Source organism: Paenibacillus sp. FSL R5-0378, from assembly GCF_038009285.1.
GTDB classification, from domain to species: domain Bacteria; phylum Bacillota; class Bacilli; order Paenibacillales; family Paenibacillaceae; genus Paenibacillus_AQ; species Paenibacillus_AQ favisporus.
This window is the reverse complement of the sequence record NZ_JBBPAY010000002.1, coordinates 342501-457843: the sequence shown is the minus strand read 5'-3', so window position 1 is coordinate 457843 and position 115343 is coordinate 342501. Positions and strand designations below refer to the sequence as shown.

The following is a 115343-nucleotide window of genomic DNA, read 5'->3' as shown; positions in this document are numbered from 1 at the left end:
TAAACAGAAAAATATACCGGATCCAACGGATCCATGTCGATGCCAGAAAATGCTGAAAATAGTCCTCTGCTGCTTGCATCAGCATAAACAAGGTCACGGGTGCAAGCAGCACAATCGGGGTTCCATCTACTAATATGGCGATCCTCCCTTCCAATAAGGCTGCCGTCGTCACATCTGGGCGTTCAGTATACTGCATTTGGGGAAATGGAGAATAAGGGCTATCCTTCAAAAACTCTTCCAAATAACTGCTTCCCAAGACGCCATCGATATGGATCTTCCTAAGTCTCCCTTTCACTTCATCCAGAAGTTCCTGCTTACATATTCCCTCCATATAGGCTACGACCACTTTAGTTTTGGTCTGCACCCCGAATTCCATGGATTCAAACTTCAGAGATGCCGTTTTTAACCGTCTTCGAAGCAAAGTCAGGTTAACATCCAAATCTTCAATGTATGCCTCCCGCGGTCCCCGAATGCCGGATTCATTTGGCGCATCCTCAATGGCTCTCTTTTCAGAAGAAGCACAAGGGATATCCATCATCCGGGACTCACCGTCTACAAGCAGCAAGACATGGCCATTTAAAATAGCCTCCAGCCCTTCCTTAAGGTCATTGACAACGTTCAGGCCGGTAACGGAAAGTTTCTTGTATTCAAAAATATGCCTGTGGAATGCTGTGGCGTCCAACGGATCTATGGATAACAGGTCACGAAGAAGTTCATCCTGAACTGTATTTTTGTCAATCATGCCACGAAAAAAAACCACAGCGCAATTTTGCTCAGGGGTGACATGAAACGACTGAATAACAAGATCAGAACAATGGGCCAACTCCTGCTGAAACCACTTCAGGTTATCGTCGATGGATTCAGAGATTTGGCATTGGCCTTCGGACTGCGGTTCCGCAGAGCGTTTCAATATACTGGGGTTATTCTTTCTTTTCTGATTCAACCGTAATCGCATAGGCATGGCTTCTCCTGACTTCAATCTAATGTTGAAATCTTGAATCAAACGACCGATGATTATTCAAAGGTTTACACATTGGAGAACTTTTTATGCAATTGAGGGGGGGAATGAGGTACTACCTTTCTCTAAAATGAAATATCACTCTCATCCGTATGATAAAGGTGACATCAGGTGATAATTTTGAAAAAGGCTTCGAAAATCTCTATATAAACGCTAAGAAAGGAACAGCTATGAACCGATTTGAATCAGAAGTGATTAGCCTATTCCACGAAATTCAACAGGGTAAAAGGGGCCGTTTTCCCAATCATTACTTTGCAGGCGATCAAGGAAAGCAGCTCCTCATTACGCTGACTAGATATATCATTGAAAAGCACCTGAACATTCCCATGGAAGAAATCCCTCAGAAGATTACTGCAGATTTGTTGTGGAAAAACCGGTTAAAGCCACCGGCTGCTCTTCACGGGTTGAATTTTATGGAGCTGATTGAGCTGGTCTATCCCAATCAATTTTTCCCTTGGGAATTCAAACAAGTTTCCTACGGGTACTGGATGGGAGAAGAAGGCCGGGAACGAGCCACAAAAACGGTGAAGTATGTCGTTGAAGAAATCGAAAAAATACCAATTGCCGACCTACCCCAGCGAATCAATACCGATTTTTTCAAAAGAAACAGGTTAATCAGCATTATGGATATGTTCGGCAGTTCCCCATACCAAGTTGTCGAGGCGATATACCCCGGCTTATTTCAGCCATGGCAGTTTGCCAACGTACCTTTGAATTGTTGGAAAAATGCAACGTTCATTAAACAAAGCATGGATCAGCTCCTATTTCACGATCTGAAATTTCAAAACTATCAAGAGGCTCTTACCAAGATTAAAAAAGAACACTTTTTCGAGTATCGGCGTTCCGGTCTATTCATTAGGGCCTTCCGTTCAAGTTTACAAAGCGTGAGAAAGTGGATTTCTCAGCAAATGGCTTGTGCATCTGGGGTAAATTAGGGGGAATATGGAATGATTCATTTCGTTCGGTTACTACCGTGGATTTCCGATAGCTGTTAAATGGTGGCGCTGGTCTTTTCTAAAGAGCTACTCCTCTTCGCTATATTGATTGAGGTGGACGCGACTCCTCCCTATGTGCTTTCCTTGTTTAAATGATCCGAATTGTCAACTGACATCATAGCGAAAAACCTTACCTGGTGTATGTTCGGCAAGGTTTTTCGCTTCTCCAGTAGTCAGGCTTCTTATTTCTTTTTCGATACTTCGCCGGAGCAATTAGTACAGCCTATCGACATGGGCAAATCGTTTAGGTAAAACCCCGTCTTCAAAAGCGTGCCCGCATTAGAAATAGGAACAATCTTCTTACAAGCCATACAATACACTTGCGGTTCTGCACTTACACTTGATGTCATGATACAAAGGTCCCCTTCACATTCAATTTCGAATAATCCCCTTCAAACATCAAATAAAACTTACTGAATTTATCAGAAATTACACTTCTTTTATTTAATCAAAATATAACATGCCGTTAAACCGGTTACATTTACCAAAGTGAGGCCGTGCAGTTATATCTTCGACGGAAGCAGAAACACATACCCCCTCTAAAAAAAGCATCCTAACTTATGTACTTTTGGCTCTTACCTTTATTGCATTATTTGTATCATCGATTTTCTTTAGTAAGTATATTACTCAAAAAAATGATATAGATAAGGCAGCTGATTTCTCCTACCGCAGTTTTATAGTTGAAAGCTTAATCTATAAAACTAATTTAGAACAGTATATACAAGCTAAAGATAAAACGAAAAACATGGATTTAATGATTTCGATTGAGAATATCAAAAGCACATTCCAAAGTTATGATCTTATTATTAATGCAAATCATAAACTGGAGGATTCACAATATCAAAAAAGAGCCTCCCTCTTTAATGATTATTGGAGATTAATATCGAGGGAATATGGTCAACTCTCACTTGAAGAGCTGAAGACTACTGATAGTAAAGTGAGAGAAATGATAAAAATGTTCCAAAAATAAAAAAAACACTTGATCCCAACTTGATGCTTTTCGCCCTCGATCGTATCTTAGTCATTGAGTCATAAAAAATCCAACTCATTCTTCTGAGTTGGATTTTTTTCGAGCTTCGAATTAAAAAACTGACGTAGCTTTGGGTGACCACGATCATTTCTGCCTATTTGACTTGTGAAGCGTTTGGATGCTTTTCCATAACTTTGGCTAGTCGTTTTGAAGTATCCACTTGTTTTCCTCTTGTCTAGTTTTCTTCTTTTGGCTCCTCTTCATGCCTACCTGCTACCTCATCTGCTGCTTGCAACCGACCAATCATCTGGTGGACACCGTTCCCGGTGCCACGCTGCTCACGCAATTCCATGTGACGGCGCTCTCAATCTCAGCAACATTCGGCTCAGATCCCTCATACCTCGAAAACAAGACGCACAGATCAGTTGCCCTTAAAGTAGCTTAATGCATCGATGGACCCGCAAAATAAACACCCTGACTTTAACTTGCGAAACATTAAATACTTAGCTTCTTCATCGATGAAAAACTCAACTGCGTCTCCTTCGCCAACCCCTCACGCCGTAAATCGAAGGGGATGACAATCCGCCCTAGCTCATCCACTTGCCGGACCATTCCGATGTTTTTCATATGACTCCCCTATAATAAATTCCTGCCGATAATCCTCAGTAACTCCTGACTTTTGTTTCTCGAATCACCTCTAACGCCGAATGCATTGCAGCATGCTTAACCTTTTTTTCTTGAATTTCGCTGATATCTGTAAAAAAATCGAGATGTCTGGCTACATCCAATAATGCGCTGCAAGCTGCCTTAAAGGCCAACTGCTCATCTCGAATAAGGTGAAAAGTGATTTGATAGCAATATTCCTCGTACCGTCTTAATATGGATGCTTGAGCCTGTAAATTGATCTCCGGCATACAATAGATACAGTTAAGCGCCATTAGAAATTCGATCTCCTGTTCTCTTTATACCTGTTGCCCGAAGTTTATGTACAAGTCCCTTGCACGTAAGACAATAAACTTGCTCCTGTTTCATGGTCATCAATGATCTTCCCCTAAATGTCACTCTTTGAAAATTATAGCGCATTCTAGTGGAATCCCCTATTGGAAAACAAAGGGTTTAATGAGTCTGGCACAAATACTTATTAATGATTTACCAAACAATTTACCTTTCTTTATAACTCTAGACCTTTTTATTGCGTTTTATTATTTGCCTTTATATATTATTCTTTACTACATCATTGCAAAGACGAATCGATGGAGGGATGATTTCACCAAGCACACAATGCATGCAGAGCCTAAAAATCCTGGAGGGAATAATAATGAAAAAACCGCTTGTGATTACTTGCTTAGCCATAACCCTTGCCTTGAGCTTCGGATTTTATCAATCCTCCACTCTAAAAGCAGATAAACAACATGTAAAACTGGGTCCCTCACAAGTGTTATCAAGGAATACCGTTGAAAATTCTCAGAATTTTGGGCAACCACTTCCTGGAACCATTCATATATCCGATGTTCCAAAGGGAGGTATTTTTTGCCCCCAAATTAGTCATTGAAACCACTACCGTTTCACGAATTACGGTACTTGTTTCGCCCATTTCACCCCTTCCATCCGTATGCCGATAATTGTTTGTCGATTAACGGTGACATCGGAGATCTAGTTAAAGGGAATCAACCCGTAGAGTTTACTTTTGGTTCTTGAACAACATCCTGATCCAGAAATTCGCTCCAAACGTCCCCCCATCTAATTACGAGTGGACTGTTTGATGAAAGTATTTTGGTGTTGAGAAAGAGAAAGTTTATCCTGTTTCTAGAGATAAAAGATGTGAAAGAGAAAGCAACTTTGAAAAATAATAAGTGAAGGAGAGTGACATTATGAATGATACATGGAGTCCCGAATCGCCAGGTGTACTGCGCCTTCCATCAGGTCGACTCGTTCGCGGTCGAGCACTATAGACGTCCACTTCCCCAAGGGCTTCAACCCACTTTTGCACTCTACCTACTTGGGCGACAACCAGCGCCCGTTACTTGGGAAAGCCGCTGGATTCCTTGGCCGGACTTCTGCTGCCCAAAAACAAGGTTGCAGCCGTTGATGCGCTTCGCGAAGCATGGACTCGGGCTGAAGTTGAACGGGTTGAAGTCGCCTGTGGGGGAGGGATCGGACGAACTGGTACTGCACTTGCATGTCTCGCTGTGATTGATGGAGTACCAAATCATAAAGCTGTCGACTATATTCGGCAGCACTATACTCCACGTGCTGTTGAGACTACCTGGCAACGCCACTTCGTCTCTCGTTTCAAATAGGGTCTAATAGGTAGAGGACATCGCCATGAAGTCTGATTTCTGGATCATGACTAACGTCAATGACCTGGATAATCTCGTGATTGTGGGCCAAGGGTCAGGGTTGTTCACGGATGGGCCATGATATAAGTCATCATCAGCCCACCACTCAAGAAGGTGTTTGTGATTGCTTGGTATCATTATATTTGTTCTCCCTAGAAAATAATTCAACCGCGCCTTTGTGGGATACTTTCAGTTGTTTATTCAACAGAAGAATTTAAGTTTCATGCTTTCCTTATTTTTATTGTCTTAAACTGCCCCTTAGCCCAAAACCCAACGAACATATGTTTAAAATTCCTACTTTTATGATTAGCTTGAGATTGCACCCAGAGGGGCCCCAATCTCAACTTAATTATTCGCTCTTCCACTTTTTTATTACTTGCTTGGCAAGAATGGGTTCTCGCATTCGTCTCCATGATAATCATTATTCTTTGAATCACCCAAAACGGCCTCCATACGAGAAGCAATCCCCCTAGTTGCTCACAGGATTCTTGTTGACTTTTTCTCATCCTGTAGTTTATTTTTTGAATGCTCCAGCTCCATTATTAGCGCTTAGGATCTACGAGCTGCCTTTCCGGATTTTGATCCTTAGAAGAGACCCGGCCATACCCCTCTTCATATACCCTCTCTACTATTCTTCAGTTCAGTTGCGATTCTTACGTGGATTGAAGTCCCACCAATATCCTGGCCTTCATTGCTTTCATCGTTTGCTCCTGCTTGGATGTAGCCCTCTGCCTCACGCCTATATCCGATCAGCGTATAACTAAACCTCTGTTGGATAGAATACCCACGAGGTGTGATTTATGGACATATTTGCAAAAATTAAGCATTTTTTTGTAGCCGGGGAACAAGAGAAAACAACAGTCAAAGAGCCGGAAAAAAATGAGCATCCTTCGCTAGAGCACACGATCCGGCAGTTCGAAAATTCGATGGATTTTATCCACCGGACCTACCCGCAATGCAAAGTGGATGTCATCTATTTGGCTTTTCTAGTCGGCAATGACCAGCTGTTACAGGAAATCATCCAGCCCTTTACCGATGCGGACGAAGAAGAAGTCAAAACCGTCCTTAGCCGTTCCCAATATGTCGTCGTGGTAGACAGCAAGGAGTGCATCAACGGCATTCTAAACGGCAAGGCAGCTGTTTTCGTTCGAGGCAGCACTTATTTGGTTGATATCGCCAAACCGGCCGGACGTACCATCGAGCAGTCCGAGACCGAATCGGTCATCTCCGGTCCCCATGACGGCTTCGTGGAGAATATTGGACAGAACCTCGGTGTTTTGCGCCAAAGATTAAAGAGCTCCCACTTAAAGTTCGTCAAGCTGGAGGTCGGAGAAGTCGCCAAAAACATCGTCGTCATCGCTTATATTGAAGGGCTCGCCAATCAGGAAATTGTCGACGAGCTGATCAGGCGGATCCAAATGATTGAATATAACGCCGTTACCGATTCCAATATGCTGATTCAGTTCATTGATGAGAATCCCAACTCCATCTTCCCGCAATTTATGACAACTGAGCGTCCGGATGCGATTGTGTCCAAGCTGGTCGGCGGCAGGATCGCCGGATTTGTGGACGGCAGCCCGTCGGGCTTTACCTGCCCGACTAACTTCTTCGATTTCTTCTCATCGCCGGACGATTACTACCAGCGATGGCTTATCGGCACGGCGCTTCGTATTTTGCGTTTCATCGGCTTCCTGATTACGATTTCCTTCACCGCTTTCTACGTATCCGTCACGACCTACCATTATGAAGTGATTCCGCACACGATGCTGCTTAATCTGACGGAATCCCGGGCCAAGGTCCCGTTCCCTCCGCTGCTCGAAGCGCTGCTGATGGAAACGACGATCGAGCTGCTGAGGGAAGCCGGAGCCCGGCTGCCGACCAAGGTCGGACAAACGATCGGCATCGTCGGCGGTATCGTCATCGGACAGGCTGCGGTTCAGGCTGGGTTTACGAGCAACATCCTGATTATTGCCGTCGCGATATCAGCGATCGCTTCCTTCGTGATCCCGAGTTATATCATGAGTGCATCGATCCGTCTCATCCGGTTCGGGCTGATCATCATGGCCGGTATTCTGGGGAATCTAGGTCTGATTATGGCCATCGGCATGGTGGTGATCCATTTGGCGGGAGTCACGAACATGGGGACCTCTTATCTCACGCCCCTGGCCCCCATCAACTTTAAAGACATGCTGGACACTTATATCCGGGGACCGTTCTGGGCTTTGCGCAGTCGGCCGACGATAACGAGAACCCCCAACAAGAAAATCAACAAAATGCGGAAATAGCGGCGGTGATGGACTGTGAACGAAAAATTAAACTTTTCATATTGCCGCCGCATAGCATGCCATCGCGGCTTTTGCGGAATATTGAGTTGCTAAAGCCCAATAGCTGATAAAAATGCCTGAAAGTCTCACTTTTGATGATGCGGCAACAATTAAAGCAGGAGCCGAAGCCGCATGGAAAGCGCTGTGCACTGAAGGTGAACTTCCAGCTAGGCAAACCGTTCTCCTTCATGCGGCCGCAGGCGGCGTTGGACAATTTGCCGTTCAGTTGGCCAAGTCGAAGGGAGCTACCGTGATCGCCACGGCTTCAACCTCTAACCTAGACTTCGTCAAGTCATTGGGTACCGATCACAGCGAAACAACTGTAATGCGGTCCGGGTGATTTTCTACAGCTCCGGATCACGGTAAACTGCTACAACACGGTTTCCAGACCACCGCTGCTGCAGTTACCCCGGGTCAATTACCATCAGTGACGGCACAGCCCTCAATAAAATGCCGAAGCCTACTCGCACCCGCCTATTATGTAAGTATAAATTAAACCGGAAAGCATGCGGCTTTCCGGTTGATCTAATCCTAAGTTGCTCCAGTTACTCCGGTGGCTCCAGTTACTCCGGTGGCTCCAGTTACTCCGGTGGCTCCAGTTGCTCCTGTTCCTCCTGTAGTTCCCGTTGATCCGGTTGCTCCCCTCTCACCTGTAGGGCCTGTCGCACCGGTTGGACCGGTTACGCCTGTTGGACCCGTGGCTCCGATTGTTCCCGTAGCTCCGGTTGCGCCTGTGGCTCCCCTCTCACCTGTAGGGCCTGTCGCACTCGTTGGGCCGCTTACGCCTGTCGGTCATCATCCCCAGCTAGGGGTGACACCGCTCGCCCTACGTAATATGGCGACTCCGTGTTGGCAAAGTTAATTAGTGACTTGTCCGCAATGCTTGGTCAAGGTCAAAGATGACAGTATTGATCTCCCGCAATATTGGCTCCCCCTTAGTGTGAAAATCCGTCATATAATATACCACATATTGGAATCCCCCTGCCCGTTAGTTATAGGTTTGACTGGTTTCTCTTCAATACTAAGTATGCGTCTACCTTCGATTTCAGGCACACCATACGCTCTGGGTCATGACCTACCTTGATAAAAATTTTCGCTCCCCGATGTTAATTTCGAACCGCTGAACATGAGCATATATGTCATCGTTAAATACGTTATCAACAAGGATCACAACCACCCTGTCTATCCCTACATATGATTCGGCAAGCCCTAGTGCCTGCGCTATTCCCCCAGGCCTAGATCGTGACCTGCTTTCGGGCTCAGAGCTCCACCCTCGGAGCGCCTCTATCCGCTCCAATGCTTCCTTCTGCCCCATCTGTATTCGGCTGATCGCTGGACTGATCATGCGGCACCGTGACGGTAACCGTACGGGCTGTTTGATTGCCCGCTTGATCGGTCGCCGTATACGTAATGGTATATGTGCGTGACTTTTCGGCACGCAGGCGGAATGACGTGGCTGCCGAGCCGATTTCGGCTTCGATATCGTGCGGATCCCGGTCCGGTTCACTGCTCGTAATGGACGTTAACACGACGGATTCGACGCCTGAACCTTCATCTTCGGCCACCGGTATGGCCTGCACCTGAACCATTTTATGATTCGGCGGCCAAATGGCCGTTTGATTGAGTCGAACGTCGAGCGAAGGCGCCGTCTTGTCAATCTTGACGGTAACCGTATGCGGCTGCTCGGCATTTCCGGCATTGTCGACGCTCCAGTAGACCAGCGTGTGCACGCCCTCGTCGGTCAGCGTCACCGAAGTCCCGGCCTGCTCTTCCCCTCCGTTTACCGTATACACGGTCTTCGCTACGCCGGATTCCGCGTCCCCAGCCATAAACGATACGTCCGCATCCGTGTTTACCCATCCCTGCGGCGCGTCAGCCACCGTCACCGGAGGTATCGAGTCCTGCGTCTTCACGGTGCCATGCAGCCTCAGTTCCGCCATGTTACCGAACCAATTGCTTCCGTTAAAAATCCGAATGTAGCGGTAAGGCTGCGCCGAATTTACGGTCAGCCGCTGCCAATCTGCAGTAGATACCGCAGCGGGAGAGAGGGTCTCCCATGCCGCAAGATCGTTGGAGCCTTGAACTACAGCGCCTTTGATCCGCGTATAATACTGATCCTGCAGCGCGATGATCTCGACGCTCGAAAGCGCGGCTTGGTGTCCTTCTTTGAAATCAAAAACGATGTACCCTCCATACCCGCTGCCGTTTACCCGAAAATCGGTGATGCTGCCCAAATCGCCGTCAAACAGGTTGGAAGCTGTCTTTAACAAATCTGCCGGGTTTCTGCCGCTCGAATCGCTCAAGTTCGTATTCCCGATAACATCGATCACATCCGATTCGTCGACAAGGGTGAGCGACGTGTTGTCGGTTGTTGATACAGCGGGAAACCCGTCCGCGCCGCCCTCGCTTTTATACTGGATGGTGAACTTAACATCTCCTGGCACGGCTCCTTCGCTCATGAGCGCTGCCGCAGTCCAGTTAAAGCCGTCTTCGGAGCGCGCCTCCGCATGCTGGCCTTGGATCGTCACGTTAACGTCATGGATTGGCTCCTTGGATTTAAAGCTGAGCGTCACCGTATCCCTCGGAACGATCCTGCCCCGCAAGCTCAGCTCCGAGCCGATCGACACCGTATCGATGAGATTGCTCGACTGCACGCCGCCGTACAGCCTGAGTTCAGCCATATTGCCGTACCAATTCCCGCCATTGTAAATCCGGATGTATCGATAAGGCTCATGGCCACTGACATGAAGCGTCTGCCAATCGGCCGTCGATACCGCCGGCTGGGAAATGGTCGTCCACGATACACGGTCGTTAGAACCCTGTACGACGGTTCCGTTAATCCGGTTATAATATTGGTCCTGCCTGGCGATCAGCTCGACCTTGGACAGCGTCACCTCGCCCCCGTCTTTAAAATCAAAAGCGATATACCCGCCATATCCGCTGCCGTTTACCCGAAAATCGGTGATCGTGCCCAGGTTGCCGTCAAACAGGCTGCGGGCCGCAGCGAGCAGATCATCCTGATTTCTTCCGCTCGAATCGCTTAATGCGGCAATTTCCAGCACATTACTGATCAGCCCTGACTCCTCGGCGAGAAACAGGCTAGACCCGTCGGTCGTAAATATCGTCTCTGCCCCTTCGGTACCGTCATTTGCTTGGTACTTGATGCTGAATTTGACATCGCCCGTCGGGGTACTTGCATCCGTCACCAACGAAGCGTTCCAATGCAATGGATCCGTTGTTCTGACGTCCGCGTCTTCGCCCTGAATCTGCACATGGACGTTATGAATCGGTTCATTTGCCTGGAAAGACAGCTTGATCGTATCTCCCGCGACGATCCGGTTCCGCAGCGCTTGATCGGAGTGGAGCGAAACCGATTCCAGCTTATTCATCGTCTCATGGCGCTCGCCGAAAATCCGGAATTCTGCAAGCTCCAGCATCGTGCCGGGCGGCTCGATCATCTGTATTTTCAGGAAACGGTAAGTCTCGTTTTCGAGTCCTTCCTGCACCTCAAGACGCTGCATGTCTTCCACGGCCTTGGTGGTTCCTGGGGTTAGACGGGTCCAGTTCTCTTGATCATTGGAACCATACACGGCTACGCCGCCGATCCGTTCCGGGAAGCTGGCTCTGACCTGAAGGTCGAAGGCATGCGCCGACACGGTATAATTCGGCCCGAAGTCCAGGTAATGGGTCAGATTTTGAGCCAAATAATAGCCGACAAAGCTGTCGGGGGAGTTATCGAGCAGGTTGGGAACCTGATTGCCGAAAGTCGTGGAAACGAGCATATCCCGGTAATTCATGCTGCCGTCCGACAGCAGGGGCGTCAGCAACTGCAAGCCGGAAACCGCCTCGCTGAGCTCCGCCAATTTTTGATAAAACTCCTCATCCGACGCACCGGAAACGGCGTCCATTACGCCCGCATACACCTGCCGGAAATGCTCCAGTGTCGAAGTGATATAGCTCGTATGTTCATCGTATGGAGCGATCACGGCCTCGACGGCCGATGTTCGGTCGTGTGCCACCACGACCTGGACTTCCTTCGCCGTGACCGATGTGCCGTCTGAAGCCGATACGACAAACGAGTACGTCCCGGCCTGTGCCGGCTTCCAGGAGAAAGCCCCCGTATGCTCGTCGATGATTGCCCCTTCCGGCATTCCGTCAGCCTGGTAGGTGAGGGTATCGGCGCTCCCTGTGTCCGTGGCGGAAAAATCAGAAACGATGGCCGCTTCGGACCCGGCATACCCGAATAAACTCACAGCTTCGCTGCCTGCGTCAAACGCCGGAGGAGTCAGCTGATCGCCCGCTTTGATGTTGATATGATCCACGTCCACGATCGTACCGGGGCCTTTGACGGTAAAATAAATCAGATCGCCAAGAAACTGAAAATCGTTCAGCGTGTACGTCACGTATCTCCACTGCCCCTTCGTATCGGGAAACGTGAGGCTGTCGTCGATCCCAAGGTTCATCTCTAGCTTGGCCGGGCCGTTCGTCCGGATGCGGAAGCCAATCTTTTTCTCGCCGACAGCGGAACCGACAAGCGCGATTTTACTGCCATTCTCCGTGCCTTGGATTTGAACGAAAGAAACGTCCCCTTCCTGCTTTGCCGAAGACTGGCCGTCAAACGAGGTGAAACGGTCTTCGATCTCCCTTACGTCCGGATTCGTGATCGCTTTCGGGAGCAGCTGGCTCCCTTCGGACTCCGCTTCTTTCGGGATAAACAGCCAATAGTCTCCCCCGCCGTCCGGAGACTCCCAATAAAAAGGCAGCCTTTTGTTAAACATCTCGGTAAAATACGGAGCTTCCTGCTCCATATTCACTCCCGCTTCATACTTGTAATAATAGTAGAGGTCATAGACGTTTCCGCCGATCCTCCCTCTGTAGCCGCCAGCCAGCTGTTTATAGACAATGGTCGGATTTCCGGCGGGATCCGTGTGTGCGGCAACCGGGGTCCACGGTGTGTCATAGCCGATCATGTACCGGGCAAAATAGTCCGCTGCCTTTAATATGCGCCGGTCAAGAAATTCATAAGGATTGACCGCATTGGCCGCGGCAGACACGGTTCCCTCCACAGGGTCGACTTTGGTTCCTTGCGCGAGCAGCAGTCGCGAGATGATCTCCGCGTTGGTGATGTCTCCGGCACCATGCGCCTGATCCCGGCCCATTTCGACGTGCTGCACCCTTGGCGGATCGACCTTTTCCCCGGTCAAAATGTTCGTATCCACCAACCGGAACAACGCTTTAATTGCCCCGTTCTGGCCTTGGTCCACCGCCGTTTTATTGACTGTAAACCATTCTACGCCTTCGTTGTACCGGTCCCGGTTGCCGGTAAAAATATACCCCGACATTGCTCCCAGGAGTGAATAGAGATGCTGGTTCATAAACCGGTCGTTGTTGTGCTGGAACGTGTTGATCACCGGGTTGATGAGATTCGCGGAAAATTGGGCGGTATCCTGATCCGTCCACTTCAGTTCCTCCGTCGGCGTATCCGTATATCTAAGAATCTCTGCCGCCGTCACCATCCGGTACAGCGGGATGCCGGTATGAATGTGCGCATCGTTAAAATAGGCGTATTTCGAAGGGTCCATCTGCGACCAAATCCGGATGATATGCATGGCATTGGACCGATATGCCTCGTCCCCGGTGATGACGTACATCAGTGCCTGGGTGTAAGCCTTCAAACCGTCCGCGATGAACCTCGAATTAAAGCCCTGGCTGTTAAACGCATCGCTGGCCGGCTTATTCGGATCGGCGCCGCTCTGGTTGCTCGAAGTGACGCTTTTCGAGGACGTAGGCGATAGCAGCATTTGACTAAAATACGTGTTCCAAGGTTCCTTCTGCTCTCGGACCTGTGTTCTGACGTTTTCAAGAATCTCCTTCGTCAGCCCGACACCGGGGTGTTTGAATCCGCTTTCATCAATCGTTTCATGAATCGACGGTATGTGATCCGTTAAGACTGACGGCACAGTCGCTTTCGCTGCCGCGTCTTCAGTCGAAAATGGAAGCAAAGCTGCCGCCAGACTAATCGACGCGATCACCGTCATCATGCGCTTTAATGCATGACCTAGCATCCGCTTTTTCCGAGCTTTCATCATGCACACCTCCAGCTTGATATGATTTGCCGTGCTTTACTCGAATTCAATATGCCGGGCATGGCTGCCAATCACGATATTTCCTGATTCTGGGTCCAACATATGGCGGCCGTTGATCCGTACGTTCCGAAACAGCACACTGTTCACGGTGCGGTCCGGGTCAAAGCCTTCGATGACACTAGGATGCCCGCAGTCGCCATCGAATGCCACATCTTCGAACCGAATGTTCTCCACCCGGGAGCCGGGACTCGGATTATATTTCGGATTCTGAAATACACGAATATCGATCGGCCGCCCGAGCTCGAACGGCTCCACCCGGATGGAAGCGAATAGTACGTCCCGAACCGTGTTATGATCCCCGGCATTAATCGCCAGGCAGCCCCAATACCCTTCCTGCGGTTCATGATGCTCTAAAATGTCAATGTTCTCGTAAACGATCCGTTCGATGGTATCCCCCTCATGCCCGTGATCTCCGTGCACGCCGATCATGATTGGATGGGCAACGTCAGCCCATAGAACGGCATTTCGGACCGTGACATCCCGGCTGTCACCGTAAAAATCCCCCCTGCTTCCATAAATGGCGATGCAGTCGTCGGATGTCCGCAAAAAGACGTCCTCAATGTGGACATCTGAACAGGACATCATGTCGATGCCGTCCGACCATCCGCGGGTGCTGAACGTTTTGACGTTACGGATGGAGATCTGCTCGGATTGCCCGATCAAGATGGTATAGTGTGGCGGATCGACCGAAATGATCCCTTCAACGGTGATGTTATGTGAAAATGCAATCTCGACGCCGCGATAATACGTCTCCTTCGCAAAATCGGACATGTACAACATTCCGCGGCCGCGAACCGTCACGTAGTGCACGCGCTCGCAGACCATCGCCCCTTTGACGACGGCGCCGCCGGCGAAATAGACCGTCACGCCTGATGGGATACGAAGCTGAGGCTCGTCGAGCACATGCATACCGGCCTCGAAATAAATCACCGACTTCCCGGCCGTCATCCGCCGCAGGAGGTCATCCGGGTTATGCTTGCCGGGAAAGACGGCCAAGACGTGCGGATCGGCAGGATCGGGCACGTTCTCTTCGAGCGGGTTCGCAAATAGATGCAGATTATGAAACCGGTCGCCATTCACTTCCAGCGACAGCTTGCGCGGCCGGTCGATCGTAAAAGTAACCCGGTTCCCGCTCCGTATGCACTGGATCCCGGCAGATAAAGGCCGTACGACCGCTTCCGCCACCTCGCCTTCGTTCTTGGTCACCTCCACTTCTACAGGTCCGCAGCAGTCAAAATAGACCATGGAGGCATTGCGCACGTCATTGCTATCCCCTTCACGTTATAGATGAACAACGGCTGCCATTCGCCTTGGCTCTGCCGGATCCGCACCGTAAAGTCGGAGTTGCCGACCGCTTCAGAGGGCGCCGGGTAGGTAATTAACCGATCGGTTGTCGTCAAATCGATCCTTCCTTTGCTGTATAAGAACTCCGGCCAAAGGAAGCTCGCCCGTGGCGCACCGCCTCTGGCCGGGTCGTTTATAAGTCCATCCACATTACTTCGTCTTTCTCTCCGCATAAATCTTGTTGACTTCGTCCGTCACTTCCTGGCCGCCGGACTTCAGCCACTGCGCTTTAAAATCGTCGAACGCTTTGTCCGTGTCCGCTTCGCCGGTGACGGCTTTGATCAAATAAGAATCCTCCAGCGTCTGCAGATTCGTCCAGTATTTCGTTTTGCTGTCCAGTACGGCAGGCCCAACGATATCCTGAAGGGGCTCATAGCCGACGTCCAGCTTGGCTTTTAAATCCAGCAGCTCCTTGCTCGTCGTATATTTCGTCATCGACGTATCCACCGAGTTCAACGGATTATAGAAGCTTCCGGCACCGACTTTGCCGGCTTCGGCCTCGGGCAGCTCCTTGGCGACGACAAGATCGCCTTCCATATCATAGTTCACGCCCTTTTGCCCGAACGTGGTCAGCAGCCATCCTTCCGGATCGGAAGCGACGTATTCGAGAATTTCCATGAGCTTTTTCCGTTTGGCATCATCCTTCTCCAGCTGGACGCCCAACAGGACGGGCGCTTGGCGAGCGCCATACGAGAACCCGTAGGCTTTGCCGGCCGGACCGTTGACCGGCTTGCCCGCTACGATGTTTTGTCCGTTATCGAGGGCCGGCTTCGTAATAAATCCGGATTCCTTGTAAAAGTTGCCCCACTTCATGTTGTCGACCATACCGATCTTTTGGCCGGCGAACTTGGTGTTCAGCTCGTTGTTGTCCGTCCTGATGAATTCGGGATCGATGAGCCCCCCTTTATACCACTTATTGAGCAGCTTAAGCGCCGCTCTTGTTTCTTCCGTAATGCCACCCCACACGACCTTGCCGTCCGCCCCCAGTTTGAACTGGTACGGAGACACGCCGTAAGCGGAAAAGACGGAGGTAAACATCTGCGCCGGAAGCTTGCCTCGGCCGGATAGGCCGTACGTATCCTTCTTGCCGTTGCCGTCAGGGTCGTTGTTGACGAATTTGGTCAGCACGTCTTCCAGTTCCTCAAGCGTCTTGGGAGGTTCGTTATAGCCGATTTTTTTCAGCCAGCCTTCGTTATAGCCGGGAATGAAACCCTCGTTCCCTGCGGGCCATACCTTCGGAATCCCCCAGTTCTTGCCCTTGTAGAAGCCGACGTCCCATGCGCCGGCATCGACCGCCTCCAAGGCTTTGGCGTAATTCGGCATCGTTTGCTTGATTTCGTCCGGTGACACGCTGGCGATGATGCCTTGGTCCGCCCACATCGCCATGTCCGTTTCGTTTGCGTCGATCGGAAAAATATCGGGAATCTGGCCGGACGCCAGCAAAATGTTGAACTTGTCCTTCCACGACTGGCGTTCGAATTTAACGTTTTTGATCGTGATGTTGAACTTCTCCTCCAGCTGCTTCTGCACGTAGCTGCCGTCGATACTTGGGGCATTGAAATTATTCGCCCATACGATCTCGATTTTGGCCTCTTTGCCTTCCTGGGCCCCTTGCGTCCCTTTCGCCTGCGGCGTACCCGCTGCTTCCTTGCCGCTGCAGCCCGTCGCAGCAAGCGATACGGCCAGAGCGATGCCCATCACGCCAAGCCAATTTCTTCTTTTTCGTTTCATCTCGAGTGCCCTCCCTTTTGTGTTCTTCCCGTATTATTTTTTTTGATTGGTTCAATTGGACCTAGGCCTTCAGCGAGCCGACCATGGTGCCTTTCACGAAATATTTCTGGAGAAAAGGATAGACGATCAGGATCGGCAGCGCAGTAAACATAATCGTTGCGGCCTTGATCGTTTCCGCCGTCTTGAACATTTCGTCGACGGTGAGAATGGCGCCGCCTTCGGAAGTGATGACGAGCCTTCGCAAAAACAGCTGCAGCACGATCAGCGACTGATCCTGCAGGTACAGCATCGCATCGAACCATGCGTTCCAGTGCCCCACCGCCGACCAGAGCGCCAGCGTCGCAAGCACCGGCTTTGACAGCGGGATGACGAGCGTAAACAGAATCCGCAAGTCGTTAGCCCCGTCGATTTTCGCCGAGTCCTCCAGTTCCGCCGGAATGTTCATGAAAAAGTTGCGGAGAATGAGCATCGAATACGTGCTGATGAGACCCGGGATGATCAACGCCCAACGGGAATCGATGAGGCCCAGCGATTTGACCAACAGGTAGGACGGAATCAGGCCGCCGCTGAAAAACATCGTGACGATGATGACCACCGTGTAAAACTGGCGGTGCGGCAGATGCTTTTTCGCGAGCGGATAAGCGCCCATCGACATAAACAGCAGCGACAGAAACGTCCCGACGACGGTGCGGAACACCGTGTTGCCAAGGGCAAGCCAGATCGTGCTGTCGCTGAGTACTCTTTTCCAGGCGAACAGCGATATTTCTTTCGGGAACCAGTGCATGCCCGGCCGTACCGCTTCCCCGGCGGAACTGAAGGAGATCGCCAGGACGTGGATAATGGGGTAAATCATGCAAATGCTCAGGAGGGCGATAAAGAAGATCAGGATAACCTGGAACACCTTTTCGCCGAAGCTGATGGTCATGCTTGTTCATTCCTTTCGTTCATGGTCAGCCATTACAAGACGCCCTCCTGGCCCATCTTCTTAACGATGAAATTGGTGGACAGCACCAAGACGAGTGCCACGACGTTCTTGAACAGTCCGACGGCCGTCGTCAGGCTGTACTGCCCGTTCTGGAGGCCGACGCGGTACACGTAGGTATCCAGAATATCCGAGACGCCGTAAACGGCGGGCGAATACAGGTTCAGAATCTGGTCGAAGCCCGCGTCCAGAATGCCGCCGACCCTTAAGATCAGCAGGATGGAAATGACCGGGAGGATGGAGGGGATCGTAATATAGAGCGTCTGCTTCCAGCGGTTCGCGCCGTCGATGACGGCCGCCTCGTACAGCTGCTGATCTACGCCAGCCAGAGCCGCCAGGTAAATGATCATTCCCCATCCGACTTCCTTCCAGATCGCCGAAACGACGAGCGTAAACCGGAAATAGCTCTCATCCCCGAGGAAATAAATCGGCTGAAACCCGAGCATCTTGATCAAGTCGTTCACGACGCCGGTATTCGGGGACAACAGCATGATCAAAATGCCGCCGAGGACGATCCAGGACAGGAAATGGGGCAGATACGAAATCGTCTGGGCGATTTTTTTAAACAGCGAAAACCGGATTTCGTTAAACAGCAAAGCCAGAATAATCGGTGCCGGAAAGCCGAATACGATATGGTAGAAGCTGATGACAAGCGTATTCTTCATGATGTTCCAAAAGTCCGGGGACATGGCGAACATATAATGGAAATGCTTAAACCCGACCCATGGACTCGCCCAAATGCCTTTCATAATGTAAAAATCTTTAAACGCGAGCTGAATGCCGTACATTGGAGCGTAATGGAAAATCCCGTACCACAACAGCACGGGAGCCAGCAGCAGGAAGAGATACTTGTTGTTTTTGTACCGCTTCCAGTTGTACGCGAGTCTCGACTCCCTTGGTTTGCCGACCGTCTTCGCTGCGCTTAATTTCGAGGCGTTCGCCGGATGCATGCTTCTAAATCTCCTTTCAACCTGTGATGTGCCTCATCGGCTACGCCTACTGTAAAAGGATGAAAGCGCTTTTTCCATTTCAACTTCATTCGATTTTGTTGGATTTCTTTCAAATGCGGGTTGCAATTTTGTTAAATGCAGCATTTCAATTTCTTTAAAAAAGGAAAAAACAGCCTACAAAGGCTGCTTTGAAGCGGGTTTGCCCCCTTCGCCCGCCGCGGCTTTCCGCTGCCTGTACTGAACCGGTGTCACCCCGTAACGGGCTTTGAATTTGGTGTGGAAATACTGAATGCTGCGGTATCCGACAAGCGAGGCGATTTCCGAAACGGACATATTATCTTGGGTCAGCAGCATGTCAGCTGCTTTTTTGAGCCGGGTGCGGGTCACGTATTCCGTAAATGATTCATTCATGACTTTTCCGAACAAAGTGGAAATATAAGCGGGAGCCAGCGACGCCACTTCGGACAGAACGTTCAATGAAAGATCTTCGTCCAAGTGCTCGTCGATATAGGCTTTCAGTTTCAAGATGACTTCCTCATGCGCATGGTTACCCGATTCCCGGACATGAATCCCGATCCGTTCGGACAAATCGCGGATCGAGCCGATCGTATCAGCAAGTGTGTCCTTTTTCAACTCATCAAACAGGTCGAACGGCGGGACCAGCTGCTGCAGCTCCAAGTCGATGACCGATTCGTACAGTGCCGAGACCATCTGGAGCAAGGCCAGCTCCACCGCTTCAAGCTGCAGGTTCCTCTGCTCAAGAACGGCATAGACCTCGTCGATAAACCGGTTCGCCCGCGTAACATCTCCGGCCTTAAGCGCGTTCTTGAAGATTTCCAGAGGGAACGACGGTGGCTTCGGATCCAGCGTGGCGATTTGTGCATGCGAAACGAGCGCCTCTGGCCCGTAGATGAAGCGGTAACGGTAGGCTTGATGCGCCAAGCGGTAAGACAGCGGAATTTCCTCGATTGTCTGAACCGGGGGACCGATGCCCGCTCCGAATCGCAGCCCGTCCCCGGTCTCCCTCTGCAGCCTGGCCAATGGCTCCAGAGCCGCTGCTTCGTCCACCGCCCCGCCTTCATTCATAAAAAAGACGATGGCTGACTCCTGCGGGTTGAGGATGACAAGTTCGTACGGCATGTGATGACCGCCAAGCTCGTCAATTATCTTGAGCTGTTCGCTGCGCCCATCGACCAGCTGAATATGCGCCACCTGATAGCGGCAATGTCTGGGCAGGGCATCCAAGCGTTCCACGCCGAGACTGGCGCCAAGCAACAAATGTTTCATTTCGTTTTGCTGGGCCTGGGATTCCAGGTTCAGGATTTTCTGGCCCATAAAGCTTAGCGTGCTGTCGATCATCTGGTATTCGTTCGTATTCATGTGATTCAGTCCCGGTAAATTACGGACATGCTGGACCAGCCTCTTCATCGGCAAGTAAAAACGCTTGGAAATCAGATACGAAATGCCGAGCCCAAGCATCAGGACAAAACCACACCCTGTAAAAATTTTCGCTTTGAGCTGCTTGGAAGCGAGCACGAACGAGTCCATCGGCCGGATCATCGCATAAGTCAAACCGCTGCCCGGCCTGCCCCCCTCTAGATGAGACAAGACGAGGGTACCGGTTTTGTTGCCGCTCATCTCGGTGCCGGTGGTGCCCTGGCCGATGGATCGCTGCAGCAGCACCATTTCTTCCTTGGTTGCTCCGGCCGTTTGCATGATGAGCTGTCCGCTCGAATTGAAAATATACAGACGTTCGCTGCCGGAGTTCAGAATGCTGGCAACGGCGCGCTCCAAATATTCCATATCGACGTCGATGTACAAAAAACCCTTCGGGGAATTCCCGAGCGTCCCGTACGGCAAATTTACAACATAGGTCAGCGCTTGGGTTCCTTTCGGCAGCTCCCGGACGATCCACCGGTTCAGATCGGATCTCTGAAGCCCCTTCATGAAGGCGGCGTCCCCGGAATGTTCCGTTTTCGCATAAAAATTGGCACTGTCGACGATATAATCTCCTTGTCGAAAATAAACCGTGACGTTGGAAACGCCTTCAAGAACCTGCTTGAACATGTCCAGGTCCTGCCGAAAAGCAGCGATGCGGCTTAAGTTCCCTTCCCAACCGTTATCGAGCAGTACGTTCAAATCCGAACTATCCCGGATGAACACGGTGGATACGGCTTTGTTCTGAAGCTGGTCCTCATATTTGCGGAGCAGCGTTCGTTCCACATAGTCCTTGGCCGTCTCCAGCCGGCTTCGGCTGTCCCTGGCAATTTCGTCGACCATCATCCGGTTCGCCTGCGTATACAAATATCCCCCGGCAAGGCCAAGGAGTACGACCGCAAGCGCGGTATAGGATACAATCAGGCGACTGAAAAAGGTATCTCTGTAGAAAGGCAGCTTTTTCATTGCGGACTCCCCCTTTTGATTATCGAGCATATCCACGCCAATCTTATTCTGGATATGTCACCGTATTTCCTCCCTCATATACGTCCATTCCGACAGGACTCCGCTATGATGACATGTACAGAAAAGGGCATCCCATCAACCGAAATTCGGTATGGGATGCTCAATTCGGGCATCACAAGGGGGGCATGCATAACGCCCGGCTGATCGTCTCTTTGGAAGTAAAATATAGTTGAACCGGGTCCCCGGGAACGACCCGCTGCTTCAGGGCATTCTCCGATGCAATCGACACCGAGTCCAGATCGCTATGGATTTCGTGGCGCTGTCCCTCGATTCGGAATTCGCTCACCTCAAGTATGGTGCTCTGAGGTGCGATCATCTGCATTTACAAAAAGCGGAATGGCTCTTGACGGTAGGCCTCGTCTAACTCCAGCCTCTGCATATCCTCCGTGAGCCCGGTCATTGCGGACGTTAAGCGGGTCCAGGTTTAGCCGTCGTTGGAGCCGAACACCGAGATGCCCGCGATCCGTTCCGGAAAGCTTCGCCGTCCTTGGATCTGGAAGGCGTCTGCTGACACTTTGAAGCTGCTGTCGAAATCGATCGTGTGGTACAGATCGGCAGCCAGTCCATAGGCCGCAAAAGTATTATCGTCCCCATCCGTGAGACTGCTCAGGTAATCACCGAAGGAGGAAGCCACCACGATTCCCGCTGTATAATCCAGGTTTCCGTTGGGAAGATGCGGGGTTAACGGCTTCAGTTCCATCGCCGCCTGCAGAACGTCGGACAGCTTGCGGTCAAAGAATCTCATCGCTTGTACTGTCGATGGAAGCCAAGGCATCAGCATAGGTCTGCATAAAGTGCTCCAGAGTTGAAGACACGTAGCCCGTGTTGGAGTCATAAAGTGATGCCGTGGCATCCACGGCGGATTTCCGGTCTTCCACCACCTCGAAGCGGACGTTCCGTGTCGCGACGGTAGTTCCGTCGGTGGCTGTGACTGTGAAGGCGTAAGTGCCAGCCTGTTAAGGCTTATAACGGAACGCGCCGGTATCCGGATCCAGCTCGGCGCCTGCTGGCAGCCCCTCCGCCTCATAGGTCACGCGATCACTAAGGCCCGGGTCGGTGGCCAAAAAACCATAAGACGTTGCGGCACCCACATAAGCGAGCCGCTCCAGATCGCCGCTCCCCGCCTTAAATACCGGCGGCGTCAGCTGCTCCCCTGCCTTGACGTTCAGGCTGTCGATGCCTACCTTTCTTCCGGGACCGGTCACCTTCCAGAACACGTTGCTGTGGTTAGGGGTCGACCTGATAGTTAACTAAGTTAAATATATACGTTATAAATTATTTCTATCATTATAAATAATGAGTTCCAATTAAAAACATCCATTTAGCTAATCATTCGCTATCTGAAAATATAAGTACCGATTAGATAACTAAAAATAACCGATAGCTGCATTCGGTGAAGCTACCGGTTAATAAAAAGTAAAATGTTTTGATATTAAATTAATACAATGCGTAATTAATAGTATTATTTAATTTGATTTAATCTTCAGATAATCGGCTAAATTTACCTTGTCCTCCAACACCCGGAGGGAGCCTTCTGCGTCCCTTGGATTCTGATTCTTCATTGTCTTGTTTTTTGTATAAATCACGTACATTGGAGATACCGGATGATTTATTGGATCTAATCATATTGATATAATGGGCAGCGGCAAATTTGAGAAAACCAGCTGAGTTACCGAACTTCTCCATTTCCGCGAGAATATCTGCGTGCTTTTCTGTATCAAATGTCACTTCAATTCTTTTTCTATCTCCCACGGTGCATCACTCCGTTCCAACCGCGCTCATTGCTTTGGCATATTTATAGAAGCCTAATACATTTGCAATTTCAGAATCATTGACGACCCTTGAGTATTTGTATTGATTTTTGATGTATTCTTGTTTGATTAAGTTAGATCCACCGCCAGTAAACAGTAATGTATCAATGCGGAGGCTGCCTTTAAGTGTAGTATTAATGGTATTAAGTACTTCACGCGTAAATTTCATTAGTGATTTATCTACAAATTCTGATATAGAGAATGATTCGTTTTTGTTAGGTTTAAAATAGTACCCTTCTTTTGGATTTCCTTCTCTCAAGATTTGTTCAACATCAAAATTCGTGATGCCCTTGATTCCTGCCTCGGTTGAGCGGTTAACAATTTGATCATAAAGCTCATAAACGCCAGTAGGCTTCTGAGATCTTGGATTACTGAGATTCATGTTTTTCAATGTATCTATCAGTAGAGTACCGCCACCAATATCGACAACAACCACTTGTTCCTCTAATAAGCTGGATTGCTCTTCTATTACATAACCATCGAAGTCTAATACTTCATTATAAGCTGTACCAACAGGCTGCGGATTTACATGAACTTCTTTAACCCGGATATTTAAACTTTCTTCGTTTACAACGATGTTATGATCACCTAACAAAGCTTGAGTAATGTCCTCTACAGCAGTTCCATTGAAATCATCTGTTGGAACCCCTGTGGAAACCGCAACTTCCAAAATACCATTTTTTGCCTCTTCGTAATCTCGTGCAAGCTCAGCTAGAGCAAAATCAGTTAGTAGCTTAAACTCATGTTTTTTATACCGGTCTTCAAATCCAATCGTACTTATAAATTTATCTTCTGCATGTACAAGGTGTAAGTCTGTTCCCCATGCGTAGGAGAAATCTCTATCCAAACTGGATGTAAATTTATCAATATGTAAGGGTAGTCCTGAACCAATGGCAGTTCTCTGATCTCCGAGGTCGTCATAATCCAAAAAATGAGAAGGCAACACCTTTGCGCCAATAAGTTCTTCTGTTGTTTTGGTAGAACCTTTCTTTTTAGTTGCAGCTTCTTTTATTTGTAGAGTTTTTTCCGAAACTAGTTTCACCTGTTTGTTTCCGATATCTAATGAGAATATAATCAATTAGTTCATCTCCTTATTCTTTAATGGTACAACCAAAATATACCGGTAAAATACCGTGTCTGTCAATTGAATTATTCGATTATAAGTGCGGATAACCAGTAAAATACCGGTATATTTTTCGCAAAACTAAAAAATATACCGTTAATATACCGGTATTTTTGAGTTTGGACTTAGTAGTATACCGGTAATATACCGGTACTAGTACCTGTCCTATTGCTGTCATCGCCTTGTTATCTACAATAATTAGAGTTGATTAATTTGATAGATATGGTAAATTGGAAACATAGAAACTGAACAGTTTTATTGTGATGTAACAGTATTCATGATTATGAGAAATGACAATGTTTTTTTACTGAGAGGATGGGATGTTTTTGGGTATTGTCTATTCTGTTTCAGCAAATAAAGGTGGCGTTGGCAAAACAAGCTTTGTCACAAATTTAGCCGGTGCCATTATTAAGAAAAAGCGTAAAGCTCGAGTTTTGATCGTCGATACAGATGCTCAGGGAAATGCGTCGCTTGCATTTGGTAAGAACCCTAAGAGTTATGAAAACACAATTTATGACGTGCTGGTTGGAGCTGCAAACATAGAAGACGTTATTGTAAATCTGAAGAAAGGACTTGATCTGCTTCCTTCTAACGTAGATATGGATTTCTTGGACTTTGATGTTCTAACAAACCAGGAGAAGTTTAAAGCCCCGTTTCATTTATTTAAGCATCCATTAGAAAGGATTAAGGATCGATATGATTACATATTGATTGATACTCCGCCAGCTATGGGGCTTACAGCGGGTAATGTACTCGTTGCAGCTGATCGTGTCATTATTCCCTTTTCACCAGAAACCTTTGCTGTATCAGGTATTGTTCGAGTTATTGATGCAATTAATGATTTTAAACAAAAACAAAATCCTTCATTAAAGATTGATGGAATTGTCGGAATGATGGTCGATTCAAGAACTACCCTTCATTCTGAGATGCTGGCTAAAGCACGACAATATTGCGATCAAAATCAATATCATATGTACAATACAATCATTCCACGATCTATTCGATTTGCAAGTTCTACAGCATATGAAGGTGTACCTGCAGTTTTTTCAGATGCTAGTAATCCTATTGTTTCTGCGTACTTTGAATTAATGGAGGAGGTATTAACTCATGGCAAGGAATAAGAGAAGTCTATCCAATATTGGCTTTTATGATCTTGAGCCGACGACTCCGACTACTCCTGATGCTGAAAATAACAATGAATCTGAAAACAATTCAGATATAAACAATAGTGAAAAGAAAAAGAATTTAGAAATCGTCAATAGTAAAATTCAAACAGAAAACGACACAGGTGATATGAACCTGAAAACTGAACAGGAAAATAATTACGGAATGCCCTCTACTGTGAAAGAGTCTTCCCAATCAATTGTTTCAATAAATGGTATGATGAAAACTGAACAGAATTCAAGTTCAGAAAAAATTGATCCGTTGATAAGAACCGATAAACTGAACAGTTTAAATGAAGAGATTGCCATATCGCAATCGGGTGAACAACTTGTAGAAAGTTATTCCAATAGCATTGACACAAGACCCTCTACTCAACAAAAAAATGATCCAAGAGAAATATTAAGTGAAACTGAACAGTATTACGGTAGTGTTGTTTTCGATACTCATGAAGCCCAAGAGTTACAAAGAAATGGTTCATATGTCTCGGTTGGCTTGAACAATAAAACTGAACAGATATTAAGTGGTAGAAATGCTGATTCTTCTGAAAGTAACCAACAACAAGCATCCCATGTTCCTACATCAGAATTGAACAATCAAACTGAACAGAGAATCGATGAACCCTATGCTGGACTTCATTCTTTAAGTGAAAATAACATTGAAACTGAACAGTTAAACAATTCAAATATATTGCAACAAAACGATGTTCAAGAATCATCACTATTAAATAAACCTGCTCAAACTTCAGAAACACTTATTAACAATCAATTATTGAAAGTGTTAAATGATTTATTGTTAAGTAACAATAAAACTGTTCAGTCTTCTGCTTTAGAAACAATGAATAGTATAAATGAGCAGTCTCAAGATTCAGCTGATGGGTTCAAGCAAACTAAAACTGTTTACTCTTCAGGTTCAGAAACAATTAATAGTATGAATGAACAAAATCATAATTCAGTAAATGAATTCAAACTTAATGAAACTGTTCATACATCAGCTTCAGTTAACCAAAAGAATAAAAATAAACCATCAATAGATTCAAATAATATGTTTATAGAAAATGAAATGATTCATTTAACCGAAACCGAAATACAGAAAAGTAACACTGACGCTAATACATCAAATGTTTCAGATAAAAGATTCATACAAAATGAATCAGTCCGGTTCGGGTCAGAAGATAACTTTTTAAGTCATTACCACGAACAAATTGAGAAAAGGAAGCCTCTAGTTGAGGAAACACATACGAGAGATACTTACTTAATTCGTAATGATCTACTTGAGAGATTCAACCGTTTGGCTAAGAATGAGAAGAAGGGCTTTAAAATGAGATTTATTAATTATGTTCTTGAAAAAGAACTGGATAAAATTGAAAAGTTAAGTGGGCGGTGAACTCAGTGGAAATGGACGCCTTGCACGAAGTCGATTCAAAACTTAACTCAATGGCTGAGGAGTTTATTGGAAAAACGCAGCGACATGCTGACCCCTTAAAGGCCGCAAGCATTCATCAAGAAGCAATAGAACAGTTAAGTGCGCAGTTGGTGCAGCAAGTTTCGGTTAAAAACCTTTTTATGTACGCCAACCAATGGGGAGAGACACTAAAAACGCGGCAGATGGAGGGTGGTAAGGATCAAACCTTATTGAGAGCAAAGAATGACATTCTAGAACGTGCCCTGCGTGTAAAATCTGTTGATTATTTACGAGAAGTGGTACCCTTTAATACAAATATTGCGCAGCATGCATTATTCTCTGCGAATCCTAGAGGTTCGAGCAAGCAAGTCACCTCTACGGTTTACGGTGTGCGAAATGTTTATATTAAACATACTACCGGCGAAGTACTAACAACATATGAAGCACGTGTTATGGGAGCAATACAATCACTCTGGTTTAAAAAGAACATTAATGGGAGCGCAAATGGCAGCGCATCTGTTGAATTGAAGTACGCTGACATTTTGACTGAAATGGGTCTATCTGATGGATCTGCGAATTATAAACGGATCCAGGAAGCGCTGATGCGGTTGATGAATATTGAGGTTACGCTCACGCAATATCAACGTTCAAAGAATGCTGAATATGAAGAAATAGCCCTCACGCGTTTGATCGATCAAATTGTGTTCAGACGGAAAATCGGGACGTCCAACCATTATCAATACAAGTTTGAAATCCGTCTTCCTGAGTGGCTAGTTGAAGCAAATCGTGAAGGTAACCTATTTGATGTATCTCTTATCCTCATGAATGATCTAAAGTCCTATTTATCTCAAGGATTGTACTGGCTCGTATCTTCATATCCGGAAGAACCATCAGTGACATTAGAGCTCTCTACCCTCGCTGGCCATTTTCACTTTTTAGATGATGATCGCGAACCGATCATGCCGGTATTTAAAATTGTGGAGCGTATAAAGCAGGCCTGCGAAGAGCTGCAAACGGTAGGTTTTATTGATCAATTCGAATTTTCAGGGAAAAAGCAAGGATTATTGGAACGTTATTTAACTGTTACTAAGAATCCGGTTTTCCTTAATGGGCCTGTGAGGTCTGTAAAGGATCAGGAGGAGCCCTTACAGCTGGATCTTTTTTAACATGTTTCAACCTCGTGTTAAGTACTAGTGCTTAAAAATAAAGAGCGGCTGTTAGTCAGCCGCTCTTTATTTTTGATTTTAAAAAAAGCGATTAACATAATCAATCTTCTGTTAATCTCAATGTGTGATTTTAAGTAAGTGTGGTTAGAATTCTCAATTAGGGAATGATTCCAAAGTACATATCCCCTTTACTTTCCAAACATGACAATAACACCGATAATAAAGCATATACCAGTTCTAAAGAACCAGTACTTTGGTAAAAGGAGAACCTATGAAAGACCTACTCACATTATACCGTGATCGGCTGACTGACTTAACTGCTCGCAATAAGAGTTTACGGCTGCTGCAACTAACTGTGAAAAATCATTTTGACCTTGCTCGCCTGGACATCCATCGTATCATGAGTGAATTAATGTCGCTGAAAGGATTTATATATTTATTCCCACAGAACAATATTGATGAAGAGAGTATTCTAAATAACCAACACTTGACAAAATTAAAACGGGAAATGGATCTAATTGAGCAGGAGACTGGCCACAATTCATTTTATATTGCTTATGGTTTCTTGGAAGGTGAACTGGCAACAGATTTCTATATCCGCTGTCCCTTATTATTTTATCCTGCCAAACTTATAAGAGCGTCATACCGAAACAAACCGTACTGGACAATAGCCATAAGTGAAGAAGAACGCCCATTTATCAACCGAGCTTTTTTGATGGCAACACAAAAATTCCTTGGCGCTGATTTAGGGCTTAATGAAACAGAATTTGATTTTCCTTCTGATCCTAATGCTGCACTAACTTGGCTTCATCAATGGCTAGATGACTGTGGTTTAAAAGTTCAGTTTGAATCAGAACTAAAGCTTCAAGCTTTTCCGAATTTAAAGCGCAAGGATCTTGAAAACAGCAGCAACAAATCGTTGCGGCTTCTTCCTTATGCTGTTATGGGGAAATTTCAGCAATCGACAAGTACACTCGTAAACGATTATGAGGATCTGCTGAATGATCCACCGACCGAAGGTTTTTTGCACGAAGTTATATCGGGGCTGTCACGTAGTGATCTGGATCAAATATCAGAAGATATTTTAAATGTAACCCCTCCATCGGAAACCTTTTTTGTTTTAGAGACTGATGCAAGTCAGGAGGCAGCTGTTTTAGCCTCTCGTGACAAGAAAGGCTTGATTGTTCATGGTCCTCCAGGGACAGGTAAATCCCAAGTTATCGTTAATATGATTGTTGATCGGCTTGCACAGGATCAGCGAGTGCTTGTTGTATGCCAGAAGAAAACAGCACTGGATGTTGTCTATAACCGGCTGGGTCAAATCGGATTACAGGGAAGCGTGGCACTAGTACATGATTATAGCCAAAACAAAGCAGACGTTTACCGCAAAATCATAAGTGTCATGCAGGAAACGGGTCCGGACTATTCCAGTGTGGAACGTGTTTCAAATGAAAAGCAGGCTTTGGCGGAGAGGCTTAACATAATAGCTCATTCTCTACACAAATCAAGACCATTTGGTAAAACACTACATTCACTTTACAATCGAGCATTATGGAAGCAAGATTCATTAATTCAAGTAGAAGATCTAATTTCCGGTATCACCCATGATGAGCTTCAAGCACAACTTATTGATCTTAGGACTATCGTTGAGCTGATGGAAATTTATGATGCGCATAGCCACCCATGGTCACATAGAAAGTCATTTGCTGCATATTCTATGCGGGAACGCTCTGCGATTGAAGAGATCACGAATTCAATTATTAGGGACGCAGAGTTGGCAGGAAATCTCCAACACGATATAGATCTAAAATATACTCCCGATCAATATGCACGACACTATAGAGAGTTTGAAAACTTACTAGGTGTATTGATGAAAAAGTATGATCGTCATATTGGAAGGTTAACTATGCTCGCACTTGCCAGTGTGAATGAAAAAAATTCCTTATCGGATATTTGTGTCGGGTTGCGACATGAGTTGAACAAACTTAATCAACAAGTTTCTGCTCTTGCACAGTTACCAGAGGCCGAAACTCGATTGTCAATGGATGACGCAAAGTCACGATTAAATCTGATCACGAGTTTTCTTGCAGATAACCAAAGCATCCTACGATTTATTAAAAAGGGCTGGCATCAGAAAAAAAAGGAATTAATAAAATATTGTGAAAGCATGGGATTATCCTTTACGTCAGAGACTGTCAGTGACCATACTAAGAACTTATTGAGCTATATTCAACATGAAACACTGCGTGAGATGATAAAAATCAACCCACTATTAGCCGATTCAGAACCTGTACATAACCACACTACAAAGTGGCAAGAGTGGGTACAGCAAATGGAGGAGACACACTCATTTTTAATGGCGTTGGCACCTATTATCGATAGTTTTCCTGGTTTAATTCAATTACGACAACAGGATGATATCAGAAAGCTTTTTGAAGATAACACATACAAGAAAGAACTTGAGCGAACAGTTGATTATGCACAAGCAGTTGATGGGATCCTCCAGAACATTGTGGCGCTCGGCCCTTATCTTCGGGAAGAAGTTATTAATAAGATGATTCAACAGCTAGGCTTAGGCGGACCGGACATTTCTCAATATCGTTCCTTACAACAATCATTAAACCATTTTGATAGCCTATGCAGGCTTGATCAAATGAAATCAGAGATGGGTGATCTCAAAACGAAATTATTGGAACGCTGCCAGGAGAAATATCCCTTACAGGAGAAGGGCGCTGTTGCTGAAACATGGATTCGAATGATTGAGAACAGTTTTTATCATGCCTGGATTTTAAGCATAGAAGAAGCCGAGCCGCATATTAAAGATGTGTCTACAGAAATCTTTGAGAGATATCGTGATCGCTTCAAGAAATTAACGAAGCAAAAGCGCGATATGAACCCTTTGATCGTGCGAAAAAAGCTCTATGATAAAACGATAAACGTGACAGGCAGTGTGCGTATGACCCTAAAGCACGAAGCTGGTAAGAAACGGACTCAAATGCCACTCAGAAAAGTTATCTCTCATTTTCAGGAGCCAGTATTTAATCTTCTTCCATGTTGGCTTTGCACGCCAGAAGCTGTCAGTGCAATTTTCCCATTAGCCAAAAATCTCTTCGATCTTGTTATATTTGATGAGGCGTCTCAGTGCCCCGTTGAAAATGCAATACCAGCGATTTATCGGGCGAAGCAATTAGTAGTTGCTGGAGATGAAAAGCAGCTTCCGCCAAGCAATTTCTTCAATGGCACGGCAGAAGAAGAAAATGATGAGGATGAATCCGAAGTGGAAGGATATGTCGACCATACCGATAAAGAAGCTAAAAGTCTCCTGGAGTGGTCCAAACCTAAATTCATTGATGCGTGGCTAACATGGCACTACCGCTCTTTATTTGGGGAGTTGATCAGCTTCTCAAATGCAGCCTTTTATAATGACTACATGCAGATTGCGCCAGCAGTTACAAAGCGTGGAACAGGAAAGCCGATTGAATTTCATCAAGTTGAAGGACGTTGGGAGAACTCTGTGAATCGGATAGAAGCTGAAAGAATTGTAGATTTGGTGTTTGATCTGCTGCAAAAAGATGATCATCCAACAATTGGTGTTATCGCATTTAATCAGAAGCAGGCGGCCTTAATTGGGGACTTGCTTGAACAGGCAGCCTACGATGATCCTGTACGTCAGGAGCTATTGGATCGTGAGAAGGAGCGAAAGAACGGTGAGGAAAGCATTGGTCTGTTTGTAAAAAACATTGAGAACGTCCAGGGGGATGAACGTGATATCATCCTATTCTCAGTGACCTATGCAAAAGATGTAAACGATCGGATGGTAAGTAATTTCGGCCCCCTATCGATCGGTGGAGGAGAAAATCGTTTGAATGTCGCAATTTCCCGAGCAAGGCAAAAAATACACATTGTTTGTTCATTTGACCCGACTGAATGGACGAGGGCCGAAACGTATGCTAAAGGGGTACGATTATTTAAAAGGTATCTCGAGTATGGAAAAGCCATCTCAGACGGCGATGAGGAACGAGCAGAGAACATTTTAAGCAGCTTGCTAGATGGTACCCGTCTACAAGGTGAATATTCGGAATTACAATATGACAGCGTATTTGAAGAACAAGTTGCAGAGGCGCTTCGAAAACGGAACTATGAGGTCCATACACAAATCGGCTTCTCAGGTTATCGTATTGATCTCGCTATTGTCGACCCAAATAAGGATCAGTACATTCTTGGCATTGAATGTGATGGCGCCATGTACCACTCGTCCAAAGTGGCCCGTGAACGCGATATGTATCGTCAGCGATTTTTGGAGAGTAAGGGGTGGGCTATCCACCGGATATGGAGCCGCAATTGGTGGCTATCAAGAGAACATGAGTTACAAAAAATTGATGAGATCGTTACAAAGCTGAACAGGAAAACTTCATAAAGTTGCTAAAAAGTAGCTGCCGGATTTTAAGACCGGCAGCTTTATTATTACAGTGAGTTACTTATTGACATATATAAGAGGCATTTTAGAGAGCTTCCTTTCTAACCTCCTAAAGAAAGAAACCATTTTACACTTAATTATCATCCTTTAAACTACGGAAAAATTACCATTTCATCCGTTTAACTACGGGAAAATGAACAATCATCCCTTTAACTACGGAAAAAAAATAGAAACATCCGTTTAACTACGGAAAACAATCAAAAAAAAATTTCTAAACGTGAATTTTTGCTAAATAACTTAACCAAGTAGCTCGATTTAAGATGAATCATCCATTTAACTACGGAAATACTCCTCAAATCATCCCTTTAACTACGGAAACGGTCCCCGAAACATCCCTTTAACTACGGAAATCTAAAAACGACGCAATTTGCCAGAATCGAAATTTGTGTCGTATAGTAGGGATAGATTAAGAGAATTCATGGAAATATCATATATTCATAAATAAAAATAAAAGCCCACACCACCACAAATATTGAATGCCGGTCGCCAAACTAGCCATTCATTATTTGTCCTTAGAGTGAGAGCTTCTACTTTTCTTTGCATTTTTACGGTTATTATACCCCAACTGCAAAAAAAAGTGAAGTACTGACTCCTAATTTCCTATTGCCTTTTTTTCCTAACGGTGTGGAATAAGGGGTTTTTTTATGTCTCTTTTGAGAAAAACTCCGGACTCTGCTATCGAAAATTATATTTTTCGAGGCTTATTTCGTGATCAATTAACAGACAAGCCGAAACGTTTTATGCAGGTCCGCGAGGAGAAAAATCGCAGCCATAAGCTGGGTTGGCTTTTTGTCAGCAATGATTGCCGCAGCGATAAGGCATGCCGTACATATCAAACGCTTTTTCTTCTATCGAGCAACTATACATATTACACTCCGAATACCTTTTATCGAAACGATAGTCGTGAAGAGGCCAATTTGCGCTGGTTGAACGCTTTGGTCCTAGACGTTGATGTTAAGAACGGTCATAATGATGGCTTGACCTTCCCTGATCTGCTAGAAAGAATCCGGAAGTCAGGGCTGCCTGAACCATCTATCGTGGTACAGACGCCTTCTGGTGGCTTTCATGTCTACTTTGTGTTGGACAAGCCACGCCGGGCCTATTCCAACGCTATTGCCCAATATAAAAAGCTCCAAGTGGCTATGAGTGAGGCCATTGGTGGGGACCGCCAAGCCGTCGGTGCAGGGCGTTTCTTCAGAATGCCCACAGCTCAGAACACCATTTATCGAACAGATCGGCGTGTCTCTTTCGATGAGTTAAACGACTGGTACTGGTTGAATCAGGACCAAATTAACGAAAGCAATCGTGTATCACTGCGTGCCAGGCAGAACTTACTGTCCCAGCCGGCCGTGCAAAAGCTACTTGAGGGTGCAGAAGTTGGCAAGAGAGATAACACAGCATATACCCTAGCATTAGTTTTTAAAGCTGAAGGGTACGATCAAGATGCAGCGGAGAACGAACTGCAAGCATGGAACAGCCGGCTTGAGAGCCCGCTTTCCAAAATAACGATACGTCAAAAAGTGCAAAGTGCATATAAACCTGGAGCGCCTATTAGACCAACTGCAGGGTGGATCGAATATCTCTCTGGCCAGCGTTTTTCCTACAGCGTGTGGGAACCCGCAAAGCCGAGATCAGAGCGCAAAACTAGCCACTACCATGAATGGGCAGGGGACATATTAGATACGTTGTGTTCGCATCCCGAAGGTGAGGTTTCCGGATCCCAGAGAGAACTGGCAGCAAGCTGGGGGATGTCTCTTTCCACATTCCAACAAGTCACAAAAATCCTGCTTGAGCTTGGGAAGATTTCGGTTGAGGTTGTGGGTAAAGGGCGTGGCGCCAGGACCATTATCCGCATGGTGAAGGATTCCAACGTTGAATTACTTCGTCCTTTACGGCCAGGCAAATCGCTTAAAAAAAATGTACCCGATTCCAAAACATTTAATTTCGATGGGGTGGTGGGTGGGACTCGCCTTAGTGAGCAGGCACCTCTTTCTCGTCCACCTGATGGTTCCTGATCAACTCATCAATGCTGGTTCCGCACGGCTGGCCTAGGTACGGATTTGCTTATACTTCCTGTTCTGAATTTTTCATGTGATGATTTTTTATAGTGTTTGGTCCGGTTAGTCATCTGTGCTGCTTGCATTCCTGTGTCGGTTCCCTTGGCTGAGCAGGTAGTCCTTGTTGGACTGGTTGGCCTACTTTACCTCTGCTACCTGTTTCCTAAATTTTCCTGATGCGATCGTCCGAGTTTTTTGGGTACGTGTGTTCCCTTTTTTTAGGCTCTTTTTCTCATGTACTATTTGTCCAACTATGGTATATTTTGGTTGAATATTGCTATGTTATTGCTCACCTATTCTTAGCTGATGCTTTATTTGTGGATTGTTGGGGAATCCCTGAAGAATTCTCTAGAGATAGTTATATTAAAATGTTTAAGTTCCCCGCCGCTAGCGGGTCGTCCTTGCACAAAGAGTCGCGGCACTCCACGTTGTTTCTTTCCGCGACTCTTTGTGCAAGGACGACAGATAAAGATCAACGTACGGAACCAAAGATGGAGAGTTGATGTATTAGGTTCGGTTATTGGAAGTGGTTGAAGGGTGAACTGTAGGGATGGTAGTAATTGGTAGGATGGACAAGAGAAGAAGAGATGTAGGAAATAGAAAAAAGTTATTGAATTGAAAGATGAAGAAGTTGTTGTGGCGGAGATAGAGGGTTAGATGGAGGAAGTAGTTGGATGTAGGTAGGTGCAGTAAGAGAGGGGATTAATGTACTTAAGGAATGGGTATCGGACTGGATCGGGGATACGGAAATAGGATTTGTATGCTGTATTTGGATAGATAGTTGAGTAGGATGGACATGGCTTTGTGGCTTGTGGATATTGTGGATGACTTGAGCTTGCTTTGTGGATAGTTGAAAGTGATGAGCAAATATATCCATACGGGGAGGTATCTTCTGAATGAGCAGATATCATGTATTCCCTGGGCTCGTACCAAAGGGTGTTTGTTATGAAATACGAACAGTTCAAGATGCGAGTATTCACTATTTTAAGGATGAAACGGCTTGGTCGAATATTCTGGGTATGCTGCAGCGACCGTGGTATAAGCGTTGGTTGTTCCAGCCCTGGATTGCATGGGAACTCGATGCGAGTGCAGAGTACATAAAGTACAAGGTTTGGGTTCCCAATGAGGATATCGGGAAGCAGTTTCAGACGAAGTATTACGGCGAGCATCCGGAAGTTGAAATCATCCAAGTTGAGGATGAACCATGGAACTTTAAAGAAAAACACGCCGGGTCGAAGCTGCTGCTTGAACGGCATTTTGTGATTCCACTCAAAATCTATCATAACGATGTGGTGGATACGCAGGTAGAGCTAATTGGATTACTAGAAACGCTGAATCTGAAAGAGCGCGTCCGAGTCCAGGTGTTGGTAAAGCCGATGTATCATACCGATCGCCTCTTTGGCAAAGCCTTCCGGCAGCTGCACGATGAAGAAGACGATGATGAAAGCATGCTGACAGAGAATGAATTGTATAAAACAGCGATTCAGGGGAAAAAGGCGAGATTACTCGCGCGCGCGTCCATTCGGATCGTTGCTGCGGCAGAGACCTACCAGGATGCCAAGCGAATGATCGCCAGCGCAAGACACTCTTTTGGGCAGTTTTCCTCAGGAGAACTCAATCGATTATATGGCCGTGAGTGGTGGCAGATGATCCGTCCATTGTTCCGGTATGAATTTAACCGAAGGATTTATCCTTTTCAGCGTCCGAAGAAGCGTGTTGGTCTATCGGCTGACGAATTGGCGATGATTTTAAGACTCCCCAGCGGGAAAGTCGTTTGTAATAAGCTGCAGCGGATGAAAATGCGCAGAACCCCTTTGCCCTTAGAAGTTCTGCAGCTCCGGAGTCGGGAAGATGGGACATGCGTGCCGATTGGTGTTCATGAATATCATGGTCAAACCAATGAAGTGCATTTTGACCTGAAGGGCTGGTCGCGGCATATGGCCATTTGGGGCGGGACGATGATGGGGAAGTCAACATTCATCTATAACTTGCTGGAAAAAGTGATTGCAATCCGGACGGAGGAGAACAAAATTGGATTTACCCTCATTGATCCGCACGGGAGTTTGGCGGTTGACGTTGCAAGCCGTATTCCGAAAGAGCAGCAACACCTTGTCCGGTATGTGCGGTTTAAGGACGGTGAGTTTCCTTTCAACGTGTACGATGTGGATTTTGCATCGAGCCCGGACAAAATTGCACAGAACGTTGCAGACGTATGCAAACGCGTGTGGAAAGACTTTTGGGGGCCGAACGTTGACGATAACTTCCTTAATGGCGGTATTGCCCTGCAGCGCGTAGGTGAAGCTACCCTGTACAATTTGCGGATGGTCCTGGAAGACGATGAATTTCGTAATGGGGTGCTCTCTCGTTTAAATGATGAAGACCCCCTGGAACGACAGCTGAAATTATTTATCGGCAAATATGACCGTTTAGAGGATCGGGTACGGGAGCCAAAGATTAATTCGACGTTGAACAAGCTACGAAAGCTCACCCTCTCGGAAACGCTTGGCCGGATCCTAAGAGCTGAAACAAATGGCATCCGCTGGCGGGAAGGGATGGACCAGGGATATTACCACATTTTTGACTTATCAGGGCTGACGATCGATGAGCGCCGGTTTATCGGTTCGATGTGTCTGACCTTTTCGCAGTTGGCCATGCTTAGCCGCGAAGATTTGCTTTCACAAGGTAAAGCTATGCCATTGCATCCGATTATTGTGGATGAAGCGCCGACATTTATGGACCAATCCGCAGATGCTATCCAGTCTTTCGCGGATGAAGCCCGGAAATACAATGTTCCGCTTGTGCTAGGGATGCAGGGCCTCGAAGGTCAGGTACCGGATCAGGTGGCGAGTGCCATATTCCGAAATTTCGGAACGCTGATTGCGTTCCGAGTAGGAAATACAGAAGATGCAGAAACGATCTATCAAGGTATGAAAGCGGATTATTTAAAAGTGGAAGACTATCAGCAGGTCGAGCCAAATTATGCGTATATGCGGATGGCCATTGGTCGGGAAACGACTTTGCCGTTTTTAGTCAAAATGAACCCGCCAGAACATCCCCAATATACCGATGACATCCCTCAAATGATTGAGCAGACCCTCTCCCGTGCCACGGAAATGGAGAGTCGTATTCAGGCCGGGAAGAGAGCCGCAGAGGAAGAGGAGGTGCTGAAAGAGAAGGAGCTAATTGAAGCCTTTGAAGAAGGGGCCGCGGCCACAGAAAGCGTAGCATTGGAGGATAATAATATACTTCGCGTAACAACAGATAAACAAGACTTGGACTTAAACCCTGATCCAATATCTGCGGAAAATCAAGACCTGATCGACTTTCACGACCTGGAGGCAGAAGACGCCAAGGTATCTCTTGAGGTGGTTCAGGATGTAGAACAAAGTGGCGACGTTAAGATTGGAGAGGGAGAAACCGAACCAGCCTCAGAACCTATTCAACCTTCCAATACAGAACCAAGAACACTTACAGCTGAAGATTTTAGTGATTAAGGAGGGGCTATTTTGAGGAAAAAGGGAGAACGTGAGAACGAAGTTGCTGTGATTCATCTAGGGGAGAAGGAGCGAGATCTGCTGCTTATGCTTTACGACATGCTCTTTGCAGACATCGATTTTATTGGGACGTATGTATACCCCGATCTCACCTTATCGAGCGTACATCGACGTGTACGAGGCATGGAGGATTTCGGTTATATTAAGTCATTTACGACGCCTCGGGTAGAAGGGGATAGCATGCATAACATCAAGGTTGTGACTTTGGATCGCCTTGGTGTCGAGGAAGTGGAGGCTCTAACAGGGGAGAGCCATTGGGATACGAGGTGGACGAAGAGAACACCTTCCTTTATTCACCACCTGCTGCAGATGGCTAAAATGCGCGCGGCATTTCAGAAACAAGAGATGCCAGACTTTCAGCTGCACACTTGGGTTTCAGAGAGAGGTAGCTACTATCAGTATGGACAGCGGAAAGAGGATGTCATTGTGCCTGACGGCACGGCAATATTTAGGCGTGTCATGAACGACAAGGCGGGGGACTTTGCTTATTTTATGGAAATGGAGCGCAGCCGGCAGCGGGCCGTTGTCTCTCAAAACAAGCTGCGGCGCTACAACGACTATCTTGGACGGGATGCGGTCAGCAAGCATCCGATTTTTTACCAGAAGCCGGTTGTTTCAAGAGTTTGCTTTATATCAGCCACGGAGAAAGAAAAGCTTCGGCTGATGGAACATACGAAGGATATTGATACTTCCCACATCCAGGCGGTTTTGTATACGACGTATGAAGAAGTGATCTCCAATCCATACGGCGAAATTTGGGTTTTCAAAAATGCTGATCAGACCAAATACACGATGTGGAAAATCAAACCTAATTAGTACTATAGATACCGGAAAGGGGGTGATGTCTCAAGGATGGATTTAAAACGAGATCAGAAGCGGCGGCCCAGCCGGACCAAGCGTTTTTTGGCTCAGTGCTTAAAAAAAGTGTTCTTTCTGGCGGTCTTTGTATGCCTGCTCGGCGGGATCGGTTGGGCGGCTTACCGCTATAGTCAGCCAGTTAGGAAAACATTCGATGAAATGGGTGCCTTCGTGAATCCCATAGTCCAACAATATGGCTGGCTGCCGGTAATCGCTGGAGCACTGCTGGTATTTGGGGCTATTTGGGCCGTTGTCGATGAGCAGAGTGACAAGGAGAACCAGAGGTATGGCCAACGGGAAAGAGTATAACGATGTGGAGGTGGATGAACCTTTGGCAAAACGAAAACTGCCGAAAACCGTTATCCGCAAGCGGGTCGTCAAAACTGTGTTCTGGATGGGGATTGCCTATCTGTTTTTTTGCGTCTCTATTCTGATGTTCCGGCCTGAAGATGGGGTCAAGGCGGAAGCAGAGGTGCTGCAGCCTGTTCAGAATCCGGCGACCGAAGCCGGCGTGGAGACGTTTGCGGTCAACTTTGCCTCTCAGTATTTTACGTGGGGGCAGGGCGATAAAGCCTTTGATGATCGAAAGAATCGATTGCAGCCATACCTAGCCAGTTACGTGGATTCGCAGGCAGGCCTGAACATCAAAAAGATGACTTCCAAATCAACCTTCTTAAAGAGTCAGGTTTGGAAGGTGGAAGATGCCGGATCGGACCGATCTAAGGTCACACTGCGGTCGCAGTACGCAGTAACGGCAAATGGTAGGAAGGAAACTAAGCTAAATTATATGGTGGTACCTGTGGCCTCGGACGGTCAAAACTTTGTAGTCTACGATATCCCCTATTTTGTGCAGGAACCAAAAAAATTCGAACTTGACCAAAAAGATGGCATTAACCGGTCTAATGTATTGCACCAGGCTCAAATGAAGGCAGAAATCCGGGATTTCTTAGACTCTTTCTTTAAAGTGTATGCTTCCGGAAAACAGGAGGAGATCTCGTACTTCACCAAAAATGTGAATGTACAGGGGCTCTCTGGCATCCTGACGTACAAGGGAATTGGGGACATATCCATCTATACGAATCTTGAAAGTGAAGGCATTTACCAAGTGGAAGTTCAAGTGACGTACGGAGATTCTAAAGGGGCTACGCTTTATACGTATCCGTACTATGTTGAGGTTAGGAAAGAAAGCAGCCGTTGGTTTGTTGTGAACTTCGAACAAAAATAAGGAGGGGACAAATCTATGAATTTCGGTGAAAATTTACAGTCTGAGCTTTCAACTCAATTGGGAGCATTATTTTTGCTGATTATCGGTGTATTGGCCGTCTTTTTCCTCATTAAACGGGAGTTCAGCAAGTTTATTGGCTTTTTTGTGTTTGCTCTTGTGGTTTCTGTCTTCGTATTTGTTCCAGATAAAATCAAGGATTTGGGCACCGCATTTTGGGATAAGATCTTCAGCTAACCAAAAGGGGGTTCCGCCAGATGAGACGCATGAGGACCTATACCTCGGTTTGGAAAGTACCCAAAATGCTGTACGGGATCCAGGACATTGCGCTGCCTTTCCCTGTTAGTTACCGGCAGATTGGCTTTTTCTTTGGGACCATGGCAGTAATGTGGGTGCTCAACCGGTTTCCGCCCTTTAGCCTGATTGACTTGTGGATGGTCGAGTATTTCGGTATTCCGGGGTTCGCGGCCTGGTTTTTCACGAAGCATCTACTGGATGGGAAGGCTCCACACCGATTCATCATGCGGTGGATTGCTTTTCAGCTTTTACCGCATGAACATAATCGGTATATGGAAATCACCAGGCCCAAAAAACCTCATGTATATAGCTCACCCGTTGCGTATCGGAAGTTGAGCTATACGCCGAAGGAGGACGATTTAAGCGATGATTGAATTCCCACTCTCCTACTATGAAGGAAACCTGGTGTTTTCGCAAGATGACTCAAGTTGGGCTTATTACGAGATTCCTGGGTTTAACTATGACTTTTTGGCTAACGAAGAAAAGATGTCTGAATTTAAGCGTTTGGAAAGCTTCTTTTGGCAGATCAATGCCGATTTGCATCTGCTGATTGTGCCGGAATTTCAGTCGGTCCGCGATAAGTATGAGCAGTATAAGGAGACCTTATCTGGTCCCGTTGTGGAGGCTGCAATCAGCCATATCGAAGATACGATTCAAGTTCTTGAGCAGCGGCACGGAAAAGAAGGAACTGAGTATAGGTTCTATGTTGGGGTGAAACTGCCGGACACGGACCGGGAAAAATCGAGCTTTTTCAAAGAAGCCAAGCGGCTGCTTCAGGACTTCTTCCAATTTATCCACGATAAATCTGGAATCGAAGCGCCGGAGATTGCTGAGGATGTGATTTTGCGCCAACGAAAAAATGAGCAGCGCATTTTCACGAAGGTGGCTGGCCGCCTGACTGGTCACCCCATTGATGAAGACACGGCGCAGTGGTTGATTCGGCGGAATTGGTACCGGGGCATCGCCAAGGCCCCGGTTCTAAAGCCGTGGAGTCCGGAGTATACCGTTCATTATAAGGAGTATGACGAAGGAGCGATTAAAGTTCGGCGGCCCAAATACCGCGACGTGCTGCGGTTAACCGAAGGGAAAATCGATGAGTCGCCCGGTCGCAGTCTGATTGTAAAGCAGATGGTTGGCGGTGAGGAAAAGGAAGGCCATGTCGCTTTTCTGACCATCTCTAATGTCCCGTTTGAAATGACCTTTCCCGGCGATGAATACCTGTACGCCATTCAGGGGCTGGACTTCCCGGTTGAAATTTCGATCCGTACGGAAACGATGGAAAACCGAAAGGCACTGTCCGCAGTCCGGAATAAACAAAAAGAGCTCAAGGATCAGGACCGGCATGCACAGGAAACGAACAACGATACCAGTTTAACGGTGATCGAAGGGCGGTTGGAGTCACAAGAATTGGAGGCTCATCTGCAAAAGACCCGCATGCCGTTGCTTTTGTCCTCGATTGTCCTGTGCGTGTCGGCGCCGGATGAAGATGAGCTGAAGCGCCGCACCGACATTTTGGTCGATACGTTTGACGATATGGGCATCCGACTGGAACAGCCGTACGGCGACCAGTGGCTGCTCTTTAACGAGTTTTTGCCGGGTGCCAAACGGTATGTGACCGATTATATTCACTATATGGAGCCTGGAACGCTCGCCGGCGGGATGTTCGGAGCAACCAAGCAAATCGGGGACGGGCGGGGCTTCTACATTGGGCATACCGGGATTCTGAATCAGCCGGTATATATTGCCCCCAATTTGGCGGCGCAGGGGATTCGTGGTACAAAAACAAACGCCTTGTCTGCCTGTTTCCTTGGATCTCTCGGAGGCGGGAAATCGTATAACGCCAATTTGATCACGTATAACGCGGTCCTTTCAGGCGCCAAGGCGCTCGTCATTGATCCGAAAGGAGAACGCGGGAATTGGGCTGAGGACTTAACGGCTCTGCAGGGCCATATCAACATTATCAATCTATCCAGTGATCCGGTTCATACCGGCAAATTGGATCCTTTCTCTATTTTTGCAGACAGCCCGAAAGATGCCCAGACGCTGGCTTTAAATATTTTAACCTATTACACCGGCGTGCGGATGGATGACTCCGAGCGTTTTCCCAAACTCGGTAAGGCGGTTCGAGAAGTATCGGAGGAGCAGAAATTCCCATCGATGACCGCTGTGGTCAACCACCTGCGAAAATCGAGTGATATGACCAGCAGCAAGCTGGGCGAGCACATGATGACCTTTAAAGAGCTTTCCTTTGCGAATTTGCTATTTGGCGATGGCGATACGTCCAATTCGATCAAATTTGAGACGGCGCTCAATGTTTTGATGACCCATGACTTGGAGCTGCCGACACCGGAGACGGACCCGAAGGAATATACCTTGAACGAAATGCTGTCCGTTGGGATGATGCTGCCGATCGGAAGCTTTGCGCTGAAGTTCATTCAGAGCGACCGCAGCCAGTTCAAAATTGTGGAGGTCGATGAAGCCTGGTCGATGCTCAATACGTCGCAGGGCCGTTCGCTCTCCTCCCGGATGATCCGAGAAGGACGTTCCATGCAGGCCGGTATTTATCTGATCACGCAGAACGCCAACGATTTGCTGGACGAGAAAATTAAAAACAACATCGGCATGAAGTTCGCCTTCCGGAGTACCGACCCGAATGAGCTGCAAAACGTGCTCAAGCTGTTTAACCTGCGGGATACCGAATATAACCGGAGCATTATCAGTGACCTGGAAAATGGCCATTGTCTAATGCAGGATATCTACGGCCGGTGCGCGGTCATTAAATTTGACGCTCTGTTTTCTGACCTGGATAAAGCCTTCGATACGCGGCCTCCGCTGGAACGCCGTATGCAAAAAGAGGAGGTATTCGTATGAAACGGTTTGTCACGTTGCTGATGGTTGCGGTTTTGGTCCTTGTCGCTAGCGCATGCGGCGGTGGCGGGGATCAGCCAGAGAAGATCAATGGTATGGGTCCTGCAGATATTCCGTTGAAGTACGTGAACGCTTTGATACAAAGAGACGATAAAACGTTGACTGATCTAATTGCAGCAGATACCAGTTACCTCTTAAAGCCCGAAAATCCACCTCAGCATCCGAATTATAAGGTAACGACTTATGATCTAATACAATGGAAATTTGATGACGAAACGTACTACTACCTTATGGAGTATATGAATCCAGCGAGAAACAACATTTTGGACCGTGAGGACTTCAAAATTATTAAGACAAAGGAAGGGTGGAAAAAGGACGATTTCGGAGATACTCCGGACTTTGATGCCATTGTCAGCAAGCTGAACAAAAGCAAAAAGGTGCTCAAGGAGCTGAATGAAAAATGAAGCGCGCCTTGAGATGGCTCTTGATTATACTGCTTTGTTTCTCCTTTATGGGTACAGCGGTCAGCGCCAGCTCGCTCGAGGATAACGTGGTTCCGCAAAATGAGCACAGCTACGAAGGGAAAGTCGAACTGGAATACAATAAATATCCGAAAAGCAGCTATGTGTTGGATCTCTATATTGACCGGACCAATAACCCGTTTAACATTTCCGGAAAGATTGATGATGGCATCCAGGCGTTTCGTCTCGATCTATTAAACTCCGTCTGGATGTTTATGGTGGTCATCGTGAATTTCGTGATCTTTGTAGTGGGCGAGGCATTCAAGCTGGATTTTATTGATTCCATTATTGCGCAGATCACAGGAGCGATCCAAAGCATAGCCGGGTTTGACGCCGGTGGCTTCCGCACCAATGGGCTGTGGCCGATCCTGATCACTTTCATTATTACACTGGTGGGAGCCTGGGCGGTGTATGTCGGCATGGTAAAGCGAGAGCAAAACCGGGCGATGAGTGGGCTGCTATCGATGGTTCTCGTTTTCGGTATTTCATTGGGCTTTTTTTCTCAAGCAGATAAGATACTGACGCAGTTAAATGGATGGTCCAAGGAGCTGCAGAACAGCGTACTGAACATTTCGGGCGGGATTGTAACCCCAGGAACTGGTTACTCCGAATACGAAGGTATCGCCACCATGCAGAACCAAATGTTTGACGTGATGATTTATATGCCGTACCAATTTATGCAGTATGGAACCACCTCGGCTGATGCAGGCGAAGTACTTTCTCTTGCACCAGGTAGTAAAGAAAGAGCAAAATATGCTGAGCTTCAAGTTCAAGGTGGAAACACCATGATGGGCGTTGACGGCTTGGGAAGCCGGACCTGGTTTTTGATTCTGCTGTTTATCAGCAACTTGATCCTAGGCGGGCAGCTGCTCTTGATGGCTGCGGCCGTGCTGCTGTTTCAGGTCATCTTTATTGCGATGGTCCTGTTTGCGCCGGTGCCTTTACTTATGGCGCTCGTTCCAGCCTGGCAGTCAAAGGCGTTTGACTGGGCGATGAAAACTTTGCATGCCTTGCTGATGAAGATTGGATTCGCACTGCTCATGACCGTCATGTTTACGATCTCAAAGATCTTGTATACCGCGGTCGATCAGACGGAATACGGCTACTTGTTTGTCCTCGGCATGCAGATTCTGTGCTTCGTGGGCATCTGGCTGAAGCGAAAAGAGCTGCTTTCCTTTATCAATACAGCGACGGCCAATATTACGAGTACGACGCGCGGCTCGCTGGACAGCTACCGGGAATACCGGGCCAGGGCGAGAGAGGCGATGCAGGGGATTCCAGGCGCTTCAGCGGCCGCCCGGTTTATGCGGTATAACGCAATGCGCCGGATGATAAATCAGCGCCAGCATGTAGACCGGAGTAGCCGGGGGTTTGGGATAGCTGGAACCCAAGGTGCGGCGGCGGGGGCTGCACTGGGCGCTGCCGGGATTGCGGGCGCCGGGGCAGCGGCGGGAGCCGGGAAAGAGTCACCCGGTATTCATTACGCCACACCTGAATTTGTAGACCGGCAAAAACGAAATCCGAACGCACTGGCCGGTAAGGCCGGACCGACGGTGATTGATGCGGACTACGCGGTCGTAGACGACAAAGCGAAGCCCCTTGGAAGCAACGTCAAGATGCTGGATGCTTACCGGGGACGCAGTGTGAGTGCAGCAGCCAAGCAGGAACTGAAACGAGCCACGCAATCGCCGGTGACGATGGGAAGCAGCGGGCTGGTGGAACGGGAAACTGCTGCAGGTGCAGCGGAACCGGAAGTGATTCGCCGGGGGATGCAGCCGCGTGAGCAAGATGGAGCGGCATTCGTGCATCGCCTGGGGCACCAGGAAGCTGCAGCGAGTCGAACCGATCTGCCAGCGAACTTGCCACGTGAAGGCAGCCGGGCCAGCAGTATCGAATCGCAAGCGGGCAGCCATAGTGAGCTTGTGCACCGGAACCGGCATGATCAGGCGGCGGCGATCCGGAATGAGAACCAGGTGGACACTCAGCATCTGCATCGGGATCTGACACGGGAAACTCATCGCTCGCAAATGGTGTCTCAGAACGAGCAGCAGCATGCCAATGAGCTGATCCAGCGGAATCAAGTTGATAATCGGATCACCCAGCGGCATGAAACCAACAGTCGCACGCAGACAGAGACGGTGAATCGAAACCAGCACGAGAGCCAGGACACGACCCGTCAGGAGAATCACAACCGGCATCAACTGGTGGTGGAAACGACGAACCAAAATAGAACCGAACGCCTGCACCGCCAGCAGAACGAAACGCAGCAGGTAGACAAGCTGGTGACTGAAAACCGAAATACGACCCGGAAAGAAAATACCTCTCGGCAGGTGAATACGCTGCAGGAGGCTAACACCACCGAGCAAGTGGACAAGCTGGTGACCGAAAACCGAAATATGAAACGAAAGGAAAACACGTCCCGGCAGATCAATACGCTGCAGGAGACAAATGCATCCGAACAGGTAAACCTGGTGCAGCGACAGCATGTGAGCTCGTTTGAAGAACGGATCACCGATCAGGTACAGCAGCTTCGTGAGACTCCTGCAGCTGAGAACAGCGACACCTCCAAGCCGAAAGGGCGGAGCTGGCTGCCTTGGAGACGTAAGGGAGGCCGGAGCTGATGTTTAACCTGGATTACCGGCTACGGTCCGACCGCATTAAGCTGTTTTTGATCATCTTTGGTCTATGTTCGCTGGTTAGTTTGTTGGTGGTTTATTTGTCTGGCGGTTTTCAGGAGCCGCCGGCGATTGAGGAACAACAAGCCAAAGCCCAGCCACCGGCTACGGCTTCAGGAAACAACGTAAGTTCCCGTTCATTTGAAGTATCCAAACCTTCACAGAAGCAGTCTGAAATCAAGGCCACCCTGCCTTCGACTGTTCTAAATGAAACGAAACAAACCGCACAGAACTTTGTCAAAGCCTATTACACCTATGACCCGAAGCATCCGGAGCAGTACGTGGAGAACAGCAAGCCGTACATGGACGAAAAGCTGTACGTATATGAGAAAACGAAGATCCGGAAACAGACGCTGGACCGGGAAACAACCACGGCGATCCGATCCAGCGTGTTACCCGTTGACTCCTACGATTCGTCTGAACTGGTGTGGTGCGTCGTCTTGAAAGGGGAAGTGACTCCAGCAACCGGCGAGAAGTATACCGAGGACATGCAGTATTTTGTAACCCTTCGGGAAACTGATGATTCTTGGAAGGTGGCAGACTTTTCGATTGAGAGAGGGGGAGAGTAGGGGATGGAGGACGCTGTTGCCTCGCAGGAACGAAATCCTGGCCTTGGACGGGATTTAACCAACAAAGCGGCCAAAAAGGCCGCGATGAAGGCGCTAAAGGCTTTTGCGAAGACGCCGGTGGGGATGAAGATTCTGCTGATCCTAGGCATGGCTCTTGTGCTTCTGATTATCTTGATTTTATTTTTGGGCGGCATGTTTATAGGGGCCTTATCCCAATCCGGCGATGCTTCATTTACTCGTGGAGGGCAAATTTCAGCGGTGGGCCTCGCCTCGATCCCTGCGGAATTTTTAGAATACTACCACGAGGCCGAGGAGAAGTACGGGGTGCCGTGGAATGTCTTAGCCGCGGTGCACCGGGTGGAGACGGTGTTTTCGACCAATATGTCGGAAAGCTCAGCTGGCGCGATCGGGGCCATGCAGTTCATGCCCTGTACCTGGGTCGGGTGGGGACATCCAACCTGTAAGGGACTGGGGAAAGGAGATATTTCGGAAAGCGAGCTCAAGGACCCGGCCGTTATTGCCCAATATGGCGGCTATGGAACGGATGGTGATGGAGACGGCATTCCGGATCCCTGGAATACCCATGATGCGATCATTTCAGCCGCGAAGTACCTGGCGGCCAACGGGGCTGCTTCCGGAAACATTGAAAAGGCACTCTTTCAATACAATAACAGCCAGCAGTACGTGGATGAGGTGCTTGCCTTTGCCAATGATTACGTGGAAGGCGGGACGCAGGTCGTTTCAGCAGAAGGTTCCGTCTGGCCGTCGCCGCAGGCAACCATTGTGACGTCTGGATTCAAAATACGCTGGGGGAAACAGCATGCTGGCGTGGATATCGCGGCGCCGGGGGATTCTACGGGACTCGGCATTGTGGCCTTTATGCCGGGTACCGTCACGTTTAGCGGCGTTCGCGGCGGGTATGGCAACTGCATCATGATTGATCATGGCGGTGGTCTCGTTACCTTGTATGGCCACATGCAAAGCCCTTCGCCCCTTTCGGTCGGAGAGCAGGTCGAAGCCGGTCAGCTCATTGGGAAGATCGGCAACACGGGGAGCTCGCAAGGGGCTCATTTACATTTTGAGATCCGGATCAACGACAGCCCAGTCGATCCTTTGCCGTATCTGATGGCATTTGGGCCGACGATTCAGGATGGTGACATCCAGGAACCTTAGAGGAGTAGTATTGTGTTTTATGGTCATTGCTATGAGATGTCAGGAAAGTATAACCACCCGGACGAACTTACAACCGTGCAAGACGTGTATGATTATGTACTCGAACACAAATCGCATTACCCCAGGATTGTGATTACATCCCAATCGGGCGATACCATTCAGGTTCAGGCGATTAATGGGCAGATCGAGTTTCCGAAGCAATGGGCGCTGTTTGAAATTAAACAAACGTACTTGAATAAGCCGGACATTTTTAATGCAGAGGCTTTTACCGAAGCTATGAATCGGGCAGGGGTTACTGGCTTTATCAAACCGGAACTGCGCTATGAGGCCCTAACGATCCTTGAGCGTTTCTACGAATTCTTGCCCAATCCGGCGGAGAGAAACTAGTACATTCAATAGGGTAATGATTAAGAGAAGCCAAAAGCTAATAAATACAGCTTTTGGACGAAGAACGACAGAAGGTGTTTCTGAAGTGTGTAGGATGGAGAAAAAAAGTCCCAAGCATCTGCTTTTCAGAAATCCCCTTTGCCGATGAGCTAAGGGGATTCTATCAATCATCGTGGTCGAAATTTAAAAAATTTTGCTTAACAAAGCCTTTAAGGGCCTCATTCGTTATAAATATATCTTCGAAAGGCTTCTTTTCATTCTCCGTTTTCTCATGCCCTAACTTAGAGTCTGGACGTATGAACAGTAACTTCACTTGGATTGCTGAGTAACTCGCATTTTCCGTAATGGACACCAATTCGTTCGCCATGTAAAAGGATCCGATGGTGTCCAGAATCGTCTTATCCGTTCAGTCTGCGAATTACGTACCATTTTTTCTTGCCGTAGAAGCTCTATCGATGGGTCGAACTGAGCTTAACAAGCGAAAACCCACCGCGTAAGGTTGGACGCCTGACGATGGGTTTCGCTTAATTATTACTTTGTGCGGAATCTCGTTCTTTAATTCCATACCAATAGGGTAGATGAATTATACAAAATGCCCACATAAGGAATTTAAAAGGGGCAGCCCATTGACTTGATTGCCGTTAATTCTAGTTTGTTTTTGAAGAATCACCATATAAATGATTAATAACGTCATTTTTTAGTTCTTGGTACTGGCTATTTTCTGCCAACAAAGACATTTCAGCCTTATCTTTATTATCAATGTTGAATTTTCCTTGTTCAAGAGCATTAATCCAATAGCCTTGCTTTTTTTCGTCCCAGACTAAAAACACAACATATCTAGAACCTGGTTCCATCTTCTTATAATCTTCATAATTAAACCTTGTTGTTCCACTCACACCCTCAGAAGTATAGGTTGGCTCTAGGATATTAATCGTTTGCCCCAGCTCTTTACCTGAATTCTCAAAAACTTGATTCACTTGTACCGCGGTAACCGTATGTCCCGTGGAATAACCATTTTCCTCTACGATAACATTTTTTGAATTATCAGTAGCTGTAACTTCAGCTACTACTTGAGATGAAGAGAGCGCGTCACTATAATTTTTAAAAATTAAATGATCAGCTGATATCTTTTCTTCTTTTGTAACACTTGATACTGCTCCTTTAATTGCTGTATTAGCAAATGTGATTTTTTTACTTTCATTTGTATTATCTAAGTAAACATAACCTCCAATAGCCAAAAGCAATACCGGGATAGCAGTAAATAAAACAATTTTTTTGTTCACGACTAATACCCCCATTTTGTTCTAATATGAGCCAAATCAACACTTGTAGGAGCTGTTAAAGAGATTTTTCCAGATTTCATCCAGTGATCTCCTGAATGAGCCGGAGCATTCTCAAAGTGATTTAATCCAAGTACATGACCAAGTTCATGGCCCGATGTTTTATAGCGATTATCAGAAGTATATCCAGTGTCACTCTGGTTCCCGTAATCAAGGACAACTAAAGCCTGTTGGTAATTAGATCCATTTGTAACATCTCCTGCACCAACTTGCTGGCCATTGAGCATCCAATAGCTAGTTTCTCCCATAACACCCGCTGGCAAACTATGATTACCAACAAAGACTTTAACACTGGCAGTAGTCGAAGAAGATACTTTTGTAAACCCTATTTTACTTGAAGATTCATCCCATTTCGAAGCTCCATTGTCAATGGAACCGGTGAATCCATAAGAGGCTACGCTCGAATCAAGCCAATAAGTGAGGTTACTAGCCCCCCCAGAAATCGAGCCGATTTTAATATGTGCAGTACCGGTGTCAGCTAGTGCAATGGAAGAAGAAAGAAAGAACAAAGAGCAAACTACAGGTATAATTCTTTTTTTACTTTTCATTAACATGCCTCCCATTAATGTTAATTAATAACAAATGTACAGACGCTTAGTAATTACAATTTGTTTCAATATTTTGGGATAATTTACAAATAAAATTTGTTTAGTGTTTTCGATAGCTAGAAAATTAAGACGAGGGTGACTTCAGGAAGGTGATGGAGAATCAATTTTCAAGCGGATATGGCCACGGCTGTAGCCAAGCTTCCGTTGTTAGACCTAGAATAGACGTTACGGCCATGGCATTGCCCGACGATTGGGGGCCAGCGATTCGAGTATGGAACGCTTAATGCTCCAAACGGCATGGCCGACATAAGGACATACGAACCTACACGTCATCCATTCTTCTTACAGAATTTAATGACCCGATATCAAAAAATTTGGTATTTGGGCGTCTTACACTAAAAAAGCCTGTGAAGTAAATCTAGTCTTTCAGTAGAAGGGGATCTCTTTAAGGACGATAAAGTCCAAAAGAGAATTAGAGTCGATTTGAAGAAGACGGACAGCTCAAGTTATAGGGTAACTCGAGTTTCGGAAATGATGTGATTTTTTATCGATACGAAGCTGTTTATCAATGTTTAGGCCAGGTAACTTAATAAAGCTTCGTGATATGCCTGAGATGTGTAGACGCTGCCCTGATCACTATGGAGCATGGTGCCCGGCAGAGTGGGCAGCTGCCCTAGCGTGTCCAGAAGTTTGCGTTTCTTCACTTTGACACGACATTGGAGCCCCTCTCGCTGCATAATCCGGTGTACGCGTTTATGGTTAATTTTACGTTTTATCTGAAGCAGTGCCGGGATCTTCCAATATCCATAACGAAATTTATGCTTACTATCTTTATTCAACTAATGGGCAGTTTACGTTAATGAATTGGTGAAACATAAATTAAGTCGTGGTAAAATATTTTTCAATTTATAAGGGGGACTGCTGTTTATGAAGAATGTCGTTCAATATTACGCGACTATTGATGAAAATTCAAGATTCTCAAAGAACTCAAGAAAAATTGAATTTTACATACCCTTTTACCATGATGAAGATTCCTCCCAGAGTTTGACTTCGCTGGTTTCTACGTCATCATGCATATAAAGTGCAAAGAAAGGAGATCAGCAAAAAGCAGTGGCGCTTATATTGACAACAATATTACAGCCAAGCTTTGATCCCCAAATAACATTCTCCTTGTGTGCGAAGATATTCCTCTGCAGTTTGTGTCTTATCATAAGACGTATTCTGTCCTAAGAATGTAACGGTAATTTTAATTACATTGTTTTGCTCTAAATGGTCGGTTAAGTTGACCCTGTGGATCATGAACAACACCACTCATTCAGACAGACAATGACTAAAGCGCCTACTCTATTACGGAGTTCGAAATAGTGATGCTTAAATAAGCGGAGCCACCTTCACATTCTGAATATTGGAATTCTAAGCAGTCTTGTCTGCTAATTTTACACAGTTTAGTAAAGCAATTTTTTAAGTCTGCTTTAAAAAAATGTATAATTGTAATCATTAAATTAGTAACAATTATTGGGAAAAAACATTGTATTTGTTATGCTTTAAAGAGAATAAAAAAGGCAACAACGGGAAGGAAGAATAAGATTCCATGTACATTAGAAATTCAACGAGAAAGGGAATTTTTACCACAAGCATAGTATCGGGCATTATTATTATTATTTTAGGTGGCGTCTTTTTTGTATTCAAAGATAAAATAATGAGTGACTATTCTCTAATAAAAGGAATAGCATCTACGTACAAAGAAAATAAACAGCTTAGGAAGATTTACGCGGATCAGGCAATTTTAAATATCTCAAGCAGTCAGCTAGAATTTGAAAACGAACAATTGGAAAAGGCCAAGGCTGCAATGGAAAAACTTCCGCAAGCCTATTCATATTCAGTTGCCAGAATTCTTAATAAGTCAGCTTCCTCACTAACCATTGATTTAGGGGAGCAGGATAGAATACAAAAGGGAAGTGCTATTTTATCACTTAACCGATATTTTGTTGGTATTATAACTAAAACAACCAAGCATACTGCAACAGTAGAATTAATTAATTCCCAATCCTTTTTAGAAGAGTCGGGAATAAGTGTAAAAGTAAAAGGTAGATCTGATTCTTTTGGTGTGTTGGAATATGACTTTACACAACATCGCCCGGCTATTAACTTTATTCCAGAAGAAAATCATTCAATTGCTGTGAATGATGTGGTTGAAACAGCTGGAGGGGATTCTTCGAAATATCCGCAAGGATTGACAATTGGTAAAGTAGCCGGTATTGGGGTGACAAGTATGGGGAAGACTAGGCAGGCTGTGGTAACATTCCCTCCGTTTCTTATTGAAAGTGAGTTTTTTGTTTTTGTTGTTAATAAGTAGCTTTGACTTATACGCTGTGATACTTTGATATTTGCCCGAGTTTCTTTGGCCAGAAAACTTCTTTTAATAATTTTCAGCAAAATCAAGTTTTTATTTATTTTGGAAGGTCATTACGCTAACGGGAAACGATAGTTACACCATAAAACGAAGGCAGTCGGTCTAGAGGATAGGCTGTCTTCTTTGCGCTAACGGGCGCTTAATGGATTTGCGAAATTCCCACAACCTAATAAGAAAAAGAAGATCTTATCAATTTACGAGGCGGTGAGTTATCGGGCAACGGTAGTCTCAATCAATTAGTATTTGGGGGTATTGGAATGCCTGAACCATTAAACAATGACGTGTTACTTTCGATCTTAATGGATGATTATGATATTATGGCAACTCAATGTATTTTTTCTGGTCATAACTTTCATGATAACTATGTTATTTTAACCAATGAAGGAAAATCATACTTTATAAGAGTTTATAGAAATGGTATTAGGAATCAAAATGAAATACTTTTTGAGTTAGAATTCATTAATTTTTTGAAAAAAAAAGGAGTGAATGTTTCCTTTCCTATCCCTCGAAACGATGGTTCACATATTACAGAAATAAATAATCCTTCAGGAATAGCAAAATTCGTAGTCTTCTCATTTGCTCCAGGTAATTTCCCTGATCCCACAAAAGAAGTTAGTTATTTATATGGTCAATTTATTGCAACCTTTCAAAACGCAGCGATGGGGTTTGAAACTAGATATAAACGAACGGTCGATTTAGATCTATATAATATTATTGATCGCCCATTAGAGATTATACGTTTATTTTTATCTTATAGATCGGAAGATTTAAAATATCTAGAACATTTAGCCCTAGTCATAAGAGATAAAATAACTAAGTTGCCAGTACAATATCTACAGAAAGGGACTTGCCACGGAGACCTTCATTTAATGAACGTTTACATAGATAATAACAAATTTACTATATTTGACTTTGATTGTTGTGCTAATGGATTTCTTGCTTATGACTTAGGTAGTGTACGATGGGATTTTGCATTTGAAGATGAATTGTGGAAAGCATTTTTAAAAGGGTACACTGAAAGAAGGGAATTAAATAAGGTTGAATTGCAGGCCATTCCTTTATTCGCAACAGTAAGAAGTCTATGGATGATAGGCCATAACCTCACACATAGAGAAATATACAATGTAGGCGAATGTGATGATGAGTTTTGGGAAAATAATATGAAATTTATAAAAATGTGGGTTGAGAAGAATAATTACTTTTTAGGTATCTCATCCTCCTAAAATGTCAATTAGTTAGTTAAAAAGATTCTGTATACCTTCTTAGCTTGACGCTCATTTCCGTTTTTTAAAACTCTGCATTGTTCTGTTCAAAGAACCCTATTAATATATTCAGGACAGTTCATTAAGCTAAAACCAGCTAATATCTTGTCAACATTTTTCTCTTAAATTAAGTTTGGGATGACGGTATACTGAAAAATAGGCGCACTAAATAACCTTCTCTGTACATGCTGGAAGGCTGTTCTTCCGGATGAAAAATGTGTTAACTAATCTAAATCGACAAACCTTTCTTCCTTCACTAGAAGGGCATAAATCCAGTGAAGGAGCTTGTTGACGCAGGCAATGAGGGCAACCCGGTAAGGCTTTCCGGCTTCGCGTTTCTTATCGTAATATTCACGTAACCTTTTGCTTCCAGTCTTTTTTAGACCGCATAGTACAGCGAGATATAGGGCATGACGCAGCTTCTTAGACCCGCGTTTGGTAATGCGATTGGTTGTCGCTGTGAACTTACCAGAAGAGTAGACGCTAGGGTCAATTCCTGCGAAAGCTACCAGCTTTTTGGCGTGATTAAACCGATGGATTTCCCCGATCTCGGACAAAATCGTTGCAGCGATTTTGCTACCTATTCCGGGAATCGATTGGATAATCTGATAAGATTCAACTTCTTCAGCAAGGGCATCGATCTGACTTTGCAGGTGGGAAAGATGCTCTTGATATTGAAGGAGTAAGTCAATGAATAGTGCTAAGCTTATTAGATGGCTACTATAACTCACTTTTGGAAATGGATTATTTGCTGCAGCAACCATGATACAGCTTGCTTTGTCACTAGCCCAATGATCAGATCGACTAGGGCAGAGGCAGGTAATTGTGTGTGTTACGGTTGATACGCCAGCTGTTTGAAATGCCCCAGGAGTCATGAACTGTTTTAAAAGCAGCAACGAAACTTTTGAATAAAGATCACCGAAAATACCTCTATAATCCGGAAAGACTTGATCTAGAACGGCTTGAAACTGAAGCTTCACCTGTACATACATTTGTGTGAGCGAGTCAAACTGACGCGTTAGATGCCTAAGATTTAGTAGTTGAACCCCTCGTTGCATATGGTCTTCAAATTCCTCTTTGTAGTACAGCTCGCAGAGCCGATAGGCATCGACTGCATCTGTTTTCACTTTCCGTAGACTTGACTTTTTGGCTTGATGTGAAATGAGAGGATTCACAACTAAGAATAAGATACCGTGTTCTTCTAGAAACTGTATTACAGCCTGATGGTAATGTCCTGTCGATTCCAGAATCACAACGGGGGCTTTGCCTGCTGTATCCTGTACAGTTGAAACGACATCTAGCAGTTGGCTAAGACCTACTTGGTTATGCTGAAAACAAAAAGGGTGTCCCATGGGATTGCCTTTGTCTAAGAAAACTTGTCCATCACTTTTACCTTTTGAAATATCCAGACCAATGACAGGATTCATGAAATACTCCCTCCCTTAAAAGTGAAAATGTCGGTACCCCTAAAACAGCTCATAGTTCCACAACATCGCTTGTTATGCGAGATCTAAGTCGTCTCAACCAGCTTAAACATGGTTTCTACAAGTAGGGGGCGATCAGTTTTAGCGACGGGTTACAGACCCAGGGGAACGTCCGATCTGCCCGACTACTGAGAAATACACCACCATAACAAAAGTGGTCAACCAGTAAAAACTGGCTGACCTCATAATACGACGGGAAACGATAACTCAATCATGACGGCAGCCAGACAAAATAATCGGCTGCCGTCATTAAGTTAACGGGCGGGATAGTTTAATCATATCATCGTCATATCTCACGGAAGGAGAGGTGCATCGATGGACAGGATTACAATAAACCAATCAGGTACACCTTGGATACAAACTTTCTCGTTAGCCAACCGCTAGATCGTATTGTGAAATACATTAGAGAGAAACATAGAGCAACTACGCTCATTCTTGCCAAGCAGGTAATGAAAAAGTGGAAGAGCGAATAATTAGGTACTGTGTGGCAAGTTACACAAAGGAGGCTAATAAATGAAGATTATATTTAGGGCAATGAATATATTCTGGGCTATTCCTTTTATGTTGGGTTTGTATGTGGCCTATGAGGGGATTGATGTTCTCACAACAAAGGTAAGAGGTGAAGGGTTGGCCATTTACAAGTTGGGGATGATGATACCAATTAAGGATACTCCGATTTACTTGTATGGCTCGACTTTTTTGTTAGTGGGGGCTGTATTGGTTCTTTCTCCGATAATCATAAAAATGGTTCTAGCATCAGAAGCAAAAGTTCAATAAGGAGATATTTTAAACTCTTTTTTTTGTCCAAATTCCGCCTTGAGCGGCGATTTTCGGAATTTATTTTTTTGATCTAGAAAACGGCCTCTGTTTGCAGCGAAGAGACCGTTTTTCGTTTTTCTTCGATTTGCTTGAGATTGGGCCCCTCGGGGTGCAGACCTAATTATAAAAAGTAGGAATTTTGAACATATGTTCGTTGGGTTTTGGACTAAAGAGCAGTTTAAGACATATATAGGCATGCTTTTTGTTGCACACATCCAATCGGTACAGGCTTTAGATACTTGAAACACATTTTTCGACCGTTGGAAACAATGTCTTTTTTATGATTTTCGGAAGAGGATTTTAAGCGATTTCGGCAATTACGTGGATGATTTGGAAGTTACTATCAGGTTGCGGACGTGTTTTCTCCTATCTATATTGGGAAATTCAATTGCATATCAATGGTTCAGCAAAAATGTTCAAGGAGGGATGGAATTGAAGAGCTTTTTAGTTCATTACGTTCGTCCTTTATGGTTAACAATTCTAATCGGACTTATACTATCAATCATCGGAACACTTCTTAGCGTTGCTCAACCCCTTGTTATCAGAAATCTCATCAATAGCCTTTCAAAAGAATACTCTTCTTCGCTTCTACTAAACGTTGTTCTGCTTATTTCAATTCCTATATTGGCGACAGTTATTTCTTACGTTCAGACTTTTTTCTTATCTGGTGTAGGGCAAAAAATCACACAAAAACTTCGTGGTGATCTGTTTAATCGTATGTTGGGGTTGCATACAGAATATTTGGATAAAACCCCTCCGGGCAAGATGTATCAATCCATCCAGGATTCAATTATTGTCGGAGAAGGTTATATTGATCGGGAATTAGTACCCGCCATTTTATCTTTTTTTACCTTATTATTTATCTTTGCTTCTATGTTCTGGATGGATATTTCTCTAAGCCTAGTTATCATGGCATGTGGATTAATTACCGTATTATTAACAGCATTAACGGGAGCAAGGGTAAAGAGTGTTGAAAAAAAATATGTTGATATAAGATCAGAAAGTGCCGGTTATCTTCAGGAATCTCTAGAAAATATTAGGACCATTCGTCTTTTCGGAGGCGGAGATAAAGAGTTTAAAGTTTGGAAAGACTGGTTGGCACTAGATCGTCTCTATTGGATGAAGAGAAGACTCATTGGTGATTTTAATGAAAAAGGCATTCTTATCTTATTCCAATCACTGTGTTTAAGTATCGTCATTATATATGGTTACATAAAAATCCGCCATGGAGTTCTCAATATTGGAAGTATTGTCGCTTTTTTAGCCTATGTACCTATGGTGTTTCAATCGGTTTCGAGTTTACAAAGGGTGCAATTGGGTACGAAAAGAGTCAAGGTTGTCCTCGACCCAATATATAGCATTTTTAACAACCCGGCAGAAAATTCAGGTACCCTGAAACCATCTTTAGAACAAAAAGAAATGGGCATACGTTTTGATCATGTCGATTTTAATTATCCAAACCGTAGCGAGGGTCTAACCAATGTTAATTTCAGCCTTGCCCCCGGTTCGACGACTTTAATCGTTGGACCAAGCGGTGTCGGAAAAAGTACGATTATAGATCTCATTACTGGTTTGTATGATCCCCTAAAGGGAAAGGTAGAAATCGCAGGCTGCGCAACTGTTGAGTGGAACAAGAAGTTATTAAGACAAGCGATTGGTATAGTCCCACAAAATGTGGTTATTTGGAACCGTACATTAAGGGAGAACCTTTTGTATGGATTGTCTTCAGCCGAACAGATAACCGATGAGCGAATAAATGAAATTATTCATAAAACCCATTTAGATTCCCTAGTTAAGAAGTTACCTAAGGGACTAGATGAAAAACTTGGTCCCAATGCGATTCAGGCTTCGGGAGGAGAACGGCAGAGAATTGCACTTGCCCGTGCTTTGTTAAGAAGCCCGTCCATTCTAATATTTGATGAGGTCACATCTGCCCTTGATCCCATTTTAACCGAGGAAATAATTGAGTTAATCTGGATCCAAGAAATCACCTCGACAAAACTAATTGTAAGCCATCGATTGACTTTTGCATCTCGGGTTGATCAAATTCTGGTAGTCAATCCTGACGGAACGGTAACGGCCGGAAGACATACAGATCTCAAAAACAATCATAATCTTTACAGAAAATTGGTCATGGCTGATCAGTTTGGGGGGAGTCGGGCTTAGTTGGTGTTTGAGTTCAAGTTTGACCCAATACGAAACAATTACGACCCACAGAACAGATACTTTGGGATTATGACGCCAAATATTTTAGGGTGTATTGCATTTCTGGGCTTGGTTTTCATGTTACCGAATGTAATCATAAGTTTGAATTCGTTAATTTGACCCCTACCATGGGGATGCAAGACTGATTAAGAAAAAGGAAGTGGGGACGCCCACTTCCTTTTTCTTTACGCTGACCCAGCGAAAGAAGTAATTGTGACCCTCGGTGATAACGTATTTAACGATGACATATATGCTCATGTTCAGCGGTTAATTGGAATTACTATTTTTTACTGTGTCGATGGATGCGATTTTGTGGATGTTATTCCAACTTACGGCTGCTCCGACCGATTCACTAATGAAACGCAAGTTAACATACAGCGTGCTCGTCTCGGGGTCAATAAAAGGGCCCTGCGTTAATTCAATTTCCTTGCCATTCAAAGTAGCCGTCCATTTACTAGCGGAGACTTGGTATTGAATGACAGTATCCGCATCATTCTTCCCAGTTACCGTTTGGGTCTTTTCATCCGTCTTAACCCAATCGATTGTCAGTCCCAGTGCTGTGAAGAGCTGCCTAAACGGAACCATAACGCTGCCATTAATTACAATCGGCTTTGGGTCCATTTTAAGTTCCTTACCATCAATTGTAACCGAGCCGTGAATAGCTACCTGGGCTGCTTGTACCGTGTTTGGAGAGAAAATAGCTAGAAGAAATACAGCTAGCATAACAGACAAACAACACGATTGCTTCCATTTAAATTTCAACTTTTTCACTCCAATCTGCAAGTGATTTTGGCCTTCCCCGTGATCTTTAAGCGAATGGTGTGAGTCGTTTTGCTATTAACAGTCTGCGCATAATTATACCATGCCACCAGTGTGACTGATGAATTGGAGTGGACCGGCTTGTTAGGGACTATGACTGATTATCAAGGAACGGATGAATATCACACGGGAGGTGGGACAGGCATTGTTTGCCTGGATAACAAATGCTGTTCGGATTCGCGAAAGCTTAAGATGCGAACCTGTTTATAGTTCTTTGAGGATTCTTCGGTTCTATTGACCAAGTAAGGTGCGGCATCAGAAGAAACGGGAATGTTTTCACCAATCACTTTAATATTTGTGCCGGATGCTTGTGTCTGTGTCCCCATTGCTAAGGAAACACCTACTGCAGCTGTCGCGATGAGAGTTAGCGGCCTGAATTTTTTCACAAAACATTCTCTCCTTTCTTTGATGTACGGGAAAATAGGCTCACGTATTAAAGACATCAGCCTACCAGAATATTTTTCAATATACGTGAAGTTTTATACCTAAATCGGTCAGGATATGTCCATGCCTAGGGAGGGTGCAGTCGAGAAACTTGAACTAATTCCATTAATATTAAATGCACCCTATCAGTTCAATTGTTAATTACCGCGATACTAAGTAGATAATGTGCCTTTTAGTTGCCCACACGTAAAATCATATTTTGGATCCCCCGGTTCACGGTCCCTATATTCCAAGCGGCCCCCGAAAAGACCCAGATCCATTCGGGGAATCCGGGAACTCATCACAAAGGAGTATTAAAGGTTAACCTAACTTTTGCAAGTGAAAACGGAGATGAGATTGAATTACAGATTCGCACAGGAGTCACCGGGGGTAAGTAGGAATCATGGGCCGATGAGGATTGGAACCGCACTTGAGCAGAGTAGACCTTAAGTGCTGAACATGTATGCTGCAGTCAGCGGGACGCCTTCTCGGCATTAAGGTGCTGGATCATCATCAGACCGAACAGTACCATACAGTTAGTCATAGTAAATCCGAGACCCATCGGCGTAAACTGGTCACTTTTTACGGAACATTCGCCCAAGAGAACGGCTTAAGGAGTAATGAGGTTAACGTATAAGCAAAATGCCCTCGCTCTTAAACTGTACCGGGGACTCGGCTTCGACCAGTGGGGCGAAGTGAATTATCCGGGCCGTACTGCGAGCTTTCCCGTTTTTGAGAAGGTGTTTGAGAATCGAATCATAGCGACCGTCCGAATCGCCTGGTATGATTTTGACCAGCCCCGCACCAAATAATATGATGATCCATGAAGAAGACCTGGTTAATTTAGACGTGTTTGGTCGCAAAAAGCAGATGCTGAAGTTTAATTACGTTTGAAGGCGAGCATTCGGCATCATTGCATTTTAAGCTAACGGACAGGTTGGTTCCAATATGTGTTAATATAGTTTCTGTAAGACCAATAATTTACGCGGGCTAATTCATGTGATATGTATTAGTTCAACCCACGAATTTTTCATTCTAAGCAACGATTTTGATTTAAACGGCAGATATAAGATTAAACGCGGTGTAAAAACGCCGGTGACCTGGAGCAGGAGACCGGCGTTTCCTTATTAGCGTTTCGGCATTTTGCTCTCATCCATGTACAGCAGGTTCCAGCGATGACCGTCCAGGTCAGCAAATCCTGCGTCGTACATCCAGCCGTCAATTTCATTTGGCTTGCCAAAGATGCTTCCTCCGGCAAACTCTACTTTTTGAATAAAGGCATCTACTTCTTCTCTGCTTTCAGCACCTAGTGAAAATATTACCTCTGCGTTATGGGTAGTGTCTGCAGTTTTTGAACCTGTAAATTTCTCGAACACCGCATCCGGGAACAGCAGAATCGTTGTTTGGCCTATGGTAAGCTTGGCCCTCTCGTTACCAAAACTCGTCGCATTGAATCCAATCTCATTGAAAAAGGCAGTTGACCTCTCAACATTTTTGACCGGCAGGTTAATCCAAATCTCCTGTGACATGGCTTCAGCCTCCTGGAATATATTTTCAATTACTCCTACTATACTCTAATTTTGGCGGCTGAAGTAAAATTTATAAAAGAAATCACAAGGTTCGGCATTCTGTCATGCATCCAGTGGTTTTCCTTAGTAGACTTACGTATGCCCCGGCATCGTTTTCGCCAAAATATTGATCTTGCCAAGAATTCAATTCGTATCAAAGTAGAAGTGCGTTTTGTAATAGAACGGAACGGCATTGCCGTTCTTTGATCTATTTATGCCCCCAAGGTATTAAACAAAAAGGAAACGATAGCCGATCCTAGTGATAATTTAAGCGATAGAGGAGGTGCTGATTATAGGGAAAAGACGATGGGGTATTGTCAAATGGTTCAAAGACGATAAAGGTTACGGGCGGATAATGTTAGACGGTCAGGACGGTAACCATGTATTTGTTCACTTTATTGATATATTACCAGACCCAATTATGTTATCCAACGGTTTTGGGTTTTTTTAAACAAGGTCAAAAAGTCGCAGTTGACCTCGTTAAGTAACGGTAAGAAAAAACACGTTCGTGGAGTGGAAGGCCCTATTATGATAATTGCATATGGTGCTGTGAATTGATATGAAGCCCAATACAATTATTCAATCGATGCGTCAAGGAATATGAGCAGTCCATGGTTGAATTACAACGGAAACATAACCAGATATTTCACTTTCCAATCCAGAATGATTGGTATGGCTTTAATATATTATAGGAGCGTGCGATGATGAAGAGTATCGGAATTGTCCGGCAGGTGGATGAGTTAGGACGAATTGTCATCCCTGTAGAACTGCGGCGTGTTTTAGGGGTCGACGAAGCAGACGCGCTTGAGTTCTTTATCGATGAAGAGGCTAAATACTTGATGTTCCGTAAGTTAAACTCCGGATGCTTGTTTTGCGAATCCATCGAGGCGTTAAGCTATTTCAAGGGCCGATTGATCTGCACGTCCTGTTTACGAGATATAAGAGGACCTGAACCGCATTTGGCCAAGCTTGAAAGCGCCATCGCTTTGGATAGTGAAGTGAAACCGCAAGAAGAAAAGAAGACAAGGGGCAAACAAGTGGATACTCGGAAACGGTTAGCCGAGGTCATGCTAACGTATCCCAATGCTACTCAAGTTGAATGGGCAGAAATGCTTGGGGTCACCCAAGGTTATGTCAGTTATTTGATTCGAACTATGAAAAAAACCAACTCATTCAACTGAGTGCATATGAAATATTATGGCTTTGAATACGATCGATTGTCTGAACTCTCATTTGCGTTAGACTATTCTGGTTCTGCAGTTGCCGGCTTGCTAATACATACTGCTGCCCAAAGAAAAATTATATTGTATCCAATTTTATCGCGTGGGATCATTCGGGAACTGGAACCTAGACGCGTTCAGCAACTGAGGGAATTATCCCGGTACCTGGATGCTTATAGTCCGGATCATTACATTACAATGCCGCTGGTGATATCTGAAGCATTAACGGTTGGTCTTCAACAATCTAAGAAAATCAACAAAACATTTGAGGAGTGGAACGAGTCAATAAACAACTCCTATTCTCCTGTTGACAGTCGAAAAGGAAGAGGACAAATCCTCATTCGGTAAAAAAATATCCTGTCAAAAAAAGGAGGTTAGTTCTAGCAAGATCCATTTTTATTGGGCTGCCGCATTGTGATCATTGGAGGACTGGCCAAATGGTTTGATTCCGTTATCACCGAAACCGGAGCCGAATTGGTGCATGAAACCAGGGATCATCCAGAGCGCATACATGCGGATGCATTATTTATGCTCCTTACGGCTACCACCCAACGAGCGACCTAGAAAAGTAACGTGGGACGCTGCAGTGAGACATGGTGTGCGAACTACATTGATCTTGGATCTGCCTCTTAACGTGGCTACATCTAAGTAATTATTTCGTCCTAAGAATGTTTTATAAGAAGGGGTTATGTGAAGGACTACGAACCAGAAAAAATAAATCCAATGTAAAACAATTTCAGAAAAAAGTGTAACTTTTTGGATTCTTTTGGCGTTGTTTAATTTAGAAATAAACAATCTAGGAGATGATTCAAGGCGATCCTGACGCGTTAGGGAAATCAACCTAGTCGATATCAATGCAAAGGAACTTAGACTGAAATTTTCGTAACTAACCTTAATCTTCTGAAATTAATTGAATAAGGAGTGAAATACATGAAGCAGTTCTCAATAATAATTATTTTATTAACCATGATTCTTTCCGGATGTTCCAAAAATAATACGGAACCCGTTGAAAGTTCAAAAAACACGGAAATCAACACAAATGTTGGTCAAAATAAGGATCAAGATGACACTAAACCAGACGGCTCCGGTACGCAGAAGAATCCAATCGAAGGTGAAAAAGGAGATAAAGCCAATACGAAGGATCAATTTGAACTGTCAAACTACTTTAAGAACCAGTCCTCTCCATCCGTTGAGAATAATGCAGATGAATTTGAATGGAAAAACCAAGATGTGAGTTTAACGGCTAAAAAGACAAAGGCAAAGCAGGCGGGGCCTGAAGCTCATAATATAAGTTCGATAAAAATAAAAAAAGCTGATAAGTCCTATGATTTAAAACTTAGTCAAAATCCTTCACAAATAGATTCAGTATCACTGTCACCAAATCAAAATTATTTAGCAGTCAGCTTTGACTCCGGCTCTGTTGTTGTGTTGATGAATTTAAATAATGGAGAGAGTGTCAATTTAAATAGTGAGTTAGAATTATCCGGAAAAAAACGTATACAGTATATTCATCCATACAGCTGGTCGCCAAACAGTGAAACACTTGCTTTAGCATATGAGAATCCAAGCAGTAACATCGCTTTATACAGTACTGACAATAAGCAATATTCCTTTACGACAACGGATACCAAGTATATTTCAACCGCTTTCCTTCTGTGGAAAAAGAATGGCGACTCACTTGATATTGTAAGCGAACAACCGTCTGATGTTTTTAAACTATACAGATTAGATATTCAAAATCAAACAGTTAAAGAAATCGCGCCCATTTCCCGAGATGAACTTTCTAGCCTAAAGGATTACGGTCCAACCATTATTGATAAATAGTTAAGAGAGGCATTAAGTCCCCATCAGGGTCTTAATGCCTCTCTTTAATTAAATATTATTTATTGTAATCAAACCTGTACCGCTACCTGCGGCAGCAATAGCATTAATCAATGAATATTGATTGCTATTGGAAAGACGGATGCATCCCAATGTTGGATGGAGGGGATACCAAGTATTACTTGGATTATCGTCCGGATCACCGCCGTGGATCATAATTTCGTTCCGACCATTAGCCTCGGCAATTTTAGCGTTGCCATTAAGTGCATGATTTAACCACACTCGTTTATAAGGTCCGTAAGTCGATTCAGGTGTGTTTGGGGCTACCACTGTGGTCTCATATTCACCGGTTGGAATATCGGCATATTTAAGTTTCCACTGTGTATGGTCGCCGTTATTCTCATCTTTATTCGAACCTCGACCGAGAGCATCAACAGGCCCAAAGACCAAAGAACCTGCCGCATTATACATTTTCAGAGTACCCTTGTAATTCCGGTTAGATGGAAAATTCGCAACGATATGGTAATTGTAACCCATGTTTAACGCCTCCAAAGAATTTATTATGAATCAGATCAGAGGGAAGGGTAACGGGCGAGCCCTCATCTCAACCGCTACCGACTTTTTCTGAGTCATATTAGTAAAGTGAAAGATCAACAAAAAATATCAACCTTTCGAAAAACTATTGATATAGGAAAAAGCCAGAACTTTTTATTTGTGAAATAATCCCTTTTTAAGGAATTATTATTTTTTTTGAAAAAAACGGAACATTTGTTCGTTTAGGTTGTTTTTTTAAATACACATAACACTTTATTTATAAGAGTTTAGGTAAATAGAGGAGGGGGGATTTAGATGGGGTTGTCTGTTGATCAGCAGGAGCGGTTTTTGGATTATTGTCATTCCAAGCAAAATATCTTTTCGAATCGAGTTGTGAAGGGATTTTTTCAGGAAGAGGAAAACGTTCTTTTGTTACTCGAAGCAGTGGATGGAAATATGGATAGTCGCAATGAACTTGAGGAGAAGTTCCGAAAATATTATTTTAGGATTCGATTTGTAAAATTTTTAGTCCAGACAATAAATTTTTATACTATTGATCAAATGAGAATGTATAGGAAACACGACTATCGTTATCAGCTCATATTTGATCGGTCTGCATCTGATGAAGGGAACAGTACATTAGGAGAGCTTCTTTTATTTAACCATACTTCTACTCACCCAGAACCAACCACCTCGGATCCTGGTTACTTCCAATCAACTTTCACCAACGAAAATTTAGTAGATGCATTTTCAGATTTATCGCATAAACAGAAGATAATAACTACTCTGGGATATTCACTTTGCTATAAAGACCATGAAATAGCCAAGGTAATGGGTGTTTCACCACAAGCAGTTTGCAAGACCAGAAACCTCGCATTAAAAAGACTACGTGTTGCTTTACAGGAAGGGCGGTGAATCGAGTGGATAATTCTTCTCCTCTTACATACTTACTTACAGCAATCAGTCAGGTAGGCTTTCCTATAGTTCTTACCGGATACTTACTAACTCGGTTTGAAAGAAAACTAGAAATTTTAACGGAAACAATCACAAAGCTTACAGATGTTATTAATAATAGATCAAATGAGGGAAGCCATGAAAAGTGAACTATTTGACCAAGTGTTACGCGCGCAACAGGGCGACAAAGAAGCCCTGTATGAGATAATTAGATCTTTTCTGCCGGCCATTCGCAGTGCTCGACGAAAGATAAAAGGTGATCGCCAGGAGGACTTAGAACAAAACATAATTGAAATCATCATCAAGAAAATTATGTCTTTTGACTTAGTAAATACACTGGACTTCACAGGTTTTTGCCAACAATTAAATGAGATTTATGAAAGCGAAAATTAAAACAGCCCAAGGAGGCTGTGTTTTCTTTTCAAAAGAAGACCCACCCTTTTCCTTTATGACTTGTAGGTGTAAGTATAGTAGCAAAATATAAATAACCAATCGCCGTTTGAATCCCGACGATTGGTCTCGTAAGTTTGTAAGGTCTTTTATTCCCTGCCTCATTAAAGTGTCCTTTAGTTACCAATTAAGGAGAACTCATTAATAAATCCATCGGCCTGATTGAACACAGGTACGGACTTTTGGGTTTTAAAGTCGAACAAGTAAATACCTCTTTGATCTTTATCTGTTGGACCGCCAAGATAAAATAAGCCTTGCTGGTCTTGGGTAATAGCAGCAGAACTACCTGTAAGGATGGGGAGCTTCAATTTAGTTCGTTTTCCAGATTGAATATCCACCAGACTGTACTCAATGTGCCCATTATTATAATATGGAGACGTAACGATGAACAATTGATCGTCACTGCTCGAAAGGGAAATCACTTGTTCATGTATTAATCGAATAACTATCCTTTCTTGTAGAGTTTTTGTATTGATTTCTTTAATCGTATAATCTGGGGGAACCAATACCTTTTTTTGTTTCCAAGCAAGTTCGCGTGCTTGGAACTGGGCCTCCTTTGAGTATTCCGCCGTGTAGATTGATTCCTTTTTTTGATTATAGGCTACACACCATGTATTGGTATCCGTATCCTTATCATGCAGCACCTTCATTGAACCCTCATTTTTATCAAGAAAGATCGTCTTTAAATTCCCTCCTGGTTTTATTGCAGCCGCCATTACAAGTGAACCCTTGGGATTAATGGGTACAATATAATTAATAGCAAACAGATTTTTAGTTAATTGGCTTTCTTTCTTAGTGTTTAAGTCATAAGAGAATAACTGGTCACCATCCCTACCCACATCTGCTGAGTAATATAATTTGTTTTCACTTCTTGAAACTACGGATAGGGGAGATTGGGATGTATAAGGTATATCCCCCAATTTTTTGATTTCTTTCGTATGAGTGTCGTAAATCATAGATCGCATGACCATCCCATCATTTGTATCCTTACCGTTCACATATTGTGTATAGGTAATCGATAAATAAGGCGAATCCACTATAGGCTTTACAGCTGTGCTACTCCCAGAACCTGAAGGGCTTGAGCAAGAAGTGAAGATTATTGTACACAATAATAGAAATAAAACGGTAGTAATGATTCTAACTTCAGTATGTTTTTTTTTCAAAACAAATCGCTTCCTCTACTATAAAAATGGATAGGACGTTACCATCCTATCCATTTTTATTTTATTATCAGATTTTAAAACTGGTAAAAGTATCTTCCTGAGAAGGAAACAGACGGGCTATAGGTCAGCCCTAAATATGAAAGGCCATCTTTCCAAATATCAACTACGGCATCTGGCAGGCTACCGTTATCTTCCTTTTGAAAACTGTAAACGTAATCATTGTCCAAGTTTCGTACAGAAATTAATGTATCATACCGCGGGTTATCAATTTCACCTTTTGTTGCACAATCACCCTTTTTCAGGACGTAGTTACCATGATCTCCGTATGTGTCGGTAAAGTTAGTTCCGCGGCCTGTTCCTTGCACTTTACCTGTGCTTGTTCCAGTAATGACAATTGAGTTATTATGAGCACCATATGTATATGTCCCTGGGGCCTTTCTGGTGCCTTGTGGAAGTGCACTTTGAACTCCAACAGTTGTTTGATCTTCCGGATAAATGATGTCTTTAAGATATCCTTCCCCATCGTAAATTACTTTCATTCCAGGCTGTGGTTTCGGATTATCAATATGGAAGACAGGCAGAGACTTTGCCTCCTCCAGAATTTCCTCCGCCATTTTATTTTCTTTATCAAGAGCTGCTTGCTCCTCAGGAGTTAGAATTCTGCGGGAAACGGTATTTTTAGGCTTTTCGGTGGGCAATGGGGATCCTTCTTCTAAATATACTGGATTATTGTTTTCATCGTACTGAATAACAGTGCCTGCAAGCATTCGATCTGGGATAGAACTGTTTTGCTCAGCAAATGTACTGATGGGGCTTGCAAAAATTTGTGAACCAACGAATACAACAGCAACAACTCTACCTAAGCATTTAATAATTCTCTTGCTCATAATCTACCTCCCAAAATTTTGTATTAATTACAAACAAAGTATATATTCGGGATCCATATTTTGTAAAGCCTTTTAATGATAATATCTGGTGCCAAGCGTCTGACAGGGGGATACATGTGCTATCAGAAGTCGTTTAATTGCTGATTTTTGGACAGAAAACTCCCCCTTTTGGAACATCTGCTACCCTAATAGAACCGGGAAGTGGTTGTCCAAACGTTGCCAATTTCCCGCGTCCTAGGTTTATATTGGATGTTATCTGGTGTTGAACTCGAGAGTGCACCGGATTAGCGTGGGTGCTCTCTGGCATTAATGTTAAATTATGAGGTCGAGAAATAAAGTAACTTCCGCCCAAGGCCAAAATTAAATATACCCCTGTTATGATGTTGATTTTATAATGATGAAGACACCTCCAGCTTTTGGGGACCTCCAGATAAATATAGAATTAATTTGGGGAAAACCGGCGTGTTCCTGCTGCCAAGTTTATATATCGTGTCACGTATTTCTATGGAAATTTGATTCAAGGGTTTGTTAGTTAATAATTAGACGTGTTCTTCCATATAAAGGTAACGGTGATTTCCAAAATAAAATATTTTTGTCTTGATTCCGTAGATGGATTAAGTAGAAGTAGCTGGACGATAATAGACTAGACAAAAATGGACAAGAAGAAGGTCCTTTTATTATGTATACGGGATTGCGGGGAACATAGCCGGAAGATCGCGATCTTATACCGATGATTCCTGGATGACCTTTCATTTCCATAATAATAACCGAGCTATGAGCAGCGGGAGGATAAACAGTGTGTGAGTTATCAAACCATAAGCCAAAAGAAAAGACACCATGAAAGGAAAGTCCTGTCTTAAACGACGGTTTAAAAATGTGGGTTCCAAAAGAAAAAAATGAACTACAAACCATTCAGCAATTAAAGCGTTATTTATTATGTGGTTTTTCTTTGGCGTTTTGAGTTGAAGGACTGCTGTTTCATCGGTTCTTTAAGGGGCCTGAATCAATGGCTCCAATGTAGAATTTGTGCATGAATCACGTTGCATACCTATAATTTAAATCATAAGCTTGTGAGGAAAAGGTATGAAAAAAAGTCCTTATTAAAGAGGGAGTGAGTCTCATTAAAAAACAGTTAGCTTTATTGTTGATCGTTGTTTGCGCGTCATTTTTTATTTCATCCAATAGTTCATTCGCGTCAAAAGCCTTGACAATTAAAGTTTCCAAAAAACCACTTGATTTTAACATCGTAAAACCTTTAAGTGACGGCGGATTCCATGATGGGTTGCTGTTATCAGAAAAATCCGATGGGAAAGTTGTCTTTTATAATTCAAAAGGAGATATTGCCTTTAATTTAGCTTCAGGAATAGTACCTGTCACTGACTTTTCTGAGCAAAGAGCAATAGTAAAGAACAATAAAACCAATCTCTACGGGTTTATTAATACAAAAGGCGGTTTGGTAACACCACTTCAGTATCAAGAAGCAGGAGATTTTACTGAAGGGGTTGCTCATGTAAAACTGAATGACTCAGATTATCTAATCAATCGATTTGGTAAGATTATTACGGAACTCTCCACGAAATATGATTCCAGCTATTCTTTTAAAGAGGGTTTATCTTTAGCATATCAATCCAAGACTGGGAAGGCAGGGTATATAAATAAAATAAATAAGGTGGTTATCCCATTTAATTATAATCAAGGTCGTGACTTTTCAGAAGGATTAGCTTTAGTTCAAGATGGAAATGGGAAATCAGGCTATGTTAACACTTCGGGTAAAGTTGTGATCCCTTTTAAGTTTAAATCTGGTGGTGACTTTAACGAAGGGATAGCCCCGGTTCAGAACAAAAATGGCAAATGGGGGTATATTAACAAAAATGGAAAAGAAGTTATCCCATTTCGCTTTTCCTCTGCAGGAATTTTTAGTGAAGGATTGGCAGCTGTCTATAATACGAAAGGGAAAGTAGGTTATATAAATAAACAAGGAAAACTGATCATTAATTACCAGCAATATAATAGAGGGTCGATCTTCAAACAAGGTTATGCATTGGTTGGCATAGGGGATAACGCTACAGGGAAATTTGGTTTCATAAATCGAAAGGGTACACTAGTAACTAAACTTGAATATAGGTCTGAGTCATCTTCATTTAGTTCGAATGGTTTAGCAGTTGCTTTTAAAGCACCAGGAACCGCGTTTATATTAACGAAGCCAAACCAAAATTAGACAATAAAAAAAGAACAAGGTGTGGGTTAAGTCCACACCTTGTTCTTTTTAGTCATGCGTGTAAAACTTTACGGTTGGAAGGTCTGCAGCAGTCCAAGACCAGTTAATTGTAGTATTGTTATAATTGGTAGATCCAGCTTGAGCAATTTGAACATCACGCAACTGCGTAATAGAGGAACCTTTTGGTCTTACGACTACACAATGACCATGGCCATCCGCCTTTCGGATACCGATAGTCGGATACCCTTGATTTGCTCGGCTTTGAGCGTCACTAAATGTAACCGAATACCAACCAGGTGTTCCATTATTGAGCAATGCATCTGCCATTTGATTTGCCGTACCACTCGGCAAAGCAGCGGACATGGCCTTCATTACGTCCTGTGCAAAGATATTGCAATACGTAGTAGAACCACTAGGTTGGTATTTACTGTTGGTTTCAACTTTAAAGCCATCGATAGTAGTTGAATAAGTGCTTGCACTTCTTGCCATTTTTATTTCCCCCTAATGTAACTAATTGAGCAGTCGATAGAGGCGCAAACCATTTGAATGGCCCTACATTCGTAATGGCTGCATCGATTGACTCTTAATAAGTAAAGTGAATCTTCTAAGAGAAAAAACAACCTAATATAAACGACTCACCCTAAAAATTAATCCGTAACCCTATTTGATGGTTCATCAACATATTAGATTTGATTACTCAAATCTTATAGCTACTAAATTTCAAGGTATTCTGTCAAAATTGGTTAGCAAAGGAATGGGAAATGTATTATGAGGAAAGATGACCCATACTAATAACATTCCGCTCTGTAAGCAGAAGCTTCCATATAAAGGAGGGGATGCTTTTTATATATCAAAAGAGCATGCTTCCTTGCTGAAAGCTGTCTAAAGTTTGCAGCTTAGTTGGCCGATAAGATTTAAATAGAGGTTTAAGATAAAATGGGAAATGGGATATTGTATTATCTTATGGCCAAAGGGTCTTCAAGGAGGTAAATAAATTAATTTATAGTCGACTTTATAAAAACCAAGAATGAAAAGAACCATCGAAATATCACGAGAAATACTTCAATGTGTAGAGAATTTTAAAAAATTGTACCATTTAGACGATGTACAGATGGTTCAACTTCATGACGAACTTGGGAGTATTCATCTGTTATTTATTTACATATAATTTTGCGGGTCGTGTCAGCTTAGCTGGTACTACTCCAAATAGAGAGTGGGGAAACACGTGAATACCATAGAGCAAATGTATGAGGATGGATTACTTTCGAACGATGCTAAAGTTCTCTTAATGGATCTGGCCAAAGGGGACGAGAATATTCTGGTCATCGGGAACGATAAGCAGATGAACGGGCTTCTCCTGATGGCTATATTACGGGAACGGTCGGGCAGCGAATTAGGCTGGTATTTTAAGGACCGGGATGACTTAAACTTAAGGAGTCTGGCCCCCAATCTGACTGTGATCAACTCAAACCAGGTGAAGTCATATGCAGAAGCACGGGAGTTGGTTCGCGCTATGACGTTTACTCCCATTGTCATAGATGAAATCAATACGCCGGCTATGGCAAAATTTTTCCTCGAGTGCTGTGTCGGTCTGCGTGATCGGGTGACAGCTGCATACACCGAATATGGAGATCCCAAAGCAGTCTTAAACTCATTTGCGAGACTAACCAGAGAAGGTGTAGATCATCGAACAGAGGAAATGGTGGTTAATTCTGTCCGGGATACGGTGAATGTCTTTATCATTTATGCAGAAGAGAATGGGCAGAAAAAAATTTATGTAATAGATAACAGAAGACAATAAAAATGCACCTACTTGAATATGGATACTTTTTAAGAACTGACATAAAATAGTGAGTTCCATGCAAAAAAGGGAGCAGTCGTCGATAAGATGACTGCTCCCTTTGGGCTTCTTAATATACGTATCCATTACCACTTACAGCAACTGTACCGATATTCTCGACTCCAATACAGGATGCACCAATTTCCATGTTATTGTTTTACTCGTACTGGAATAAGTACCAGTTACCTTCGCCATATATGTTTCTGAGGTGTTTTAATTTCGATTATCGGATAAGAAAGACGACAAAAAGGAATATCCAAAAATGTTAAACAGTAACTGGTCATAGTGTTTATCAAAGGAGATTAAATAAATATCTGTTGGTAAAAACGCCTTTGGAAATGGACCGTGCAAAAATATTAAAATCAATAAAATCGGTAGGCAGAATAAAAATAAAGATATATAATTCATTTTCCAATTCTCTTTCTTAAACAAACGTTTTCCACAGGTAATCATCTTTAGTAAAATACCGAGAATAAATGCTGGGATAGCCCATGGGAATAGAGACCACCAATATACTGCCTTTGATCCTGTATCAATGAACCAATCGGTAAACCCCTTGAAAATACATATTATAAAAATCACTAAAATCATTTTGATAAATACTTCTAAATTAGCACCTTTCATGCTATTCAAACAAAACACCCCCTAATATTAAATTGACATAAGTGGCTTGATAGAATAGGATTGAGGTGTATCAAAATTTTCCAAAAATGGAGGGATTATTTTGAGAAAAAGTGTGCTTACTTTTCTGTTATTCATTTTTACATTGTCTTTATCCACGTCATCAGTTTATGCTCAAAGTGATGCAGATATGTCCAGCGAAAGCACAAAAATCAGCGATTTAACGGTACTCTTTGAGAGAGCAAAGGAAGGAATTACCGATTTACAGATGACTAAGACAGATCCAACATTCATAAAAAGCCAACACGGGAAAACTGGGAAAGTGGAGAGGTTTGAAACTACTCAACTCTTATCAAGCACAACGAAAAATGGCGATACTACCAAAAATTATTCAACTACAATTTTTAATACATTGAGCACTCGTTCTTCTGGAGGTGATAAGTGGGACGATTCATACGGGGTAAAGGCGTATATAACGATCGACTGGACATCTGGTACTTACCAAAATATAGCAACTGCCTCAATTAATAATGTCAGCGGTGGTTGGCTAATTTCGGATAGTTGGCTTTCAATTTCTAATTTAAGTTTAACAATCAACCAAAATGGAGTTACCCCCACTATACCGTACCCCACAAATCAGAGTAAGTCGTATTCACCAGGAACCACATTTAATTATAGTAACGTTGCCTCCATAAATAATTGGGAACCCGTTTTAATCGGAAGTAGCGATATCCCTTCTGCTGTCGGCACCCAACAAAATTGTACGGTCCATGATAATAGTGACTCTTGGAGTTTTCCATTCAATTTTAAGATATCACAATAAACCGTAAATGGAGGGGACATTACAATGAAAATAATAACAAGATGTATGTTAACAATCTTTTTATTATATTTAGTTTTTCCACTCAGCAGCAGTAATGCGTCAAGTTCGAGGGGATTTTTAACCACTTATTCAAGCCAGGAAATCAAGGATATTGATGTTCTGTTCGAAAGGGCTAGAAGCGGCATAAGCGATATAAATGATAATGAGATAAGTAATTCAACGGTAGTCATAAAAAATGAAAAAAGCGGCGAAACAAAAGACGCTAAGGCTATCAGTACTACGCAGTTGCTTAAAATTGAAACAAAGGAAGGAGCAACGAAAAAGTCCTATTCAACTACCTATTTCACTTCAGGTTACAATGGGTCTGGGCACGATGACGGAGATCTCTGGGACCCGAGTAGTTACGGTGTAAAAGCTTATTCTACTTTATATTGGGATTTCTATTATGATAACGATGGTGCAACATACAAAGATATAACTAGCGCATCAGGTGGATGGACTATATCAGACAGTGCCTACTACTTAAGAAATAAAACGGTCAGACTTTTCTCTTATGGATCTACGCCTAATCATACAAGCCAGACTGTTGATAAAAGTTTTAATATTTCAGACTCAACCAATACATTTTCAGTAACTGCACCCTCAGAATGGCAGCCGGTTGTGATAACTGATAAAGCCTACAGAAATTTAGGAGTAAGCCAAAGTTGTACGATTTATGATGGAACAGACTCATCGAGCTGGAGTTTTTCCTATGAACATAAAATATAATTTGTAATATAAAGTAGCAATTGACTGCCGAGGACTTTCTCGGCAGTTTTTTAATTTTTAGTAATACTGCTGATAGTGTGGCTATTGTTGTGTCAAAAAGCATGCTTTTTGACACGCTAGAAAAACTCTTGTTTTTACGTTTCAAAATGCCCCTAAAATGACTTTAGAAACGTCTCATTAATGATGTGGGTATTTTGATACGGAGTGAGGGTAATGAAGTTAGAATAGGTCGAGTATCGGCCTAAGATCAGAATCCGGAACGGCGGCTCATCAAGTTGGGAGATCGGCATTGAGAAGCGGTTTTAAATTTCTATATATTGATGAGCTGCTCTAACGTCTTACAAGCAGACAAACAGAAGAAGCCGGAACAGATGACCCGGCCCTACTCTTATTTAATATATATTCCTCTGTTATTCTTTTAATAATAGATCTCGTTGGGTATTCTCCGCTGCCATTAGTGGTCTCTTTAAGGGGTCCCGCCAACAAAACTCAAGAAAATACGCTAAGATATATTTATTGGTTCGTCCGCTGTACGTACGCAAAGCCAGGCTGGCAGAAAACTTGGACCTATTTAATAATTTTCATTGACTTCGCAATTCTTAATAATGAATCTTTGGATAAATTAATTGTATCTAATTCAAGGTATGTACCCGATTGAATCCATTTTAATCGCGCACCTGTAGGCTCTTTCCCTAAATAAGGTTCATACCAACCTTTAACCCCATTAATGATAACCTGCTCACCTCGTGGTTCAAAAGAGAAGCTCTTTATTTGTGTTACACCAAATACATACTCACCCTTTGAATCAAAGTAGTTAATTATAACATCCTTAACTTCAGGCATATTTTTTTCAATTTGGGCAGGTATTTTTATCTCATAATTAGTTGCTGTATCAAAATAAGAAGGGGTAAACAATTTGAAGGTGATATTTTTTCTCAATTCCTGAATTTTAGTATCATCACTTATGGAGAAGCCAAATACTGCATGTGTGAGGATACTTAAGCTTAGAGCAATTGATTTCAACATTCTTTGTGTTCTCCTCTTTCTTTATTGTTTTTATTTATTTTCCCCAATATGAAGTTGTATATTCTTGAATGTGAAATTTGAACCCAGTATCGGTTTTCCTTCCGCACGGTTTGAAATAATTTGTAACAGGATGATATCGCGTTGTCTGCTTAATCGAAGCGTGAACTTTAACAGATCCTTCCCCAGGATAGGAAGTGAGTACCTATGTGATGGCGCTCTAAAGGACGAGTAGCTAAAGAGCTATTGGTCTAGGAATTGGCGGTTTTAGATACTTTATGGAGAAAAACGAGGAGGAGGCTGAATATTAAACCGGCTAGGAGACTTGTTTTCAAAATTCTTGAATGAGGGAGTATTGGAACGGAAATTTTGTAGAATCCTGAATTTGTATTCAGCATGAAAAATGCACCCCTAAAATTTATCAGTTACCCTGACTATTTTTAAGGGGTGCACTTATGATTTTTAAAATTTATTGATAGGCATACCCATCAACTTGTACATATGTTCCTCCGACGACATCATTATCGTTTAATGATACCCAATTTACATCATATGTTTTTCCACTTGGTAACCCATATACTCCAAATGTTTTGTAGTTTGTTACATCACCCTCAACCCAAGAAAGCCTGTCTTCTCCAGTTGAAGCATCTGTAACGGTCCATTTTATAGAAGCCTTTTCGTTGGAATGAAGACCATATACTTTATAATTATAAAATTGAAAACTACTTACACCTGAATTCAAGGACACAGTAAATCCACCAAATTGTCCGGCACTTGTTGGGCGGACATAGTATGGACCATATGTTGAGGAGGCTGCGAATACAGATGAAGCATCCCCTGTCTTAATTTCTACATATGGCCCAGTCTCAGGAAGAGGAGTGTTGATTTCACTACTGGTACTTTCAATTGTCTTCTGGTTGGTACTTTCATCAGCAAAAACTGCTGATGAAAAAGCAAATGAAAATAACAAGAGGAACAAGAACAATTTCGGGAAATTTTTCATTGTATACACCCACCTCATACAAAATTTTCTATCTATTCCATTATATTCCGAGTTGGGAGAGTAGTAAATACTTTTGTGAGGTGCACCTTCTATTAAAAATCATGTTTTGCAGCGTTTCTTTCAGGGGCATTTTGAACGTAAAAACAAAAGTCTTTTGTCAAAAAAACATGCCATTATTGATATGGGTATTTTTGATATAGAGTAAACGAAGTTGGCACATGGTCGAGTGTGGTCAAAGATCAGATCCTCAAAACCTCATTGGGAGGCAGGCATTGATGAGCGGTTTATATTACATAGTGGAAGTGACTTCGAGAGGCCGCGATACAAGGCTATGCGCTCGATGATCGATAGGGGGACCTGGTTTCTGTGGATGCGCGGGATCGTTTGGGACGTGATTAAGGGGTCAAGGTAGTGATACAGTTGGATACGGGCTTATTATTTTGTCATATTATCTATACATAACATGACGAAAAATGATATAATCAAAATATGGAAGGTGCATTCCACCGTTTCGTAAGAGCGGAAAATCTCGTCGTGTTATATATTTCGGTTAAAAGGAGTCAACCATGTTTGAAGAGTTTATACGGCATCTAGAGGATCGAGGCGTCTCTCCAAAAACCATCATCAGTTATCAGGGGAGTTGGAAGAGGTTTGTTGCCTGGCTTCAATCGATCCATCCGGGCGAACAGGTACATGCAGAATATGCGACCCAAAAGGATATGGCTGATTTCAAAAGATACTTACTTGTCGCCGGCGGCAGGAATGGAAAACCGGCTTCGCCAGCAACCAACCAGTTAACGTTTGTCCACCTAAACGCGACTTTTAGATTTTTTGCAGAGATGGGATACCTACCTGACAACCCGGTAGGGCGAATTAAAAAGCCTCCTAGAGCCCGTCGTCTCCCAAAGTGGCTCTCTCGGAATGAACAGAACGCTTTGCTTCGTGAGGTTCGGAACCAGGCAAGTAAAAGGGATCACGCGATCGTTCTGACTTTTCTTCGCTTGGGGTTGCGAGTTCATGAGCTTTGCGATCTGCAGCTCACCGACCTGACGTTGAGCGAAAGAAAGGGAACAGCATATATCCGGGGGAAAGGGGACAAGGATCGAGAGTTGCCGGTTAACGCAGAGCTGCGCGCCGCCTTGCAAGGGTATCTGAACGAAAGGGATTCAGACAGTCCTTATGTGTTCGTTTCAAAGCGGTCTTCTAAATGCTCTGAACGAGGGATACAGCACATTATAGAAAAATACCGGGATCGAACAAAAATCAAGCATTTATCTTGCCACTGCCTCAGACATACGTTTGGGCATGATTTATTGGCTGCCGGTAACGACCTGCAGAAGGTGGCCATGCTGATGGGGCACTACAAAGAAGATGGAACCCCGAATATTGAAATGACGATGATCTATACGACTCCTGGTACTGATGATCTGGAGGCTGCAGTGGAGTCGATCAGCTGGACTTGAAAATGAATGGAGAAGGTATACTTGTACTTATTCAAGGACAAGCACATTGCGAACATATTCGCAATAGACACAAAAAGAATAAGGGAGTGTGTATTCAAATGCCAGAAAATGAGCATGCACCGTGGTTCAGAACTGAATTTAGAGAATTGCAAGAGATTTACGGAAAATCCGGAGATGAATTGAGGTTAGCAATGTATCAAAAGGGGGTTACGAGAAGTGATGGATACGAGTATGCCATCATGGCGAGATAAGCGCAAAGCAATCAACGATGTCTTAAAAATGATCGAATATTCTCAAAGTTGGATTGTGGATAAAAGGTAAGTGTCATGATGTACAGTGCAAACGTATTGCGGATTAGACACAAAATGCGAAGGAGTGAAGTCAATGAAAATCGAGGTTTATGAAAATTTCGATGGAAGCAAGTTGGTGGCTGTCTTGGTTGAAGATGATGGAACGGAACGCGAGTTGGTGAGATCGGAAGTAGGTAATGATGATTTGTTAAACAAAATCGATGATATGAATTTGTCGCATCTAACAGTGACATTTCACTGGGCATCTGGTAATTGAATAATGCCTAGAAAAAAGCAGGTTGATATTGTTGGGCAGAGGTTTGGAAAAGTAGAAGTTATCAAAGAAACAGGAACAGGACGTAATTATGATCGAATGTTTTTATGTCGTTGTGACTGTGGCACAGAAAAGACCTGCTCTATGAATGACTTGCGAAGAGGGAGTATCCAGTCATGCGGATGCAGCAATGATGATCGTTTGAAACTAATGCAACAAAAAAATGAATCTTCACGTGTGAATGGAGTCGTTCCACATCATCTTAAAAGAAAAATCACTCATAATAAATCAACAGGGGTTAAAGGAGTAAGCGCTGAGTATACCAAAAAGGGCACGAAAATTTATAGAGCATATATATCAGTAGGAGGGAAACGGATTCGCTTAGGAAGTTTCCTCGATCTAGGAGACGCCGTTGAGGCTCGCAAGAAAGCCGAAGCATTATATCACGAACCGATATTACAAAAAGCTGAGCTTCAAAGTGAAAAATTAGAATAGATGTTAATGAGCGGTACGAACGTATTACGCAGTCGAAATGAAAATGTGATGGAGTTGTTTGTAGGGTTACGAGTGTCTACTAAGAACATTCTGTCGACCTGGTGCCGATGATTGGGAGGTCACGGTGGAGTCGATGGATGAAAGGAAGAAGTATGTAAGCAACAGGATGAGCTCGGGTGAGTTGTTTTTCCACAGCGTTTAGTAAACCATGTAGTTCGCTATCCAATCCGGAATGATAGTGTGGCCAGATTATAATAGGAGCGTGCGGTTATGAAGAATATCGGAATGGTTCGGCAGGTGGATGAGCTGGGGCGGATTGTTATTCCTATCGAATTGCGACGTGTTCTAGGGGTGGACGAAAAAGACGCGGTTGAATTTTTTATCGATGAAGAGGCTAAGTATTTGATGTTCCGTAAGTTAGTTTCGGGATGTTTGTTTTGCGGATCCATTGAAGCGTTAAGTTACTTCAAGGGGCAGCTCATCTGTTCGTCTTGTATTCGGGACATCAGGGGCCCTGAACCGCATTTAGCTGAGTTTGAAAGTGCTGTCGCATTAGAAAGCGAAATGAAGCTGAAGGAGAAGAGGGGAGACCAAGGGTTACGAGATATCTGTATACCCGAGGAACAACAGGACAAGCCTGACAGCGTCGTCGTTTTGGCGCAGGAAGAAAAGAAGAGAAGGGGAAAACAAGAGGATACTCGGAAACGGTTGGCCGAGGTCATGCGAGCGCATCCCCATGCTACGCAAGTCGAATTAGCTGGAATGCTTGGGGTTACCCAAAGTTATGTCAGTTATTTAATCCGTAGTTCGAAAAAAGCCAACTCGGAGGAATGAGTTAGCTCTTATTGGGCCTTGGGAGGTCTCATTTTTCGAATTAGACTATCTTAAAAAAGTATTGCAAGCGAAAATAGCTAATACGCTGGCCTATCGAACCAAAAATAATGGCCGTGAATCCGGAATTCGAGGTAATGCATCATGTGAAAGAAGAACGAGATGATTGAGGAGCTTATCTCGTTGGCTCAGGCATTGCCTGAACCGATCCAATCTAAGTTCATGGCACATATTAACGACTTTAGTAAAGATATGATTAGCTCGGAAGCCTTTGACTCCGCGGTTAATGAATTGTCTTCCACGCATTTTATCGGTGAGCTTCATCTGTTTTTCCTGAGTGAAGTGGAACGAATCAAGCCGAGAAGACTACAGGGGCTCATGTTTAGCCGCTGGAATTATTAAATTAGCAATAGGTATGGATCTAAAGAAAAGAAACCTGCTGGAGAGTGAGTAGGATGAAAAGTATCGGTATTGTTTGGCTGGTAGATGAACATCGTGATTCCTATGGAATTACGGCCGTGATGGGGATCCATGAAGGAGATCCATGGATGATTAGTCGAGCCGATTGATGTTGCGTCAGTACAATACGGGCTGTTTCTTTTGCGAGTAAATGGATGGGTTAGGCTATTTCCGGGGCCGGTACGTCTGTCAGTCCTGTATTCGGGCTATAGGTGGCTAGAAAGCGTGAGCCGGCTTGAAAATGCAGCCACATTGGAGAGTGAGGATAAGCTATTAGAGAATCCATCAACGCCGTCAGAGGAGACAGGGAAAGGACAAGACGAAAAAAGGAAAGTCTTGAGCCAATTGGCCGATGTCATGCGGACCCTACCCCGAGGCTTCTCAAAGTGCATGGGCAAGGATAATTGGAATTAACCCATGTTATGTAAGCCTGTTAGTTCGAATCATTTTATGAAGAAGACCAACTCTGATCCATGAGTTGGTCTTTTCTTGTTTAGAATCGTTTTTGGAGCCATGCCACCTCTTGTTCCTAGAATATTCCGATCGACACAGGTATTTAAGATCAGGAACGGCCCCTCTGCACAGTAAAGTCTAGATAGATTTCCATGAACCTTTTCCCTTGAAACTGAATATGCTATTCTGGCGCAATTAAGACATGGGGAAGATCCCTCACCTAAATGTGGAACAAACTTCAAATCAGTCCCTAAAATAGCCTCCCAAATGGGAAGGCTATTTTAGGTTATCTAGGAAATCAGCAGATACATTACCTAATCCAACCTTGGCTTGTGAAAGGAGACCGCCGTTATGCAGACCTGTCCTTTTTGCGGATCGGTTATTGAGGAGAAAGAGCATGCGTATTATTGTTCCTTTTGTGACATGGGCCTCGTGGCCAGTCAGATTCAGCAGAACGGATTCCGAAAAAAGGTTTTTTATGAAGTGCCCGTTTTTCTGGAAGCAGCGAAACTGTCTACAAGAGACTTATTGGAGAAGGACAGCTACTTTCTGACCTGCTTGCTACGGGAGGTGCGACAAGAGAGATCCCGGAGTTATCAATATTATCTGCGTTTTTTTAAAAAGGCGAATGAAGAGCAAGGCGACTTTTTAGATGATGCTAAGCACGCTGGCGGCCAGTATGAATATTGGACACGGAAGGCCTGGATTTTAGAAAATATTTTAAGGGAGCGCTTTGGTTCTTTTCCCGAACGAATTTCAGATGCTTATTTGCAAACCATGGCTCGAAACATAGACAAATTCAATGAGAAGCCGATGCGAATCATGAGCTGAACGAATGATGGGTAAACTTGATTCTCACTTCCTATCAAATATAACCGGAACAGGGGTAAACAGACAGAAGCCATAAGGAGGTTGGCCATCCCCATGCCATCAAAGGAGAATAGGCTAGGATGGCCGGATTTTAGCCGCATTATTTAGGCAGCGGCAGCCTCTGCGACCCACCCTTTACCCGTTGCAGTCACGGTCTAAGGAAGGGATCTATGGAGTGGAGTCGCTGTCAAAGGTGGTGTCATATATTTTATGAATCTAGCTATAATAGCGCCATGGTCCAATATCATAGGTCTGGAACATAATGGCCCTAAAAACAATCAAGCTTGAGTAAAGATAAAGGCATGCTAAATATGTAGGGCAATTCAGGTTCCAAGGGAACATTTCGAACATATCCCCCCCAAAGGGGGGGCCGCGTTTGATAGATCTAATATCTAAGCCTAAAGTTCAACCAACGAGCACATCCTAAAATCCTTTGTATTGAGGCTCCTCATTCTCCAGCTGTTGAACCCGACTTTCCACCTGCTGTACGATCTGGCTCGTTTGCTGGGCTGCCTGAGTAAACAAGTTTTTCGCTTCCTGGTTTTGTGTGCTGAGAGCAAACGTCTCCAAGCTAGCTTGGGCACTTTTTAGGGAAGCCAGTGTTGTTTTGACCTGAGAAGAAACGGTCATCTCCTTCACCTCCTTTATGGAACAGTACGAACATAATCTAACCGGTGAAAGTTCAAAAAATTCATGAAAACAAAAACGTCTTACATCGGCTGTTGGGGCTTTCCCCAAAATACAATTCATGTCCTATTTGAAGGCTACGATTCAAAAAAATAAAACCACGGAAAGGGTTTATAATCAGGAATTGTCGTTCACCAAATCAAGCGATTAGGCATATACATATATTACTCCACTCTTGATTTACTATCATCGTCGACCGTGACTGCAACGGCGAAAAGAGTGTGGTGGCTGCTGCCCAAGCAAAGCATATTTAGGGCTTCAAATGAGGGACCTCCAGGAACTGGTACTGGTGGATAAATTATTGAAGCCTACGGATGGGTATCAAAAAGGCTGGACGGACCGGAAAGGCAATTTGTAGTGTATCGGACTTATTTGCTGAGCGCGTATTGTTGCGCTCGTTTTTTTTTGGGAGGGCCTATATGCCGACTTGTCCGTTTAGCGGTTCAACTATTGAGGAAAGGGAGCATAGGTATCATTGTCGGTTTTGTGAATTGGAATTGCTGGCTAACGAGATCCCAGCACAACGGGTCAAGAATGCAAATTTCCCTTGAAGAGCATCTTGAGGCAGCCAAACTTTCTACCAGAAATTTATTGGGGAAGAATAGCTATTTTCGTCCTGGATGGATAGATAGCTATGGATCTAAAGAAAGCAGCTGAAGGACAACTCAACAAGAATGAGTTGGCTTTTTTTAACGGCCATTACTCTATCAATCAATTATAAGGAAATCAAAGCCATTAAATTATCTAGTATCCATATATATGAAAAGTACGCCATTCTTTCAGTGATACCCCACCATGACGGCAACGTTAAATGTGTCGCAGGGGCTTCGCTGCCTAAGAAAGGCGTCTTTTTGAGTTTAGCCCAAAGATTTAGCTGAAGGATATTCAGCATTTATTTTATCCATCTTCATTCCGGTGGGAATGTGTTTTTTTTGTTGATTTCTGCCGCTTGAATTTCCTTTAACTGATAGACATTTTGATCAAATTTCACTTGGCTTGGTACCTATCGCCAACCACCTACATATTGTACAAAAAACTATAAAGGAGGTAGGTTAAGTGCAGCTTGTACGGATGAAAAAACTCGAAAAGGATTGCGACATTCCCGTACATTACAAAAAAAAGCGGCATCCCCATAAAAAGAAGCCGGCTCCGCTGCTGAAAAGGATCCATGATATTAAGCGCCGGCTGACCGCCAGCATATTGAAACTAAAACAACAACTCCACAGTTTGGTAGGTACCGTGGCGGAGCTTTCGACCCGGGTCAGTACGCTGGAGAAGCAGGTTTCCAGCCTGAACAACCGCCTCGGCGTACCGGGCCCCGTTCCAGGTCCAGGCCCAGCACCAGGCCCAACACCAGGCCCAACACCAGGCCCGATAGGCATTGTGGCTCTGCTGACGCCCCGGATTAACTCGCGCGTAACGCTGGAAACACCTGTAGGAACCATTTTCGGCACCTTGGTTCTGATTGGGGAAGATTATGTGCAGGTGCTTGAATTGGATGGAAGTACTGTGCTGATTCCGTTCCGCAGTTTGTTGGCCGTTGCATAAATTTTAGTGATAGCAGGAGGGAAGGGATATGAATTTTGAGGAAGCGCTTGCCGCCTTTTCTGGCAGACACGTCGAAGTGCTGCAGACCAATCAGTTTATACAGGGTACCCTGGCTTCTTCTTCAGGCGGTATCCTGGGCGTAGATACGGTCACTACCAATTACATCCCAAGGGCGCAGCGGGTAAACATTCCCACCACTAACGTGGTGTTGGTCCGCATTCTGCCTCTGTAAACGATCATGATTTCCGGCCCATTGCCTTCGGCTTTTATCCAAATCGGCCAATCCGCGTAATGATCCGCATGCTGGTGTTTCCATACTGCGCAGTCGGATGCGCCGACTGGACAGCTTAATTTCCTCATAAACCGGCCGTGGAACGGGGAAGACGTGTTCCAGCCGGAAAGTGATTTAAGCTTGGCCGTATTGAACATCCGCGGGGCAATGGGACTACCGGCTTCGATCACTTTGGCAGTGGAGAATGGATGAATAAAGGCCTTTCCTGATAGATCGACTGCTTATTCTTCCTTTCTCCCCAATGAACATGATCATATATATAACGCCTGCCTGATTGTGCAGGCGAGCCTCACTACATAACTATTCCAGGCATTGAGAGAGAGCCAGTCGTCGGCATCAAACTCAAGCAACTAGTATCCTTCCGATGTCCGTACGGGTTCAACTTTGATTGACCATGAGGAGGAAAAAATAATGACCCGCATCGCGGACTAGGGAAAATCGACGATCTCCGTTTGTTAAATGTTCTGAGCGTTCTCTAGCCCCTAGGTGGTGAGGGGCGGTTTCGTTAAGATTTGTCATTAATATAAGGTATGTAACATTGGCCCAAGTTGACACTGAGATTGACTAATTAATCTGAATTCCTTCGTTTATTGATTAGAATACAATTCAAAAAGAGGTGGTCCTTGAATCGTAAAAGAGGAGGGAAAGGGGCTCAGAGCACGGGATTTACTTACACAATGTCCCCATGTTCATGCGCTGTGCGGATTGCTCCTATGAGGAACCGCCAAAGAAATGATATGTCAAACCGAAAATTGATTTCCTGGAATGCGTTTTATTAGGCAACTGCAGCCCCTGCGATCCACCTTTTATCTCGCAGTTTTTGGAAGGAAGCCACGTGTAAGCCGCAGGCAAAGGAGGATCAGTATATTCTATGGCTAATAACTGTAGTCGTTACGGTCAAATATCCGAAAAACGCTGCAGCTATAAAAACATGTGTGAAAACAGTATCGGAGCCGGATTATGATACATGTGGCACGGTATGACCCAATCAAACCATACACTTTCGGATTAGCTGTGATACAAAAAAATATCCAGTAACCTTTTATTAAAAATTGAATATACTATTATATGCAATTCATAACAAGTATTGGGGATCCCTGCCTTGAAAATGAATTGAAACCAAACCAGTCCCTAAAATAGCCTCCCTTGTGTGGGAAGGCTATTTTAGGTTCCTTGAAATCTGCCAAGATCACTTAAAAAGACTAATTGAAATTGTGAAAATGGATTGATATTTATGGCTTTACTTTATTTCACCATTCGACCGACCGAATTGGAGGTGGTATTTCATAGCCTGGATCGATTCCGGATCTATGACTGGTTGCAGGGCACTTCGAAGACTATTGTGAAAGGAACGGGTCCACTCTTCCTCATTTTTCAGTACATACTCATAGACCTGTTTTGGGAGCTCTACGATGAGATGAACTTGCTCAGAGTCCGGTATCGCCTCCATTTCGTCCAACCACTCAAGCTCGTTTATAGATGCATTTACATACATCTGTTTGTTACGATCGTCGATGGACTTGGGCGGGATCTGGAAAAGGATCGGCTTTGGTCGCCTTTTTTTTTTCTTGTTTAACAATGCGGGGCCTCCTTCTTCTTGCTTCTTTTGGATAAAACAGTCTATGCCGAAAGAAGATTCCTGGGCTGGGCGAATAAACGGGAAAAGGCGGGAGCAGACTTCACGTGCTAGGTTGAATCGTAGGTATGGGCTGATGAGTGAAGCCTTTTTTTAAAATCATAATTGTTTTTTTTTGAGATATTGGTTTGTATGCGATTTATCTTGGAGTTAAATGGGTAAGTTTAAATGTTAGCCTCTAAATTTTGGACGGGTAAATTGCTTGTGCTTGTATTGGACTAATCATGCTCTTCTTACCTTCATGAAAGGATGTTTTCAATGGATGTACTTGTGGTGGATGATCATGAAATCAATCGCATCGTATTGGTTCGAATCTTACAGAAACTTGGTTATTCTGCAGACACAGCGACTAATGGGTTAGAAGCCGTCGCAGCGACCAGGACGAAATCTTATCAGCTCATTTTTATGGATATTTACATGCCATTCATGGATGGAATTTCAGCGGCCGAAGAGATTGTTTCCTCCTTAGCCACCCCGCCACATATCGTTGCCGTCTCAACAAATCCAAGTGAGAAGAAACGTTGTCAAGGATTTGCGGATTTTATTGAAAAGCCTATTAGTTTCAACCGGATTAAACAATGCATTGATTCATTGATTTCATGATTTCAAAAATAAGTAACTTTGGGGATGTTATCGACCAGTTGTGTTGTTTGCATGTGGTCTTTTATCGAGTGGAAAGAAAAGGGGTTGAGAGGCTTCGCAATGGTTTTTTCCATACCGCGGTGGTTTGGAAAATGACAGAGGAACTTGTGGCAAAAGGTTCGGGCGAACCATATGTTATATTACTCCATCCTTGGCTCATTTCTTGAGTGCACCTTCTGTCCCGTGACTGCAACGGATAAAGGATGTGATCGCAGAGGCGGCCGCTGCCTATCAAAGCGGTTTTTTTGTGTTTGGCCTAAAATATTTAAGTGCTGCTCATCAATAAACAAAAATCTAATACGAAACGGATGCAGATTGTTCATTAAACCAATCTGCATCCTCCAATAGAGCAAAAAACCTTGCCGAAGCCCGGCAAGGTTTTTGTACCTTTATTTAAAAGAGAAATGCTCTAGAGATGATAACCAGCAAGATAAACAGAACTAAAATAGCTCCTATGCCGCCTCCCCAGCCAAAACCTGCCATACCGGCTCCGCCGGTTACACCACCAACAACGTTAGACATGTAATCCACTCCTTTTCGGGTAAATACATGGTTACTGTATGCTCTACATTTCAGAAGCGCCTGTACGGATTAGCTGACTTTGATAAATAGGCAACGGAGAATCGGGGATAAAAGACAAAAACCGTTATGCTGACATTTCCCTTACTTGCCATAAATAATTTTATACCTGAGATTCAAGCGTCCGATCTAGAATGATGTAGGGGTTGTTTTTCGTCGTAAGGGCAGACGGGCCCAGATCGTTATGTCAGTCCTTCATTCGAAGTGAAGAAAAGCCAACTCGGAGGAATGAGTTGGCTTTGGTTATCCTGCAGGTTATATCATTTTAGATTGGTTTGCTGGTAGTTGTGAAGATTTGTTTTCGCCCAACCATTCAAGCTCGTTTATGGATGCGTTGACACGCATTGGTTTATCATGACCGGTGCTGGGCCGGATAAGAGCGATTGGCTTTATTTTTCGCTTATTCTTTTTGTGCATCGATGTATGGTTACCTCCTTCTGCCTACTCCTTACTTTAAATTAACTTATGCCAAACGTGGGTTTCTGGGTTGGGCGATTATGCTTTGACAGAATTGATGTGCATGCTGAGCCTTTTTTCTGTACAGGACGATAAGATTGGTCAGTGCAACCAAAAGAGGAAACAACGTATTCACTTGGACGTGGTTATTGATCTCTATATAAACGGTTCCCTTCAAGGCAAAGTGGAATAGGGTCCAGTAGATGAGGATCCATTGAACCGCGATGTGGCCTTGAATCCACTTCTTTTTAGTTTTGGTTTCCATAGAACAGTGTACACTCGCTCCTTTGTTGGAGTTTTTACCAGTATTTCTTCATTGGACTGTTTCTATGTACCGGGATGAAATTGAAGATGGGTCATTGTTTCGATTGTGGGGCTGCTATGTTCTAAAGGTCTAGTTAAATTTATCTCGTTGACGCGCGAATCCCCAAGAGTTAATAATTGGGGAAAGAATATGGGGAAGAGGTAAAAGGGATGGAAAGTATCGGTATTGTCCGGCAGGTGGATGAACTGGGCCGGGTTGTGATTCCCATGGAATTACGGCGTGTTTTAGGGATCCATGAGGGAGAGCCACTTGAAATTTTTATCGATGAAGAGGCAAAACGATTAATGTTACGCCAGTATCATACCGGGTGCCTGTTTTGCGAATCGATGGAGGAGCTAAGCTATTTTCGGGCACGACTGGTCTGCCAGTCTTGTTTGAAAGAGATCGAGTTACAAGCCATGGCCAGGCTTGAGAACGCTGTCACCTTGGAAAGCAGGGGGAAGGCAGAGATACCCGAGGAGGCCAAGGGAAAACAGGCAGAAGCCATAAGACGGTTGGTTGATGTGATGCGCACCCATCCTCATGCCACCAAAGGAGAATGGGCCAGGATGGCCGGATTTAGCCCTGGTTATGTGAGTCGATTACTTCGAATCATTTATGAAAAGGGCCGACTCGAATGAATAAGTTGGGCTCAGACGGGGCGGATTTTTTGAAACAAAAATGCTCGCCAAAAAGAAAGAGCGTCAAGATATGTGAAAGAATAGTCTAAAGCCAACGCATGGAAAATGAGTTGGCTTTTTTGAGCAGGCTCATATGACCATATCATTTTCATGACTCAAATTGTTTGAGCGCTTAGGTGAAGTGAATCTATGGCCAGTTTAATTCGAAAAGTCCATTCCTACAGAAGAGCGGAGATCTCTTTAATGGTATAGACCCTTGGAAGATCCGTATCATTTAAATGTTTGGAAATGAAAAGGAACCGACCAGATGGCCGGTTCTTTTTCATGTTTCGTGTTTACTTATCCGATTTCTCGACACCTGGAAAAGTAAATGTACACGGATAGCGGATGATGGTATGTCTTCGTCGCTATTTTTCAAATCCTCAGAACCGGACAGCTAGATCCGCAGTGTTCCGAAGCCCAGATTCTATCGTTGCATTAACGTCGCCGCCATGCTGTTGATGACCTTCGATGACCACCACATCCGGATTCTGTATTCCCCACAAGCCGATCATGTTTCGCATATAAGTCACTGCCATCTCATAAGGAGCCATATATTCGATTGAATAGTTCCCACCCCGAGCGTTGAGGAGTGCAACCTTCTTATCCGCCGCCAGTCCGACCGGGCCTTCCGAAGTGTAACGGAATGTCCTGCCTGCTTGTGTAAGGTAGGAGATATAGGTTATCAGCGGCGCAGGGACCGTACTGTTCCATAGCGGAAAGGCGAATGCGATTTTATCCATTTCGAGGAACTGGTCCAAATACCGATTAACCAGTTTTGCAGCTTTCTCTTCGTTCGGTGTGGGTTCCAAACCATGATTCAACTTGTGGAGTCCGCTAATGGCCTTATCGCCATAATACGGCAGTTCGACATCGTAGAGGTCAAGCACCTCCACCCGATCATCCGGGTGCGATTCTTGGTAAGCCTGCAAGAAAGCCTCATACATTCGAACACTTACGGATTGATTGGCCGGCCGATCATTTGCTTTAACCATCAATAGTTTTGCCATTGGTTAATCCCTCCTAAGGTTGATTCTGTCTCATTTGTTTCTGACAACCTTAAGGTAATATAAAAAGTATGACAGCCTATCGTCATACTTGGAAATAAAACTAACATGGATTTACCACGCCTTCTGACATTGTCGGCCCCTCGGGAACGATTTAATGGTATAAGTCACATCATATTTATTTTGACGTCGAGGCACTTGTCCTGGAGAATAGGGAGGTTGGATCGTGTTTAAAATTTTTTAGGAGGCTGCTTGTTTTCTGGCTGCTCAATGATCCCGACGAAAGCGTAATAAAGCCCAACTCGTCAAGGAGTTGGGCTAATATGCCCTCCAATGCCTTCAGTTGGGCAGTAGGGCAAAAGCAACGGTACCAACCGCTACGTTGGCGCCAAACGATCATGAGTACAACCAAACTATCCTTTAACTAACCTTTAGCATATCCCCGTCACCGATTTTTGCCGAAATCGCTTGGCGGGTTTTATTTATGTTCTTATTAGACGTTTGATCCCCCACGAAGGTAACAGGTATTTTTTGAAATTAATAAAAAACTTTTTTCTGTTCCCCCGGTTCACCGTCCCTAAATTCCAAGCGACCCCGGAAAAGCACCGGGTTCCATTGGAATTCTTCACGGGACTCGCAAGGAAGCCTTTAAAGTCAAAACCATAAAAACGAAAACCTCTGGGGTGACTCTGGGATGAATGGATAGAACCGGCCGGTGGCCGGTTCTTTTGATTGTACGGCGTTTTTTTCCCTTTTGCCTTCCGCATGGTAACGCGAGCCAGGCCTACTAACCTTTGGACAGGCGGAGCCTCCTCGGCTTCGCCCTCCACCTGTCCAAAGCCAAGTAGGCGGCCGGACGGTCAAGGGGCTCAAAACTTTTTTCCTCCTGGGAGATCGGCAGAGAAGCAGGAAAAAACTTTTGCGCTTATCCCTTGACCGCCCGGCATGGCTCGCGTTCCCAAGCTCTTGTCAAAAGGGAAAAAAACTCCCCTTTGGGGAAGCCAGCCATGCGGCAGGCAAAAACAAAAAAACGCTCTTTTGACAAACCAAAACCCAAAAGAAAGGAGGGAAAATCGATGAAGCCTGAAACGCTGGTCATGTTGACGCTGATTGCGGCAATTTTGCAGGTGGTCATTCAGTTTTTAGGGGTTGTTAAAGCCTTTATTGAATGGCTTTCGGTCAAAGAAAAGGCAAAAGGCTCCGACCGTTCACGGCGGTCGAAGCCCAAAAGAAAAAAACCAAGATAGCCATCCAGCCCCATGAAAGGTAGGAAGGGTAAGGGGAATTGCTTCACTCCTTACCCTGTCATCATACCATCCGCACAACCATTTTTCAAAGGGAGGACAAGCCCATGGAAACGGCCATTTTTATTCTGATTTTGATGGACCTTGTACTGCAGGGCATTCGGTTTTGGCTTCACTGGTCCATGAAAAAACAGCATGGACGGCAGTAAAAATCCGCCGGCGGCTGTGGCCGCCGGAATTCTTAAAACCAAAGGAGGACAAGCAGATGGAAACAAGTTCAAAACAAGCCATGGTTTCCGGCGTAATCGCCAAAGGGATGTATCAAAAGGTCAAAATCCTGTGGAAAGGGCAGCGGGTGCAATACGAGACGTTAACCAAGGAGGAATACCGGGAGCTGATTCATCGGATAGGGAGTCAAACGCCGTGACATTCCGCATGGGAAAGGAGGTGAAGGACATGAGCGAAACCGAGCTGATCTTAAAAATCGAGCGCCTGCGGCGCGAACTGAACGCATTAGTGTTGGAAATGGGCACGATGGCTCAAGCGGTACTGAAAAAGTCGATGGAGTTGGACGAGGTGCTGAATCAGTACAACCGACTGACGAAAGGGGAGGAATGAGCGAGTGAGACATGTATTTTGCGGGAAGTTTCCGCTGGGGCAAGTGTTTGCTACACCGGGTGTGATGGAATCAACAACGGAGGCAGACCGGATATCTGCACTGACGCGCCATATCGGTGGGGATTGGGGCGAGGTGGACGAGGTAGATAAGCGAAGCAATGACCAAGCTTTGGCGGATGGATTCCGGATCCTGTCGGCGTATACGAGCGCGAACGGGATGAAGTTTTGGATCATCACCGAGCATGACCGAAGCGCCACCACATTGCTGCTCCCGGAGGAATATTAAAAGGCCCGTTTGCTTTAAGGGAGCAACCGAGCCGGGGCGAAGATTTAGACCCCTTCGCCCCTCTATCTTACCACAGGCAAAGGAGAGGGAACAAACATGAGTCAAAAAATCTATGAGATGGTCACCGATAAAATTATTCAGCTGCTGCAGGCGGGCGTGATTCCGTGGCGCCGACCGTGGCGCAGTGGCGCGGCCGTGAACTGGCAGACACAAAGGCCGTATAGAGGCATTAACGCGTTCTTGCTGGAGGCCGGGGAGTATGCCACATTCAAGTGCATTACGGAGGCAGGCGGGACCGTCAAGAAAGGTGCTAAAGGTGAAATCGTGGTGTTTTGGAAGTGGCTGGAGAAGGAAAACGAAGAAACCGGCGAGCTTGAGAAAATACCTCTTTTGCGGTATTACCGGGTTTTCAATATCGCCACGCAATGCGAGGGACTCCAGAGCAAGCGCGACGGGGGAGCCCAACAGGATCATGATCCGATTGAAGAAGCAGAACAGCTGATTGCCGGTTACGCCGATCGGCCGCCGATCCGGTTTGCACCGGGACGGGCATTCTACCGGCCTGCAGATGACATCATCAGCGTACCGCCGCTGGTGGACTATGATCAGCCCGAAGAATATTACTGCACCGTATTTCATGAGCTCGTCCATTCCACCGGTCATGCAAAGCGGCTGAACCGATCCGGCATTACTGAGCTGGCCGCGTTCGGAGACGAGAACTATTCGAAAGAAGAACTTATTGCCGAGATTGGCGCGGCCATGATGTGTGCCGTCTGCGGCATCGACAATACGACGATGGAAAACAGCGCGGCTTATATCAATGGCTGGTTGCGCGCCTTGAAAGAGGATCAGCGCCTAATCGTACAGGCAGCAGGCAAGGCGCAGCGCGCTGCGGACTATATGCAGGGCATCACGTTCGAAAGCAGCGAGGCATAAAGCAAGGTCCGGGGGCTTGGCCCCCGGGATTCCATTCATGAAAGGGAGGGAACCACAGTGGATCAACTTACGTATTCGGATTATGTGCTGTTCTGCAGGGCGTTTCAGCAGCTCAATTTCTTTGATTTTGATGAAAAGGACATTCAAGTCCAAGCTGGGGAGAACCCTTGCTATACGTATGATGCGACGTTTCGCGATGAGAGCAATTATAAAACGAATGTCTTGATTATCTTTGATGGGTCCGCAATTTCTTGGGAGATTGGGGACGGCTGGGAGGATGCCAATACGGAAATTCCCGAGCTCTATGATACACTGATTCAAATGAAGGAAAGCGGCCTGCAGCTTTTGCTGTAAGCCGAGCGGCCGGGGGGATCTCATCCCCCCGGACCCCCCATCCTAAAAGAAGACAAACTTCTCCTTTCGTTGGGCCCTGAGCGGACGTTTATGATGACTGGCCATGTTGGGCCATGGTAAACCTTGACGTTTGATGATGGGCCATGACCGGCCAAGTCAACATGGAAATAAGGAGCGTTTGCACGAAGAAGGAGGCTTTACGTATTACTCCGTAGTGACGTTATTATAAATTCCGTTTGAAGGAGATAAACCCTTATGAGGACATGCCCCTATTGTGCCAGTGGACTGAAAATCCTGGACGCGACCTTTTATCGCTGTGAATTCTGCAGAATGACTTTGCATTCCGATGACACGCAGGAAGATGGCCGCCGCAAACCTGTTTCGGAAGAATATGCTCCACCCGAAGCCTGGCTCTCGTGTTCGACACCGGAGATGATGACATTTTCAACGGTGCAGCTTATTTTTCTGCTTCGTTATGCGCGTTCCAAACGCGCGAATAGTTACAACTATGTCCGTGTTTTTAACAAGGCTGGTGACGCAAAACCATCTCTTTTACAGGCGTACAAGGAGTCCGTTCAGGCGACAGGGGAAGCTTATGAGTACTGGACACGGAAGGCGTGGGTGATCGAGAATATTTTGCGGGAGCGCACCGGCGACTTTCCGGCGAAAATCACAGACAGGTACCTGGCCGAGCTGCTGGCGCGGATCCAGGAGATCAACGCCAAACCGATGCAGATATCCAAAAGTAGAAGACAGCGGCAGGGTTCCGTTTGAAGTATACAGAGGGGAGGTCATGATGATCAAAAAAAATTCTTTGTCTGATAATCTTGAGTTTATTATTAGGTTGCTCCAAAACACCAAGTACCATCGAACAGGCTTTAGAACAGAGACATATCCAATACGATAAAATTTTAAAAACACTTGATACGACTAACGAATTGGTCATATTAATTTATACAAATAAAGATAAAATAACAAATGAAGATAAATTAAACATTGGATTGCTAAAGCATAAAAAAAATGATTGGAGTTGGGTGATTGGTCAAAACTCTGCAATTGATAAAGATGCTGATATCGATTGGGCTTATACAAACATGGACGAAAAGAACCCTATGTTTGTTGATAACGATAAAATCAAAAAAATAGTGATACAAACAAAAAAAATCGAAAAAGAAGCCACGATACAGCAATCTGATAATTTAACTTATTTTTATTTAATGATGGATGATCCGCAATACCCGCCTATGAAAATGACTGGATACGACTTAAGCGGTAAAGTCGTATATGTATCTGGCTCACTTGATTAGTACCTTCACCACATAACTTTTTGGAGCGCTTAAGGGCTCATGAAAACCATGAATATGCGGTTGCCTGCTACGTTGCTACCCAAGAATCGACTGGAAGAATTGTAACAATCCAATCATGGCGAGATCAGTTATTAAGGAATAGATAAGGACTTTTGCGCATCCCCGTCAGTTTCGAGTACTTCGAAGCTAACTACGGTTTTCGTGTCAGGTTGTCCATCAATGAACCGCGTTCCTGGATTAGATGCCGTGATGCGTTCAATCAGAAATGTTCGAGGAAAATAGCTTTTTCCATCGTCTTCTTTTTCAATACCTAGATGCAAATAAATCCCTTCAAGTTGACTGTAGAGCAACAATTCGCATTGGACACTACTTCCAGGTACTGGATTAAACTTAATCATTATTGTTGCGGAATTAAGGAGATTGGGAAGAAGATAAAAGTAAAGCATCTTATCTTTTTTACTATTGAACTCGGCCTTCCCGGCTTTGTCTTTGAGGTGTCTAAAGTTGAGCGACCCGTTCTTTATATTATCCCATCCAAGACGGCCTTTGTACTCTTTGTGTTTAGACCAGTGTAAAGCTTTTTGAACAATGCTTTCGATACCCAGAAGGTGGCAAAAACGGTGGGGCTCGAATTTGATCTAATCTGCTCTCCTGAAGAGAGATTGTAGATATATGTATTTGGGCTAAGTTGGGTTTCGTAAAACTGCTGCAGAAGAGACAAGTCAATTTGATTTATTGTTGGTTTTACCTGGAGCGCAAGTAAGCCAGGCAAATCTAGCAAAGCCATAGGTAGTCCCCTTAAATAAAAATAATAAAGCTCTGATGACTTTCATCATCAGAGCTGACAGTTTTAAAAAAAATAGAGACAGCCAAATGCTCGACTACACGGTATTTTTTAACGTCCCCCCGGCGGAGAATCCAGAGCTGTCGTTCCGGATGGCTTGCGCCCTTACGTTTACTATAGTCCATTTTACAGCAGATTATGCTTATAGTCAATGAGTTTTCCTTCTTCTAAGTGGGGGAAGTCCTTTGCATGACCGTCATATGACGGTCATTGAAGTTGTCCGAGCTGTAGCTCAACCACGCGGTCGGTTAATCGATGGAATCGAGGAACAAAAATAAAGGGTACTCAACCATCATCGCCGTGAGCAGTGATTTTCAAAACACTGAAGACCACTTAAAAACTGCCTTACAGCAACTGGAGAGAACTCTCACTGCCCCCATCTGCATATCGGAAATTGTCCGTTCCACCCCGTTGGAGCGGGTGGTCATGATTTTCTCCATTTGTACGTTTCGTTTGGTTTCAAGATATCGTGGTTGAAAGGACTAGGCTCCGCTCACACTGCGCAAGACCGGTTCGAATAACGTCCACTCGTACCCTACCACAAGTTTTCTCCTTTTAGTCCCTTATCGCATCGAACATATATTTTTTTCAATATATAGAAAGAATTATCTTTCGGTCAACGAATATATAAGCTACCTAGCGCTGGGTAAAAGAAAAAACTAGTTTCCCCAAACTAGTCATTAAAAAAGCATATATATTGGAGGTAAACAATGAAAAGATTACTGGCAATGGGAATCGCGTTCATGTTTATGTTTGCTTTAGCATTCTATCCTTCAAATAACACTTATGCCTTCTCAGCTCATGGAAAAATTTCTTGGTACAATGGCGTAGGAAAAACCGTTGATTATGGTAATGGTAAACTACCACATTTTAGGTAACTATGATTGTGCAACTAAAATTGGATTTGATAACCCACCCAACGGAACGTAGATCCTGGTGAAAAATCTGGATAATGGTAAAGTGGCTGCACTGGAAAAGTGGGATACTGGATCCTTGGGGGGGTCAAGCTCCTCGGTTATTTTAGATATTATGCCCTATGTTTTTGAGCAAGTACTCGGTGCAAACCTGATTAATGGCTACATCTATAATGGTTATTACTCTTACAGCAGCTAAAAATACTGGCGTAGTATAGACTATACAGAAGTAGAGAGAATTATTCTCTTTACTTCTGTTTTTAAAAGGCGGAATAGATGTGAAAAGAGCTATATTATATACTATTTTTTGTTTATTTCTCTTAGCATGTGCTGCTTGGTTTATATTGGATAAGGGTAGCGCGAAGCAATTAAGTAGCGACAAGTTACTGATCACATTCACTAGCCAAGAACTTAAAGTTACATATATTAATTTTTTTAAGGGGAAAAATCATGTTGTATATACCAAAGGTGCGGCGGACTACCCAACTGCTGCCTTGACAGGGAATAATAAGAACTTATTTTTTACTGATTTTGATTCTAATCATCAAACGCAGCTTTTTAAAATCAATCTTGAAAATAAAGATAAGCAACAGTTAACAACAGACTTTTCTTCTATTGATTATTTGAAATTAGACGAAGAACGAGAGAAGGTTTACATGCGTGTTTTATTAAATGGAGACCGGAATTTCCATATCGCCGTATATGACTTAAAATCGAAGGAAATGAACGTTTGGAATAGCGATGAAAAAGATACGAGTGTCAAAAATTTTAATGTAAGTCCAAATGGAAATGTGTACGTTCTTAGTTTTTCTAAACAGAGTCGCATCAAAATATAGAAGATTTTAATCAAAATCAGGGACCATTTAAACCAGCCCAATATACGTTCAGCATTTACAATCCAAATGGGTTTAAATTAAAGGATGTAGGGTTTATTCGAAAACATATCCAAGACTTTTCAGTTAATTCAAATGGAAGTAAAATCATATTTTCAGTAAATGAGAAGCCAGATTCTAGTGATGCCAATTTTTTAATTTATGAAATGAACACTAACAATGGAGCTATTAACCCGATACTCTCATCATCCAGTAAGGAACTTTTGAGCCTCCAACAACCTCAGTTTTCCTCTTCAGAGGACAGATTTATTTATTTTATTGGAGTACCTCAGAAGTATAATGTTCTTCAAGATGATCATGGAACAAAAGCTAAGCAAAGAAATCTTTATCGGTATGATACAATTGAGGATAAAATTCAAAAAATATGGTCAAAGGATAAAGGGATTATTAACAACTTTTCAGTGGCTTCAATGAGGGACAGTTAAAAATTATTGTTTAAATAAAACCGGTATCACCATATCGATCAATTTATCCACTGGAAATAACTTCGAAAAAATTCTTTGATACGACCTATGCTGCAGATCGCTGTACATTCAACCTGGCCAAACACTTTTGCTGTTGTGCTTGGCCAATCCGATCTCTTTTGGCCGCGTGACCACTCCCTTACAGGGGCTTCACATAAAAACGAAAAAGCCGCCGGCTGATGCCTGGCGACCGCCAAGGGGTATTATGGTAAAATGGGAGGGCGACAACGATCACCCTCTTTTTGTGGCTTTTCCGGAATTGGGAAAGTCATTTTTCATTTGTATTGGCTTTGGGTTCCCTATCATTCTGATACTTCGATCCGATTTTTTAGGTTATAACTTTCTTGATTCTCCTCATTCCACAGTTTAATGAGCTGTAGAATATGATTTCGCCCTTCATCATTAAATCCAACGTAGATAGCTGGAACCCAGCCGCCGTGATCATGAGGGTCATCCTTTTCACCAGGGCGAAGTTTTTCACGACATTGCGAGCAATAACTGCAATTATCGATCCCAAGATAATGTACTGTTTCGAATGGCTTAAATAACCTGTAATAGTTTCCGCAGTCTTTCCTACCTGCTATCCGTCTAATCATGTCTTATAAACGCTCCTTATTCCAAGGCTACCCCCGGTACTCCCAAAACAAACCTTTAGAATAAGAACTTTTTTCTCCGGGAGGGGCTTTTTACTTCAAGTGCAGAATTTAATGATCGGTTTTGTTGAAGACGCGGCGCTGTACAATCGTCATTTTTCTACAAAATTTAGGTTCATTTTACTTTTTTATTTTAAAAAATAGTATTCCTCTACTATTTATACTTTTATTTTACAATATTATACTTATTTTGAGTTGAAAATTACCAAAAACAGGAAGGGGTTGCGTTATATGGTTTTGAATTTAAATAGGTACAGGCTGCTATTTGTAATTCTTCTTTCCATTTTGTTGTCAGTCTCCTTATTCGTTTTGTCTCCGCTTTCCGCCAAAGCATCGGATGAAGACATACAGGGCGCGGAAACAAACACTGAAATACAGGGGGAGACATCAACCGATGGTGTTCAGATAGTGCCTGGCCCTGGGAATAATGCCAACACCAGCACCAATGAAATTGGCCCCATTCAGACTTTCGCCACTGGGGTATATGGTTCTTTTGCATTTAGAGCACGTGATTACGGTGACTTCACTGCTGTAAATGCATATACCAATAGTGGAATAACATCTTTTTCAATAAATTACATGGCTTGGGGTGTACATAATAACGAACAAGGTAGTTTTAAAGTTGAAGTAGAAGATACTGAAACCGATGAAATTGTCAGAAGTGTTTATCATTATACTGATGTTCCTAGTATGACGCCCTTAACTGTGACAAATGTAGTACCGGGAAGAACATATACTATCCGAATGGTATCTTTAACAGATAATGATATGGATGGCGGATTCTATGTTCATATTGATGGATATGCTTATGATTAATTAAAAAAATCCTCAGTAGGTTAACTCCCCTACTGAGGATTTTTTTAATTGATTATTTTATTGGCTAATTCAAGCATTTGATTTTTATCCAATTTAATGCTATCCATTTCAAAATAAATTCCTTGGTTAATCCAATTTAGATTTCCACCCTTAGGATAATTAAGAACCGGACTAAAGTGATATGTTATGTTGTTTAGAACAATTTTTTCAGTAGTTACTGTATTAATTAAGGTTTTCCCTTTCGCAGATGTCTCATAAATGTTCAATATCGTATCATCATTGTAATGATAAATCATTCGAATATAATCGTTGGATGACTTTTCAACCTTACTCCACTCGTTTGGTACTTTAAAATAAACTGGTTTAAATTCTGTAACTTGTGACTTTTTATTAACTTCAGTTGCTGGATCAGCAAAAGCACTTGGTGATACTAATAAAAAAATCATTAGACTAAGATAGAGTATTTTTTTCACAATTTCCTTCTCCTTTAGATATATTGTTATGCTAAGTTTCACCAGATCGTCTAAAAATGATACATAAAGAGCTCCAACCTATCTCTCCAGATCAATGCCGCGGACAGATATAGGTACAAAATATTTTATTTGGTGAACATGTCTGTGGCTCCTAGCACCCCGATCGGGACGCAATCTCGAGCAATGCCAAGAAAAACGAAAAACTGCCTCTTCGCGATCGATGCGAACAGAGGCCGTTTTTTTGTAGCTTGCGGCATTTTGAAAATCGCCGCTCAGGGCCGAATTTTGCGAAATACGAGCGTTGAAATTTGGAAGCCCATCACGAACACAACGGGAGAGTGCCCATTTATACCCCTGCGCTGCAGGGAATGGGTCTCGCTTCGCTCGATTCCAGAAATTTGGCCGCGTGGCCAATCACCTGCAGGGGCTCCACATAAAAAAAAAAAGCCGCCTGGGCTGATACCTTAGCGACCGTAAAGCGATTATGTTAAAATAGTGGGACGACAACGTATCAACCTCTCTTGATGACTTTTCCCTTTACCGGGAAGTCATTTTTTCATTTCCAAAGGATTGCTCACTCCCCGATCTATCATTCTGATACTTCGATCCGATTTTTTAGGTTATAACTTTCTTGATTCTCCTCATTTCACAGTTTAATGAGCTGGACCTCTGTCAATAGATTGGACAGCCAGAATCGAGAAAATTACGCAATTTGACCGTACATTTGTTCGTATTGAAAAGGTGTAAGATACCCGATAGCGGAATGTACGCGTTTCCGGTTGTAGAAAAACTCGATGTATTCAAAAATCCGACTTTGGGCTTCCTTGCGGGTTCTGAACTTCTCCAGATAGACGAGTTCCTTTTTGAGCACGCTGTGGAACGATTCGATGCAGGCATTGTCATAGCAGTTGCCCTTGCGGCTCATGCTGCATTTCATCCCGTATTTCAAGAGCCGTTTTTGGTACTCATGAGATGCGTATTGGCTGCCGCGATCGGAATGATGCAGGACTTCGCCTTTCGGCCGTTGACGGTTGTAAGCCTGATCCAGAGCTTGCAGGACCAATTCCTTGGTCATTCGCTCATCGGCGTGCCAGCCTACGATTTTGCGCGTGTACAAGTCCATCACGCTCGCGACATAGAGCCATCCCTCGTCTGTCGGAACGTAAGTGATGTCCGCCATCCAGACTTGATTGGGAGCTTGTGCCCTGAACTGCTGGTTCAGCACATTGTCATGCACTGGCAGATTGTGGTTCGAGTTCGTCGTCGCCTTGTATTTCTTGACGGTGCGCGACTTAAGCCCCAGTTCCTTCATGATGCGGGCGACCGTTTTTTCGGATACCCGAACACCTTGCTGGCGCAAGACTTGAGCGATCTTCGGGCTGCCGTACAGGCGACGCGAGTCCACAAAGATACGGCTAATCTGTTGTTCCAGTTCTCGGCGACGTTTCTTTTGCTCGCTTTCCTGGCGCCTGGTCCATTGATAATAACCACTCCGGGATACGTTCAAAACCTTGCACATCTCCGATACCGGATACTTGGAGCGGTGTTTGTGGATAAACGCAAAGATCAGTTCCGGTCTTTTGCGAAGATGTGCATCGCCTTTTTTAAAATTTCGTTCTCCATCTCGAGTTGGCGGATTCGTTTCTGCATTTCGAGAAGGGTTTTTTCCTCGATTTTCAGGTTGCCGCTGCCGCGAAACGCATTGACCGGATCCTGTTTGAATTCGTTGATCCAGCGGTACAGAGTATTGTCGGATACGCCCAATTCTCGGGCGACCTGCGCCACCGGCTTCCCCTGTTCCTGAATCATTTTTACGGTTTGGATTTTAAACTCTTTGTCATATTTCTGACTCATCTTCGGACACCTCGATTTTGCTAGGTTTATTGTCGCATTCTCGATTCTCGGTGTCCACTATTTAGTCTAGCATCACATTGCTACTAAGGTTGTACCTTCCTTTACCACTGGAACTTGGTTAAGTGCTTGCCCATTTACTATAACTTTTAATCGTGAATCGGCGCTTGATACACCTGTTATTGCGAAGAACAAAAGCGTCGCAACAATCGTCTTTTTCATCATCGCTTCTCCTTTTATGTATAACAATTAATAGATAAACCAGGCTAATTTAGTATGTAAATTATAAACGACATAATGTGGTAATTGGTTCCGGAATTTAAATAAATTTAGCGATCGAAAGGGGAGGATCTTTATAGTCTGCTCCCAGTCAAATAAACTACTGAATATGCTAAAGTGGCTGTTTAGACCAGAGGAATTCAAGCCAACATCGCTACTCCAGTAAAAGTTCCTCTAACGATAGTCTGTTACAGACAAGCCTATGACACGTCACCGTAATTTTGGGTTTGTATGTGGCATATGTTTATTTATTTGTATGGCTCGATATTATTTGTTGGTCGGGGTTGCACTGGTTCTTTCTCCGATAATCATAAAAATGTTGCTGGTATCAGAATCAAAAGTTTAATAAGGTGATCACTTGGGAAGCCCACTTAGCCTTTGGGTTCCAGTCGCAACGACACTACCATAAAAACAGGAATTCCATCGGCATTCGTTCGTAAGAATATGATAGTACAAGCTTGCGGAAAGTATTGATGTAGGAAAGACTGAATGGCGCGAGCAACAAAGAATTTGAAGGCAGCCGGTTTCTTGTGATCGGCTGCCTTTTCTCTACGGATCGTTTAAAAAGATGAGGATTTATAATTACAATTTGGAATCTTTAGTATGGAATTGAATGAAAGTAAGAATAATAAGAGACTTTTTCGACCCAACCAACTATCAAACAATTACTATATTATTGCGTTCTATACTATAGAACCAGACTTGATGATAATGCATTAAAAGCACATCATTACATGGAGTTGATGATCATTACATCCGAAAAAAAACGAAGCAAAGTACAAGGAACCCTACTAGGATTCACTTTTATTGTTCTATTTAGCAGTTGTACGTTGTCTGATGCTAAACCGAGTAATGTCCGTATGGGAGTAGAGTCGGGGAATATCCAGCCTGAGAAAAAAAAGCAAGGCGTTGATCAAAAGAGCTTGATTTTAACTGAGAAAAATGGGATTGTTTTGACTACTTCACCAACAGAAGAAAACAATTTGCAGCGTGAGATAACTATAGACATTCGAGGAGAAAAGAGGAAATCAGTTCTGTGGAATGCCGTGGTGGATACCTCTCGTCCGCCTATTATTGAAGAAGTCGATGTGAATTCAGATGGTATCAAAGAAATAATCATCCATATGAATACCGGAACTGGTACCGGGATTTCTATCAATGACATCCACATTTTGAATCCAAGCTCACTCGAGGAACTGAGCGTCGAGAATCCAGTTCAAATGTTAAACGGCAAACTGAAATCATCCGTAAAACACCTAAGAGGAAAGACCTATATAGATGCGGAGTTGGACGATAAGCATTTGAGTAGAGTTTATGACTACGATGACGGATTTTGGGGGGAGCGGGTTAGCTTCGGATCAATCGTATATTATGAAGTTCGAAATGGACATTTAAGAGCCGAATTATCAGGTCAGGCTTCGATTAGTGAATTTCCATTGAGGATTGTAGTCGATTACAATAGCGATCTTACCATTGCGAACTCCGCTTTATTCTATAACGGATTTTTACAGCCTCCATTCAGCGAAGAGGAGGTAAAATCTATGCTAAAACAATGGTTACCTGAGGGAGATTGGGTTTTCGAACAAAAGGATGATCAATATACTGTCATTTATCCCAATGCGTCGGGGAACGGCGAGTCGATGATGATGAGTATAAATCCAATGACCGGCACGGTGCATGATACTACTTCAGGCAGTCCGCTTAAGAGTCTTACTAACGTCGATGCACCTGATCTTTTTAAGATTACCAGTGGTACGGAGTATATGGCCGAACTCTACAAGCTGGCAGAGCGTATACTTGAAGCCGCTGGCTTGAAGCCAGCGAGCAAAGAGTGGATTTCCGGCTTTCTAGGTGACGGATACGTATTGGGAGAGGTTAAACTATCCGAACAGAAATTTACAATCAAGGTTGACGTGTTTACAGGCCAATGGGAAAAGATCTATGATCCTTTTAAATAAGGTTGTGTTAACTCAACCGTCTCAGGTCAACTACGCTGGCTTGTTTAGCGTGAAGTCGTTATTATTTCAAAATTCATTGCGTAACGGATTGTCGAGAATGTCAACATTTTTGATTTTGAGCTGAGTGCGGACGATCTAGAACAACTTTCCGCCCTCGATACGTAGGAATATCCGTACCTAACTAACGGCAAAGTGGCAAACCTTTCACGAAACCAGGAAGTACCGCTAGATAACCGAAAGGCTTTTTATTGGTGCTTTCAGTTTTTGTTTCCTTTCAAGTCTATCAATAAAAGTGTTGTCTATGCCGACTAATCATTTGAATGTACTTGAGCAGTTACTCAAGGAATGGTATCCGGTGTTCATATACAGAAAAAGGACCTGCAAGTACTGCAGTGTCCCTTTTGTATGCATAGATATAAATTTAACATTTGGGTTTCTTTCGAATCTTTAATCCGTTCTCTTTTGAGAAATTAATAATTTCTTTGGCCAGTTGTTCTGCTGCCTGCTTATTCATGTATATCTCCCTCCTTACTAGCCAGTATGAACGGTTTAAAGGTATATCATACACTTGCTCTATTCCATGATTAAAGCATAGATAAACCTACAGCATGTCACCGCGACGAATGCTTACGGTGGTATTTTCAACTCTGATTTTTCCCGAATTCCCCTGTGAGCTGCTAGTTTAGAAATCCCATTTGGACCTAAAAACGAGTGCAGGGTCTTCCGCTGCCTAAATAAAGCGGAAACTTTATTGGAAGCCAAAAAGGTACGTCCACGTCCACAAATATCAGCTATTTGTATATAATTGGATGTAAGTGCGTGTTTATGGAAGTTATATAGTTTCATAACAGGGATCATTATCTTTTCGATTATAAAATGATGAATAAGCCGCCCTATTGGCAGCTTATTAAGTGCTCCTTTTAAATTTCTATAGATGAAAAAAAAGTCCAAAAATGGATCGAAGAATCGGGGAGGGCTGGAGAATGTCAAATGGAGCGAAAAGGTTCTTTAAGGTTTTTGCCAAAAATATTAAAGAATCAATTGGCGCGGGTCGATACGAAGCGAATGGAATAAAAGTCTCCTGTGTTCATTGTCAATATGATAGATTCGAACACGGTTATGCGCAGTTAAACACTGCTTTCTTAAGTTTTTTAAACCTCGACTTTGCCAATCGGTCAGCCAATATATTAACTTGTCACCGTTGTGGCTATGTCCATTGGTTTAATAAAGATATCAAAAGAGTCAATAACTGACAGGAGATAAAATGAGTCGCTGAGCATTCGGCGGCTTTTTTATTTTCTCCCAAACCAAGTCAGGAAAATTAGGATCTCTTTGACGTATGGTTCGGGGGAGGGGACAGGCAAGAAAGTAAGGGAAGAAGAGAGTGAAATTGTGAATGCTCATTATTTGTAGCAAGATGCCTCTAGTCAAAGTTATATAGGTGGAGGTCAAAGTGGGAGACAAGACATTTAAGGTGGGATTACTACAAGTTCAAGTTCATGTTTTGGTCGACTTCAGGCGTTGTAGTGATAAAAGTGATCACAACAGAGAAAAACCTACCGCTTAGGGTTGCCCTTAGTCGGTAAGTTCTTCCTTCCTTTTAAGCTGCGGTTGCCCGCGTTGTGACATAAGGTCCCATAATAACTGACCACATTTTTCGATATAGACCTTGAAATGGAAAGGAAGCCAAGAGCATTTAAAACGCTCTTGGCTTCTTTTCCAGTAGCTGTTGATATTAATATTATACTTATTCCTCTAAACCAAGCTTGATTCAAAATAAAGACGTGATCCAGATGCAACATCTTGCACAAATCCACATGGACTCCGCAGCCCGGATGCTTCATCCAACCTCAGCCTATATTTGTATCTTGTTCAGCGACCGAGCATTGGAGTACATGCTTAAGGCATTGTATATGAAGGAGAAGAACTGTTTGTTTCCTCCTCCTTCGTTTACGCTTCAGGATGTCATCGAGCTAACGACACAGAACTCCGTCCCGGATTTGGATAGGGCATTGTTTATGTATACCATTCATTTTTTGGCTGGCTACAATGATGTTTCCTTTCTTCGGTTCATACATACCTCACAGCTTCAGAAGCTGCTGAAACAGATAGACGATGTGATGCTGCATTTGTCAGCCAGAGTTGCATCTCATCCATCTGAGTCATATCGCCCTATTTTCCCTAATCAGCGAAAACCGGGAAGCAGCACTCCTCATTAGAGATACGATTGAGCGATCCAGTCAGTGGTTGTTTTAAGACCCAATTGAACTTGCATTAAAAGGTGCAGCCTTCCGGAATTAATATCGGAGGGCTTTTACCTGTGAAAAAGGGTACGAAACAACCGGCTGAGCCGAACCGGAAATCAGTTGTACCACAAATGAAATGAGACGATTGAGCGAAGCTTCACAGATACCAGATGGCGATCATCTGGATTGTCTGAAGTAGTAGGGGGAACCCTTATTTTTGCTGCGTAATGAATGCATTTATGCAGAGAAGGACCCGGGAAGTCGCGCCCTGACTGGGCCAGCAAAAGATGTGCCCTTCTAAAAAAATGTGGCTTGTAGGCATTTTTCACCTGTTTTAGGATGGGAGTTGGGTGCAGCCGAAATAGATTGGCATAAAGGGGGTAACGAAAAATGGAAAATCTACTAGCCCGGAAGAGTGCGGGAGACCGCCGCAAACGGTTCGACCGGAAGCGCCTTCTCATCAACATCCCTTTATTCGTGATGTTTACCCCGATCATCGTGTACTTTCTTGTATTTAAGTACATCCCGATGCTTGGGCTCGTGGTGGCCTTCAAAGACTACAATTTCACCGAAGGGATATGGGGAAGCCCCTGGGTGGGGCTGGATCATTTCAAGCTGCTGTTCTCCAATCCGAATATGCAGAACATCCTGCGGAATACGTTTATCCTCAGTCTTCTGCAAATTGTCGTCGGCTTCCCGTTTCCCATTCTGACGGCACTCCTTATCCATGAGGCCCGGAAGCTGTGGTTCAAGAAAACGGTTCAGACGGCGGTCTTCCTGCCCCACTTTCTAAATTGGGTCATTGTGGGGCAGATCGTGATTACGATTTTCTCCCAGCAGACTGGCATCGTCAACACCGTCGTGGAAGCGTTGTTCGGCGAACCTTACGCCTTCTTGTACCATGAAGGCTCCTGGATATCGATCTTCGTCGGGGCCGGCATCTGGAAAGGAGCGGGATGGGGAGCGATTATTTATCTGGCGGCGCTTGCGGCCATCGATACGTCGCTGTACGAGGCGGCGAGTATGGATGGAGCCGGCAAATGGCGGCATATCTGGCATATTTCGCTTCCTTCGCTTGTCCCGACGATCGTCATACAGCTAATCCTGACGATTGGCGGCGTAATGGAGGTGGGGTTTGATCAGGTATATGTACTCCAGAACTCGGTCGTATCCAGCATATCGGAGGTTATTTCCACCTGGAGCTACAAATCCGGAATCAACGGGGGGCAATTCAGCCTGGCGACGGCTCTTGGCCTGTTCGAATCACTCATCGGCCTGACGCTGGTGCTGCTGACGAACTGGATCGCCCGGCGCTACAATCAAGGATTATGGTAAGGGAGGTGGGACATTGATGAGAAATTCACGAGGAGAGAGAGTGTTTTATACACTGAATACCGTCATCCTGTCGTTGTTTGCCCTCAGCTGCATTCTGCCGATGGTGCATCTGCTTGCCCTGTCATTCAGCAACCAGGATGCGATTGTGTCAGGGCTGGTATCGCTATGGCCGGTCGGCTTTACGGCTGTCGCCTACGACAAGCTGGTGAATGGTACGCAGATTGTGAAGGCGCTGGGTAACAGCATCGAGATCACCCTGGTCGGCACGTTCCTCAATCTGTTGTTTACGCTGCTCTGTGCATATCCGCTGTCACGGGGTTATATGTACGGCAGACGTTTCTTCACCCTGGCCATCGTCTTCACGATGCTGTTCTCCGGCGGTTTAATCCCCGGGTATTTGCTGGTCAAGTCGCTGGGACTGATCAATACCTATGGGGCGCTCTGGCTGCCGGGTTTGGTCAGCGTATACAACATGCTGGTCATGCGCACCTTCTTCATGGGAATTCCCGAGGAACTCGTGGAGGCCGCTAGAATCGACGGCTGCGGGGAGTGGAGGCTGCTGTTCCGGGTATTCCTTCCGCTGTCGCTACCAGTCATCGTGGCGCTCGGTCTGTTCTATGGCGTCGGCCATTGGAACTCCTTCTTCAATGTGTTGATGTTCATCAATTCGCCGGAAAAATTCAATCTGGCCGTGCTCGTCCAGCAGATGATTCAAAGTCAGTCGCTGCTTCAGGAGATTGGCACCATGTCTCCGGAGGATTTCGCTTCGATTACGCCGGAGTCCATCAAATCGGCGGGAGTGGTAGTCATGATTGTGCCGATGCTGATCCTATATCCATTCCTGCAAAGGTATTTCATTAAAGGGATTTTAATCGGGGCAATTAAAGGATAAAACCGTTTACCGGGAGAATTCGTTGAATAGGGAGAGTGTCTCATGAATGGTTATATGAAAAAAACGCTAGGCTGCACCTTATCGAGTCTGCTTGCTCTTACAGTTATCCTGTCCGGCTGCTCCAAGGATGAGCCGTCATCTTCCACCTCGAGCAAAACCGGCGAGGCCGGGAAATCAAAGCCATCGATTACCGTGTCGATGTATGACCGCGGCAATATCCCACAGGAAATCGGTACGGTGGATAATAATCTGTGGACCAAATGGGTCAACGAAAACTCAGGGGTCAACGTGAAGTTCATTCCGGTGCCCAGATCCGACTCCGTTAAGAAATTCAACACGCTGCTGGCCGCAGGCCAGGCGCCAGACCTGATACTGGAATACGATACGAACTTCCTCAACCAGTTGTACACCCAGAAGCAGATTATGCCACTCGATGATCTTATCGATCAATACAGCACGGAATACAAGCAGCTGCTTGAGCAATATCCGCTGCTGCGGAAGCTCGGAACGAAATCGGACGGTAAGCTTTATGGAATTGGGCGGGTGCTTGGCTACATTCCCGGCAACTTTCTGTTCATCCGCCAGGACTGGCTGGACAAGCTGGGTCTGAAGGTGCCGGAGACAGATGAAGAAGCCTTCGAGGTTATGAAAGCGTTTGCTTCTCGGGATCCGGACGGCAACGGAAAAGCGGATACGTTCGGTGCCAATCTGAGCGGCGCCGGCGGTGGCTGGGTGGATACGATGTTCCAGAATGTCTCCTGGATTATTAATGACGGCAATCTGGTAAGGGATTGGGAGCGGGCCGAGGATGCTGCTTCCTACAAAAAGAGGATGTTCGAAGAAGGACTCGTCGACAAGGATTACCTGACGGACAATGTCGGCAAGAAATCGGAACAGGACTTCCTCCAGGGCAAGACCGGGATCTACGGAGCGGCGGGCAGCGTGCATCTGATTTATACCCAGTACCAGACGTTCAAAAGCAATAATCCCGATGCCAAACTGACGGTTATCGCCGTTCCGCGCAGCAAATACGGCCAGTTCAGTCCCGGCTTCAATGCGCCAATACAAATGTCCGGGGCTGTGAATGCCAAAGCGGCCTCCCCCGAAGGGGTGATACAACTGATTGATTTCCTGAGCAGCGCATCCACAGTCAAAACGATGAAGTACGGCCTCGAGGGCGTTCATTACAAAATGGAGGACGGCAAGGAAGTCACCCTCGACAAAGATAAATATGACAAGGAGATCAGCTGGCTTGGCGATTTCCGGATGGTCGGATCGCAGTACCTGATCAATGAGTTCACCAAGTATCTGGAGGATCTCGACCAGTCCAAGCCGCTGGACAAGGATGTTTATGACATGATGACGAAAGCCTACAGTCTCTACATCTCCAAGGATCATCCTATTCCGGCGATTACGATGGACGGTTATATGCCGGGTCTTCCCGCAGACATGCTGTTCATTGCCAACAACGTGAACCAGCCGGTAACCGACCTGTGGAACAAGGCGATTGTCAGCGGCAAAGGTTATACGGTGGAACAGGCCGCCGCCGATGCGAAATCGCTGTGGAAAAAGTCCGACGGCGAGAAGCTGGAGAAGTGGTATGCTGACTGGTATGCGGCCAATAAAGACAGCTGGGTATTCACCAAAGATCTTTACGATATGAAATTCTAATGGAATGAAGGACCTTTCCTACCGGCTGCGTATGACGCGATACCGGTAGGATCTTCGCTTTTGCCGGAGGAGAGTGGCCCGGAAGGAAGGAGGATGCCGATGAAAACAAAATCGTGGTACCAACGGCTGCTGGCCACGTATTTGCCGATATTTTACCTGGTCATTTTCTTCCTGATTTTCGTATTCTTCATGACGGTCAGCGAGATGTCGCGCCAGCAGACGTCCAACGCCAACGACAGCTATGCCAAATATGTCATGCAGGCGCTGGAGTCTGCCCTGCAGAATATCGACCGGGACTTCTACAGGGAGCTCGATACGGATCCCGATATCCAGGCATTCCTGTTCCGCAAGGACGACGGCGAAAGCGAATACCTGCTCAACAGTCGGCTGGCGAACAAGTTTAAAACCATGGGAGTCAGCTATCCGCTGATCCACTCCGTCTATCTGTACCGGGACGCAGACCGCCGGGTGCTGACCTCCAATGCGATCATGTCCAGCGACAGCTTCGGCGATCGCGAGTTCGCGGAGGAACTGGCGTCCGGAAGAGAAGTTCCCTACACATGGACGGGAGTGCGCGATTACAGGCTGTTCAGCTTCGATCCTACCACTTCGGTTGTCTCGCTGGCCCGCAAGGTGCCTTTGCAGTACGAGAGCCGGGGATTTCTCGTCATCAATGTCTCGGTCAGCGGAATTCGGGCCATGGTGGACGAGATGGCAACCCAGAATGTCGGCTCAACAGCGATATTTGATGCTTCGGGTCGGGTGATTGTCGGTTCGGTCAGCGACAATCTGCAGGGCATGTCTTTGGTGAAATCCTCCTACATGATGTGGGAGGTGCGGACCGGCCTGATTGGAGGGTCTGCATACAGGGTAATCCTGAATTTCTTCTACGGCTGGATTGCGCTTGGGTTTACGGCAATTTTGCTCGGAACGGCCTTGATCGTGTTCGTTACCCGGCGTTATACCTCGCCGCTCGACGCAATTGTCCGGCGGATCAAATCCTATTCCAAATCCCGATCGAAGGAGCTGGCCGTGATGGCCGGCGGCCAACTGCAGTTCTTCGAGACTGCATTCGATCATCTGCTGGAAATCGCGAATTTGTACACCGATGTTCATCATGAGAACCTGGTTTACCGCAGAAAAACGTTCTTCATCGAGCTGGTTGGCGGGGAACGGAGAATCGACGCTTCCGTCTGGGAAGAAGAGACGGGAAGATTCGGAATGACGAACGGTTTCCGGGAGCTTGCGATCGGTATTCTGGATATCGATAAATATCCGGGCTTCTGCGGAGCGTACAGCTATCAGGATCAGAATCTGATCAGGTTCGTTATCTCAAGCGTCGTGAAGGAGACGGCTGCCGAGATGCGCATCGCCGTCTGGTCGGAATGGCTGGAGAACGAGCGGCTGACCGTGCTGTTCTACGCGGAAGAGCCGGAGCCTGGGCTCCGATCGGAGGTTGCCGTATTATGTGACAGAATCCGGATTTGGATTCAGGATAATCTGGAGTATACGGTGACCATCGGGATCGGGTCAGTTGTGGAGAAGTTGGAAGACGTTCCGCGCTCTTTCGATGAAGCCGAGGAGGCGTTGACCTATAAATCCTCTGCGGGTACGAACCGGATCATCGCTTATAGCGATACCGAGCGCGGTTTTCAACTGGATTCGTTTGTTTATTTGCAGTTGATCCGCAGTATTGCAGAATCTTTCAAGCTGAGAGACTCAGACTGGAAAGTTAAGTTTGCCGAGCTGGTCGATCATATGCAAAGCCGGCTGTTTTTGCGCCAGGATATGGTCAACCTGCTGCAATACATGATTTTTCACATCTCCAAGGAAGTATGGGATCTCCCCGCGCCATACAAAGAGGCATGGGACCGGGTGACCCCGGAGCTGAGCGGGGTGCTCTTGGACTTCGATACGCTGGAGGACGCCCGGGAGCGGCTTGAAGCATTACTGGACGAGGCTGCCGGATGGTTTGAGCAGCTCCGTCCCGGCAAGCAAAATCAGGAGCTGATCCGCAATGTCCAAGCATACATTGAAGCTCATTATCACAGTCCTGATTTATCCCTGGGCCTGCTTAGCTCCGAATTCGGCATCCATCAGAGCAATTTGAGCCGTCTGTTCAAGGAGGAAATCGGTGAGAATTTCGTCGACTATCTGGCCCGCATCCGAATTTTGCGCGCGAAGGAGCTGCTGCAGACGACGAATGATCCCATCCAGGACATCGCGGGCAGGGTGGGGTATTTGCATTATTTTTCCTTTAACCGGGTATTCAAAAAAATCATGGGCCTGACGCCCGGCGAATACCGCAGAAGCACAGCGTCGGAGCTGAAAGGCGGATAGGAGGCGAACATGGATACACATTGGCAGGCGCGCTGGATCCGGCACCCGGATTTTCAGGGGATAACTCCGATCGGGATGCTCCATAAGGAGACTGAACCCCGGCCGGAAAGACTGCATCCTCCGGAGCTGAAGCATCATCATACCCTGTTCCGCAAAGAGATGGACCTAGTGGCGGATCAGCTGGGGAAGGTAGTACTGAGTATCAGCGCGGACGATTATTACAAGCTTTATATCAACGGAATCTTTGTTGCGCAAGGTCCGGCCCAGGGATACCCGTTCCATTATCATTACAACCGGCTGGATGTCACTTCTTACTTGGTGCCCGGACGCAATGCCATCGCCGTCCATGTTTATTACCAGGGGCTGGTGAACCGCGCATACAACAGCGGGGATTTGCGCCAGGGATTGATTGCCGAGCTGACGACGGCGGGCCAAACCACGCCGCTCGCGAAAACGGACGAAAGCTGGCGCTGTGCGCGGACGATGGAATATGGCACCGGGGATGCAGCCACGACCGGCTACGACACTCAATATATCGAGCATATCGACAGCCGCCTTGCCTTCCGGGGCTGGCGCGCGGCAGGTTTTGACGATTCCGGCTGGATGAGGCCCGCCGCGCTCGGGCTAGAGCATACCGGTTATATACTCTTCGAGCAGCCCACGCCTCCCGTGGAGGTATACCGGAAGAAGCCAGCCCGGGTGCAGCGGATCGGAGATAATCATTATCTGTTGGATTTTGGAGAGGAGATCACCGGCCAATTCACGATGAAGGTGCGCGGAGAAGCCGGGACGGTAATTGAAGTGCGATGCGGGGAAGAACTGGACGATGATGGACGTGTACGTTATGAAATGCGCTGCAACTGCAATTACCGGGAGCAATGGACCTTGTCCGGGCACGAGGATGAGCTGGAGCCGTTCGATTACAAAGCGTTCCGCTATGTAGAGATCATCGGACCAGGCAGGATTCTGGATGAGCGGACGTTCGCCGCTGTAGTCCGTCATTATCCTCTGTCGCCCAGGCAGAGCGGCATCTTCCGCTCGGAGGAGTGGCTCTTGAACGGAATCTGGGACATTTGCTGCCGCGCTGTCCAAAGTTGCGCGCAGGAATCCTATGTGGATTGTCCCAGCCGGGAGAAGGGGCAGTATCTTGGAGACAATACGATTATCGGCCATGCCCATCTGTATGTGAGCGGCGATTCTCGTCTGGTCCGGAAGGCGCTGCGCGACTTTGCAGTAAGCACGACGATATGTCCGGGCATGATGGCGGTCGCCCCCGGGAACTTTATGCAGGAAATCGCGGACTTCTCCTGCCTGTGGCCCATGCAGCTGCTCACCTATTACCGGCATACCGGGGACACCGCCTTTTTGCAGGAGATGCTGCCTTTCGCCGATGGCATCGTGGACTACTTCCGTAAATACCAGCGCGCTGACGGGCTGTTGGCCGATGTGAAGGAGAAATGGAATCTCGTCGATTGGCCGGAAAATCTGCGCGACGGCTACGACTTCCCGCTAACGCGTCCGGTAGGGGAGGGCTGCCATAATGTAATCAACGCGCTCTACTACGGGTGCGTGCAAACCGTGCAGGAGATCAAGGATGAGCTGCAGGTAGCATATGAAGACTGGCTTCCGGCGTTCAAAACGGCATTTCTCGCTACCTTCTATCGGCCGGAGAGCGGGCTGTTTGCCGATGCGGAGAACAGCGCACACTGCTCGCTGCATGCGGGCGTATTCCCGCTGTTGTTCGGATTGGCGCCGGAGCAGGCCGTGCCCGCGCTGGTTGCCGAAATCCGCCGCAAGCGGTTCAGCTGCGGCGTTTATATGGCCTACTTTGTGCTGAAGGCACTGGCTCGCGCGGGTGAACATGCTCTCATTTACGAGCTGATTACCGGAGATGACGAGCACTCCTGGAGCCAGATGCTGCGAGAGGGGGCAACCAGCTGCTTCGAGGCGTGGGGCAAGGAACAGAAGTGGAACACCAGTCTGTGCCATGCCTGGGGCAGCGCGCCGATCCCCGTGCTTATCGAGGATATCATCGGCTTGAAACCGGCGCGTCCGGGCTGGGAGGAGATTTCACTCGAGCCCCGGTTGCCTCCCGGTATGAAGCCGTTTCATCTGCGGATCGTTGTCCCTGCGGGCATACTGGAGGTTCGTTACGACGGCGCCGAAGCGGAGCTTATCCTCCCGGATCAGACGGTGAGACGGCCAGCCGGCGGGAAGCTATAAACGGATTGCCAAAAACAAGGACGGGATTCGGTCAGCCAAGAGCTGGTTGGAATTCCGTCCATTATAAAGTTGTTTTCTCGGGGCCTTCTAAGTGCGGCAGGGTTTTTAACCAGACAACTCTACTATTCTTCCAACTCTCTCTCATACCCCTCAACCAAAACCGAAGCTTTAACCTGAAGTGCCCTTGCTAGAGCTGTTATCGTGAGCAGAGAGGGCGCTTTTTCTCCGTTCTCTTGTTCACTGATATAAGACCGGGCACGAAGGCCCTGCACAACTATACTTTCCCAGCCGGGAGTTCAAGTTCCATCAGATGAACAAAGACACTTCGTTTACTTGGTTGCAACTTTTTGTCTAACGATACTTAATGACTCCATTGTGGGTTTTGATACAAATTTGGATGCCAACGACGGAATTCTTCTAATATGATAGGTTGCTAATAAATACAAAGAAGTCTATCTAAGAGAAAACCACTCCATTATCGGAGTGGTTTTCTCTTTATATGCTGATGTATATATTGTATTCAACTGAACTTTGCGGGAAACTGTATCATAGTAGAGGCACGGATCAATCCGTCTTCCTCGGACTTGCTCAAAGCGGTTTTACGCCTTGTAGAACTAAATCATTCACTGCACTATTCCAACATTTAAAGTGCAAATAAGCCTACAACGTATCAATGTTGCTGCAGGGATTTTTGTTCGGGAGAAGGGGACAACAAGAAAGGAAGAATGGGAAGGAGAAAACAAAATGGTAGCTGGGATTTATTATCGGTAGCATGATGCATAATGGTATTGACCAACGTATCAACCTGATAATTCAATTGTGAAGAGAAAATCAACTCGTGAACTGTAGAGGGTGTGTAAAAAATTACATGTAGTAATCCATTAGTCAACATGATATATTAATAGTCCGGCCGCAGGATAGCCGGTAATCAAATGAACTCCGGTAAATGGAATTCATTACATGTATCAATAATCGTTTTAATGTGGTAT

General features: G+C 44.8%; 101 protein-coding genes and 2 pseudogenes (1 of these 103 only partly in view). 66 read left to right on the top strand and 37 right to left on the bottom strand.

Annotated elements, in window-relative coordinates:
- On the bottom strand, positions 1-955 hold the 5' portion of the coding sequence (locus tag MKY74_RS35560; protein ID WP_244169471.1) for a spore germination protein. Its footprint begins 605 nt before the window's first position; 955 of the gene's 1560 nt are visible here — the first part of the coding sequence; its start codon is at positions 953-955; the stop codon falls past the left edge of the window.
- Positions 956-1188: 233 nt separating this feature from the next.
- Here MKY74_RS35560 and MKY74_RS35555 point away from each other — a divergent pair, with 233 nt between their 5' ends.
- The gene (locus MKY74_RS35555) at positions 1189-1953 is read left to right on the top strand and encodes a hypothetical protein (protein ID WP_076176886.1); all 765 of its coding nucleotides are present in this window, start codon (positions 1189-1191) and stop codon (positions 1951-1953) included.
- 1451 nt (positions 1954-3404) lie between these two features.
- On the opposite strand, the pseudogene MKY74_RS35550 reads toward MKY74_RS35555, so the two are convergent.
- Positions 3405-3610, bottom strand: a pseudogene (locus MKY74_RS35550) (AbrB/MazE/SpoVT family DNA-binding domain-containing protein).
- 691 nt (positions 3611-4301) lie between these two features.
- Between MKY74_RS35550 and MKY74_RS35545 the strand changes: the two are divergent.
- The 4 genes from MKY74_RS35545 to MKY74_RS35840 all read left to right on the top strand — a co-directional run bounded on the left by MKY74_RS35545 (position 4302) and on the right by MKY74_RS35840 (position 7986).
- The gene (locus MKY74_RS35545) at positions 4302-4535 is read left to right on the top strand and encodes a hypothetical protein (protein WP_144025560.1); all 234 of its coding nucleotides are present in this window, start codon (positions 4302-4304) and stop codon (positions 4533-4535) included.
- A 472-nt stretch (positions 4536-5007) separates the two neighbouring features.
- Entirely contained in the window at positions 5008-5283 is a 276-nt protein-coding gene (locus tag MKY74_RS35845) for a protein-tyrosine phosphatase family protein (RefSeq protein ID WP_445671814.1), read from the top strand.
- 839 nt (positions 5284-6122) lie between these two features.
- Positions 6123-7607 (top strand): spore germination protein, encoded by a 1485-nt coding sequence (locus tag MKY74_RS35540; RefSeq protein ID WP_084204301.1) that lies wholly within the window; start codon positions 6123-6125, stop codon positions 7605-7607.
- Between the two features lie 112 nt (positions 7608-7719).
- Complete coding sequence (locus MKY74_RS35840; protein ID WP_076176890.1) at positions 7720-7986, top strand: zinc-binding dehydrogenase; 267 nt, start codon at positions 7720-7722, stop codon at positions 7984-7986.
- Between the two features lie 919 nt (positions 7987-8905).
- Here MKY74_RS35840 and MKY74_RS35535 read toward each other — a convergent pair.
- From MKY74_RS35535 to MKY74_RS35480, 12 genes are all read right to left on the bottom strand, one after another.
- Positions 8906-13735, bottom strand: coding sequence for an OmpL47-type beta-barrel domain-containing protein (locus tag MKY74_RS35535; RefSeq protein WP_144025561.1), 4830 nt, complete (start codon positions 13733-13735; stop codon positions 8906-8908).
- 33 nt (positions 13736-13768) lie between these two features.
- A complete protein-coding gene (locus MKY74_RS35530) occupies positions 13769-15052 on the bottom strand; it encodes a glycosyl hydrolase family 28 protein (protein WP_244169472.1) in 1284 nt (427 codons plus the stop codon).
- Positions 15007-15192 carry a hypothetical protein gene (locus tag MKY74_RS35525; protein ID WP_244169473.1) on the bottom strand — a complete coding sequence of 62 codons (186 nt, stop codon included), beginning with the start codon at positions 15190-15192 and terminating at the stop codon, positions 15007-15009. The genes MKY74_RS35530 and MKY74_RS35525 overlap by 46 nt, the downstream gene beginning before the upstream one ends.
- Before the next feature lie 94 nt (positions 15193-15286).
- Positions 15287-16867: an extracellular solute-binding protein gene (locus MKY74_RS35520; RefSeq protein WP_076176892.1), complete on the bottom strand. Its 1581-nt coding sequence runs from the start codon at positions 16865-16867 to the stop codon at positions 15287-15289.
- A gap of 61 nt (positions 16868-16928) precedes the next feature.
- Positions 16929-17792: a carbohydrate ABC transporter permease gene (locus MKY74_RS35515; protein WP_076176893.1), complete on the bottom strand. Its 864-nt coding sequence runs from the start codon at positions 17790-17792 to the stop codon at positions 16929-16931.
- A 32-nt stretch (positions 17793-17824) separates the two neighbouring features.
- A complete protein-coding gene (locus MKY74_RS35510; protein ID WP_076176894.1) occupies positions 17825-18799 on the bottom strand; it encodes an ABC transporter permease in 975 nt (324 codons plus the stop codon).
- A 174-nt stretch (positions 18800-18973) separates the two neighbouring features.
- Positions 18974-21202, bottom strand: a complete 2229-nt coding sequence (locus tag MKY74_RS35505) for a helix-turn-helix domain-containing protein (RefSeq protein ID WP_076176895.1) — start codon at positions 21200-21202, stop codon at positions 18974-18976.
- Between the two features lie 172 nt (positions 21203-21374).
- A complete protein-coding gene (locus tag MKY74_RS35500; RefSeq protein WP_167372960.1) occupies positions 21375-21548 on the bottom strand; it encodes a hypothetical protein in 174 nt (57 codons plus the stop codon).
- A 138-nt stretch (positions 21549-21686) separates the two neighbouring features.
- Complete coding sequence (locus MKY74_RS35495; protein WP_144025563.1) at positions 21687-22037, bottom strand: hypothetical protein; 351 nt, start codon at positions 22035-22037, stop codon at positions 21687-21689.
- A gap of 181 nt (positions 22038-22218) precedes the next feature.
- On the bottom strand, positions 22219-22467 hold the full coding sequence (locus MKY74_RS35490; RefSeq protein WP_076176898.1) for a hypothetical protein: 249 nt from the start codon (positions 22465-22467) through the stop codon (positions 22219-22221).
- Positions 22468-22738: 271 nt separating this feature from the next.
- Complete coding sequence (locus MKY74_RS35485; protein WP_076176899.1) at positions 22739-23014, bottom strand: hypothetical protein; 276 nt, start codon at positions 23012-23014, stop codon at positions 22739-22741.
- Positions 23015-23020: 6 nt separating this feature from the next.
- A complete protein-coding gene (locus tag MKY74_RS35480) occupies positions 23021-24151 on the bottom strand; it encodes a ParM/StbA family protein (protein WP_076176900.1) in 1131 nt (376 codons plus the stop codon).
- A gap of 371 nt (positions 24152-24522) precedes the next feature.
- Here MKY74_RS35480 and MKY74_RS35475 point away from each other — a divergent pair, with 371 nt between their 5' ends.
- From MKY74_RS35475 to MKY74_RS35395, 17 genes are all read left to right on the top strand, one after another.
- A complete protein-coding gene (locus tag MKY74_RS35475) occupies positions 24523-25317 on the top strand; it encodes a ParA family protein (protein WP_076176922.1) in 795 nt (264 codons plus the stop codon).
- Complete coding sequence (locus tag MKY74_RS35470; protein WP_076176901.1) at positions 25304-26743, top strand: hypothetical protein; 1440 nt, start codon at positions 25304-25306, stop codon at positions 26741-26743. The genes MKY74_RS35475 and MKY74_RS35470 overlap by 14 nt, the downstream gene beginning before the upstream one ends.
- A gap of 11 nt (positions 26744-26754) precedes the next feature.
- Positions 26755-27927 carry a replication initiator protein A gene (locus MKY74_RS35465; RefSeq protein WP_076176902.1) on the top strand — a complete coding sequence of 391 codons (1173 nt, stop codon included), beginning with the start codon at positions 26755-26757 and terminating at the stop codon, positions 27925-27927.
- 271 nt (positions 27928-28198) lie between these two features.
- Complete coding sequence (locus MKY74_RS35460) at positions 28199-32344, top strand: AAA domain-containing protein (protein ID WP_076176903.1); 4146 nt, start codon at positions 28199-28201, stop codon at positions 32342-32344.
- 704 nt (positions 32345-33048) lie between these two features.
- Positions 33049-34419 carry a primase C-terminal domain-containing protein gene (locus MKY74_RS35455; protein WP_076176904.1) on the top strand — a complete coding sequence of 457 codons (1371 nt, stop codon included), beginning with the start codon at positions 33049-33051 and terminating at the stop codon, positions 34417-34419.
- A gap of 938 nt (positions 34420-35357) precedes the next feature.
- Positions 35358-37955 carry a helicase HerA domain-containing protein gene (locus tag MKY74_RS35450; RefSeq protein ID WP_076176905.1) on the top strand — a complete coding sequence of 866 codons (2598 nt, stop codon included), beginning with the start codon at positions 35358-35360 and terminating at the stop codon, positions 37953-37955.
- Positions 37956-37967: 12 nt separating this feature from the next.
- Positions 37968-38831 (top strand): replication-relaxation family protein, encoded by an 864-nt coding sequence (locus MKY74_RS35445; RefSeq protein WP_076176906.1) that lies wholly within the window; start codon positions 37968-37970, stop codon positions 38829-38831.
- Between the two features lie 36 nt (positions 38832-38867).
- On the top strand, positions 38868-39182 hold the full coding sequence (locus tag MKY74_RS35440) for a hypothetical protein (RefSeq protein WP_076176907.1): 315 nt from the start codon (positions 38868-38870) through the stop codon (positions 39180-39182).
- Positions 39160-40098, top strand: coding sequence for a conjugal transfer protein (locus MKY74_RS35435; protein ID WP_076176908.1), 939 nt, complete (start codon positions 39160-39162; stop codon positions 40096-40098). Before MKY74_RS35440 ends, MKY74_RS35435 begins: the two co-directional genes overlap by 23 nt.
- Positions 40099-40113: 15 nt before the next feature.
- Entirely contained in the window at positions 40114-40332 is a 219-nt protein-coding gene (locus MKY74_RS35430; RefSeq protein ID WP_076176909.1) for a hypothetical protein, read from the top strand.
- Positions 40333-40397: 65 nt separating this feature from the next.
- Positions 40398-40766: a TcpE family conjugal transfer membrane protein gene (locus MKY74_RS35425; RefSeq protein WP_244169474.1), complete on the top strand. Its 369-nt coding sequence runs from the start codon at positions 40398-40400 to the stop codon at positions 40764-40766.
- On the top strand, positions 40759-43263 hold the full coding sequence (locus MKY74_RS35420; protein ID WP_084204308.1) for an ATP-binding protein: 2505 nt from the start codon (positions 40759-40761) through the stop codon (positions 43261-43263). Before MKY74_RS35425 ends, MKY74_RS35420 begins: the two co-directional genes overlap by 8 nt.
- Positions 43260-43724 (top strand): hypothetical protein, encoded by a 465-nt coding sequence (locus MKY74_RS35415; RefSeq protein WP_076176911.1) that lies wholly within the window; start codon positions 43260-43262, stop codon positions 43722-43724. Before MKY74_RS35420 ends, MKY74_RS35415 begins: the two co-directional genes overlap by 4 nt.
- Positions 43721-46402 (top strand): CD3337/EF1877 family mobilome membrane protein, encoded by a 2682-nt coding sequence (locus tag MKY74_RS35410; protein ID WP_076176912.1) that lies wholly within the window; start codon positions 43721-43723, stop codon positions 46400-46402. Before MKY74_RS35415 ends, MKY74_RS35410 begins: the two co-directional genes overlap by 4 nt.
- A complete protein-coding gene (locus MKY74_RS35405) occupies positions 46402-47025 on the top strand; it encodes a hypothetical protein (protein WP_076176913.1) in 624 nt (207 codons plus the stop codon). The genes MKY74_RS35410 and MKY74_RS35405 overlap by 1 nt, the downstream gene beginning before the upstream one ends.
- Positions 47026-47028: 3 nt before the next feature.
- Entirely contained in the window at positions 47029-48198 is a 1170-nt protein-coding gene (locus tag MKY74_RS35400; protein ID WP_084204309.1) for a peptidoglycan DD-metalloendopeptidase family protein, read from the top strand.
- A gap of 12 nt (positions 48199-48210) precedes the next feature.
- Positions 48211-48585, top strand: a complete 375-nt coding sequence (locus MKY74_RS35395; RefSeq protein ID WP_076176914.1) for a hypothetical protein — start codon at positions 48211-48213, stop codon at positions 48583-48585.
- 647 nt (positions 48586-49232) lie between these two features.
- On the opposite strand, the gene MKY74_RS35390 is transcribed toward MKY74_RS35395, so the two are convergent.
- The 3 genes from MKY74_RS35390 to MKY74_RS35380 form a co-directional block, all read right to left on the bottom strand.
- A complete protein-coding gene (locus MKY74_RS35390; RefSeq protein ID WP_076176916.1) occupies positions 49233-49868 on the bottom strand; it encodes a hypothetical protein in 636 nt (211 codons plus the stop codon).
- Positions 49869-49870: 2 nt separating this feature from the next.
- Entirely contained in the window at positions 49871-50473 is a 603-nt protein-coding gene (locus MKY74_RS35385) for a hypothetical protein (protein ID WP_076176917.1), read from the bottom strand.
- Positions 50474-51045: 572 nt separating this feature from the next.
- Complete coding sequence (locus MKY74_RS35380) at positions 51046-51312, bottom strand: IS3 family transposase (RefSeq protein WP_076176918.1); 267 nt, start codon at positions 51310-51312, stop codon at positions 51046-51048.
- Between the two features lie 752 nt (positions 51313-52064).
- On the opposite strand from MKY74_RS35380, the gene mreC reads away from it, so the two are divergent.
- Positions 52065-52829, top strand: coding sequence for a rod shape-determining protein MreC (mreC, locus tag MKY74_RS35375; protein ID WP_076176919.1), 765 nt, complete (start codon positions 52065-52067; stop codon positions 52827-52829).
- Between the two features lie 314 nt (positions 52830-53143).
- Complete coding sequence (locus MKY74_RS35370; protein ID WP_076176920.1) at positions 53144-54109, top strand: phosphotransferase enzyme family protein; 966 nt, start codon at positions 53144-53146, stop codon at positions 54107-54109.
- A gap of 263 nt (positions 54110-54372) precedes the next feature.
- Here MKY74_RS35370 and MKY74_RS35365 read toward each other — a convergent pair whose 3' ends face one another.
- Positions 54373-55575 (bottom strand): IS110 family transposase, encoded by a 1203-nt coding sequence (locus MKY74_RS35365; protein WP_076177131.1) that lies wholly within the window; start codon positions 55573-55575, stop codon positions 54373-54375.
- Between the two features lie 570 nt (positions 55576-56145).
- Here MKY74_RS35365 and MKY74_RS35360 point away from each other — a divergent pair.
- Complete coding sequence (locus MKY74_RS35360) at positions 56146-56409, top strand: hypothetical protein (RefSeq protein WP_244169467.1); 264 nt, start codon at positions 56146-56148, stop codon at positions 56407-56409.
- Positions 56410-56883: 474 nt separating this feature from the next.
- On the top strand, positions 56884-58617 hold the full coding sequence (locus MKY74_RS35355; protein WP_076176830.1) for an ABC transporter ATP-binding protein: 1734 nt from the start codon (positions 56884-56886) through the stop codon (positions 58615-58617).
- 306 nt (positions 58618-58923) lie between these two features.
- Here MKY74_RS35355 and MKY74_RS35350 read toward each other — a convergent pair whose 3' ends face one another.
- A complete protein-coding gene (locus MKY74_RS35350; RefSeq protein WP_144025548.1) occupies positions 58924-59418 on the bottom strand; it encodes a copper amine oxidase N-terminal domain-containing protein in 495 nt (164 codons plus the stop codon).
- A 179-nt stretch (positions 59419-59597) separates the two neighbouring features.
- A complete protein-coding gene (locus MKY74_RS35345; RefSeq protein ID WP_144025549.1) occupies positions 59598-59861 on the bottom strand; it encodes a hypothetical protein in 264 nt (87 codons plus the stop codon).
- Positions 59862-60518: 657 nt separating this feature from the next.
- Between MKY74_RS35345 and MKY74_RS35340 the strand changes: the two genes are divergently transcribed.
- Positions 60519-60710 carry a hypothetical protein gene (locus MKY74_RS35340; protein WP_076176832.1) on the top strand — a complete coding sequence of 64 codons (192 nt, stop codon included), beginning with the start codon at positions 60519-60521 and terminating at the stop codon, positions 60708-60710.
- Positions 60711-61025: 315 nt separating this feature from the next.
- Here the strand turns inward: MKY74_RS35340 and MKY74_RS35335 are convergent, their stop codons facing one another.
- Positions 61026-61427 (bottom strand): VOC family protein, encoded by a 402-nt coding sequence (locus MKY74_RS35335; protein WP_076176833.1) that lies wholly within the window; start codon positions 61425-61427, stop codon positions 61026-61028.
- Between the two features lie 322 nt (positions 61428-61749).
- Between MKY74_RS35335 and MKY74_RS35330 the strand changes: the two genes are divergently transcribed.
- The 3 genes from MKY74_RS35330 (at position 61750) to MKY74_RS35320 (ending at position 64510) form a co-directional block, all read left to right on the top strand.
- The gene (locus tag MKY74_RS35330) at positions 61750-61917 is read left to right on the top strand and encodes a cold-shock protein (protein WP_084204283.1); all 168 of its coding nucleotides are present in this window, start codon (positions 61750-61752) and stop codon (positions 61915-61917) included.
- A 250-nt stretch (positions 61918-62167) separates the two neighbouring features.
- Positions 62168-62647 (top strand): AbrB/MazE/SpoVT family DNA-binding domain-containing protein, encoded by a 480-nt coding sequence (locus tag MKY74_RS35325; RefSeq protein ID WP_279628530.1) that lies wholly within the window; start codon positions 62168-62170, stop codon positions 62645-62647.
- A gap of 969 nt (positions 62648-63616) precedes the next feature.
- On the top strand, positions 63617-64510 hold the full coding sequence (locus MKY74_RS35320; RefSeq protein WP_076176835.1) for a hypothetical protein: 894 nt from the start codon (positions 63617-63619) through the stop codon (positions 64508-64510).
- Positions 64511-64558: 48 nt separating this feature from the next.
- On the opposite strand, the gene MKY74_RS35315 is transcribed toward MKY74_RS35320, so the two are convergent.
- Positions 64559-65044 carry a L,D-transpeptidase gene (locus MKY74_RS35315; RefSeq protein WP_076176836.1) on the bottom strand — a complete coding sequence of 162 codons (486 nt, stop codon included), beginning with the start codon at positions 65042-65044 and terminating at the stop codon, positions 64559-64561.
- Between the two features lie 312 nt (positions 65045-65356).
- On the opposite strand from MKY74_RS35315, the gene MKY74_RS35310 reads away from it, so the two are divergent.
- Genes MKY74_RS35310 through MKY74_RS35300 form a run of 3 tightly spaced genes read left to right on the top strand, consistent with a single transcriptional unit; the run spans position 65357 to position 66388 of the window.
- A complete protein-coding gene (locus MKY74_RS35310; RefSeq protein WP_076176837.1) occupies positions 65357-65956 on the top strand; it encodes a sigma-70 family RNA polymerase sigma factor in 600 nt (199 codons plus the stop codon).
- Positions 65953-66144: a YvrJ family protein gene (locus MKY74_RS35305; RefSeq protein ID WP_445671813.1), complete on the top strand. Its 192-nt coding sequence runs from the start codon at positions 65953-65955 to the stop codon at positions 66142-66144. Before MKY74_RS35310 ends, MKY74_RS35305 begins: the two co-directional genes overlap by 4 nt.
- The gene (locus MKY74_RS35300; RefSeq protein ID WP_076176838.1) at positions 66134-66388 is read left to right on the top strand and encodes a helix-turn-helix domain-containing protein; all 255 of its coding nucleotides are present in this window, start codon (positions 66134-66136) and stop codon (positions 66386-66388) included. Before MKY74_RS35305 ends, MKY74_RS35300 begins: the two co-directional genes overlap by 11 nt.
- 173 nt (positions 66389-66561) lie before the next feature.
- Here the strand turns inward: MKY74_RS35300 and MKY74_RS35295 are convergent, their stop codons facing one another.
- Positions 66562-67608, bottom strand: a complete 1047-nt coding sequence (locus tag MKY74_RS35295) for a hypothetical protein (protein WP_144025550.1) — start codon at positions 67606-67608, stop codon at positions 66562-66564.
- A gap of 74 nt (positions 67609-67682) precedes the next feature.
- Positions 67683-68495: a hypothetical protein gene (locus MKY74_RS35290; protein WP_076176839.1), complete on the bottom strand. Its 813-nt coding sequence runs from the start codon at positions 68493-68495 to the stop codon at positions 67683-67685.
- 1111 nt (positions 68496-69606) lie between these two features.
- Between MKY74_RS35290 and MKY74_RS35285 the strand changes: the two genes are divergently transcribed.
- On the top strand, positions 69607-70713 hold the full coding sequence (locus MKY74_RS35285; RefSeq protein ID WP_244169468.1) for a WG repeat-containing protein: 1107 nt from the start codon (positions 69607-69609) through the stop codon (positions 70711-70713).
- Between the two features lie 48 nt (positions 70714-70761).
- Here the strand turns inward: MKY74_RS35285 and MKY74_RS35280 are convergent, their stop codons facing one another.
- Positions 70762-71202 (bottom strand): hypothetical protein, encoded by a 441-nt coding sequence (locus MKY74_RS35280; protein WP_076176840.1) that lies wholly within the window; start codon positions 71200-71202, stop codon positions 70762-70764.
- Positions 71203-71938: 736 nt separating this feature from the next.
- Here MKY74_RS35280 and MKY74_RS35275 point away from each other — a divergent pair.
- Positions 71939-72514: a hypothetical protein gene (locus MKY74_RS35275; protein WP_076176841.1), complete on the top strand. Its 576-nt coding sequence runs from the start codon at positions 71939-71941 to the stop codon at positions 72512-72514.
- Positions 72515-72766: 252 nt separating this feature from the next.
- Here MKY74_RS35275 and MKY74_RS35270 read toward each other — a convergent pair whose 3' ends face one another.
- Positions 72767-73186 carry a hypothetical protein gene (locus tag MKY74_RS35270; protein ID WP_076176842.1) on the bottom strand — a complete coding sequence of 140 codons (420 nt, stop codon included), beginning with the start codon at positions 73184-73186 and terminating at the stop codon, positions 72767-72769.
- Positions 73187-73277: 91 nt separating this feature from the next.
- Here MKY74_RS35270 and MKY74_RS35265 point away from each other — a divergent pair, with 91 nt between their 5' ends.
- Together MKY74_RS35265 and MKY74_RS35260 are read left to right on the top strand one after the other, a co-directional pair.
- Positions 73278-73997, top strand: a complete 720-nt coding sequence (locus MKY74_RS35265; protein ID WP_144025551.1) for a hypothetical protein — start codon at positions 73278-73280, stop codon at positions 73995-73997.
- A gap of 24 nt (positions 73998-74021) precedes the next feature.
- Positions 74022-74765, top strand: a complete 744-nt coding sequence (locus tag MKY74_RS35260; RefSeq protein ID WP_144025552.1) for a hypothetical protein — start codon at positions 74022-74024, stop codon at positions 74763-74765.
- Positions 74766-75332: 567 nt separating this feature from the next.
- Here MKY74_RS35260 and MKY74_RS35255 read toward each other — a convergent pair.
- Complete coding sequence (locus MKY74_RS35255) at positions 75333-75791, bottom strand: hypothetical protein (RefSeq protein WP_076176843.1); 459 nt, start codon at positions 75789-75791, stop codon at positions 75333-75335.
- A gap of 466 nt (positions 75792-76257) precedes the next feature.
- Complete coding sequence (locus tag MKY74_RS35250) at positions 76258-76791, bottom strand: hypothetical protein (RefSeq protein WP_144025553.1); 534 nt, start codon at positions 76789-76791, stop codon at positions 76258-76260.
- Positions 76792-77357: 566 nt separating this feature from the next.
- Between MKY74_RS35250 and MKY74_RS35245 the strand changes: the two genes are divergently transcribed.
- The 7 genes and pseudogenes from MKY74_RS35245 to MKY74_RS35215 all read left to right on the top strand — a co-directional run bounded on the left by MKY74_RS35245 (position 77358) and on the right by MKY74_RS35215 (position 81887).
- Positions 77358-78254: a tyrosine-type recombinase/integrase gene (locus MKY74_RS35245; RefSeq protein WP_076176845.1), complete on the top strand. Its 897-nt coding sequence runs from the start codon at positions 77358-77360 to the stop codon at positions 78252-78254.
- Between the two features lie 2 nt (positions 78255-78256).
- Positions 78257-78505 carry a hypothetical protein gene (locus tag MKY74_RS35240; RefSeq protein WP_076176846.1) on the top strand — a complete coding sequence of 83 codons (249 nt, stop codon included), beginning with the start codon at positions 78257-78259 and terminating at the stop codon, positions 78503-78505.
- Between the two features lie 133 nt (positions 78506-78638).
- Positions 78639-78821: a hypothetical protein gene (locus MKY74_RS35235; protein WP_076176847.1), complete on the top strand. Its 183-nt coding sequence runs from the start codon at positions 78639-78641 to the stop codon at positions 78819-78821.
- A 3-nt stretch (positions 78822-78824) separates the two neighbouring features.
- Complete coding sequence (locus tag MKY74_RS35230) at positions 78825-79313, top strand: hypothetical protein (RefSeq protein ID WP_144025554.1); 489 nt, start codon at positions 78825-78827, stop codon at positions 79311-79313.
- A 270-nt stretch (positions 79314-79583) separates the two neighbouring features.
- Positions 79584-79829 (top strand): annotated as a pseudogene (locus MKY74_RS35225) (AbrB/MazE/SpoVT family DNA-binding domain-containing protein); the annotation flags it as partial.
- Positions 79830-80327: 498 nt separating this feature from the next.
- The gene (locus MKY74_RS35220; RefSeq protein ID WP_144025555.1) at positions 80328-80546 is read left to right on the top strand and encodes a hypothetical protein; all 219 of its coding nucleotides are present in this window, start codon (positions 80328-80330) and stop codon (positions 80544-80546) included.
- 861 nt (positions 80547-81407) lie between these two features.
- Positions 81408-81887: a hypothetical protein gene (locus tag MKY74_RS35215; RefSeq protein WP_084204287.1), complete on the top strand. Its 480-nt coding sequence runs from the start codon at positions 81408-81410 to the stop codon at positions 81885-81887.
- 462 nt (positions 81888-82349) lie between these two features.
- On the opposite strand, the gene MKY74_RS35210 is transcribed toward MKY74_RS35215, so the two are convergent.
- Complete coding sequence (locus MKY74_RS35210; RefSeq protein WP_076176851.1) at positions 82350-82556, bottom strand: DUF1657 domain-containing protein; 207 nt, start codon at positions 82554-82556, stop codon at positions 82350-82352.
- A gap of 1113 nt (positions 82557-83669) precedes the next feature.
- On the opposite strand from MKY74_RS35210, the gene MKY74_RS35205 reads away from it, so the two are divergent.
- On the top strand, positions 83670-84161 hold the full coding sequence (locus MKY74_RS35205; protein WP_076176852.1) for a hypothetical protein: 492 nt from the start codon (positions 83670-83672) through the stop codon (positions 84159-84161).
- A 28-nt stretch (positions 84162-84189) separates the two neighbouring features.
- Positions 84190-84393, top strand: a complete 204-nt coding sequence (locus MKY74_RS35200) for a hypothetical protein (RefSeq protein WP_076176853.1) — start codon at positions 84190-84192, stop codon at positions 84391-84393.
- Between the two features lie 1300 nt (positions 84394-85693).
- On the opposite strand, the gene MKY74_RS35195 is transcribed toward MKY74_RS35200, so the two are convergent.
- The gene (locus MKY74_RS35195) at positions 85694-86032 is read right to left on the bottom strand and encodes a hypothetical protein (RefSeq protein ID WP_076176854.1); all 339 of its coding nucleotides are present in this window, start codon (positions 86030-86032) and stop codon (positions 85694-85696) included.
- A 315-nt stretch (positions 86033-86347) separates the two neighbouring features.
- Here MKY74_RS35195 and MKY74_RS35190 point away from each other — a divergent pair, with 315 nt between their 5' ends.
- On the top strand, positions 86348-86692 hold the full coding sequence (locus MKY74_RS35190) for a response regulator (protein ID WP_167372953.1): 345 nt from the start codon (positions 86348-86350) through the stop codon (positions 86690-86692).
- Between the two features lie 432 nt (positions 86693-87124).
- Here the strand turns inward: MKY74_RS35190 and MKY74_RS35185 are convergent, their stop codons facing one another.
- A complete protein-coding gene (locus MKY74_RS35185; protein WP_208629404.1) occupies positions 87125-87253 on the bottom strand; it encodes a YjcZ family sporulation protein in 129 nt (42 codons plus the stop codon).
- Positions 87254-88240: 987 nt separating this feature from the next.
- On the opposite strand from MKY74_RS35185, the gene MKY74_RS35180 reads away from it, so the two are divergent.
- Positions 88241-88711, top strand: coding sequence for an AbrB/MazE/SpoVT family DNA-binding domain-containing protein (locus tag MKY74_RS35180; protein ID WP_076176857.1), 471 nt, complete (start codon positions 88241-88243; stop codon positions 88709-88711).
- Positions 88712-89133: 422 nt separating this feature from the next.
- Here MKY74_RS35180 and MKY74_RS35175 read toward each other — a convergent pair whose 3' ends face one another.
- Positions 89134-89760, bottom strand: coding sequence for an FMN-dependent NADH-azoreductase (locus MKY74_RS35175; RefSeq protein WP_076176858.1), 627 nt, complete (start codon positions 89758-89760; stop codon positions 89134-89136).
- A 1073-nt stretch (positions 89761-90833) separates the two neighbouring features.
- Here MKY74_RS35175 and MKY74_RS35170 point away from each other — a divergent pair.
- From MKY74_RS35170 to MKY74_RS35135, 8 genes are all read left to right on the top strand, one after another.
- Positions 90834-91004 (top strand): hypothetical protein, encoded by a 171-nt coding sequence (locus MKY74_RS35170; RefSeq protein WP_167372954.1) that lies wholly within the window; start codon positions 90834-90836, stop codon positions 91002-91004.
- A 262-nt stretch (positions 91005-91266) separates the two neighbouring features.
- Positions 91267-91428: a hypothetical protein gene (locus MKY74_RS35165; RefSeq protein ID WP_167372955.1), complete on the top strand. Its 162-nt coding sequence runs from the start codon at positions 91267-91269 to the stop codon at positions 91426-91428.
- Positions 91425-91619, top strand: a complete 195-nt coding sequence (locus MKY74_RS35160) for an aspartyl-phosphate phosphatase Spo0E family protein (protein ID WP_244169469.1) — start codon at positions 91425-91427, stop codon at positions 91617-91619. Before MKY74_RS35165 ends, MKY74_RS35160 begins: the two co-directional genes overlap by 4 nt.
- 4 nt (positions 91620-91623) lie before the next feature.
- Positions 91624-91905 carry a hypothetical protein gene (locus MKY74_RS35155; protein ID WP_084204291.1) on the top strand — a complete coding sequence of 94 codons (282 nt, stop codon included), beginning with the start codon at positions 91624-91626 and terminating at the stop codon, positions 91903-91905.
- Between the two features lie 96 nt (positions 91906-92001).
- Entirely contained in the window at positions 92002-92841 is an 840-nt protein-coding gene (locus tag MKY74_RS35150; RefSeq protein ID WP_076176859.1) for an ArdC family protein, read from the top strand.
- A 57-nt stretch (positions 92842-92898) separates the two neighbouring features.
- A complete protein-coding gene (locus tag MKY74_RS35145; RefSeq protein ID WP_076176860.1) occupies positions 92899-93195 on the top strand; it encodes a hypothetical protein in 297 nt (98 codons plus the stop codon).
- 255 nt (positions 93196-93450) lie between these two features.
- Complete coding sequence (locus MKY74_RS35140; RefSeq protein WP_076176861.1) at positions 93451-93969, top strand: hypothetical protein; 519 nt, start codon at positions 93451-93453, stop codon at positions 93967-93969.
- A 53-nt stretch (positions 93970-94022) separates the two neighbouring features.
- Positions 94023-94502, top strand: coding sequence for a hypothetical protein (locus MKY74_RS35135; RefSeq protein ID WP_076176862.1), 480 nt, complete (start codon positions 94023-94025; stop codon positions 94500-94502).
- A 131-nt stretch (positions 94503-94633) separates the two neighbouring features.
- Here MKY74_RS35135 and MKY74_RS35835 read toward each other — a convergent pair whose 3' ends face one another.
- A complete protein-coding gene (locus MKY74_RS35835; protein ID WP_167372958.1) occupies positions 94634-95140 on the bottom strand; it encodes a PBECR4 domain-containing protein in 507 nt (168 codons plus the stop codon).
- Positions 95141-96056: 916 nt separating this feature from the next.
- Here MKY74_RS35835 and MKY74_RS35130 point away from each other — a divergent pair.
- The 3 genes from MKY74_RS35130 (at position 96057) to MKY74_RS35120 (ending at position 99086) form a co-directional block, all read left to right on the top strand.
- Positions 96057-96224 (top strand): hypothetical protein, encoded by a 168-nt coding sequence (locus MKY74_RS35130; protein ID WP_167372956.1) that lies wholly within the window; start codon positions 96057-96059, stop codon positions 96222-96224.
- 314 nt (positions 96225-96538) lie between these two features.
- Positions 96539-97096 carry a hypothetical protein gene (locus MKY74_RS35125; protein ID WP_084204293.1) on the top strand — a complete coding sequence of 186 codons (558 nt, stop codon included), beginning with the start codon at positions 96539-96541 and terminating at the stop codon, positions 97094-97096.
- Between the two features lie 1405 nt (positions 97097-98501).
- The gene (locus MKY74_RS35120) at positions 98502-99086 is read left to right on the top strand and encodes a hypothetical protein (protein ID WP_076176865.1); all 585 of its coding nucleotides are present in this window, start codon (positions 98502-98504) and stop codon (positions 99084-99086) included.
- 44 nt (positions 99087-99130) lie between these two features.
- On the opposite strand, the gene MKY74_RS35115 is transcribed toward MKY74_RS35120, so the two are convergent.
- The 3 genes from MKY74_RS35115 to MKY74_RS35105 all read right to left on the bottom strand — a co-directional run bounded on the left by MKY74_RS35115 (position 99131) and on the right by MKY74_RS35105 (position 101635).
- Positions 99131-99559, bottom strand: coding sequence for a hypothetical protein (locus tag MKY74_RS35115; RefSeq protein ID WP_076176866.1), 429 nt, complete (start codon positions 99557-99559; stop codon positions 99131-99133).
- A gap of 703 nt (positions 99560-100262) precedes the next feature.
- Positions 100263-101413, bottom strand: a protein-coding gene (locus MKY74_RS35110; protein WP_197070105.1) for an IS3 family transposase whose coding sequence is annotated in 2 segments (ribosomal slippage) — positions 100263-101158 and positions 101158-101413 — 1152 coding nt in all. Because the reading frame shifts where the segments join, the coding sequence is not laid out codon by codon here.
- Between the two features lie 72 nt (positions 101414-101485).
- The gene (locus tag MKY74_RS35105; RefSeq protein ID WP_167372957.1) at positions 101486-101635 is read right to left on the bottom strand and encodes a hypothetical protein; all 150 of its coding nucleotides are present in this window, start codon (positions 101633-101635) and stop codon (positions 101486-101488) included.
- A 797-nt stretch (positions 101636-102432) separates the two neighbouring features.
- Here MKY74_RS35105 and MKY74_RS35100 point away from each other — a divergent pair.
- From MKY74_RS35100 to MKY74_RS35070, 7 genes are all read left to right on the top strand, one after another.
- Complete coding sequence (locus tag MKY74_RS35100) at positions 102433-103647, top strand: hypothetical protein (RefSeq protein ID WP_144025556.1); 1215 nt, start codon at positions 102433-102435, stop codon at positions 103645-103647.
- 983 nt (positions 103648-104630) lie between these two features.
- Positions 104631-104900, top strand: coding sequence for a hypothetical protein (locus MKY74_RS35095; RefSeq protein WP_076176868.1), 270 nt, complete (start codon positions 104631-104633; stop codon positions 104898-104900).
- 1383 nt (positions 104901-106283) lie between these two features.
- Positions 106284-107228 carry an ABC transporter permease gene (locus MKY74_RS35090; RefSeq protein ID WP_076176870.1) on the top strand — a complete coding sequence of 315 codons (945 nt, stop codon included), beginning with the start codon at positions 106284-106286 and terminating at the stop codon, positions 107226-107228.
- Between the two features lie 16 nt (positions 107229-107244).
- On the top strand, positions 107245-108120 hold the full coding sequence (locus tag MKY74_RS35085) for a carbohydrate ABC transporter permease (RefSeq protein ID WP_076176871.1): 876 nt from the start codon (positions 107245-107247) through the stop codon (positions 108118-108120).
- A 42-nt stretch (positions 108121-108162) separates the two neighbouring features.
- Positions 108163-109791, top strand: coding sequence for an extracellular solute-binding protein (locus tag MKY74_RS35080; RefSeq protein ID WP_076176872.1), 1629 nt, complete (start codon positions 108163-108165; stop codon positions 109789-109791).
- A gap of 99 nt (positions 109792-109890) precedes the next feature.
- A complete protein-coding gene (locus MKY74_RS35075; protein ID WP_076176873.1) occupies positions 109891-112131 on the top strand; it encodes a helix-turn-helix domain-containing protein in 2241 nt (746 codons plus the stop codon).
- A gap of 9 nt (positions 112132-112140) precedes the next feature.
- Positions 112141-114354: a family 78 glycoside hydrolase catalytic domain gene (locus MKY74_RS35070; protein ID WP_076176874.1), complete on the top strand. Its 2214-nt coding sequence runs from the start codon at positions 112141-112143 to the stop codon at positions 114352-114354.
- A 122-nt stretch (positions 114355-114476) separates the two neighbouring features.
- Here MKY74_RS35070 and MKY74_RS35065 read toward each other — a convergent pair whose 3' ends face one another.
- Positions 114477-114626, bottom strand: a complete 150-nt coding sequence (locus MKY74_RS35065) for a helix-turn-helix domain-containing protein (protein WP_279628531.1) — start codon at positions 114624-114626, stop codon at positions 114477-114479.
- Between the last annotated feature and the right edge of the window lie 717 nt (positions 114627-115343).

Excerpts from the sequence above, each read along its gene's own strand:
- MKY74_RS35410 (WP_076176912.1), top strand. The coding sequence starts at position 43,721 with ATGAAGCGCGCCTTGAGATGGCTCTTGATTATACTGCTTTGTTTCTCC.
- MKY74_RS35430 (WP_076176909.1), top strand. The coding sequence starts at position 40,114 with ATGAATTTCGGTGAAAATTTACAGTCTGAGCTTTCAACTCAATTGGGA.
- MKY74_RS35340 (WP_076176832.1), top strand. The coding sequence starts at position 60,519 with ATGAGGTTAACGTATAAGCAAAATGCCCTCGCTCTTAAACTGTACCGG.
- MKY74_RS35185 (WP_208629404.1), bottom strand. The coding sequence starts at position 87,253 with ATGTCTAACGTTGTTGGTGGTGTAACCGGCGGAGCCGGTATGGCAGGT.
- MKY74_RS35180 (WP_076176857.1), top strand. The coding sequence starts at position 88,241 with ATGGAAAGTATCGGTATTGTCCGGCAGGTGGATGAACTGGGCCGGGTT.
- MKY74_RS35290 (WP_076176839.1), bottom strand. The coding sequence starts at position 68,495 with ATGAGCAAGAGAATTATTAAATGCTTAGGTAGAGTTGTTGCTGTTGTA.
- MKY74_RS35165 (WP_167372955.1), top strand. The coding sequence starts at position 91,267 with ATGGAAACAAGTTCAAAACAAGCCATGGTTTCCGGCGTAATCGCCAAA.
- MKY74_RS35080 (WP_076176872.1), top strand. The coding sequence starts at position 108,163 with ATGAATGGTTATATGAAAAAAACGCTAGGCTGCACCTTATCGAGTCTG.
- MKY74_RS35495 (WP_144025563.1), bottom strand. The coding sequence starts at position 22,037 with ATGCCTTGGCTTCCATCGACAGTACAAGCGATGAGATTCTTTGACCGC.
- mreC (WP_076176919.1), top strand. The coding sequence starts at position 52,065 with ATGTACATTAGAAATTCAACGAGAAAGGGAATTTTTACCACAAGCATA.
- MKY74_RS35555 (WP_076176886.1), top strand. The coding sequence starts at position 1,189 with ATGAACCGATTTGAATCAGAAGTGATTAGCCTATTCCACGAAATTCAA.
- MKY74_RS35510 (WP_076176894.1), bottom strand. The coding sequence starts at position 18,799 with ATGCATCCGGCGAACGCCTCGAAATTAAGCGCAGCGAAGACGGTCGGC.
- MKY74_RS35455 (WP_076176904.1), top strand. The coding sequence starts at position 33,049 with ATGTCTCTTTTGAGAAAAACTCCGGACTCTGCTATCGAAAATTATATT.
- MKY74_RS35315 (WP_076176836.1), bottom strand. The coding sequence starts at position 65,044 with ATGGGTTACAATTACCATATCGTTGCGAATTTTCCATCTAACCGGAAT.
- MKY74_RS35235 (WP_076176847.1), top strand. The coding sequence starts at position 78,639 with ATGAAAATCGAGGTTTATGAAAATTTCGATGGAAGCAAGTTGGTGGCT.
- MKY74_RS35300 (WP_076176838.1), top strand. The coding sequence starts at position 66,134 with ATGAAAAGTGAACTATTTGACCAAGTGTTACGCGCGCAACAGGGCGAC.
- MKY74_RS35470 (WP_076176901.1), top strand. The coding sequence starts at position 25,304 with ATGGCAAGGAATAAGAGAAGTCTATCCAATATTGGCTTTTATGATCTT.
- MKY74_RS35260 (WP_144025552.1), top strand. The coding sequence starts at position 74,022 with ATGAAAATAATAACAAGATGTATGTTAACAATCTTTTTATTATATTTA.
- MKY74_RS35545 (WP_144025560.1), top strand. The coding sequence starts at position 4,302 with ATGAAAAAACCGCTTGTGATTACTTGCTTAGCCATAACCCTTGCCTTG.
- MKY74_RS35840 (WP_076176890.1), top strand. The coding sequence starts at position 7,720 with ATGCCTGAAAGTCTCACTTTTGATGATGCGGCAACAATTAAAGCAGGA.
- MKY74_RS35070 (WP_076176874.1), top strand. The coding sequence starts at position 112,141 with ATGGATACACATTGGCAGGCGCGCTGGATCCGGCACCCGGATTTTCAG.
- MKY74_RS35170 (WP_167372954.1), top strand. The coding sequence starts at position 90,834 with ATGAAGCCTGAAACGCTGGTCATGTTGACGCTGATTGCGGCAATTTTG.
- MKY74_RS35105 (WP_167372957.1), bottom strand. The coding sequence starts at position 101,635 with ATGATGAAAAAGACGATTGTTGCGACGCTTTTGTTCTTCGCAATAACA.
- MKY74_RS35215 (WP_084204287.1), top strand. The coding sequence starts at position 81,408 with ATGCAGACCTGTCCTTTTTGCGGATCGGTTATTGAGGAGAAAGAGCAT.
- MKY74_RS35100 (WP_144025556.1), top strand. The coding sequence starts at position 102,433 with ATGATCATTACATCCGAAAAAAAACGAAGCAAAGTACAAGGAACCCTA.
- MKY74_RS35130 (WP_167372956.1), top strand. The coding sequence starts at position 96,057 with ATGAAAAGATTACTGGCAATGGGAATCGCGTTCATGTTTATGTTTGCT.
- MKY74_RS35540 (WP_084204301.1), top strand. The coding sequence starts at position 6,123 with ATGGACATATTTGCAAAAATTAAGCATTTTTTTGTAGCCGGGGAACAA.
- MKY74_RS35200 (WP_076176853.1), top strand. The coding sequence starts at position 84,190 with ATGAATTTTGAGGAAGCGCTTGCCGCCTTTTCTGGCAGACACGTCGAA.
- MKY74_RS35280 (WP_076176840.1), bottom strand. The coding sequence starts at position 71,202 with ATGGCAAGAAGTGCAAGCACTTATTCAACTACTATCGATGGCTTTAAA.
- MKY74_RS35520 (WP_076176892.1), bottom strand. The coding sequence starts at position 16,867 with ATGAAACGAAAAAGAAGAAATTGGCTTGGCGTGATGGGCATCGCTCTG.
- MKY74_RS35515 (WP_076176893.1), bottom strand. The coding sequence starts at position 17,792 with ATGACCATCAGCTTCGGCGAAAAGGTGTTCCAGGTTATCCTGATCTTC.
- MKY74_RS35420 (WP_084204308.1), top strand. The coding sequence starts at position 40,759 with ATGATTGAATTCCCACTCTCCTACTATGAAGGAAACCTGGTGTTTTCG.
- MKY74_RS35255 (WP_076176843.1), bottom strand. The coding sequence starts at position 75,791 with ATGTTGAAATCAATTGCTCTAAGCTTAAGTATCCTCACACATGCAGTA.
- MKY74_RS35310 (WP_076176837.1), top strand. The coding sequence starts at position 65,357 with ATGGGGTTGTCTGTTGATCAGCAGGAGCGGTTTTTGGATTATTGTCAT.
- MKY74_RS35090 (WP_076176870.1), top strand. The coding sequence starts at position 106,284 with ATGGAAAATCTACTAGCCCGGAAGAGTGCGGGAGACCGCCGCAAACGG.
- MKY74_RS35245 (WP_076176845.1), top strand. The coding sequence starts at position 77,358 with ATGTTTGAAGAGTTTATACGGCATCTAGAGGATCGAGGCGTCTCTCCA.
- MKY74_RS35230 (WP_144025554.1), top strand. The coding sequence starts at position 78,825 with ATGCCTAGAAAAAAGCAGGTTGATATTGTTGGGCAGAGGTTTGGAAAA.
- MKY74_RS35535 (WP_144025561.1), bottom strand. The coding sequence starts at position 13,735 with ATGATGAAAGCTCGGAAAAAGCGGATGCTAGGTCATGCATTAAAGCGC.
- MKY74_RS35505 (WP_076176895.1), bottom strand. The coding sequence starts at position 21,202 with ATGAAAAAGCTGCCTTTCTACAGAGATACCTTTTTCAGTCGCCTGATT.
- MKY74_RS35450 (WP_076176905.1), top strand. The coding sequence starts at position 35,358 with ATGAGCAGATATCATGTATTCCCTGGGCTCGTACCAAAGGGTGTTTGT.
- MKY74_RS35405 (WP_076176913.1), top strand. The coding sequence starts at position 46,402 with ATGTTTAACCTGGATTACCGGCTACGGTCCGACCGCATTAAGCTGTTT.
- MKY74_RS35240 (WP_076176846.1), top strand. The coding sequence starts at position 78,257 with ATGAATGGAGAAGGTATACTTGTACTTATTCAAGGACAAGCACATTGC.
- MKY74_RS35335 (WP_076176833.1), bottom strand. The coding sequence starts at position 61,427 with ATGTCACAGGAGATTTGGATTAACCTGCCGGTCAAAAATGTTGAGAGG.
- MKY74_RS35435 (WP_076176908.1), top strand. The coding sequence starts at position 39,160 with ATGGCCAACGGGAAAGAGTATAACGATGTGGAGGTGGATGAACCTTTG.
- MKY74_RS35360 (WP_244169467.1), top strand. The coding sequence starts at position 56,146 with ATGAAGATTATATTTAGGGCAATGAATATATTCTGGGCTATTCCTTTT.
- MKY74_RS35075 (WP_076176873.1), top strand. The coding sequence starts at position 109,891 with ATGAAAACAAAATCGTGGTACCAACGGCTGCTGGCCACGTATTTGCCG.
- MKY74_RS35120 (WP_076176865.1), top strand. The coding sequence starts at position 98,502 with ATGGTTTTGAATTTAAATAGGTACAGGCTGCTATTTGTAATTCTTCTT.
- MKY74_RS35385 (WP_076176917.1), bottom strand. The coding sequence starts at position 50,473 with ATGAAAAGTAAAAAAAGAATTATACCTGTAGTTTGCTCTTTGTTCTTT.
- MKY74_RS35190 (WP_167372953.1), top strand. The coding sequence starts at position 86,348 with ATGGATGTACTTGTGGTGGATGATCATGAAATCAATCGCATCGTATTG.
- MKY74_RS35460 (WP_076176903.1), top strand. The coding sequence starts at position 28,199 with ATGAAAGACCTACTCACATTATACCGTGATCGGCTGACTGACTTAACT.
- MKY74_RS35440 (WP_076176907.1), top strand. The coding sequence starts at position 38,868 with ATGGATTTAAAACGAGATCAGAAGCGGCGGCCCAGCCGGACCAAGCGT.
- MKY74_RS35370 (WP_076176920.1), top strand. The coding sequence starts at position 53,144 with ATGCCTGAACCATTAAACAATGACGTGTTACTTTCGATCTTAATGGAT.
- MKY74_RS35250 (WP_144025553.1), bottom strand. The coding sequence starts at position 76,791 with ATGAAAAATTTCCCGAAATTGTTCTTGTTCCTCTTGTTATTTTCATTT.
- MKY74_RS35425 (WP_244169474.1), top strand. The coding sequence starts at position 40,398 with ATGCTGTACGGGATCCAGGACATTGCGCTGCCTTTCCCTGTTAGTTAC.
- MKY74_RS35325 (WP_279628530.1), top strand. The coding sequence starts at position 62,168 with ATGATGAAGAGTATCGGAATTGTCCGGCAGGTGGATGAGTTAGGACGA.
- MKY74_RS35365 (WP_076177131.1), bottom strand. The coding sequence starts at position 55,575 with ATGAATCCTGTCATTGGTCTGGATATTTCAAAAGGTAAAAGTGATGGA.
- MKY74_RS35320 (WP_076176835.1), top strand. The coding sequence starts at position 63,617 with ATGAAGCAGTTCTCAATAATAATTATTTTATTAACCATGATTCTTTCC.
- MKY74_RS35085 (WP_076176871.1), top strand. The coding sequence starts at position 107,245 with ATGAGAAATTCACGAGGAGAGAGAGTGTTTTATACACTGAATACCGTC.
- MKY74_RS35210 (WP_076176851.1), bottom strand. The coding sequence starts at position 82,556 with ATGACCGTTTCTTCTCAGGTCAAAACAACACTGGCTTCCCTAAAAAGT.
- MKY74_RS35150 (WP_076176859.1), top strand. The coding sequence starts at position 92,002 with ATGAGTCAAAAAATCTATGAGATGGTCACCGATAAAATTATTCAGCTG.
- MKY74_RS35095 (WP_076176868.1), top strand. The coding sequence starts at position 104,631 with ATGTCAAATGGAGCGAAAAGGTTCTTTAAGGTTTTTGCCAAAAATATT.
- MKY74_RS35175 (WP_076176858.1), bottom strand. The coding sequence starts at position 89,760 with ATGGCAAAACTATTGATGGTTAAAGCAAATGATCGGCCGGCCAATCAA.
- MKY74_RS35465 (WP_076176902.1), top strand. The coding sequence starts at position 26,755 with ATGGACGCCTTGCACGAAGTCGATTCAAAACTTAACTCAATGGCTGAG.
- MKY74_RS35400 (WP_084204309.1), top strand. The coding sequence starts at position 47,029 with ATGGAGGACGCTGTTGCCTCGCAGGAACGAAATCCTGGCCTTGGACGG.
- MKY74_RS35140 (WP_076176861.1), top strand. The coding sequence starts at position 93,451 with ATGAGGACATGCCCCTATTGTGCCAGTGGACTGAAAATCCTGGACGCG.
- MKY74_RS35415 (WP_076176911.1), top strand. The coding sequence starts at position 43,260 with ATGAAACGGTTTGTCACGTTGCTGATGGTTGCGGTTTTGGTCCTTGTC.